The organism is Kitasatospora sp. CM 4170 (assembly GCF_032110285.1).
In the GTDB taxonomy this organism is placed as follows: Bacteria; Actinomycetota; Actinomycetes; order Streptomycetales; family Streptomycetaceae; genus Kitasatospora; species Kitasatospora aburaviensis.
The window spans coordinates 7,905,001-8,020,343 of sequence record NZ_CP134877.1 but is presented as its reverse complement, the minus strand read 5'-3'; the positions used below and the strand labels follow the sequence as shown (position 1 = coordinate 8,020,343).

The following is a 115,343-nucleotide window of genomic DNA, read 5'->3' as shown; positions in this document are numbered from 1 at the left end:
ACCGGGAGTTCGACGCCGCCGTGCAGCTCGGTGGGTGCCGAGCGCGGCTTGGCGAACTGCCCGCCGATACGGCCGACCCGGACGACCCGCCCGCCCGTCCGGTCGGCGAGCCGGTCGCCGAGCGCGTCCAGGACGGCCAGCCGGGCGGCGAGGTGGCCGGGCGTCTGCTCGGCGAGGCTCTCCGCGCAGTCACCGACCTGCAGCAGCCAGGCCCCGCCGGCGGCGACCTCGGCCAGGCTCCGGTGCAGCTCGGCCGTCTCGGGGAAGAGCACCGGCGGCGCGGCCTGCAGCAGGGCGCGGCGGGTCGGCCGGTAGGCGGCGTGGTCCCGCCAGTCGGGCTGCTGCGCGGCGGGCAGCAGGTCCCAGAGCAGCGGTTCGTCGTCGGCGAGAACTCTCGGGCCCTCGGCCGGGAAGGAAGACATCAGCGGTTCTCTCTCCGATGGATCCGATGGACTGGTCGGTGCTGCTGCGGTCCGGGCGACGGTGCTGCGGCGCTGCGTGGACGGTCTGACGGTGCTTCGCCGGTGGTCCGACGGTGCTGTGCCGGTGGTCCGACGGTGCGGCGGCCGGTGACCCGGACGCCGGCGACTCACCCCACCGCTTCGGCCGCCAGGCGGTCCGTCAGCGCCCGCTTGTTCACCTTCCCGACCGTGGTCAGCGGCAGGGCGGCGACGACCACCAGGCGGTCGGGCAGCTTGTAGGTGGCGAGGCCGCGCTCGACCAGGAAGTCGACCGCCTCGGCGAGACCCAGGCCCACGCCGGGCGCGACGACGAACGCGCAGATCCGCTCACCGAAGTCGGGATCGGGCACCGGCACGACGGCCACCTCGCGGACGGCCGGGTGGGCCAGCAGCTCGTTCTCCAGCTCCTCGGCGGCCACCTTCTCGCCGCCCTTGTTGATCACCTCCTTGGTCCGGCCGAGCGCGACCACGTACCCGTTCGGCAGCAGCCGCACCAGGTCGCCGGTGCGGTAGAAGCCGTCCGGGGTGAAGGCCGTGGCGTTGTGCTCCCCCGCCCGGTAGTAGCCGCGCAGGGTGTAGGGGCCGCGGGTGAGCAGCTGTCCGGCCTCGCCGGGCGCCACCTCGCGGCCCTGCTCGTCGACCGCCCGGAGCTCGTCGGCCGGGGAGAGCGGCCGGCCCTGTGTGGTGGCGACCAGCTCGTCCGGGTCGTCGAGCCGGGTGTAGTTGAGCAGCCCCTCGCCCATCCCGAAGACCTGCTGCAGCGTGCAGCCCAGGGTGCCGCGCACCCGGCGGGCGGCCTCGGCCGGCAGCTTGGCCCCGCCGACCTGGAGCAGTTCCAGGGTGGCGAGGTCGTCGTCCAGCCACTCCACGGCCTGCATCCAGAGCAGTGCCAGCGGCGGGACGAGGGCCGTGACCGTGACGCCCTCCCGCTCGATCAGGGCGAAGGCGGTGTCCGGGCTCGCGTCGGTGGTGAGCACGATCCGGCCGCCGGCGTGCAGCGTGCCGAGCACCCCGGGGCAGCCGAGCGCGAAGTTGTGCGCGACCGGCAGGGCGGCCAGGTAGACGGTGTCCCGGCCCAGTTCGCAGACCTCGGCGCTGGCCCGGACGTTGTAGGCGTAGTCGGCGTGGGTGCGCGGGATGAGCTTGGGCTGCCCGGTGGTGCCGCCGGAGAGCAGGAAGAACGCCACGTCCTCGGCGTCCGGGCGCGCCGGGGCCGGCCCGGAGCCGTCCGCCCCGGCGGCCACCCCGGCGTCTCCGCCCGCCCCTTCCGGTGCGTCCAGGCTCGCCAGCGGGACGAACTCGGCGGCGTCCCCGGCCACCACCACGTGCTGGAGGCCGGGGGCCCGGCGCCGGACCTGGCGGGCCAGCTCGCGGTAGTCGAACCCGAGGTCCTGGTCGGCGATCACGTACGCGCTCGCCCCGGTCAGTTCGGCCAGTGCGCCGATCTCGTGCTCCCGGTGGGCGGGCAGCGCCAGCACGGGCAGGGCGCCGATCCGGCAGAGCGCGAAGAACACGGGCAGGAACTCGACCACGTTGGGCAGCTGGAGGAGGACGGTGTCGCCCGGCGCGATGCCGAGCCGCCGCAGGCCGCCGGCCAGCCGGTGGGCCCAGCCGTCCAGCTCCCGGTAGCTCACCCGGCGGTCGCCGGCCGTGACGGCCACGGCGTCGCCGTGGGCGTCCGCCCAGGTGGTGAGCAGGCCGCCGATCGTGACGTCCTGCCAGTAGCCCTCCTCCCGGTACCGCTGCGCCTGCTCCTCCGGCCACGGCGTGAAACCCGCAAGCATCTGATTCGGCTCCCTCTGTAGTCCGGTCGGTCGTCGGGTCGGTCGTCGGGTCGGTGGTCGGTGGCGGGTCAGGCGGCGGGGGCGGGGGCCTCGGCGGCCGGGCCGGCGCCGATCACGTGCGGGGCCACGCTGGACAGCTTCTCGCGGGTCTCCTCCAGTTCGCGGGCGGGGACGGAGTCGCCGACGATGCCCGCGCCGGCCCGTAGCCAGGCGTGGCCGTCCTGCTCGTAGAGGGCGCGCAGGACCAGGGCCGCGTCCATCGAGCCGTTGCTGGAGGCGGTCAGGACGGCGCCGGAGTACAGCCCGCGGGCGCTCGGCTCCAGGCGGACGATGCGCTCGTAGGCGGCTTCCTTGGGCACCCCGGAGGCGGTGATCGCCGGGAAGAGCGCGGCCAGGGCGTCCCAGGCGGTCCGGCCGGGGGCGAGCTGCCCGAGTACCCGGGAGCCGAGGTGCTGGACGCTGCCGCGGGGCTTGACGGTCATGAAGTCCCCGACCACCACCGAGTCGGGGTCGCAGACGGTGAGCAGCTCCTCGTAGCCCAGCTTCACCGAGATGGCGTGCTCGAAGATCTCCTTGGCGTCGCCGAGCAGCTCCTCGCGGAGGCGGGCGTCCTGCTCGGCGCCGAGCCCGAACGCCCGGGTGCCGGCCAGGGGCTGGGTGGAGACGGCGCCGTCGTCGTCCACCTCGACCACGGTCTCCGGGCTGAAGCCGGCCGCGCGCCAGCCGCCGAGGTCGAGCAGGAAGGACCGCGCGGGGGTGTTGTGGCGGCGGCCGTGCACGTAGGTCGCGGGCAGGTCGACCGGCCCGGCGATCGGGACCGGCCGGGAGAGGATCACCTTCTGCAGCTCGCCGCGGCGGATGTCGTCCACGGCGACGGCGACCGACTTCTGGTACATCTCCGCACCGTAGCCGTCCACCGCGACGGGGGCCGGCGTCCGGGCCGGCTCGGCCGGGACGTTCGCCAGGAAGCGACGGACGTCGTCCGCCGGCAGCTGTCCGGTCGTCCGGACCACGGCCCGGTCGGCGCGCAGCCGGACCTCGGTCTGCGGCACGACCACGTGGAGCAGCGGCGCGCCGGCCGGGATGTCGGCCCGGCGGTGGGCCAGGTAGCTGAGCTCGAAGGCCAGCCAGCCGTAGGCGTTCCAGCCGGCGATCGGGAGGCGCTGCAGGGCCGCGCCGACCTGGGCGAGCGGGCGGTCGCCGAGCGGCTCGACGGTCTCCTCGCCGTCGAAGCGCACCCGGAGCCGGTCGGCGTCGAGGACGAGCTCGGCGAGGGCTCCGCCCGCGTAACACCACTCCTGTTCGCGTTCGTAGACGACGTGGCTGTCGAAGAGACCCGCGCGGGCGAGCGCGGTGGCGGTGACCAGCGGGTCGAACGGCCCGTCGACGGTCAGGTCCTGGTACCGGTTCATGGTTGCTCCCTCGTTTCGGGTGCCAATGCGGGCGGGTGGGGCCGCCGGCGCGGTGCCGGCGTGGGGCGGGCGGGGGTGGTGGGGGTGGTGGGGGTGGGTGCGGTCCCCGGCCCGGCGGGGCGGGCCGGGGCCGTCGGTGGCCCCCGGTGGGGGCCTACCGCCGGAGCGGCGGCAGCCGGGTGGTGACCAGGGCGGCCACCTCCGCCAGGTGGTCCCCGAGGAAGAAGTGGCCGCCGGGGAAGACCTCGACGGTGCAGTCGCCGGAGGTGTGCCGCCGCCAGTCGCGCGCCTCGTCGACCGTGGTCCGGGGGTCGTCGGCGCCGGTCAGCACGGTGATCGGGCAGCTCAGCTCCGGGCCGGGGCGGTGCCGGTAGGTCTCGATCGCCTGGTAGTCGCGGCGGACGGAGGGCAGCAGGAGCGCCATGACGTCGCGGTCGTCGAGCAGTTCGGGGGCGGTGCCGCCCAGCTCGCGCAGCTCGGCCAGCAGCGCCTGGTCCGGCTGCCGGTGGACGTTCTCCTCGCGGCGCCGGCAGGGGGCGCGGCGGCCGGAGGTGAAGAGCACGTCGGGCCGGGAACCGGCCTCGTGCTCCAGGCGCCGGGCCGCCTCGTAGGCCAGGACGGCGCCCATGCTGTGGCCGAGCAGGGCCAGCGGCCGCCCGTCCAGCAGCGGCAGCAGCGCCTCGACGACGCCGTCGGCGAGCTCGGCGATGTCGCCCAGCCCCGGCTCCGCCCGGCGGTCCTGACGCCCCGGGTACTGCACGGCGAGCGTCTCGACCCCGGGGGCGAGCCGCTCGGAGAGCGGGAACCAGTACCCGGCCGCCCCGCCGGCGTGCGGGAGGCAGACCAGCCGGGCCTGCGCGCCGTCCGCCGGGTGGAAGCGCCGGAGCCAGCGGGACTCCGCCACGACCGCCGCGGTCATCGCACGGCCCCGGCGGCCGTCGACGCGGCAGCGCCGCGGTCCTGAGCCGCCCCGGCCGCCACCTCGGCGGGCAGGTGCCAGCGGTCCTCCGGTCCGCCCAGCCGCTCCAGCAGCGCCCGGTAGGCGCCCAGCATGGCGTCCAGCAGCCCCGCCGGGAACAGCTCGTCCACGGCGTCCCAGGCGAGCTGCACCGAGTCGTCGGTGCGGTACACCTGGTGGTCCAGCCAGACCTGGGGCGTCTGGGAGAGCATCCAGGTGAGCTCGCCGAGCTCGGCCCGGAACGCGGGGGCGACGAACTCCGAGCCGAGGTTGCAGGCGAACACCACCGGGGCCCCGACCCGCCGGCCGCCGTGGGCGCGCCGCAGGTCCCGCAGGACGTTCAGCGTCGAGTACTGGGCGTGCGAGGCGTTCCGCTGGACGGAGCGCTGGAGTCCGCGCACCCGCTCGGCGAAGGGCGCGGGCCGGCTCAGGTCCACCGGCAGCAGCACCAGGTTGGTGAAGTCCGCGATCATGCCGGCCACCGCCGGGTCGAGCGGCTGCCGGTCGAAGAGCGGCACGTTGAGCAGGAAGGCGGGCTCCTCGCTCCAGGCGCCGAGGACCTCCGCGTAGGCGGCGGCGAGCACCATCGCGGTGGTGAGGCCGTGCTCGCGGGCCCGGGCGGTGATGCGCTGCCACTCCTGCGCCCCGAGCACGAAGCTGCGGCGGGAGAAGCGCGTCCGGCCGAGCTCCTCGGGCCGCTTGGCCAGCGGCAACCGCGGTCCGCCGGTGGGCAGTTCCGGCAGCAGCTCCTTCCAGTACCGCTGGGCCGCGGCGAGCGGGCCGGCGGGATCGGCGGGGCTGCCCGCCGAGGCCCGGTAGTCCGCCAGGTACTGCGCGAAGCCGTAGTCGCCCACCGGGGCGAGCCGCTCCGGGGCGGCGTAGGCCGTGGCGAGGTCGGCGAGCAGCACCTCGATGCTGGCGACGTCCGCGACCAGGAGGTCGATGTTGAGGTGGATCCTGGTCCGGCCGCCGGGCAGCAGCGAGAGCTGGACGTCGAACACCTCGCCGGCGGCGACGTCGAGCCGGCGGTGCGACAGCCCGGCCCGCACCGCCGCGAGACCCTGCTCCACCGCATCGCCCGCCGGGTCGGCCGCCGGATCGGCCGCCGCGGCGCCGCCCGGCTCACCGGCCGCCGTGAGGTCGTGGACGGTGAGGCCCGGCCACGGGCTGCGGTCGAGGATCTGCTGGCGCCCGTCGTCGAGGAACGTCGCCCGCAGCATGCCGTGCCGCTCGGAGACCTGACGGACCGCCGCCTCCAGCCGGCCCGGCTCGACGGCGTGGCCGTCGAACTCCAGGTAGGCGTGGCACCCGACGCCGCCGAGGGCCATGTCGTCGCCGCGGCCGATCCAGTACGCCCGCTGGACCGGGGTGAGCTCGAAGGGCGCGCCGGTCTCGACCGGCGGCCGGACCGCCGCGGTGGCCCCGGGGGTCGCGGCCACCGCGGCGGGGACGGTGAGGAGCCGGTGCCACTGCTCCACGGTCGGCGTCTCGGCCAGCTTCTGGAAGCTGACGTCCGCGCCGCTGCGGCGCCAGCCGCCCGCCAGGCGCATCATCCGGATGGAGTCCATGCCGTGGCGGATCAGGTTGTCGGCGTCGCCGATCGTGCCGGGGTCGGCCTGGAGCAGCCCGGCCACGGCCTGCCGGACGTCCTCCAGCGACAGCTCCGCGGCGGGGGTGCGGGGGGTTCCTGCGCCCATCGCGCTCACGCCCGGCCGGGGTAGCTGGTGGACGGCCCGTTCAGGCCGGTGAGGATGCGCTGCAGGTTCTCGACCAGTGCGCGCTCGGCGATCGGGTCGATGATCGCGGCGAGGCTGGCCATGCCCAGGTCGAACTCGGCGTCGAAGCGGACGACCGCACCGCCGTCCCGCTCCTCCACCCGCCAGGTGCCGTCGAAGGACTCGAAGTCCCCGGTGGTCTGGGCGAAGGTGATGGTCCGGGCGGCCGGGTCGATCACCTCGTTCTCGCTCCAGCGCAGGATGCCGTTGCGGAAGTTGACGGCCCACTCGGAGTCGATCACGCCGTCCGCGCGCTCGGTGACGCGGACCTCGCGGACGGCGTCGGTGAACTCGGGGTAGCGCTCGAAGTCGGCGAGCCGGGCGAAGACGGTGTCGGCGTCGGCGTCGGAGACCAGGGCCTCCAGGGTGACCTGTCGCGTCACAGCGTTCCTTCCAGGGTGGTGGCCGCGTCGTCGAAGGCGGCGAACAGCCAGTCGACGTCGCTCTGGGTGAGTACGGCGGGCGGGGTGAAGCGGATCACCCGGTGGGCGTTGAGGCTGTGGTTGACCAGGACGCCACGGTCCTGGAGTTCGAGGACGAAGGAGCCCGCGGTGTGCTCGTCCCGGAACTCGGCGCCGATCAGCAGCCCGGCGCCGCGGACCTCGGTGACCAGCCCGGGGCAGCGCTCGGCGGCGATCCGGGCCAGGCCGTCCAGCAGGGTGCGGCCGAGCGCGTCGGCGCGCTCGACCATGCCCTCGGTGCGGATCGTCCCGACGGCCGCGCGGGCGGCGGCCATCGCGATCGGCGAGGCCGCGAAGGTGGAGGTGTGCAGGAACGGGTCGCGGTTGAACGGCTCGTAGGCGGCGTCGGTGGCCACCATGGCCGCGACCGGCACCACCCCGCCGCTCAGGCCCTTGCCGACCAGCAGCACGTCGGGGGCGACCTGCTCGCGGTCGGCTCCCCACCAGGTGCCCAGCCGGCCCAGGCCGGTCTGGATCTCGTCCAGGACCAGCAGCGCCCCGCGCTCGGTGCAGAGCCGCCGGACCTCGGTGAGGTAGCCGGCCGGCGGGACGACCACGCCGCCCTCGCCCTGGACGGGTTCGAGGACGACGCAGGTGTCCGCGTCGACGGCGTCGGCGAGCGCGGACGCGTCGCCGTAGGGCACGTGCGCGACGTCCGGCAGCAGCGGCCGGAAGGGCTCCTGGTAGAGCTCCTTGGCGGTGAGCGAGAGCGCCCCCATGGTCTTGCCGTGGAAGCCGCCCCGGGCCGAGACCAGCCGCCGTTTGCCGAGCGCCCGGGCCAGCTTGACGGCCGCCTCGACCGCCTCGGCACCGGAGTTGACGAAGTGGACCCGGTCGAGCCCGGCGGGCGTGACGCCGGCGAGGGCCGCCGCCGCGAGCGCCGCGGTCGGCTCCAGCAGCAGCCTCGTCGACATCGGGTGGGTGCGGACCTGCGTCACCACGGCTTCGACGACGGCCGGGTGGGTGTGCCCCACGAGGAACACCCCGTACCCGCCGCAGTCGAGGAAGCGGCGGCCGTCGGCGCCGTACACGTAGGCGCCGTGCGAGGAGAGTTCGAGGTCCCCGCCGGTCAGCTCGGCCAGACTGGCCCGGCCCCTGCTCAGGTGGCGGCGGTAGAGCTCGGGGATGGCCGGCTCCGACCACCCGGTCTGCACGGTCATGCCGCCACCTCGCTCGGCCGGACCAGGCCCTTCTCCTGCGCGTAGTGGCGCATCGAGGCGGTGAAGGCGTCCTCCAGGCGCTCGGCGGAGAGCCGCTCGACGCCGGGGGCGTGGTGGTAGGTGCTGGCGAAGGGCTCGGCGGTGTCGAACAGCGCCGTCATCGCGAGCATGTCGTCGACCCGGCGCCGACCGCTGCGCGGCAGGGCGTCGAGGAAGACCGGCCGGATCAGCCGGTCCACCATGTCCGGCTCGACGAAGCGCGGCCGCTCCGGCTCCAGGCCGAGGCTGCGGCCGAGCTCCAGGCCCAGCTCGACGACCCGCCGTGCGGTCGGGGCGTCCGCGCCCCCGGTGACCCAGTACTCGCCGCCGGTCGTCCCGGCCCGCACCAGGGCGGCGATCACGCCGGCGACCAGGTCCTGCGGGACGAAGTCGATCCGGTTGCCGGGGTCGAGCGGCAGCATCGGGAGGACGCCCTTCAGCAGCGCGCCGGCGATCGCGTGCAGGCCCTGGAACTGGGAGATCCGGCCGGTGACCGAGTCACCGATCACCACCGAGGGGCGGATCACGTTCACGGCCGCGCCGGAGTCCAGGAGCGCCTGCTCCGCGCGGCGCTTGCTGTCCAGGTAGACCTCGGGCCGGGCCGTGCTGCTGCCGTCCCGGGCGAGGTCGCGACGGGTGACGAAGGCCGTGCTGACGTGGTGCAGCACCGCACCCGCCCGCCGGGCGAAGGCCAGGACGCCCTCGGTGCCGCGGACGTTGAGGTCCTCGGTCAGGCGCGCGTCGACGCCGAAGCCGGTGACGGCGGCGCAGTGCACGACCGCGTCGACCCGGTCGGCGAGCTCCTCGTAGGCCGCCCGCTCCAGGCCGAAGTACGGGCGGGTCAGGTCGCCGGCGACGCCGACCGCCTGCGGGGCGGCCACCGGATTGCGGTGGGTGAGGCAGACGACGGTGTGGTCGGCGAGCCGCTCCAGCACCGCCCGGCCGACGACGCCGCTCGCTCCGGTGAGCAGGACGGTCGCGCGGGGCTTCACAGTGACACTCATGACCGCTCTCTCAGCCGACGCGCAGCGGGCGGCCGGCGAAGTGCTCGCACAGCTGCTCGGACATGTGGGTGCGGGACGGCGGGTGGAACATCAGGCCCGCGCAGGCGGCCGAGAGGTAGGCCGCGTCACTCGATCCGATGTAGGCCATCCCGCCGAGCAGCTCGACGGCGCGGCGGTTGATGCGGCCGATGGCGTCCTGCACGGCGTAGCGGACGCAGAGCACCTCGGCGAGCATCTCCTCGCCCTGCTCGCCGGCGTCCTTGGCGCGGGCGACCCCCTCCAGCATCGCCATCGCGGACTCGGCCTCGATGACGAGGGCGGCGCGCTCGACGGCGTCGGCCCGGCCGGCCGCCAGCACCTGCTCGACCAGGGCGCAGGCCGCGCCCAGGTAGGAGGCGGTGACGAGCAGTTCGAACCAGATGAACCCGCTGGTCTGCAGCTGGTCGGGCCGCTGGTGGTCGGTGCTGTCGGTCATGACGACGAGGCGCTTGGGCACCTCGACGTCCTTGAGGACGACCTCGTCGCTCTCCGCGCCGGCCAGCACGAAGTTGCTCCAGAACGGCCTGATCTCCAGGCCGGGGCTGTCCGAGGGGATGACGACGACGGCCATCCGCTCGCGGCCGCCCTCGTCGGTGACCGCGACCGAGGCGGTGAGCAGGTCCATCGAACGGGACAGCGAGCAGGGCTTCTTGGCGCCCGTCACGACGAGGTTGCCGTCGCGCCACTCGCCGCGCAGGTTGGGGGCGAGGATGGACGCCCCGGTGCGGCCCTCGGCGAAGCCGGAGGCGAGCAGCAGGTTCCCGGCGGCGATGCCCTCCAGCAGCATCCACTCGAAGCCGTCGCCGAGGCTGGCCTCGGCGAGGCTGGCCACCGAGAAGTGGTGCATGGTCGAGGCGACGCCGAGCGAGGGCGAGCGCGTTCCGATCGCCCGCATGACCCGGGTCGCCTCCAGGGCGGTGGCGCCGGCGCCGCCCTGGTCGGCGGGGATCAGCAGGTTGGGTCCGCCCGACGCCTTGAAGAGGGCGAGGGCGGGGTTGCCGGGCCGTTCCAGCTCGGCGAGCGGGACGGCGGCCAGTTGGCCGTCCAGGCCCGGCATGAACTTTTCGAGCGTCTGGCGCTCGGTCTCCAGGAACCGCATGGTCGAACTCCCCCGTTGCCTGTGCGTGTGAAGGTGGATCTCGAAGGTGGATCTCGAAGGGTGGATCCGAAGGTGCTGAACGTGCTGAGGGCGGGTCCGGCCCTGCCGGTGGACGTGGCGGTGTCGCGCCCTCGGGGCGCGCGGGCCGGTGCGCACCGCCGGGCCCGCGCGCGTCGGCCCCGCGCCGACCCACCACCCCGGCGGCCGGCTACCGCCCGGTGGGCCGCGGGTCGGCCGCCCAGGCCGCGACCCGCTCGGCGATCGCCGCGGGCCGGTCGCCGGCGACGATCGAGTAGTGGTCCTCCGGCCAGACCTCGGCGTCGAGGCCGGGGCAGAGGTCGCGCCAGGCCGGCACCGGGTCGGCCCGGTCCACGGCGCCGGCCACCAGCAGGAGCGTGGGCACGTCGGACTTCTCCGGCCGGTAGGCGGAGAGGGCCGCCAGGTTCTGCGCGTGGACCCGCATCAGCAGGTCGTACTGCCGCTCGTCGGTGCCCTCCGGCAGCCAGCCGTGGTCGGCCGCCAGCCGCGCCGCGGCCCGGGTACGGGTGCCCGCCGGGGCGTCCAGGACGCCCGCCCGCACCGCGGCCGGCAGGTGTCCGCCCGCCAGGTCGGTGAGGAACTCCAGGTGGGCGTCGGCCTCGGTGCCGGTCGGCCGGACCTCGGTGAGGTCGCTGTCGATCATGAAGACCCTGGCCCGGTGCCCGCGCTCGGCCAGCTGCCGGCCGACCTCGTGGGCGAGCACGCCGCCCATCGACCAGCCGCCCAGCAGGTACGGCCCCTCGGGCGCCACCTGCTGCAGCTCCTCGCGGTAGGCCGTGGCCATCGCCACCAGATCGGTGTCCGGGGCGGTGGAGTCGCCCCCGGCCAGCGCCCGGCTCTGGAAGGCGTGGACCGGACCGGCCCAGGCGCGGGCCAGCGCCGGGTAGCTGCTCACCGAACCGCCCACCGGGTGGAACAGGAACAGCTCCGGGGCCCCGCCGTCCGGTACGGCCGACCCGCCGGCCAGCGTGACGCGGCAGCCGGCCGTGCGCTCCCGCGCCGCGATCCGCCCGGCCAGCGCCCGCACCGTCGGCGCCTCGAAGACCTGGCCGAACCGGAGCTCGACGCCCAGGTCGGTCCGGATCCGGTTGATCAGCCGCAGCGCGAGCAGCGAGTTGCCGCCGAGCGCGAAGAAGTCGCCGTCCGGCTCGACCGCCGGCAGTTCGAGCAGCTCGGCCCAGATCGCCTGCAGACGCCCGGTCAGCCCGGAACCGCCCTCACGCTCGGCGCCCTCCCGCTCGGCGCCCTCCCGCTCGGCGTCCCCCCGCTCGGCGCCGGCCGCCTCGGCCGGGCCGGCCTCGGGCACGGCGAGGCCGGCCAGCGCGCCGGCCACGTCCACCTTGCCGTTGGACGTCAGCGGCAGCCGCTCCAGCAGCTCGATCCGCGCGGGCACCAGGTAGTGCGGCAGGCGCGGGCGCAGGTGGTCGAGCAGGGTCCGCCGCGACAGCGGCGCGCCCTCGCGCGGGACCACCAGCGCCACCAGGCGCCGCTGCCCGCCCGCGGCGGCCTCGCCGCCGACCGCGCAGTCCCGCACCGCCGGGAGCTCCCGGATCGCCGCCTCGACCTCGCCGGGCTCCACCCGGAAGCCCTGGATCTTGAGCTGGCGGTCCTCCCGGCCGAGGAACTCGATGGTGCCGTCCGGCCAGTAGCAGCCGAGGTCACCGGTGGTGTACAGCCGCTCGTCCGTCCGCGGGTGCCGGACGAACCGCTCCTCGGTGCGCGCGGCGTCCTGCCAGTAGCCGCGGGCGAGGCCCGCGCCGCCGATGTGGATCCGGCCGACCGCCCACGGCGGGCGGGGCTCCATCCGGTGGTCGAGCACCGTCATGGTCTGGTTGGTCAGCGGGACGCCGTAGGGGACGCTGCGCCAGGCGGGGTCGGTCCGGTCGATCTCGTGGATGTTCGACCAGATGGCGGCCTCGGTCGCACCGCCCATCGCGATCACCCGGGCCGCGGGCCAGGTCGAGCGCAGCCGGTCCGGCAGGTCGACCGGGATCCAGTCCCCGCTCATCAGGAACGCCCGGACCGGCGGGACGCCGGCCTCCGGCCGCTGCCCGACGACCTCGGCCAGCATCTGGGCCAGGGCGGGCACCGAGTTCCACACCGTCGCGCCGTGCCGGACGGCGGCCCCGGCCCAGCCCAGCGGGTCGGGGCGGCGGCTCGCCGCCGGGAGCACCAGCGCGGCGCCCGCGGCGAGCGTGCCGAAGACGTCCCAGACGGAGAGGTCGAAGCTGAGCGAGGAGATCCCGAACACCCGGTCGTCGGCCGTGAGTCCGACCCGCCGGTTGATGTCCGCGACCGTGTTGACGGCCGCCGCGTGGTCGACCATCACGCCCTTGGGCTGCCCGGTCGAGCCGGAGGTGTGGATGACGTAGGCGAGGTCGGCCGGGTCGCCCACCCGGGCGCAGGTCCGCCCGGCGTCGGGCTCCGCCCGGTCGACGGCCAGCAGCGGACGGGTGCCGAGCGCGCCGATCCGCTCCTCGGCCGCGGACTGCACCAGGGCGACCCGCGCGGAGCAGCCGTCGAGCAGCCGGGCGATCCGCTCGTCCGGCAGGTCGGCGTCGACCGGGCAGTAGGCCGCACCGGCCCGCAGCACCCCGAGGACGGCGACGACCTGCTCCCAGCCCTTGGTCATGACGACGGGGACGACCTCGCCCCGGCCGACGCCCTGGGCGCCGAGCCGGCAGGCGACGGCGCGCGAGCGGGCCTCCAGCTCGCCGTAGCTCAGCACCCGGTCGGCGGACAGCACCGCGATGACGCCCGGGCGGCGGGCGGCCTGCCGCAGGAAGCCGTCCTCCAGCCGCTCGGCGGGCGCGGGCCCGGCGGGCGCGTTCAGCTCGGCGATCCTGGCCCGGTGGGCGGCCGGGACCGGGTCCGGCCGGGCCGCGGCCCCGGCGGGCCCGGCCAGCTCGTCCAGCATCCGCCCGTACGCCTGGAACATCAGCTCGGGCAGGCCCGGCGGGAAGGATTCGTCGACCACGTCCCACACGCAGTCGACGCCGCCGTCCGGCCCGTCGTGGAGCTGATTGTCCACCAGCACCTGGGGGGTGCGCAGATCGCTGGCCACCTCGCGGCAGGCCAGCCGGTCCCGGCCGTCCACCGGAGTCGGAGCGGTCGCGCCGCCGGCCTTCAGCATGCTGGTGAAGACGTACGGCAGGGCGGCGCGGGAGGTCCAGCCGCGGCGGGCGGCCAGTTCGCGGGTGATCCGCACCCCGGCCACGTCGGCGTTCTGGAGGTCCTGCCAGATGCGGCGCTGCAGCAGCCGGGCGCGCTCCCAGAAGTCGTCGGACCGGCGCAGGTCCACCTCCAGCGGGAGGGTCGCGCCGAACTGGCCGAGCACGCCCGCCATGTGCGGCCGGGTGGTGGCCCAGTTCTGGTGCAGCAGGTTCAGGCTGAAGTGCGGCGCCTCGGCCCAGGCGCCGAGCACCTCGGCGAACACGTGGCAGAGCGCGGTGGTCGGCAGCACCCGGTGGTGGCGGAAGGCGGCGGAGAGCCGCTGCCACTGCTCACGGGTGAGCCGGTGGGTGCGGCGGGTGAACCGCACCTCGGCGATCGCGGCCGGCTGGACGGCCAGCGGCAGCCGGGGGGCGTCCGGCAGGTCGTCGAGCCGCTGCTCCCAGTACCGCCACTGGTCCCGGTAGCCGGGCGTGTCCTCGTTCGCGAGCAGCTCCAGCCGGCAGTCGCGGTAGCTGGCTCCGGGCTCGGGCAGCTCGGCGGCGGGGTCGTGGTACAGGGCCCGCCACTCGTCCATGACCTGGCGGATGCCCCGGCCGTCGAGCAGCAGCAGGCTCATCGCCAGGTGCACCCGGACGCGGCGCGGACGCAGCCGGTTCACCGTGATCTCGAAGAGCGGCCACCCGGTGGGGGCCACGCCCTCGCGGCACATGGTCTCCCTGGTCCGGGCGAGCGCTTCCCGGCGGGCGTCCTCGTCGAGGCCGCCGAGGTCGGTCACCGCGAGGCTGACCGGCGGGGTCTCCTCCTCCGGGAGCACCCGCTGGGTGCCGCCCTCGTCGACCACGGTGCGCAGGTGGGCGTGCCGGCGCACCAGCTGCCGGAGTGCCCGCTCGGCCCGGGCCAGGTCGGCGTTGACCAGGTCGAGCTCGACGTAGTAGGCGGGTCTGAAGCCCCCGAGCTCGACCAGCCGGGAGCTGCCGACGAGGTAGGCCTCCTGCAGCGGCGTCAGGGGGAAGGGGTCGTGGGCGGTCACCGGGCGGCCTCCGGCCGGTCGGCCAGCACCGCGGCGAGTTCGGCGATCGTCGGCGCCTGGAACAGCATGTCGACGGCCTCGTCGCCCGACTGGGTGAGGCCGAGCTCGGCGCGCAGCCGGCCGATGATGCGCACGGCGTGCAGCGAGTCGCCGCCGAGGTCGAAGAAGTTGTCCGCCACGCCGAAGTCGTTCCGGCCCAGCGCCTCGCTCCAGATCTCGAACAGCCGCTGCTCCAGCGCCGACTGCGGGGATTCCCGCTCCTCGGGCGCGGTCTCGCGCCACGGCGAGGGCAGGGCGGAGCGGTCGACCTTGCCGTTGGCGCTCAGCGGCAGCTCGTCGAGGACGAGGTAGTGGTGCGGGAGCATGTAGTCCGGCAGCAGCTCGCCGAGCTCCCGGTGCAGGGCGGCGGTGTCGAGCGCCGCGCGGCCCGCGGGGGCGGCGGCGATCAGCACGTGCTGGACCAGGGCGTCCACGGCCGGGGCGCCCTCCGGGGCGGAGGCGGCCCGGGTGAAACCGGCGGCCGTCAGCTGCTCCTGCCACTCGGGCACGGACAGCAGGGTGGCCTCCCGCTGGTCCTGGTAGTTCCCGAAGCCTTCGAGGAAGGCGAAGCTGACCATGTTCAGCGGGGAGTTGACGGTTCCTTCGATCAGCACCAGCAGTCCGCCGGGGGCGAGCAGGCCGCGGACGCTGCGCAGGGTCCGGCCGAGGTCCTTGGCGTCGTGCAGGACGTTGGCGCCGATGACGAGGTCGGCGCAGCCGGGGGCGAGCCCGTGCGCGGCCGGGTCCCCGTCGATGTCGAACAGCCCGTAGTCGACGAAGGGGTAGGCGTCGGCGTAGCGCTGCCGGGCGGACGCGGTGAAGGCGGTCGAGACGTCGGTGAAGCGGTAGTGGACCCGGTCGGCGGGCAGGGCGGGCAGCACCTGGTCGCAGGTCGCGCCGGTGCCGGCGCCGACTTCGAGGATCCGGACCGTGCGCTCGGCCGGGGCCTGGTCGACGAAGGAGCGGACCGCCGCCGCGGCGACCAGGTTCTGCAGCCGGGCGGCCGGGTTGCCCGCGTACAGCGCCCGGGTGACCTTCCAGTCCCCGTCGGGCAGGAGCAGCTGGAGCGGTCGGACCTGCCCCTGGAGCATCGCGACCTGCTGGTCGATGCAGGCGGTGAAGTAGTCCAGCAGGACGCGGTCGGTGCCGGTGGCGGTGAGGGCGCCGAGAGCGGCCTTGATCTCGGTGTCCAGGGCGTCCGCGTCGAGGGGCTGCTCGGTGCGGTACTCGCCGGGCGTCCCGGTGGCGGTGAGCACCCGTTCGGCGGCGAGGACGGCCAGCCACTGGTGGATCAGCCCGCGGTAGAGCGGGCGTACGCCGCCGGCGGCGACGATCGTGTCGGCCGTGGCGCTCCCGCCCGCGGTGGTGAGGGCGCCGAGCCGGGCCAGGTTGCGCGCCATCACGGTGGGGGCCAGTGCCTCCAGCCGGTGCCAGAGGTCGCGGAAGTCGGCGATGGCGGGGGCGAGTTCGGCGGCGGCGCGCTGTACCTCGGCCCGGCCGGCCGCCAGCACCCGGGCGTGGACGGCGTCGGTGTCCTGGGCCGGCACCGCCTCGGCGGCGTCCTCGGGCAGCAGGTGGGCGACGAGCTGGCGGCGGTCGGTGGCGGGGTTGGTGTCGACGGTGATGATGGCCTCGCCGACCCCGGGCCGGCGGCGCAGCACCGCGGCGATCTCGTCGAGCTCGATCCGGTAGCCGTTGAGCTTGACCTGGGTGTCGTCGCGGCCGAGGAACTCGATGTCGCCGCCGGGCAGGTAGCGGCCGAGGTCGCCGGTGCGGTAGAGGCGTTCGCCGGTCACGGGGTGGTCGACGAAGCGCGCGGCCGTCCGGGCCTCGTCGGCCCAGTAGCCCTTGGCGACGCCGATGCCGCCGATGTGGATCTCGCCGGTCGTCCAGACCGGGCAGGGGTCGAGCCGGTGGTCGAGCACGTGCATCGTCTGGTTGGCGAGCGGCTTGCCGTAGGGGATGCGGCTCCAGTGCGGGGGCACCTCGCCGATCGGGAAGGAGATGGACCAAATGGACGCCTCGGTGGCGCCGCCGAGGCTGATCACCCGGGCGCCGGGGTGGGCGGCGCGGATCGCGTCCGGCAGCGGGACGGGTATCCAGTCGCCGCTGAGCATGACCACCCGGACGGTGGAGGCGGCGCCGGAGGGGGCGCCGGCCGGGTTGTCCAGCCAGAGGCGCATCAGCGCGGGGACGGAGTTCCAGACGGTGACGCCGTGTTCGGCGACGAGCGCGCTCCAGTGCTCCGGGTCGTGGGCACGGCCGGGGGCGGGCATCACCACGGCGGCGCCGGCGGCGAGGGTGCCGAAGACGTCGTACACCGAGAGGTCGAAGCTGAGCGAGGAGAGCGCGAGGACGCGGTCCGCCGGGCCGATGCCGAAGCGCAGGTTGATGTCCTGGACGGTGTTGGCCGCCCCGCGGTGGTCGATCACCACGCCCTTGGGCTGCCCGGTGGAACCGGAGGTGAAGATGACGTACGCCAGGTCCTCCGGGGCGGGCGCGGTGGCGAGGGGTTCGGCGCTCGCCCCGCGCACCTCGGCGTCGTCAGGCGTGACCACGGTGAGGCCGGCGGGCCACTCCGCCGCGTCGCGCAGGCGCGGGGTGGTGACGACGATCCGCACGCCGCCCTGCTCCAGGACCTGGGCCCGGCGGGCGGCCGGCCAGGCCGGGTCGACCGGCAGGTAGGCGGCGCCGGAGAGGGTGACGCCGAGGACGGCGGGCACCTGGGCGCGGCCCTTGTCGACGACGACGCCGACGAGGGTGCCGGGGGTGGCGCCGAGGTCGGTGAGGCGGCGGGCGAGGCGCCGGGCGTCGGCCACCACCTCGCGGTAGCTGAGGCGGCCGTCCTCGGCGATGACGGCGACGGCGTCCGGGCGTTCGGCGGCCCGGGTCTCGACGAGCCGGCAGAGGGTGGTGGCGGGCAGGTCGGCCGCGGTGTTGTTGGCGCTCTCACGCTCCGCGCGCTGCCAGGCGGGAAGTGCGGTGAGCCGGGCCCGGGTGTCCCAGGCCGCCGCCCCGGCCGCCAGCCGCTCCAGGGCGTCGGCGGTGACGGCGGCGAGGTCCGCGATCAGGCCCTCGGGCAGCAGCCCGTCCGGGGCGGTCCAGGTGAGGGCGAGTCCGCCCTCCTCCTCGACGGCGCAGTAGCCGGGACAACATCGGGCGGGGTCCTGCTCGGTGGGCGCGTCGCCGGCCGGCTCCTGGGCGAGCTGCTGCTGCAGCCGCTCGGCGCGGGCGGCGAAGGAGTCCTCGGGGAGCGCGTCGAAGGCGAGCGTCCGGGCCGCGCCCCGGCCGGGCAGGGCGAGGTCGAGGCTGAAGTCGGGCCGCTTGGACCACTGGCGCAGCACGTCCGCGCCGACCGTGAGCAGGACGGCCGCCGGGGTGAGGCCGCGGAGCTCTGCCTCGGTGCGGACGGCCGTCCAGGCCGCCGCACCGAGACGCTGCCGCTGGACGGTGGAGCCGTCGGCCGGCTGCTGCCCCGCGGGGGTCGCGGTGGGCAGCTCCGGCGCCGACGGGCCGGCCGGGAAACGCAGTTCGATTCCCTCGGCGGGCATTTCTCTGAGCACGTCCAGCAGCATTTCGATATCTCCCCGTCGCGACATCTTCGAAGTATTCACATTCGATTCCCGGGCGGTGACTCCAGGCCCGGGGCATTCGCCTCCGGGACCTTACAAGAGTGCCCGGTCGACGTCAAACTACTTGGCGCTTCGCACAGTTGCCGGACCGTCGCCGACGGATTCCTCCGGAGGATTCGCGGATTCCCGGCGCAGGAGGGGTGCAGCGGTCTGCGGAAATGCGCCGGCGGGCTCGTCGGCGTACTCCCGCAGGCCGATCCGGTCGTGCAGTCGGCGCAGTGGCGGCGGCGCCCACCAGTTCGCCCGCCCGGCCAGCCGCATGAAGGCGGGCACCAGCAGGCCGCGGACCAGCGTCGCGTCCACCACGACCGCCAAGGCCAGGCCCACACCGAGGAGTTTGAGCAGGGTGAGCCCGGAGGAGGCGAAGGTGACGAAGACCGTTCCGATCAGCACCGCGCCCGCGGTCATCACCCGCCCGGTCTTCTCCAGGCCGAGCGCGACGGCCTGCGTGTTGTCCCCGCCGCGGAGGAATTCCTCGCGGATCCGGGAAAGCAGGAACACCTCGTAGTCCATGGACAGGCCGAACGCGATGCAGAACATCAGGACCGGCATTGTCGCATCGATCATCCCGGTCGTGATGAATTCCCCGACCAGCCATTTCAGATGGCCGTCCTGGAAGACGTAGACCATGGATCCGAAGGTGGCGGTGAGGCTCAGCAGGTTCAGGACGATCGCCTTCACCGGGATGAGCAGGCTGCCGGTGAAGAGGAAGAGCAGGGCGAAGGTCATCACCGCGATCAGACCCAGCGCCAACGGCAGTTTCCCGCCGGTGGCGTGCGTGGTGTCGACGAGTTGCGCGGCCTGACCGCCGACCTGCACCGGGCCGGGCGCCCCGCCGGCGGACCGGACCGCCGCCACCAGGGCACGCCCCTCGGGCGAGTACGGCTCCACCGTGGAGACGACGGACAGCCGGCTGCCCGCCGCGGCGGTGAAGCGCTCGGCGGCCGGTGCCGGCGGCGCGACCGCACCACCCGCCGCATAGGACCCGGTGAGGGTGTCCACCCGCTGCACGCCCGGCACCGCCGAAAGCCGTTCCGCGTACCCGGGGAGCAGCCGCTGCGCGTCGGCCCCGGTCAGCCCCTTCACGACGACCGGGATCGGGTTGGTCTCCCCCGGCTCGTAGTTGTCCCGCAGGTACTGCGCCGCCTGGCGGGCCGGCGAGGAGGCCGGCAGGACCCGGTCGTCCGCGAGGCTGAACGACGCGGACAGGAACGGGCTGCCCAGCAGCAGGAGCAGACCGACGATCACGGTCACGATCGGGACGGGGCGCCGCATCACGCCCAGCGCCAGCCGCTGCCAGAATCCGCTCGGCGCGCGGCGCCGGAACCTGCCGAACACGTCCAGGCCGTTCACCCGGTGGCCGAGCACCGCCAGCAGCGCGGGCAGCGCGACCACCGAGGTCAGCGCCGCGACCAGCACGACGGCGATGCCGCCGTAGGCGATCGAGCGGAAGAAGTACATCGGGAAGACCAGCAGCGCCGCGAGCGAGAGAGCCACCGTGACGCCGGAGAAGAGCACGGTGAGCCCCGCCGTCCGGACGGTGGTGCGCACCGCCGCGGCCACCTCGGCGCCGGCCGCGAGCTCGTCGCGGAACCTGCTGATCACGAAGAGGCTGTAGTCGATGGCGAGTCCGAGCCCGAGCGCCGTGGTGACGTTGAGCGCGAAGACCGACACCGGGGTGACCTCGGTGAGCAGTTGCAGCACGGCGGTGGTGGAGAGCACGGAGATCCCGCCGACCGCGAGCGGCACGAGTGCGGCGGCGAGGCTGCCGAAGATCACCACCAGCAGGACGAGCGTGATCGGTGCGACGATCAGTTCGGCCCGCAGCAGGTCATCGGCGGACACCCGCTCGACCTCGACGTACGTCTGCGCGATCCCGGTGACCCTCAGGTCGATCCGGTCGTCGCCGAGTTGAGGGACGATCCGTTTGGCCGTGGCCTGGTAGACGCCCTCGTTCCCGCCGAGCCGGACCAGCACCAGCCCGCTGTTGCCGTCCTTGGCCCGCAGCGAGGCGGGCCGGCCGGCACTCCAGTAGGAGTCGGCGGAGACCACGCCCTCGAACCCGCGGATGTGCTCGACCAGGCCGTTCGCGGCGGAGACGACCTCCGGGTCCTCCAGCGCCCTGCCGCCGCGCCCGGAGACGATCAGCACCAGGTTGGGCGCGCCGGTGCCGAAGTCCCCGGCCAGCGCCTCGTCGACCTGCATCGACTCGGACGCCGGGTCCTGGAACCCGCCGTTGGCCAGGTGCTGCTGGACGCCCGCGCCGTAGAAGCCCGCCAGGGCGGCGACGAACACGGTCAGGGCGAGGATCAGACCTCTTCTGGCAACCGCCAGTCGGGCGATGACGTTCACGAAGCTCCTTCACGAGGACGCCGCACCGCGAGGGCGGTGCGGCTCTGCTCAGGCCCGGACCGGGACATGCGCCCAGGCGACCGAAGAGTCCTCAAGGGCCCTGCTGCACGGCGGACATGCCGTCGCATCAGGTGGAGCGGGCGCAGCGGGGCACCCGAAGTCGAACACGTTGTCCAACTTAACTACTAGGCGGCATAGGGTCAAGGGTCGAATCCATGGCATGCACCTGTACGGGCTGCGCCGCGACCGCCGGGCCGGACTCTCCGGGGAGAGACCTTAACTCAAACAGAGTTGTTCAACTTATCCCTCGTGCGGTATCCCTATCTCGTACACGCTGTACGAGATATCGAGACGAGGAGGGCCTCATGGCGCACGCCACCCACCCGGCCGCCGACGCCGGTCGCCACGGACACGGGCACGGGCACGGGCACGGCCACAAGGACGGCCACGGTCACGGGCAGGAACACAAGGACGGCCGTGGCCACGGTCACGGGCACGGCCACGACCAGGAGCACGGCCACGACCACCCGCCCGCGCACCCGAAGCGCTGGCTGCTGCTCACCCTGCTCTGCCTCTCGCAGTTCATGCTGATCGTGGACGTGACCGTGATCAACGTGGCACTGCCCAGCATCGGCGCCGACCTCGAACTCAGCCGCGCCACCCTCACCTGGGCGGTCACCGCCTACACCCTCTGCTTCGGCGGCCTGATGCTGCTCGGCGGCCGCCTGGCCGACGCCTTCGGCGCCCGGCGCCTCCTGCTCACCGGCCTGGTCGTGTTCACCCTCGCCTCGCTGGCGACCGGTCTGGCCGAGAGCGCCGGCGTCCTGATCGGCGGCCGGCTCGCGCAGGGCGTCGGCGCGGCACTGCTCTCCCCCGCCGCGCTCGCCACCATCACCCGCACCTTCCACGGACCCGAGCGGAACAAGGCCCTGGGCATCTGGGCGATGCTCGGCGGCATCGGCTTCGCGGTCGGCGCCATGCTCGGCGGCGTGCTCACCGCCGGACCGGGCTGGAGCTGGGTCTTCTTCATCAACGTCCCGGTCGGCGCCGCCCTGCTCGCCGCGCTCCCCCGGCTGCTCCCCGCGACCCCCGCCCCCGGCGACCGCCGGATCGACCTGCCCGGCGCGGTGCTGGTCACCACGGCCACCGGTTCACTCATCTACGGCCTGATCAAGGCGGGCGACGCGGGCTGGGCCTCGGCCGCCACCCTGCTGCCGCTGGCCGCCGCCGTCCTGCTCTACACCGCGTTCGCACTGGTCGAGCGCCGGACCGCCTCGCCCCTGATGGACCTGCGCATCCTCGCCAAGCGCCCGGTCGCCGCCGGCTCCTTCCTGATGCTCGTCGCCACCGGCCTGCTGCTCGGCTTCGTCTTCCTCGGCTCGCTCTACCTCCAGGACGTGCGCGGGCTGTCCGCCCTGTCCACCGGCGCGCTGCTGCTGCCCGTCGCCGTCGCCACGGCGGTCGGCGCGCACCTCGCCGCGCACCTGATCGCCCACGCCGGCACCCGCCTGGTCGCCGCGGCCGGGCTGCTCGTCTCGGGGACCGGCAGCGTCGTGCTCGCCGTCTCCGACAGCACCGCGGGAACCGTCGCCGGCCTGGCCGTCGGGGCCGTCGGCATCATCCCGGTCTTCGTCTCCGCCACCACCACGGCGCTCGGTTTCATCTCCCACGACGAGGCCGGGATCGCCTCCGGCGTCGTCAACACCTTCCACGAGGTCGGCGGGACCGTCGGCGTGGCCACGGTGTCCACCGTCGCCGCCGCCGGGATCGCCGCGCACACCTCGGCCGGATTCCCGGGCGCCTACACCGCGCTGGCCGTCGCGGCGGCGGTGGCCGCGGTGGTCGCGCTGGTCGTCATCCCCAAGGGCAAGCCCGAGATGCCCGCCGGCGTTCACGTCCACTGAGGGGAACCGCGATCGGTCTTTAGACTCCGTCCCATGGAATCCGAACACCGCAGCGGCGCCGCGAACGCCCGACGGGGAACGCCCACCCACCCCCGTCGGGCCGACGCCGAGCGCAACATCGCCGCCATCCTCGCCGCCGCCACCAGCTGCTTCGCCAAGAACCCCAACGCCAGCATGACCGAGATCGCCGCTGCGGCGGGCGTCGGCCGGGTCACCCTGTACGGCCACTTCTCCTCGCGCGAGGCGCTGCTGAGCGAGCTGATGGAGCGTGCCCTGTCCGAGGTCGCCACCGTCCTGGAGGCCACCGGCCTCGACGAGGGCCCGGCCGACGAGACGCTCCGCACCTTCATCCGGTCCTCCTGGCAGCTGCTGGACCGCAACCTGCGCATGCTGCACGCCGCCCGTCGGGCCCTGCCCGCCGAAGCGGTCCACGATCACCACGTCGGCATCCTCTCCGCGATGGACCGCCTCATCACCCGGGGCCGACAGGAAGGAGCGTTCCGCGATGACCTCCCGGCCCACTGGCTGGTCAGCACCGTCTACGCCCTGGTCCAGGCCGCCGGCGACCAGGTCGAGGCCGGCCGGTTCACCTCCGAGGAGGCCCTCGACGCCCTGGACGCCACCCTCGCCTCCGCCCTGCGGCGCCCCTGAGCACCGGGCCGCCGGCCCGTCCACGGGGGTGCCCGGCGCGTGACGAGCACCTACCGCTTCCTGTTCACCCCCCGCTGGCTGGGCGGCACCGCCCTGGCCCTGGCCGCCGCCACCGTCTGCCTCTGGCTCGGCAGCTGGCAACTCGGCCGCTTCCACGAGAAGGCGGCCGCCACCCGGCACGAGAGCACCCGTCCGGCCACCGAAGCCGTCCCGCTCGAAAGCCTCCTGACGGATGGTCGGGTCACGGTGCGCACCGACACGGCCGGGCGCACGGTGAGCGCCACCGGCCGCTGGGACGGCGCGCACCAGCTGCTGGTGCCAAACCGCACCGTGGACGGCAACCAGGGCTACTACGTCCTCACCCCGCTCCGCACCGACACCGGCCGCGCCGTGGCCGTGGTCCGCGGCTGGACGGCCGGCTCGCCCACCTCCGCCGCCCCGCCACCCGCCGCGCCGGCCGGCCCGGTGACGGTGACCGGGCGCCTGCACCCTCCCGAGAACAGCGGCAAGCACGGCGCGGTGGCCGGGGGCCTGCCCGAGGGCCAGCTGGGCACCATCAGCCCGGCGGCGCTGGTCAACCTGCTCCCGTACGCCCTCTACGACGGCTGGGTCGCCGCCGACGCCGCACCCGCCGGCCTCACCCCGGTGGCCGGACTGCCCGCGGAGACCGGCACCGGGCTGACCCTCAAGTCGTTCCAGAACCTCGGCTACACCGGCGAGTGGTTCGTCTTCGCGGGGTTCGTCCTCTTCATGTGGTTCCGCCTCGCCCGCCGCGAGTCCGAGGCCACCGCCGACCGCGACCTCGGCCTCGCCCCGCCGGACGAGGGCTCGCCGGCCCCGGCCGGTACGCACTGCTGGAGGACGTGACCGGGGTACGCGTCGACACACCGTACGGAGCGCCCGGCGACGCCCTGTTCATCGGCGAGGCGGCCGGCCGGCGGGTGGCGTCCCTGCCCCGGCACGGCCGGGGCCACGGCCTGCCACCGCACCGGATCAACTGCCGGGCCGACCTGTGGGCACTGCACTCCCCGGGCGTCCGCGGGGCCGGTGACCTGCGGGCCGGGACGCGGCGTGCGGGGATCCGGCCTGCTTGTGCGCCTCCTGTGGCGCTCCTGTGGCGCTCTTCCGGCCTTCCCCCCAGCCCCTTGTTGCCGCCCGGCGCATCTGGCAGGCTCTGGCGCGACGCCACGAAGGGTGCCGCCGGGGCGCCCGTGACCGAGGAGTCGAGAGGCGGTTGGGCGACAGCCGCACGCGTGGTGCACGACCGGCACCCTGCAAGGCTCCCCCGGACCCCGGCCCAAACTCTCACGCCCCCGCCACGGCGGCGGGGCCGCGGCCCGATCCCGGGGCCCCCACCCCCGGGGCCCGGCGGGCCCGGCGGATCTTACGGAATCCGAACGGGACAGGGGTGCACCACCACCGGGCCCCGCGGCCTCCTATCCTCAGCGGGTGACCGACACCTCCCGCATCCTGGTGGTCGACGACGACCCGACCGTGGCCGAAGTCGTCGCCGGCTACCTCACCCGCTCCGGACACCTCGTCGACCGGGCCGCCGACGGGCCGCAGGGCCTCGCCCTCGCCCGGAGCACCCGCCCCGACCTGCTGGTACTCGACCTCATGCTGCCCGGTATGGACGGGCTGGAGGTGCTGCGCCGGCTGCGCGCCACCGAGGACGGCGCCGGGCTGCCGGTGGTGATGCTCACCGCCAAGGGCGACGAGGCGGACCGGATCCTCGGCCTGGAGCTGGGCGCCGACGACTACGTCACCAAGCCGTTCAGCCCGCGCGAACTGGTGCTGCGGGTCCAGTCGGTGCTGCGCCGCTCCCGCGCCGGGGCCGCCGCCGCGCCGGTCGTCGGCCCGGCGGGCGGCCCGGACGCCGGTCCGCTCGTCTCCGGGGACATCGCGCTCGACGCCCGGGCACGCCGCGCCCACCGCGGCGAGCGCGAGCTCTCGCTCACCATGCGGGAGTTCGACCTGCTGGCGTTCCTGCTGCAGCACCCCGGCGCGGTGTTCTCCCGGCAGGACCTGATGCAGCAGGTCTGGGGCTGGGACTTCGGCGACCTCTCCACCGTCACGGTCCACGTCCGCCGGCTGCGGGAGAAGATCGAGGACGACCCGGCCGCCCCCAGGCTGATCAGCACCGTCTGGGGCGTCGGCTACCGCTACGACCCGGCCGACCCGCAGGACGGCCGGGCATGAACGACCTGCTGCTGATCGCGACGTTCGCCGCCCTCGGCGCGGGCGGGGCGGGCCTGCTCGGCTGGCCCGCCGTCCGGCTGCTGCGCCGCCGGTCGGTCGCGCTCTCGCTGTTCTGCGTCGCGGCGGTGACCGTGCTCGCGGTGACCTCAGGGACGTTCGCGGTGGCGGAGGCGATGTTCCTCTCCACCCACGACCTCGGTGTGGTGATCACCGTCCTGGGCATGGCCGCCGTGGTGTCGCTGGCCACCGCCGCTCTGCTCGGCCGCCAGGTGGTGGCCGGCAGCCGGGCGCTGGCAGCCGCCGCCCGCACCGTGGGCACCGACGCCGGATTCACCGCCCCCGCCCACCCCCTCGGCGCCGAACTGGCCGCCCTCAGTGCGGAGTTGGCCGCCACCAGCGCCAGGCTCGCCGAGTCCCGGGCCCGCGAGCAGGCACTCGACCGCTCCCGGCGCGAGCTGATCGCCTGGATCTCGCACGACCTGCGCACCCCACTGGCCGGGCTGCGCGCCATGGCGGAGGCGCTGGAGGACGGCGTCGCCGACGAGCCGGAGCGGTACCTGACGCGGATCCGCACCGAGGTCGAGCGGCTCACCGGGATGGTGGACGACCTGTTCGAGCTGTCCCGGATCCAGGCCGGCGCCCTCTCCCTCTCGCTCAGCCGCGTGTCCGTCTACGACCTGGTCGACGACGCCCTCGCCGGGGCCCACCCGCTGGCCCGCCGGCGCGGTGTCCGGCTGGAGGGCCACCAGGTGGCGTCCGAGCCGGTCGAGGTGGACAGCCGCGAGATCACGAGGGTGCTCGGCAACCTGCTGGTCAACGCGATCCGCGCGACCCCCGAGGACGGTGTGGTCGCGGTGGCCGCCCGGCGGGAGGCGGACGAGGTGGTGCTGTCCGTCACCGACGGCTGCGGCGGCATCCCCGAGCCGGACCTGGCCCGGGTCTTCGAGACCGGCTGGCGCGGCGCCACCGCCCGCACACCGCGGCACGACCCGGGCACGGCCGGGGAGGGCGGGGACAGCGGCGCCGGGCTCGGGCTGGCCATCGTGCGCGGCATCGTCGAGGCGCACGCCGGCCGGGCACGCGTGCACAACGTCGCCGGGGGCTGCTGCTTCGAGATCGCCCTCCCGGCACCCCGGAGCTGAACCGGGCCCGGGGCTGAACCGGCCCCGGAGCTGAACGGGCTCGGGCTCCGGGCCGGGGGCGGGGCCGCCCCGGAGCCGAGCCGACCCCGCCCCCGGCGCCACCCGGCACCCCCGGCGGCCGGCGCTCAGTCGCGCAGCGGCGCGGCGGCGAACTCGGCCGTCCCGGCCAGGAACGGCATCTGCGGCCGCCAGCCGAGCTCGGCCCGCAACCGGGACGAGTCGGCCGTGAGGTGCCGGACGTCCCCCAGCCGGTACTCCCCCGTCACCAGCGGCTCCGGGCCACCGGCCGCGGCCGCGAGGGCCGCCGCCATCGTGCCCACCGTGTGCGCCTCGCCGCTGCCGGCGTTGTACGCCCGCACGCTGCCCGGCGGCCGGTCGCCGACCGCCGCCAGGGCGGCCAGGTTGGCCGCGGCGACGTCCCCGACATGGACGAAGTCCCGTCGCTGGCCGCCGTCCTCCAGGACGCGCGGGGCCTCGCCGCGGGCCAGCGCGGACCGGAACACCGAGGCCACCCCCGCGTGGGGGGTGTCGCGCGGCATGCCCGGGCCGTAGACGGTGGCGTACCGGAGCACCAGCACCGCGCCCCCACAGGCACGCGCCCAGGCGGCGGCCAGGTGCTCCTGGGCCAGCTTGGTGGCCGCGGACACGTTGCGCGGGTCGCCGGGGGCCTCCTCGGTCACGAGTCCCGGGACCAGCTCGGCACCGCAGCGGGGGCAGGTCGGGTCGAACCGGCCCGCGTCCAGGTCCTCCGGACGGCGCGGGCCCGGTGCGACCTCCCCGTGCTCCGGACAGCGGTAGCGGCCCTCGCCGTACACCGCCACCGACCCGGCGAGCACCATGCGCCGGACGCCGGCGCGGGCCATCGCGGCGAGCAGCACCGCGGTGCCCAGGTCGTTGCAGCCGGCGTAGGCGGGCGCGTCGGCCGGGTCCACCCCCGGCCCGACCATCGCCGCCTGGTGGCAGACCGCGTCCACCCCGTCCAGCGACCGCTCCACGGCCGCGGCGTCCCGGACGTCCCCGTGCAGGAAGGGCACCCCGTCCGGCAGGTCCGGCGCCCGCCCCGACGGGTGGACGGCGGGGAGCAGCGCGTCGAGCACCCGCACGCCGTGCCCCGCGGCAGCCAGCTGCCGTACCACGGCCGATCCGATGAACCCGGCACCGCCGGTGACCAGAATCTCCATGGGCCCTGACGCTAGGTCCTGTCCGGTCGATCTCGTCGGATCGGCGCGCGGCGTTGGGCGCCCGGCTGGGCGTGCGCCCGGATCGACCTCGTACTGGACGTACTTGGGCGATTCGGGCGTGCGTCCAGCCGGGATGCCCGGCGTCGCGCGCCCGGCGAGATCGGCCGGACAGGGCCTGGCGTCAGGGGGCGCTGCGGGCCGGGGTCCACACGGGCCGTCGGCCCTCCGTACGCCGGACGGACCGCAACGGGACCGCAATAGCCGGGCGTGTCCGTACGGCGAGCGGGGGCGAGGCGGCCTGCGGTGGCCTGCCCCGCCCCTGCGGCGCACCGGGATCAGGCGCCGATGAACTCGATCAGGTCGCGGGTGAACGCGGCCTCGTAGGCGCCGACCAGGCCGTGCGGCGCGCCGGGGTAGACCTTCAGGACGCCCTGGGAGAGCAGCTTGACGCTCTTCTCCGCCGAGGCGGCGATCGGCACGATCTGGTCGTCGTCGCCGTGCGCGACCAGGACCGGGATGTCGATCTTCTGGAGGTCCTCGGTGAAGTCGGTCGCCGAGAAGGCCTCGATGCAGTCCAGCGCCCCCTTGAGCCCGGCCTGCATGCCCTGGAGCCAGAACTCGCGGCGCTTGCCCTCGGAGATCTCCGCGCCCTCGCGGTTGAAGCCGAAGAAGGACTCGCTGAGGTCCCAGTAGAACTGCGACCGGTCGGCGGCGACCCCGGCCCGGATGCCGTCGAAGACCTCGATCGGGGTGCCCTCGGGGTTGGCGTCGGTCTTCAGCATCAGCGGCGGGACGGCGCCGAGCAGGACGGCCCTGGCCACCCGGGCGCTGCCGTGGCGGCCGAGGTAGCGGGCCACCTCGCCGCCGCCGGTGGAGTGGCCGACCAGGACCGCGTCGGTGAGGTCGAGCCGGTCCATCAGCTCGGCCAGGTCGTCCGCGTACTGGTCCATGTGGTTGCCGTCCCAGGTCTGGGTGGAACGGCCGTGTCCGCGGCGGTCGTGGGCGATGACCCGGTAACCGGCCGAGGCGACGGCGACGGCGAGGCTCTCCCAGGCGTCGGCGTTCAGCGGCCAGCCGTGGGAGAGGACCACCGGACGGCCGGTGCCCCAGTCCTTGTAGTACTTCTGCGAGCCGTCGGCGAGGGTGATGTACGGCATGGTGGGCCTTTCGAGAAGTGTCGAGCTGTGTCGAGCGGTGTCGACCCGGTGTCGACGGGTGGGGTGGGTGCACGGCCCCGGGCGGGACCGGCGTGGACGGGAGGTCGGGGAGGGGTCGCGGCGGTGGCGGACGGCCGCCGCGGGGCGGTCAGAGCGTGCGCCGCACGCCCGCCTGGCGTTCCAGATCGCGCAGCTGGACCGCGAGATCGCCCACCACCGCGTGGTGGGCCGGACCGCTGCGGCCGATCGGCAGCACCTGCTCGCCCCGCATGTCCTCCAGCATCAGCGCGAACGCCGTGTAGAGAGCGACGGCGGCGAGCAGCAGCCCGAGGCCGCCGGAGACCCGGCCGAGCCAGGCGGCGCCGGTCAGGTTGGCCAGGGCGGCCACCCCGAAGCGGGGCACCGCGGTGCAGAGCACCAGCCAGAGCGCCCGCTTCCGGCCCGCGACCGCCGCCATCATCAGGGCGAACGCGGCGAACGTGCCGTTGAGGACACCGAGCACCTCGGTGCCGCCGGGCGGCTCCAGCACCAGGACGAGCGAACTCGCCAGCCAGAGACCGGAGAAGCAGGCCATCAGGGTGGCCGCCAGGACGTCGCGGGCGCCGAGGGCGAAGACCGCGACGACCAGCTGCAGGACGAAGGCCGGCAGGATCGCCAGCCCGACCGCCCGGCGGCCGTCCTCGAAGACGCCCAGCTGGAAGCAGCCCACCATCACCGAGGCGATGCCGACCGTGTAGAAGCCGAGCGGCATCGGCGAGGCGATCGGGCGCAGGTTGATCCGGGTCATCCCGCGCAGATCCGCCTCGAAGTGCCGTCCGCCCGAACTTCCCTTCCCAGGGCTGTCGTTGGTGGTCATGGTGTCTGCTCCGTCGAGGTGGCCGGGTGGGTGGGGGCGGACGGAGACGGAAGGTCCCGGCCGCACCGCAGACGCTAGGCCTCCCGGCCGGGTGCCGGTGCTCCCGTGCTGCACACCGCCTTGCCCCGGAAGGAACTGCACGCCGTCTTCGGGCCCGCCTCCACCGGCTCCGTCCGGCCCCCGCCGGAGCTGCTGCCGACGAGGCCGCCGGACACCGGCCTGCCGGCCCGAAGGATCTAGGACAGGATCTGACCCAGTTGCCTCCTACTGTGGTTCTCGTCGACGGAACGACACCTGACGAAGGAGAAGTCCATGAGCAGCGCCGCGATCGAGACCAGCCCGGCCACCACCGCCCCGGCCACCACCACCCCGACCGCCCCGGCCCCGGCCCCCACCGGCGAGCGCGCCGACCTGCTGGCCGTGCTGGCCAAGCACCGGCACTTCCTCCGCTTCACCACCCGCGACCTGACCGATGAGCAGGCCGGGCGGCGGACCACCGCGAGCGAGCTCTGCGTGGGCGGGCTGGTCAAGCACGTCGCCGCGATGGAGCGGGTGTGGGCGGACTTCATCCTGGAGGGCCCGTCGGCGATGCCCGACTTCACGGCCATGAGCGAGGCCGACCAGGCCGAGCGGGCCGGCCAGTTCCGGATGCTGCCCGGCGAGACGCTGGAGGGCGTCCTGGCCGACTACGCCGCGGTCGCCGCCCGGACCGACGAGCTGGTCGCCGCCCTGCCCGACCTCGACGCCACGCACCCGCTGCCGGCGGCCCCGTGGTTCACGGACACGCACTGGTCCGCGCGCCGGGTGCTGCTGCACATCATCGCCGAGACCTCCCAGCACGCCGGCCACGCCGACATCATCCGGGAGGCCCTGGACGGCGCGAAGTCCATGGGCTGAGCCGAGGGCACGGGCGGTGGACCGCCCGTGCCCTCCCAGGAGCCGACGGCGCCGGTCCGGGGCGCGGCCTGCTCAGGCCGGCCCGGTCCGGAACCGGCGCCGGTACTCCGTCGGGGTCGTGTCGAGCTGTCGGCGGAACGCCCGGACGAGGGTGTCGGTCGTGCCGAACCCGCAGGTGGCGGCGATGCGTTCGAGCGTCTCGTCGGTAGACTCCAGCCGGTTGCGGGCCCGTTCGACGCGGGCCGACTCGACGTAGGCGCTCGGCGTCGTACCGAGCTCGGCCTTGAAGATCCGGGTCAACTGCCGTTCCCCGACGTGGGCGTGGGCGGCAAGGTCGGCGACGGTCAGCGGACCGGACAGGTTGCGCGCGATGTGGAGCCGGAGGTCCTCGATCCGGCGTGTCGTGGAGGCGGGTTCGAGGGGGACGCTGAACTGGCTCTGTCCGCCCGGCCGCTTGAGGTACATCACGAGCTGCCGGGCGACGCGCAGCGCGACGCCTTCCCCGAAGTCGTCGGCGACGAGGGCGAGCGACAGGTCGAGGCAGGCGCTGATGCCCGCCCCCGTCCACACGTCGCCCTCGCGGATGAAGATCGGGTCGGCGTCGACCACCACCGCCGGGAATTCGGCGGCGAGTTGCTGCGCGGTGGACCAGTGGGTGGTGGCGCGCCGGCCGTCGAGCAGTCCGGCCGCGGCGAGGAGGTGCGCCCCGACGCAGACCGAGGCCACCCGCCGGCTCCGCTCAGCGAGCGCCTTCACCCAGCCCACCACCACCGGGTCGGTGAGGGCGTGCACCCGGCGCCGGCTGTCGACCTCGACCGAGCCGGGCACCAGCAGGGTGTCGATGGTCCGGGCGGACGCCTCCCGGAAGCTCAGGTCGGGCAGGATCCGCACGCCGGCGGAGGTGGTGACGGGGTCCGTGGTCTCTGCTGCGAGGACCACGCGGTAGCCGGTCGCGTCGTCCATCTCGCGCTGCACCAGCGAGAACACCTCGGGCGGACCGGTCACGTCGAGCAGGTCGACACCCTCGAAGAGGACGATGACGACGAGCCGTTCGACGGCGCTCACGGGGGCCTCCTACCGGTGGTTCGCTGCAGTGCCGGTTCCGTCGTACCGACGCCCGACCGGGTCGGCGTCCGGTGGTGGGGGCGTCCGCGGTACCGACATCACCGATGTCGGTTTCTGCATGTTAGACGACATTGCCGACATGCCGGAGCCGCCCATAGCGTTTCGGAGGCGGCGCACCGCGGGTGGGCCGCCCATCCCGACCACCACACCCGAGGCGGTACTCCCATGCCCACGGCCACCCTGCGCGCACTCAACGGCTTCGACGAGACGCCCCCGTCCCTGGCCGACGCGACGCTGGTCCTGATCGACTACCAGAACACCTACACCACCGGCGTGATGGAGCTGTCGGGCTGGCAGGAGGCGATCGACTCCGCCGCCGCGCTGCTGGCCCGGGCCCGGGAGGCGGGCGCGCCGGTCATCCACGTCGTCAACGACGGCGGCCCGGACACCCCGTACGACGTCCGCGCCGAGATCGGCCGGATCCACCCGGGCGTGGCGCCGGTCGAGGGCGAGCCCGTGGTCGTCAAGCAGGTCCCGGACGCCTTCGTCGGCACCGACCTGGGCGAGCGGATCGATGCGGCCGGCCGCAAGGACGTCGTCCTCGCCGGCTTCATGACGCACATGTGCGTCGCGTTCACCGCGGCCGGCGCGTTCCTGCGCGGCAACCGGCCCACCGTGGTCGCCGACGCCTGCGCGACCCGGCCGCTGGCCTCGGGCGGCGCGGAGGTCCCCGCCCGGGAGCTCCACCGCAGCGCGCTCGCGACCGTCGCCGACCTGTACGGGGTCGTCGTGGAGTCGGGGGCCTCGCTCGGCTGAGCACGAGGTTCCCCCGGCGGCCCCGGCCGCGCTCCGCCGGGTCGGGGCCGGGGCTGACCGGGCGACAGGTCCCCGGGGGAACCGACCGGGTGATGACGTGAACCTGCTCCAAGTGGCGCCCACGAGTGGTGGACGTCTCCCCACCGCCGCACGCTGGCCACAGCCCGCCCGTGACCGCACGGCGGGCCGGCGCAGCCGCGCGGCGCCGTCCCGCCGGGGGCGGCCGGGAACAGAGAGACGGAATCACATGTCGGAACATGGCATCGGTCCGGGCTGCCCGCCGCCCGTTCGCGGGACGGGCAGGTCCGTACGGAGGTGGGCGCAGCACCGGTACGCACGGGGACGCTCCCGGGGCGCGCCCGGCGGCGCGGCGCTCGTCGCGGGCCTGCTGGCCCTCCTCGTCGCCGCCGGCGTGACGCCGAGCAGTGCCGCACCGTCCGACCGCGGGCCCGGCTCCGGAGGTCCGGCGCGGTTCGTGCCCGGCCCCTGTCCGGAGCGGCCCGAGCCGGTGCCCGGGCGATGCGGGTTCCTGGAGGTGCCCGAGAACCGCGAGGCGGACGGGGACCACGGAGCGCCCGGGGACCACGACCGGCGCGGGCGGACCATCCGGCTGGCCGTCGCGATCATCCCGGCCGCGTCGGCGAAGCCGGCCCCCGACCCGGTGGTGTTCATGGAGGGAGGTCCCGGCGGAGACGCGTTCGGGGCCATCCCCTTCCTCGTCGACTCCGGCGTCAACCGGGATCGCGAGCTGATCGTCATGGCCCAGCGCGGAACGCTGCATTCGCAGCCGAGCCTCGCCTGCCCCGAGATCGACCGGTTCGACGCGGAGGCGGTGGGACTGCCCCACGACGCGCCGTCGACCGGGCGCCTCCTGGTGCGCGCGGCCACGGAGTGCCGGGACCGCCTGACGGCCGACGGCATCGAGCTGAGCGCCTACAACACCACCGAGAACGCCGCGGACTTCGCCGACCTGCGCACGGCGCTCGGCGTCAAGCACTGGAACGTCTACGGCTACTCCTACGGCACCGAACTGGCCCTCACCTACCTGCGGCTCCACCCCCAGGGGATCCGCTCGGTGGCGATCGACTCGGTCGTACCCCCGCAGGTGGTGAGCCTGCCCTGGACCTGGGACAGCGCCCGCGAGGGGATCGGCGCGATCTTCGCGGCGTGCGAGGCCCAGCCCCGCTGCAAGGAGCGCTACCCGGACCTCCCGCGCACGCTGACCGAGCAGGTCCGCCGGCTGGAGGCGCACCCCCTCACGCTGACCGTGCCGCCGCCGGGGGGCGGAGACCCGGTGAAGGTCGTCCTCGACGGCGGCGCGCTGGTCAACCTGCTGGTCGCCGACGGCTCCGCCGTCCCGTCCGTCGACGTCCCCGCGGCGCTCGACGAGCTCGCCCACGGAAACCCGGAGCGCCTGGCGCGGGCCCGGGCCGCCGGCGCGACGCCCTCCAACGGCGAGATCGCCCACGGCCTGACGCAGTCGGTGGCCTGCGCCGAGTGGGTACCGGGCTTCTCGGAGGCCGACCTGCTGAAGGCGGGGCGCCGGGCGTTCCCCGGGTGGCCGGACACGGTCCTGGCCCAGGCACCGCAGCTCCCCTTCGAGCACGACGTGTGCCGCGCCTGGAACGTCCCGGACCGCACCGCCGTCCAGCGGGTGGCCACCTACAGCATGGTGCCGGCACTCGTCGTCTCCGGGACCTTCGACGCCAAGACCGGGGCGAGCTGGGGCCCGTACACCGCCCGGACGCTCACCCGCTCGACCACCGTGCTGATCCCCGGGATCGGCCACTTCGTGGTCCCCCAGTCGCCCTGCGCGGCGAGCGTGCTGACCTCCTTCCTCGACCACCCGACCGCGCCCGACACCGCCTGCGTGGCGGGGCTCGCGCCGAAGCCGTTCACCATCACCCCCGAGCCGGAGACCGCATGATGTCCAACCGCCCGCCCCAGCACCGGCGTACCCGGCATCGGCTCCGGACCACCCTGGCCGGGGCCACGACCGGTGTCCTCCTCGTCGGCCTGGCCGCGCTGCCCGCCCGGGCCGGGGACGGCGCCGGCGAACCGCTCGGCACGGTCGCCCGTTCGACCGGTCACGCCCGTTTCGAACCGGGCCCCTGCCCGCGGACGGCGGACCCGACCCCCGAACTGGAGGGGGCCCGCTGCGGAACGCTCACCGTGCCCGAGAACCGGTCCCACCCGAGGGGGAAGAAGATCACCCTCGCGGTCGCGATCGTGCCGGCCAGCCACAAGCGGGCACCCGACCCGATCGTGTGGTTCGCCGGCGGCCCCGGAGACGACGCGAACTCCGAGATCCGGCTCGCGGTCGACGGCGGCCTGAACCGCGACCGGGACGTGATCTTCATGTCCCAGCGGGGGACCTACTCGGCCGACCCGGAGCTCACCTGCCCGAACGTCGACCAGTTCAACGCGGACGCACTCGACCTCGTCTTCGGTGCGCCGTCCACCGGGCGCCTGCACGTCGAGCAGACCCGGATCTGCCACGACACGCTGGCGGGCCGCGGGGCCGACCTCAGCGCGTACAACAGCACCGAGAGCGCCGCCGACTACGCGGACCTGCGCGTCGCGCTCGGCATCGAGCAGTGGAACGTGTTCGGCATCTCCTACGGAACCGACCTGGCGCTCCTCTACATGCGCCTGCACCCGGAAGGTCTGCGGTCCGTCGGCATCGACGGCGTCCTGCCGCCGTCCCTGGCCGGGGGCGCCGTCACCTGGAAGGCCGCACGGGAGGGCTTCGACGGCATGTTCCGGGCCTGCGCGCAGCAGCCCGCCTGCAACGACCGCTACCCGGACCTGGAGGCCACCTTCGAGCGCCTCGTCGTCGAGCTCGAAGCCCACCCCGTCTCCACCACCGTCACCGTCCCGGGCCACCCGGACCCGGTGGAGGTCGTGCTGGACGGCGGCGTCCTGGTGAACTGGCTGACCTTCGCCAGCCACCTGGCGGCCGGCGTGCCCCGCTCCATCGACGAGCTGGCCCACGGCAACCCGCAGCGGATCGCCGAGCAGTGGGCGGGCGGCAAGCTCAGCCCGCAGGCCATCGGGCGGACGTCCCACGGGCTCGCCTTCGGCATCTTCTGCAGCGAGTGGACGCCCTTCGAGAGCGAGGAGGACGTGATCGAGGCGGGGCGGCGCGCGTTCCCGTCGTTCCCCGACTCGGTGCTGGCCAACGCTCCGCTGCTCACCTGGCTGCACGCGGACTGCCGCGCCTGGGACGTCCCGGCGGCACCGCGCTCGGTCCGGGACGTGACGCGCAGCGACATCCCGACCCTCGTCCTGTCCGGCGGGTTCGACTCCCAGACCGCCCCCAGCAGCGGACCGTACGCGGCCCGCACGCTGCGCCGGTCCACCGAGGTCACCGTCCCCTACGTCGCCCACGTGGTCTTCGCCGACTCACCGTGCGCGCAGACGATCACCCGCTCGTTCTTCGACACCCCGACGGCGCCGGACACGGAATGCCTCGCGTGCCTCCAGCCACCCGAGTTCGAGATCGGGGCATGAGGTCGCCCGACCGACCGATCCACGGGGCACGCACCGGCGGCTGTCGTCCGACCGGTGCGTGCCCCGTTCCGTCGGGCGTGGTAGGCAGCACGCCGGGCGGCGCCGGGCCGACTGCGGGAAAAGAAATCTCGCCGGGGTTGAACCACCCCGCGCCCGCATCCGTGTTGGTGGTGCACGCGGCACCGAGCCGCACTCGACACCAAGACACCCACCAACAGAGGGAGTTCGCCATGCCCAAGTTCACCGGAAGCCGTCGTCTGCTCGCCGCCACCGGCCTCGCCGCCGTCCTCCTGGCCGCGACCGCCTGCGGGCCCGGGGAGGAGAACTCCACCGACACCGCCGCCACGGCCGCTGCCCCGGCCGCCGCCGCGGGGACGTCCGCTCCCGGGGCGGCCGGGGCGGCCGACGCGGCCGGCGGCGGCCGCCTGGCGGCGGCGGAGTCGCCCACGCTCGGCGCCATCGTCACGGACGGCTCGGGCCGCACGCTCTACCGCTTCGACAAGGACACCGCCAAGCCCTCCGCCACCACCTGCGTCGACGCCTGCGCCGCGAAGTGGCCGCCGGTCCCCGCCCAGGACAAGGTCGACGTCACCGGCGTCGAGTCGGCCCTGGTCGGCTCCGTGACCCGGCCCGACGGGAGCAAGCAGCTCACGCTGAACGGCTGGCCGCTGTACCGCTTCGCCGGGGACACCGCGCCGGGCCAGACCAACGGGCAGGGCGTGGGCGGCACCTGGTTCGCCAGCACGCCGGAGGGCAAGAAGGCCGCGGCCGGCGGTGCGGCCGGCGGTGCGGCCACCGGGCAGACGGGAGCTCCGGCGCCGTCCGCGAGCAAGCCGCAGACCGGCGGCTACCCGAGCGGCTACTGACGGGCCGGCGGGCCGCCGGACCGGCGGGCCCGCCGAGCAGCGGTGGTCGCGGACGGCGGGCTGCTCCTCCGGAGCACGCTTGCCTCCGGGGCAGCCCCCGGCGAGACTGTCGCGGTGCTGCACCTGGTTCGTGATCACCGCTGGTCGGCGGGCACCGTACTCCCGTTCGGCGTCCTGCTCTGCCTCGTCCTCGCGCTCCCCCTCCTGGCGGTGCGCCTCTGGCCGGCGGACGCGGAGTCCGGCGACTACGTCGAGATCGGTGCCGTCCGCACCGGCGGCGGCGCCGGCGGTGAGCCCGCGCCGGAGGAATCCGGCCCGGACGCCTCCACCGGCTCGTACACCGAGGACTGCGGCCACAACCTGGAGGGCCACCGCAACAGCGACAACGTGGTGATCTCGCCGGGAGTGGTGGGCGGTGCCCACCACGTCCACGACTACGTCGGCAACCTGTCGACCGACGCCCTGGCCACCGACGCGTCCCTCGCCGCCGCCGGGACGACCTGCACCGGCGGCGACCGCTCCAGCTACTACTGGCCGGTGCTGCGCCGGACCGACCGCGACGGCGACCGGGCCGCCGGGCAGGACGGGGCCCCCGGACACGGCGGGCAGGACGGGCAGGACGGGCACGGCAACGTGGGCGAGATCCTCACCCCCGACACGGTGACCGTCGAGTTCCGCGGCAACCCGTGGAGCAAGGTCGTGCCGATGCCGCGCTTCCTGCGGCTGCTGGAGGGAAACCCCACCGCGGCCACCGACGGCGGCGCGGAGGCCAGGGCCCGGTGGGGCTGCACCGGCTACCCCGGCCGGACCACCGACCGGTACCCGCTCTGCCCCGCCGGCAGCCTGCTCACCCGCACCCTCGACTTCCCCAGCTGCTGGGACGGGCGCGGAACGGACAGTCCCGACCACCGCACCCACGCGGTGTTCCCCTCCGCCACCGGGGTCTGCCCGCACCGGACCTTCCCGATCCCCCACCTCCGGGTCACCCTCGGCTACCGGCCACCGCCCGGCCGGGCGTTCGCCCTGGACGCCTTCCCCGAACAGCACCACAGCCCGCGCACCGACCACGGGGTCTTCATCGGCGTCATGACCGACGACCGGATGGCGGCGCTGGTGGCCTGTCTGAACCAGAATCACAGCTGCCGGGAATCCGGTTGAACCGGACGGCCGCCGCGTACGTGCTCTGCGTGGCACCCCACGACGGAGGAATGGCGGATGGCGAGGACACGACCCGCGACACAGCGCGGCGCGGCCGACGAGGCACTGATCCGAACGCTCTACGAGCAACACGGCGGCGCGCTGCTCGCGTACGCCATCCGGCTCACCGGTGACCGGGCGGCGGCCGAGGACGCGGTGCAGGAGACCCTGATCCGCGCCTGGCGGAATCCCGAGGCCCTCACCGAGGCCCGGGGCTCCGTGCGCAGCTGGCTGCTGACGGTGGAGCGCAACCTGATCACCGACCGGTTCCGGGCGAAGGCCGCGCGCCCCGCCGAGGTCGCCGAGGTGTCCGAGCAGTCGGCCACCGTGCCGGTGCAGCGCGACCACGCGGAGGGCGTGGTGGAGGCGCTGGTGATGACGGAGGCCCTCGAACAGCTCTCGCCCGAGCACCGGGACGTCCTGCGGTCGATCTACTTCCAGCAGTTGTCGGTCGCCGAGGCGGCGGAGCAGCTGGGCGTGCCGGCCGGGACGGTCAAGTCCCGTGCGCACTACGCGCTGCGGGCGCTCAAGCGGTCGTACGCCGGCAAGGCGGGGACGTTGAAGGAGGTGGCGGTGTGAGCACGGAACAGCACGAGACGAACACGGAGCAGCACGAGCGGAACGCGGAGCTCATCGGCGCCTATGTCCTGGGTGCGCTGGAGCCGGCGGACGCGGCGTCGGTCGAGCGGCACCTGGCCGGCTGCGCTCCCTGCGCCCAGGAGGTGGCCGAGTTGCAGGAGCTGGAGCGCGTCCTGGGCGAGGTGCCCCCCGAGCTCCTGGTGGACGGGCCGCCCGAGGGCGGCGACCTGCTGCTGCAGCGCACCCTGCGGCAGGCGCGGGCGGAGCGGGGCTCGGCCCTTCTCCGGCGCCGGGCCTGGATCGGCGTGGCCGCGGTGGCCGCGGCCGCGGCGGTGCTGGCCGCGGGCGTGTCGCTGGGCCGGAGCACGGTGTCCGACCGGCCGCCGGTGGCGGTCGGTCCGGTGCCGTCCGCCGCGACCGAGGCACCGCCGCCGGCGGGCACCCGGACGGCCTCGCTGACGGAGCCGTCCACGGGCGCCCGGATGACGCTGACGGTCACTCCGGCGATGGGCTGGGTGCGGGTGAGCGCCGCGGTCACCGGCATCCCGGCCGGTCAGCGCTGCCGTCTGGTGGTCAACGGCAAGGGCGGGGCGAAGGTGGACGCCGGCAGCTGGCTGGTCTCCCCGACCGGCGCCGAGAAGGGCACGACCCTGGACGGCTCGGCCCTGGTGGCACCGGACGACGTCGCGTCGGTCTCGGTCGTGAACGATGCGGGCCGGACGTTCGTGACGGTGCCGGTGTGAGCGGGCCGGGGGCCGGGCGGTCGTCCGACCGCCCGGCCCCCGGCCGAGCGCCACGCGGCGGGCCCGTCCGAGCGCCACGCGGCGGGCCCGGCCGAGGGCTACGCGGCGGGCCCGGCCAGGATCACCCGGTCCTCGGCGAGCTCCGCCAGCAGGGCGTCCAGCTTCTCCCGGTCGACCGAGGGCATCACGAAGACGTGCACGTAGCTGCGGCGGGTGGACTCGTCGCCCGGCACCATCAGCACGTCCTGGGAGGACAGCGACCACTTGGCCACCAGCTCCGGGCTGGGCTGGCGGAACCGCACGGTGACGGCGCCCGGGGTGCGGGCCGGCCAGAGCTCGACGCCCAGCTCCCGCTCCATCGCCTGCAGGCGGTCCTCCAGGTAGCCGGCCAGCTCCTGGGCGCCGCGTATCCGGTCCACCTGGTCCTGGTAGGAGTGCCGGGACAGGTGGTCCCAGAGGACCAGCGGGGAGAAGCCGTTGCGGGAGCCGGCGAAGGTGGTGTCGGGCGCGCCGATGTAGTCCGGCTGGGAGGGCGGCGAGATCTGGTACTTCACCTTCGTCATGTAGATGCCGCACGGCCACGGTGCGCCGGGCCACTTGTGGCCGCTCATCGCGATCGAGGAGACCATGTCGACGGCGCCGAGCTCCGCGGTGGGCAGGCGGAGGCCGAAGTCGAACTCCGGCAGCCCGACCTCGGGGGTCCAGCCGTACGCCGCCGGGTCCTCCGCGGCCATCCGCAGGAAGGGCGCGTAGCCGGCGCCGAGCGCGCCGTCGACGTGGATCCAGAAGCCGCGTCGCACGTCGACCAGCGGCTCGCCGGTGCGCGGGTCCTTGCCGTGGACCACCTCGCGGCGGACCAGCCCGTGCCGCTCGAAGATCGGCAGCAGCCGCTCGCAGACCCGCCGGACGTCGTCGTGGGCGCCCTTGAAGGTGCTGCCGAGGTTGAGGTTGACGAAGACCGGGTGGCCCTTCGCGGCGAAGAACTCGACCAGCACGGCGAGGGCGTCGACGTCGATCTCGCCCGGGCCGTCCCACGAGCGGCCGGACGGCCCCGCGGCGGAGGGCACCTCGGTGGGCCACTCGCGGCGGCCGGTGGCGGGGTCGACCAGCGGGCACTCGTCGGCGTACTTCTCCAGGCCGACGGCGTGGAAGGTCTCGACGCCCAGGACGCGGACGGCCTTGGCGAAGGAGTAGTGGGTGTCCTCCGAGTAGAAGGCGACCGGGCGGTGGGCGTTCGGGTTGTCCCGGTCGGGCGTCGCCTGGACGTACCGCAGGGCGTCGAAGGGCGCGGCCGGCGGCTGGATCAGCGCCTTGCCGCTCAGGTAGTCCCGGGCGTTCCAGAGCGCGTACATGTTGCCCTCGGTCGAGCCCATGGAGAGCATGTAGCCCCAGTACGACTCGGGGTCGGCGGGGTCGTGCGGGCGCTCGGCGTTCCAGAGCTTCGCGTAGTAGTCGAGCACCGAGCACTCGATCACCTTGGTGTTGGGCTTGTAGCCGCCGCTCTGGAACGGGTCGCCGAGGTTGTTGATGTTGTTCGGCATGAAGCGGGCCAGGTCCAGTGCGGTGCCCTGGATGTCCTGGGTGGCCTGGTAGCCCATCAGGTGCCGGCGCTTGCGCGTCAGGTACTCGTCCACCGTGTCCAGGGCGCGCAGCCTCTGGTCGGCGTCGAGGCCGCCGGCGGGGAGCACGAAGTCCCGGCCGTCCAGCTCCGCCCCCGGGTCGACGGCGGGCGCGGCTGCGGGCACGGCGGCGAAGGTGGCGGTCGGGCTCATGGCTGCGGCACTCCGGGGTCACAGGTCGGCCGGCCCGTGAGCGGGAACGGCGGAGGGCGTTCGCCGCTCGCGCCCCAGGATGGAACTTCCCGCCACCCGGGGGAAGGGTCTCCGAACATCATTCGGCCACGGTCCGCACAATCTTGCGAATCAACGGAATCAGCTGGAATCCTGGGACCCGTGCCGAACAATCCGCAGCCCCGCCGGACGCCCGTCGACGACGTCGACCGGGCGATCATCCGCGCCCTGGCCGACAACGCCCGGATGCCGAACAACGCGCTCGCCGAGGCGGTGGGCATCGCCCCCTCGACCTGCCTGGCCCGGGTGCGCGCGCTCCAGGAGCGCGGGATCATCCGGGGCTTCCGGGCCGAGCTCGACCCGGCGGCCATCGGCCTGCCGCTGCAGGCGATGATCTCCGTCCGGCTCCGGGCGCACACCCGCGAGCAGAACGAGAGCTTCCGCAGCACCGCCCCGGACCTGCCCGGCGTCCTGGCGGTCTTCCACATGGCGGGCTCCGACGACTACCTCCTGCACGTCGGCGTCGCCGGCCCCGAGGGGCTGCGCGACTTCGTCGTGGACCACCTCACCACCCACCCGGCGGTGGCGCAGACCCGGACCAACCTGATCTTCGAGCAGATACCGGGCCGCCGCTACCTCGCCCCGGAGCGGTGAGGCCCTCCGGCAGTGGCCGCCCGGCCCGGGCGGGGCGGCCACTGCCGGCCGGCTACCGGAGGACGCCGCGGACGGCCTCGGGGTCGGTCGGCGCGAGCGGGGCCGCGTCGGCGGCGACCCCGGCCGCCTTCGCGGTGGCGGCCGGCGGCGGGGTCACGAAGACCGGGTCGGGCTCCGGGTTGGGGGCGCAGGTCTTGGCGATCCGGCCGTTGCCCTTGGGCAGGCTGCCGTCCCGGAGGTAGGCGGTGAAGGTGTCGTCCAGGCAGGCGTTGCCGTGGAAGAGGATCTCGTGGAAGCTGCCACCGGTCTGGACGACCAGCTTGGAGCCGGGCAGTGCGTCGCGCATGGCGAGACCGCCCTCGTACGGGGTGGCGGCGTCCTCGGTGGCCTGGAAGAGCAGCACGGGCGGCAGGCCCTTGCCGGTGATCTTCAGCCGGCCCGCCGGGTTGCCCTGGTACGGCCAGAACATGCAGGCGGCGTTGTACCACATGTTGTTATAGGTGTAGAAGGGCGCCACGGCGTTCACCTTGGCCTGGTCCTTCTTCCAGAACTCCCAGTCCCGCGGCCAGGCGTTCTCGGTGCACTGCGTCGCGTTGTAGGCCGGGAAGGCGCCGTCGTCGGCGCCCGGTGCGGCGTAGCGGTTGTAGGCGATGGACAGCGGCCGGGTGTCGTGCTGGTTGACGAAGGCCGAGAGCACGGTGGCCATCCGCGGCCAGCGCAGGAAGTTGTAGCCGCCGCCGTAGAAGGTGTCGTCCAGCTCCGCCGGGCCGATCCGGCCGGGGGCCGGGTCGGCCGCCACCGGCTCGGCCCGCAGCGCGTCCTGGACCTGGTAGTACGCCTTCACGACGCCGGCCGGGTCGGTGCCCAGGTGGTAGACCGGGTCGGCCTTGGCCGCCCAGGCCGCGAACGCCTCGAAGCGGCGCTGGTGCTCCTTGTCCTGCAGGATGTTGTGGTCGTACCAGCTGATCGTCGGGCCGACGATGCTGTCGAGGACCATCCGCTTGACGCGCGAGGGGAAGAGCTGGCCGTAGGTGGAGCCCAGCGAGGTGCCCCAGGAGCCGCCGTAGAAGCTGATCTGCCGCGCACCGAGCGCCCGGCGGATGCTGTCCATGTCGCGCGCGCTGTCGACGGTGGTCATGTGCGGCAGCAGCCAGGACCAGTCGGCCGCGCAGTCGGCGGCGTACCCGGCCGCCTTCGACAGCCAGGCCTTCGACGTGCCCCGGTCCACCTGGTAGTCGGGCCGCTCGGCCTCAAAGTAGTGGGCGTCGCAGACGACGTGGGGCTCGCTGCCGTTGGTGCCGCGCGGGTCGAAACCGATCCAGTCGTAGGTCGAGGCGACGTCCGCCGGGATCTGGCCGGAGATGGAGGCGGGCATCCAGAGGCCGGAGATCCCGGGCCCGCCGGGGTTCAGCAGGATCGGGCCCTGCTGCTTCTCCTTGGGCGCGGTGGCCGGGAGCCGGTTGACCTTGATCTTGATCTTGCGGCCGTGCGGGTCCGCGTAGTCGACCGGCACCTCCAGCAGCGCGCACTGCAGCGCGGGCGTGGCGGGGTCGTTGCAGGAGCTCCAGACGAGCTTCCCCTGCCCGGTGTCCTCGGGGGCGGCGACCACCGCATCGGGGCCGACGGGCTCGGCGTCGGCGGCCGTACCGCCGAGTGCGGCGACGGCCACGGCGGCCGAGAACAGGGCGATGACTTTTCTCATGGGGAGCATGATGTGATATGTGCAATGTCACATCCAGAATGCTGACCGGACGTTACGAAGCTGTAATGGAGGGCGAGTTGGGCCGCCGGCCCGGGACAGGCCCTGACCAGGGCCGTCCCGCCGACCGGTACCCACCGGGCCGCGGCGGCACCCGGCCCGTCAGGCCGGTGCGGGCCGGCGGCGGGCGAGGAACTTGCCCAGCTCCCACAGCAGCAGCAGCGCGAGCGCGGCCAGTAGCGCCCAGCCGAACTGCCGGGCGTTGAGCTCGGTGGTGCCGAGGATACGGCGGAACGCGTCCATCTGCGTCACCAGCACCGCCAGGACGAACTCCGCCAGCGCCGCCAGGTTCATCTGCTTGCTGTCGAAGGTGTGCGTCGTCAGCGCCGACGCGCGCTCGCTGCGGCACTCGAACGCGGCCACGATCAGGCAGAGCGCGAAGGCCGTGAACGCGATCGAGTTGCCGATGTGAATGCTGCCGTAGTGGCGCTCCCCCAGCTTGATCAGGCCGAGCAGCGCGGCCGTGACGGCCAGCCCGGCCAGCCCCACGGTGACCACCACGGGCCTGGTCAGCACCGACTCGCCGCGCGGGCGCGGGATGCGCGCCATCAGCCCCGGGCTCTCCCGGTCGAAGCCCAGCGCGAAGCCGAAGGGAGCGTTCACCACGAAGTGGATCCAGAGCACCTGCGGCGGGGTGAACGGCTCGCCGGCCGCGATGTTGAGGACGGTGGCACCGAGGAAGGTCAGCACGAAGGCGACCAGCAGCAGCAGGACGAAGCGGATGTACTTGGTGAGGTTGTCGTAGAGCTTCCGGCCCTCCGCCACCGCGTGCACGATGGTGGCGAAGTTGTCGTCGGCGAGCACCATCCGGCTGGCGTTCTTGGCCACGTCGGTGCCGCTGCCCATCGCGATGCCGATGTCGGCGGCCTTGATCGCCGGCGCGTCGTTGACGCCGTCGCCGGTCATCGCGACCACGTCGCCCTTCTTCTTCAGCGTGTCGGCGAGCAGCACCTTGTGCTCCGGCGCCACGCGGCCGACCACGCCGATGCCGTCGATCCGGGCCAGCCGCTCGTGCTCGGGCAGGGCCGCGAAGTCGGCGCCGAGCACGGCCTCGCCGGGGATGCCGAGCTGCCGGGCGATGGCCGCGCCGGTGGTCACGTCGTCGCCGGTCACCATGCGGACGCGGATGTGGGCGGCCTGCGCGCTGGCGACGGCGTCCTTGGACTCCGCGCGCGGCGGGTCGACCATGCCGACCAGGCTGGTCATCCGCAGCCCGGTGACGTGGCCCAGCAGGTCGCCCGCCGGGTCGAAGTCCGCCGGGTCGAGGTCCCGGAACGCGGCGGCCATCACCCGGCGGCCCTCGGCGCCCATCCGGGCGACCTGCGCCTCGGCGCGCCCGCTCAGGTCCGCGTCCCAGGCGATGCCCGCCCCGTCGGCGAGCGCGGTGGTGGCCCGCGACGTCACCGCGGGCGCGGCGCCCTTGACGAAGCACCGCACCACCCGGCGGCCGCCCGCGTCCACCGCGTCGGTGAAGACCGCCATCAGCTTGTAGGTGGGGTCGAACGGCAGCGTCGCCAGCCGTGGGTACCGCTCCCGGCTGGCCTCGATGTCCAGCCCGGCCTTGTGGCCGAGCACGAGCAGGGCGCCCTCGGTCGGATCGCCCACCACCTCGCCGTCCACCAGCTTGGCGTCGTTGGCGATCAGGAACGGCAGGACGGCGTCCTCGACGTCCGCCGAGGCCCCCGCGACGTGGTTGATCCGGCCGTCGAGGCGGTAGCCGGTTCCGGAGACGGTGTAGCGGTCGGTGGGACTGAGCACCTCGACGACGGTGACCTGGTTCATCGTCAGGGTGCCGGTCTTGTCCGAGTTGATCGCCGAGGTGAAGCCGAGCGTCTCGACGGACGGCAGCTCCTTCACGATCGCGTTCCGCTTGGCCAGGTTGAGGCTGCCGACGGAGAGGATGACCTGGCTGACGGTCGGCAGCGCCTCCGGGATGGCGGCGATCGCCAGCGACACGGCGCTCACGAACAGGGCGTCCCACGCCTGCCCGCGGCTGCGGCCCAGCGCGAACATCACGACCATGGTCAGCCCGGCCGCGCCGGCGATCCACAGGGTCAGGGTGTTGAGCTCGCGGGTGAGCGGCGACTGCTCCTTCTCGGTCGCCGAGAGCATCCCGGAGATCTTGCCCAGCTCGGTCTCGGAGCCGGTCGCGGTGATCACGAGCAGTCCGCTGCCGTGCGTGACCGGGGTGTTCATGAACGCCATGTTCGACTGCTCGCCCGGGGCCAACCGCTCCCCCGGCACGATGCCGGTGTCCTTCACCGCCGGCACGCTCTCACCGGTCAGCGCCGACTCGTCGATCTGCAGGGCGCTGGCCCGGACGATCCGCCCGTCCGCCGGCACCTGGTCACCCGCCGAGACGAGCACGACGTCGCCCACGACCAGCCCCTCGGCCGGGATCTCCGACTCCGCGCCGTCCCGCCGGACCCGGGCGGTCGCCTTCATCATCGACTTCAGCGCGTTCATCGCGCTCTCGGCCTTGCCCTCCTGCCGCAGGCCCACCACCGCGTTGAAGAGGGTCAGCACGACGAGCAGGATGCCGGTGGACCACTCCTCGATCGCCAGCGAGACCACCGCGGCCGCCACCAGGATGAGCTGCATGTAGCTGCGGTACTGGTCGAGGAAGCGCAGCCAGCCGGGCCTCGGCCGCTCCTCCGGCAGCGCGTTGGGCCCGTTCGCGGCGAGCAGTTCGGCCACCCGGGCGGTGCTCAGCCCGGTGGACGGATCCACCCCGAACCGGGTGGCGGCCTCCTCGGCGGACCGCGCGTACCAGGGTGTCCCGGCGTCCGCCCCCGGCGGCTCGGTCGGCTCGGTCGGCTCGGCCATCTCTCGCTCCTCCTGTCCGGGCCCTGGGGCCGCTCGGCCGGCCCGCTCAACCGGGCCGCTCAACCGGCCCGGTGGCGCGCCGCGTACGGGTCCCGGGCGGCGCCCTGCGGGGCCTCGGCCTCCAGCTGCCGCTTGGCGGCCCGGAGCTCCTTCAGGGCCGCCCGGCCGACCGTCGGGTACTGCGGGTCGATCTCCATCAGGGTGTGCGCGAGCACCGCCGCCGCGCAGATGCGGGCGAACCACTTGCGGTCGGCCGGCACCACGTACCAGGGGGCCCAGGGCGTGCTGGTGGCCGACAGCATCTCGGAGAACGCCTCCTGGTACTCGTCCCAGTGCGCGCGCTCGCGGATGTCCGCCGCGGAGAACTTCCAGTTCTTCTCCGGGAGGTCGATCCGCTTCAGGAACCGGGTGCGCTGCTCCTCCTTGGAGAGGTTCAGGAAGACCTTCACCACCGTGAACCCGTTCTCGGTGAGGTAGCGCTCCCAGTCGTTGATCTCGCGGAAGCGGCGGCGCCAGATCTTCCGGCCGCGCGCCTCCGCCGGCAGCCGCTGCCGGTCGAGGTTCTCCGGGTGGACGCGCACCACCAGGACCTCCTCGTAGTGCGACCGGTTGAAGATGGCGATGTCCCCGCGGGCGGGCAGCCGCTGCGCGTACCGCCACAGGAAGTCGTGGTCGAGCTCCTCGGCGGAGGGCACCTTGAAGCTGCTCACGTGGACGCCCTGCGGGTTCACCCCGCTCATGACGTGGCGGATCGTCCCGTCCTTGCCGCCCGCGTCGAGCGCCTGGAGGCAGAGCAGCACCCCGTGGGTGTCCTGGGCGGCCAGCCGCGCCTGGTACTCCGCCAGCAGCGCGACGCCGGTGCGGAGCAGCTCCGCGCCGTCCCGCTTCTTCATCCCCGCCTTGTAGCGCGGGTCGAAGTCCCGCGCGAGGTCCACCGTCGATCCCGGCTCCACCCGCAGCGGCTCGATGAACTCCGCTATCCGCTCGGCCGCCCGCCCGTCCGCCATCGCCCGCACCACCTTCTCGTCGGGTCCGGCGGGAACCGCCCGGACGACCCGGACCGTCAGGCGCCCCGGCCCGCCCGCACCGCCTCGCGGCGGGCGTCCCGCCGGGGACCACCTCCTTGCCACCCTCCGGCCGCCGGCGGTGACCGGCAACCGCGCTGGGCCATCCGGGTTTCCGGCGCCGGCCGGCGGACCCGGCGCGGCACGCGGACCCGGCGCGGCACGCAGAACTAACGCGGTACGGAGCGCACCAGCAGCAGGGCGATGTCGTCGGTGCGGTGGTCGGCCCGGGCGAGGAGGGCATCGGCCAGGCGGTCGAGCGGTTCGCGGCCGTGGCGGGCGAGGGTGGCGATGAGGCCGGCCACCGCCTGGTCGGGGTCGGTGCCGGGTGCGTCGATGAGGCCGTCGGTGTACAGGACCAGGGTGGTGCCGATCGGCAGGTCGATGCGGATCTGCGGGTACTCGGCGGCCGGGTCGACGTTCAGGACCACGCCGGTGAGCGGTTCCAGGGCACGCGCCCGGCCGTCCGGGCCGTAGAGCAGCGGTACCGGGTGGCCCGCGTTGGCCAGCCAGGCCTCGCGGCGGGTGAGGTCCACGCAGAAGTAGGTGCAGCTGGCCAGCAGGGCGGTGTCGAGGTCGGCCAGCAGGCGGTTGGTGCGGGTGAGCACCGTGCTCGGGTCGGCGTCGGCCGCGGCGAAGGCGCGGATCGCGGTGCGGACCTGGCCCATCAGGGCGGCGGCGTTCACGTTGTGGCCCTGGACGTCGCCGATGACGACGGCCACGGAGTCCGGCCCGACGCGGATGAGGTCGTAGAAGTCGCCGCCGACGTCCATGTCCTCGGTGCCGGGCAGGTAGCGGGCGCTGATCTCCAGGCTCGGGACGGCGGGCAGTGCCCGGGGCAGCAGGCTCTCCTGCAGGCCGTGTGCGAGGACCAGCTTGGTGTCGTACAGCCGGGCGCGGTCCAGGGCCTGGGCGATCAGGCCGCCGAGCGAGGTGAGGACGGCGCGCTCCTCCGTGTCGAAGCGGTGCGGCTCGGCGAAGGCCAGCACGCAGGTGCCGATCAGGCGGCGCGAGGTCACCAGCGGCAGGTAGGCCCAGGCGGCCATGCCGTCCTGGGTCTCGTGGCGGTCCGGGTAGAGCCGTTCCAGCTCGGCCCGGGTCTCGAAGAACGCCGGCACCGGGTTGGTCGACGCCTGGACGCCGGGCGTCGACTCGCTCAGCGACGTGCCGTCGAACTGGTCGACCAGGCCCGGCGGGTAGCCGCGGTGGCCGGCGATGCGCAGACGGCCCCCCTCGGCCATCAGGACGGCGACGGCCTGGCCGCCGAAGGCCGGCAGGATCTGCTCGGAGACCATGGTGACCACGTCCTGCACGCTGATCGCCTCGGTCAGCGCGCTGGCGAGGTGGAGCAGGTGGTAGAGCGCGCCGGGCCGGGTGTGCACCGTCCGCTCGGCGGGCCGTTCGCCCTGTCCGTCGGGCCGGGCGATGTCGGCGGCGACGATCTGCACGGTGACCCCGGAGGCGTCCGGGAAGAGCCGGAACGACAGCCACCGGTCCGGCGGCCGCAGTGCGACGAACGACGTGGGCTGCCCGCCGATCACCGCCGCCCGGTAGTGGTACTCGTACACCGGGTCGCGCAGCCAGCGCAGCACCGACCACGGGCGCGCGCCGAGCAGCTTCTCCACCGGCTCGCCCAGCAGCTCCGCGGCGGTGCGGGTGACCGCGGCGAGCCGGCCGTCCAGGTCGATGTCGCAGAGGCCCCCGGGCAGCCGGGCCGGCATGGTGGCGAGGGGGTCTGCGGACCGGTTCTCCGCCACCACGGGGACCGGGCCGGGCCGGATCGGAGCTCCCGCCCGGGCCGCCTCCGCCAGGATCCCGGCCAGGCCCCGGGCGAGCCCGTCGAGCTCCTCGCGTTCGTGGGGCGGCAGCTCCGGGGGGTGCGCGGCGGGCCAGAGCAGGAAGAGGACCCCGTACGTCGTACTGCCCAGGACGAGCGGCACGGCGGCGAGGCAGAAGGCGTACGGCATGGCGACCGCGACCCGCGGGTACCGGCGCGCCATCTCCTCCGCGCCGCCCACCCAGACGATCCGGCCGCTGCGCGTCGCGTCGGCGACCGGGATCGGCACGGTCATGCCGACGTGCTGCCACGGCCTGGTGAACTGCCGGGCGGCCCCGAAGGTCATGACGAGTTCGAGCAGCTGCCGGTCGTCCGAGAGCAGGTAGAGGCCGCCCATGTGCGCGCCGACGCGCTGCGGCACCGATCGCAGGACCTGCGCCGCCCGCTCAAGGCCGCGCCCCGCCGTCGCCCCGGCAGCCTCGTGTGCGGGCTCCGAGGACGGACCCCGTGACATGCCCACCACTAGAACCCCATTCAGCGAACCCCGTCCGAGCCGACGAGTGAGCCCGTAGCCTCCCCTCCATACTGGCCCGCCCGGGTGCCATCCGTCCCGTCGCCGGCCGGACGCCCACGGAGGGCACGGGCGCGGTCACGGGTTCCGCGCGGCCCTTCCGTTGCCGACCACGGGCACCCCCGGCACCGGCGGCGCCGCCGCGTGCCGCTGCCGGCGCAGCCAGACGGTCAGCAGTACGCAGGGCAGCACCAGGCCGCAGACGCTGAGCACGAGGAACTGCGCGAAGCCGCTGATGTGGCCGACCAGCCACGCGAAGTTCTGCCCGAAGAAGCCGACCACGAAGGACAGCGGCAGGAACACGGTCGCGACGATCGTGAGCCGCTCCATCGTGGCGCTCTGCCGGAGGTTGATCCGGTTCTGCTCGACCGAGATGACCGCGATGTTCGCCTCCAGGACGGTCGCCAGCAGGTCGCGCTGGGCGGCGACCTCCTCGTTGACCAGCAGGAGGTGGTCGTGCACGTCTCGCAGGTACGGCAGGAGCTCGGTCGGCGCCCGGCCGGTCTGCAGCCGGCGGCCCAGCACGCCGAGCAGCGGGTGCACGGCGCGGTAGAAGTCGGTGGCCTCGCGGCGCAGGAAGTAGATCCGCTCGGTCGGGGCGACCGTGCCGGAGAACACCGTGGCCTCGATCTGCTCGATGTCGCGTTCGAGCTCGGTGACGACGGGCGCGTAGCCGTCCACGACCTGGTCGAGGATCGCCCAGAGCGTCGACGCGCTGCCGGTCCGCAGCAGCTCGGGCCGGCGCTCCAGCCGGCTGCGCGCACCGGCCAGCTCGCTGGCGACCCCCTGGCGGACGGTGATCACGAAGTGTTCGGCGAGGAAGACGCTGATCTCGCCGGTGTCGACCTCCTCGCGCTCGTCGTCGTAGCGCGCGGTGCGCAGGATGATCAGCTCCGTGCCGTCCTCGTACTGCTCGGCCTTCGGCCGCAGGTGGAAGGCCTGGGCGTCCTCCACGGCGAGTTCGTGCAGCCCGAAGCTCTCGCGGACCTTGGCCAGCTCCTCCTCGCCCGGCTCGAACATGCCCAGCCAGACGAAGCCGCCCTGGGTGCAGCGCGCCGCCGCCTCCTCCAGCGGCATCGGGCCCACGTGCTGCCGGCGTCCGTCGCGGTAGTGCGCGCAGTCGACGATCATGGCCTTCCTCCTCGCGTCCGGCCGCTGCCGCCCCCTTCCGATGATCCCGCCGATCCGGCTCGCAGCTCCCCCGGTCCACGGGCGGGGCTCCCCCCGGTCCGCGTCCGGGGCTCCCCCCGGTCCGTGGGCGGCTGCGGGCGGTGCGGCCGACCGGCGCCTGCACGCCTGGTTCCCCGCGCCCGCCCGGTGCCGTAGCGTGGCCGGGTGAACGCGAACTCGTCCGCGCGGCACGACGCCGTGATCGTCGGTGGTGGGCACAACGGGCTGGTGGCGGCGGCGTACCTCGCCCGGGCCGGCCTCCGCGTGCTGGTGCTGGAACGGTTGCCGCAGGTGGGCGGGGCGGCGGTGTCGGCCCAGGCCTTCGCGGGGGTGGACGCCCGGCTCTCCCGCTACTCGTACCTGGTGAGCCTGCTGCCGCGGAAGGTGGTGCGCGACCTCGGGCTCCGGCTCGACCTGCGGCGGCGTCGGATCTCCTCCTACACGCCCACCGTCCGGGACGGGAAGCCCACCGGACTGCTCGTCGACGCCTCCGACCCCGGCCGGACGCGGGAGTCGTTCCGGGCGCTGACCGGCGCGGACCGGGAGTGGGAGGCCTGGCAGCGCTTCTACGGCACGACCGGGCAGGTCGCCGGGCGGGTCTTCCCGACGCTCACCGAGCCGCTGCCCTCCCGCGCCGAGCTGCGCCGGCGGGTCGCGGACGACGCCGCCTGGGAGGCGCTGTTCGAACGGCCGCTGGGCGAGACGATCGAGCGGACCTTCGCCGACGACCTGGTGCGCGGCGTGGTGCTGACGGACGCGCTGATCGGCACCTTCACCCACGCCCACGACGCCGCGCTGCGGCAGAACCGCTGCTTCCTCTACCACGTGATCGGCAACGGCACGGGCGACTGGGACGTCCCGGTCGGTGGGATGGGCGCGGTGACGGACGCGCTGGCCGAGGCGGCACGCGCGGCCGGCGCGGAGATCCGGACCGGCTGCGAGGTCACCGCGATCGCCACCGACGGCCACGGCGACGTCGAAGTGACGTACCGTCACCACGACGGCGGGGCAACGGTGGTGGGCCGCAGGGTGCTCGTGAACGCGGCCCCGGCGGTGCTGGCCCGGCTGCTCGGCGAGGCGCCCGGTCCGGGGCCCGCACCCGAGGGCGCCCAACTGAAGGTCAACATGGTGCTGCGCCGGCTGCCGCAACTCCGGGACACCGCCGTGGATCCGCGGGACGCCTTCGCCGGCACCTTCCACATCGCCGAGGGCTACCGGCAGTTGGAGAGCGCCTACGCGGAGGCGGACGCCGGGCGGATCCCCTCGGCGCCGCCGTCGGAGATCTACTGTCACACGTTGACCGACACCTCGATCCTCGGGCCGGCGGCCGTCCGGCAGGGGTTCCAGACCCTGACGCTGTTCGGCCTGCACATGCCCGCGCGGCTGTTCACCGATCCGGCGGCCAAGGAGCGTGCCCTGGCGGCGAGCCTGGCGCAGCTCGACGCGGTCCTGGCCGAGCCGATCGCCGACTGTCTCGCGACGGACGCCGCCGGGCGTCCCTGCGTGGAGGCCAGGACGCCGCCGGACCTGGAGCGGGAGATCGGCCTGCCGGGCGGGCACATCTTCCACCGGGACCTCGACTTCCCCTTCTCGGAGGGGAGTCCGGACGGTACCGCGGAGCGCTGGGGCGTGGCGACGGCGCACCCGAACGTGCTGCTGTGCGGCGCGGGCGCGGTCCGCGGCGGCGGCGTCAGCGGCATCCCCGGGCACAATGCAGCGCAGGCGGTCCTGGAGGAGTCGGCCCGGTAGCGCGCCGGGATCCCGGCCCGGCCCCGCCCGGCCCCGCCCGGCCCGGCCACCGGACCTCTCGGCAGGCCGGCCGACGGGGTGGCCGGCGGGACGGACACGCCGGGTGACCGTCCGGGTGACCGAGCGTCCACCGGAGCGGCCCAACTCCCCTGCCGGCAGGCCCGAACAGCCGCCCAGCGTGGTGCGCCGGTCACCCTCCGCCCCTCGCCGCCGGCCGCAGGCCCGGAACTCTGGCGCGTCACTCCCCGTAGCGGTTTACTGGGAGTGAGCAGGGCAGGAAACGGAGGCCCGGCGATGGCTTGCCCACACCCGTACGGATTCCACACCGAAGTCCGCGAGCAGTACGCGACGGCCGGGGCGGAGGTGACCCGTCTGGTGCACTCCGTCACCGAGGAGCAGTGGACGGCGCCCACCCCGTGCCGGGACTGGGACGTCCGCACCCTGGTCAACCACCTTGCGGCACAGCATCTCTGGGTCTGCCAGGCGGTGGCCGGCTACGCCCCGGAGCAGATCGGCCGCCGCTTCGAGGGCGACGTCCTGGGCCGCAACCCGCTCGGCGTGTGGACGTTGGCCGTCGACACCGCCGTCCGCGCCATCAACCAGCCCGGCGCTCTGGACCTGCTGGTCCACGTGCCGTACGGGATGCGTGATGTGGGCGGCTACACCCGCGAGTTGACCGCCGAGACCGTGGTGCACAGCTGGGACCTCGCCCGGGCCCTGGGCGAGAGCGGCTACCTGCCACCGGGCGCCGCCCGGTACGCGCTCGCGGAGTTCCGGAACTACCGGAACCTCGCCGGCACCGGCCGGTTCGACCCGCCGCTCACCACACCGCCCGGCGCCGACGCCCAGGAGCTGCTGCTCGCCTTCACCGGCCGCGACCCGCAGTGGTCCGCCGAACGGCTCCGCTGATTCTCCGGCGCTCCCTTACCGGCGCTCCCCTACCGGCGACGCCCTCGCCCCGGCCTCCGCACGAGGAGGCCGGGGCGAGGGGACTCACCGCGTCAGGCCGGCTTCTGGCAGAGCATCGCGTACGGGCGCGAGGCCCAGAGCTCGTACCAGGGCTGGGTGGAGGCCACACCGGCGACGAACTCGTCGTCGGCGCACTGGCCCTTGTAGTAGCTGTACGCGAAGTCGGCGCCGCCGGCCGCCGACGGGCGGCTGTCACCGTTGTCGAACCAGACGGTGCGGACCGAAGTACCCAGCGGAACGGTCGACTTGGCGCAGAGCACACCCAGGGAGCGGCCGTTGCGGCTGTACCCCGTTGCGATCTGGCCGGCGGGGCACTGCGCCTTGGTGTAGCCGTACGCCCAGTCGGTGGTCACGTTCGCCTCGCCGTGGACGACGGTGAAGGTGTGGTTCGCGTCCCACGGGGTGGCCTCGGTGGCGCTGGTGCAGAGACCGCGGTCACCGCCGTGGCTGAGGCCGACCAGCCGGCTGCCGTCCGGGCAGGAGGACTTGCGGGCCGACGGGTCCCAGTCGGGCCGGGCCTTCAGGAAGGCCGAGCGGTTGTCGTCGCCCGTGCTGGAGTTGAGCGCCGTCCAGGCCACCGAGGGCGTCGGGACCTGCCCGACGCTCTGCGAGGTGATCGGCCATTCGCGGTGGAAGGCGAGGAACGGCAGGTCCTTCTCCAGGATCGGGGTGCCGAGGATGGCGAGGCGGGCCATCAGCGCCCCGTTGATGTCGAGTCCGCCGTAGAGGTCGACCGTGCCGCCGCCGGTGGGCGCCGTGCCTCCGTCGAGGACGACCGAACCGCTGACCGCGGTCCGCAGGTAGGGCTCGATCGAGGCCTTCACGCCGACGGCGTCGTACAGGGCGACCGATCCCTCGGCCAGCAGGCCGGTCTTCAGCGAGGCGTTGCCGCTGAGGTGGAGGCGCAGCGGGGAGACGGTGGACGTCCCCGGCTCGGTGGTGGTGGTCCAGCCCTGGCCGCTGGTGTAGTCGGAGTGGACGCCCCAGTGGCCGTCGTACGACTGCTCGGCGTCGACCGTGATCGTGCCGTCGGCACTGATGTCCAGGGAGAGCTTGAAGTCCAGGTTGATCACGACCGGCAGGACGCCGACCATCACCACCGGGCTGGCACTGAGCTTGGCCAGTGGGATCTTGACGGAGGCACCGCCGGCGAGGTCCGCACCGCTGACGTGCCAGTCGGCGTGCGCGCCGAGGTCGAAGCCGATCCGGGCCTGCTGCGGGGCGAGGGCGCCGAGGCCGCCCTGGTAGGAGAAGCTCACGGTCGGGTCGATCGATACCGACCCGGACAGCCGCACCGAGGAGCCGTTGGGCAGCGGGACGGTGGTGTCGGCGCTCAGCCCGAGGCCACCGCTGACGGAGCCCTGGCCGCCGGTCGGGCCGGTGTCGACGGCCACCTTGAGGTCCTTGACCTGCGGCTCGACCCGGAGCGAGGCGGGGCTGACCGGGGCCTTGAGGCTGGCGTTGGCGCCGCCGAGCAGTTCGGGCAGTGCGGCCGGGCGGGTGCTGACGGCCACCGTCCCGTCGGAGGCCTGCTTGACGTCGGTGACGGCGACCAGCGCGCCCTGCGGCGCGGCCGGCGTGGGCGGGCTGTCGATCAGCTGACCGGGCTTGATCGCGGCCGGCGCGGTGCCGGACTCCGGTGCGGCGCCACCCGCGGCCGTGAGCACGGCCTCGCCGGTGGCCCGGTCGTAGGACGAGAGCGCCAGGGCGGGTGCGGCGGCGGGTACGGCGGTGGCGGCAGGGGCACCCGCCGGGGCCGGGGTCGCCACGGTGACGGCCGGCGTGCCGTCGGCCGGGGGCGCCAGGGTCGTCGGCGCGGTGGGCTCGGCGGATGGGGCGCCCGGTGCCGACGACGGTGCACCGGTCGCCGTCGCGGTGACGGCGCTGTCCGCCGCGAGGGCGGGTGCCGCCACCGCGACGTTCAGGGTGTAACCGGAGAAGACGAGCAACGCGGTGGTCGCGGCGGCAGGCAGCAGGCGCTTGCGTGGGGCCACGTGGGGTCCTTCCGGGGCAGGGATGCTGACAATCGGTCAGCAAAGCCTTGGGGAGGACGCTTACCTTCATGCCCACAACAAGCGAAGTGACTCCGGACTGATCGTGAACTTCCCGTGCCCGCATCGGAGTCGGACGACCGCCCCCCACCGAAGCCTCCGCGCCGCCGCGCCTCCAGGCTCGGCGGCGCGGATCGGGCCCGGCCGCGGATCAGGCCTTCTTGACCACGCTGGACTTGAGCTGCATGGCACCGAAGCCCTCGATGCGGCAGTCGATGTCGTGGCCGTCGACGCCGTCCACCAGCCGGATGTTGCGCACCTTGGTGCCCGCCTTGATGCCCGAGGCGCTGCCCTTGACCTTGAGGGCCTTGATGACCGTCACGGTGTCGCCGTCGGCCAGCACGTTGCCGACCGCATCCTTGATCACCCGCTCGCCGGCCCCGGCGACGGAGGCCTCGCCGCCGCCTCCGGGCATCCACTCGTGGCCGCACTCGGGGCAGACCATGAGGCCGTTCATCTCGTACGTGTACTGGCCTGCGCACTGCGGGCACTGGGGGAGGTTGTCGCTCATGCGTTCAGGATATCCACGCCACCGAGGGTGTTTCCCGTGGTCAGGGGGTACGCGAGCCCACACGGACACCCTCTCCGGGCGGCTTGACCATCGATCCGGGTGGCTCCGCGAAAACCGGTGGCCCGGACGAGCTTGCCGATGTTAGCAATGTGACATGCTACAAGGCGCTCACATCACCCTCCGGGCCCGGCACGAGACCGACGTCCCCGTGCTCCAGGCCGAGCTCTACGACGACGTCGCGACCCGCTCGCGGGCCGATTCCCGACCCTGGCGGCCCATCCCACCCGGGTCGGCACAGTCGCCGTACGTGGTCGCCGGGGTCTCGGACGAGGCCGCCTGCTTCTCCGTGGTCGAGACGGCCTCGGGGGAGCTGGCCGGCGAGGCCCTGCTCTGGGGCATCGACCCCCACAACCGGACCGCCCACCTGGGCATCGCGCTGCGGCCGGGCCACCGGGGGCGCGGCTTCGCCACGGACGTCCTGCGGGTGCTCTTCCACTACGGCTTCACGGTCCTCGGCCTGAACCGGCTGCAGCTGGAGACGCTCGCGGACAACGCGCCGATGGTCCGGGCCGCCACCGCGGCCGGGTTCACCACCGAGGGCACGCTGCGCCGTTCGGCCTGGGCCTGCGGGGAGTTCGCGGACCAGGTTGTACTCGGACTGCTGGCGGAGGAGTGGCGGGGCTGAGCCACCCACCGCGGAGCGGCGGCATCCCGGGCCGGCCTTATGTCAACGCCATTGACCTTGAGGTCGGCCCGGCGGTCTGATGGCGGCATCCGGAGGCCCGACCCCCCACGCACCGAAGGAGCCACCGCCATGGCCGACCCCGTCCACGCCCTCCAGGACGCCCAGCCCGTACCGTTCTGGCTGGACGACCCCCGGCGGCCCGCCTCCGCCCCTGCCCTGGTCGGGGACGTCCGGTGCGACCTGCTGGTGGTCGGCGGCGGCTACAGCGGCCTGTGGACCGCCCTGATCGCCAAGGAGCGCGACCCCTCCCTGGACGTGGTGCTGATCGAGGCCCGGGAGGTCGGCTGGGCCGCCTCCGGCCGCAACGGCGGCTTCTGCGAGGCCAGCCTCACCCACGGCCTCGCCAACGGGCACCAGCGCTGGCCCGGCGAACTCGCCACCCTGGAGCGGCTCGGCGCCGCCAACCTCCGGGCCATGGAGGACACCGTCGAGCGCCACGGCATCGACTGCGACTGGGAGCGCACCGGCTCCCTCGTCGTCGCCACCGAGCCGTACCAGGTCGAGGGCCTGCACGAGTTCGCCGAACTCGCCGCCCGGTACGGAAGCCGGCCCGACGTCCTCGACCGCGAGGCCGTCCGCGCCGAGATCGACTCCCCCACCTTCCTCGGCGCACTCTGGGACCGCGAGGGCGTCGCCATGCTCAACCCCGCCCGCCTCGCCTGGGGCCTCAAGCAGGCCTGTCTCGACCTGGGCGTGCGCATCCACGAGCACACCCCGGCCACCGGGCTCACCGACTCCCCGCGCGGGGTCACCGTCCGCACCCCGTACGGCCGCGTCGGCGCCCGCCGCGTCGCGCTCGCCACCAACGCGTTCCCCTCGCTGCTGCGCCGCCACCGCCCGTACACGGTGCCGGTCTACGACTACGCGCTGATGACCGAACCGCTGACCGGGCAGCAGCTCGCCTCGGTCGGCTGGAAGCACCGCCAGGGCTTCGCCGACAGCGCCAACCACTTCCACTACGTCCGGCTCTCCGCCGACAACCGCATCCTGTTCGGCGGGTACGACGTCGTCCACCAGTTCCGCAGCCGGGTGCGGGCCGAGCGCGACCAGCGGCCGGAGACCTTCGCCACCCTCGCCCGGCACTTCTTCCGGACCTTCCCCCAACTGGAGGGCGTCCGCTTCAGCCACGCCTGGGGCGGCGCGATCGACACCTGCACCCGGTTCAGCGCCTTCTTCGACCTCTCGCACGGCGGCCGTGTCGCCTACGCCGCCGGCTTCACCGGCCTGGGCGTCGGCGCCACGCGCTTCGGCGCCGAGGTCATGCTCGACCTGCTGGCCGGTGCCCGCACCGAGCGCACCGCGCTGGAGCTGGTCCGCCGCAAGCCGCTGCCGTTCCCGCCCGAGCCGGCCCGCTCGATCGGCATCGGCATCACCCAGTGGGCCCTCACCCGCGCCGACGCCGACGCCGGCCGGCGCAACCTCTGGCTGCGCACCCTGGACCGCTTCGGCCTCGGCTTCGACAGCTAGGGGTGCAACCGGCAAGGCCCGCCGGGTCGCCGACCGTGGGCCCGCCGCCGGGACTTCGCCCTGCACAGAGGGTGAGGGCCAGGAAGGCCGAGGGTGCGGAAAACCGCCCTACCGACCCGGGTGGCAGCACGGTGGGCGACCGCGCGACCGCCCGGCACGCTGGACGTGAACGGGACGGACATCACGAACAGGGGCGATCGATGAGGGCACGCGCGAGGGCCGCAGCACTGCGGGTGGGAACGTGTGCGGTGGCGGTGTTGGGGTTCCTCCCGGCGGCGGCCGTTGCGGAGCCGGTGCCGGCATCGCAGTCCGCCGGCCTCAGGGAGGGCATCGAGCAGGCGGTCGCGGACGGCTTCCCCGGAGTCGTGGCGTACGCCAGGCGCGGAGGGCTGGAGTCGCGGGTAGCGGCCGGGCTCGCGGACACGGCGACCGGCGAGCGGGCCCGGCCGGACCAGCGGTTCCGGATCGCCAGCAACACCAAGTCGTTCGTGTCGACGGTGCTCCTGCAGCTGGAGGGCGAAGGACGGCTCTCCCTGGACGACAGCGTGGAGAAGTGGCTGCCCGGCGTGGTCCGGGGGAACGGCAACGACGGCCGAGCGGTCACCGTCCGGCAGCTGCTCAACCACACCTCCGGCATCTACGACCCCACCACCGAGCCGGCGTTCTTCGCCCCCTACCTGGAGCGCGACGACCGGGACCACGTCCACACCCCCCGGGAGGTGATCGCCCGCGCCGTCCGGCACGAGCCGGAGTTCACGCCCCCCGGCGACCACTGGGCTTACTCCAACACCAACTACCTGCTCGCCGGTCTGGTGATCGAGGCGGTCACGCACCACAGCGCACCCGCCGAGATCCGTCGGCGGATCCTCGCCCCGCTCGGCCTGAAGGACACCTCCTTCCCGCTGACCGACCCGACCATTCACGGCCCTCACCTGCACGGTTACGACCTCAAAGGACAGGACGTCACCTGGTTCAGCCCGTCGTACGACTGGACCGCCGGCGCCATGATCTCCACGGTGGACGACATGGCCCGGTTCCACCGCGCCCTGTTCACCGGCAAGCTGCTGCGCCCCGCCCAGCAGCGCGAACTCCTGACCACGGTGCCCACCCCCGGCCCGGCGGCGTACGGACTCGGCGTTCAGCGCCTCGACCTGCCCTGCGGCTCGGGGCCGGACGCCAAGCGGATCGGTGTCTGGGAGACCGACGGCGGCGGCCCCGGCTTCACCAGCGTTTCGCTCACCACCGTGGACGCTGAGCGGCAGCTGGTCCTCGTCGGTAACGTCTTCGATCTCGGGGCCGATCTGAGGCGCGAGCAGAGCGCCCCGCGGAGCATGGGACTGGTGAAGGCGCACGTGGCAGCCCTGTGCGACTGACGCGGTGCCATGACACCACCGGCGACATCGCCGTCGAGCCGCCGAACTGCGCGGCGTCGGCCGCCTCGGGGACATCGCCTTCGACGGCGCGTACCGCCAGATCAAGATCGACGAGGCCGCGAGCGTCCGCCTCACCGCGACCGACGGCGACGTCGAGATCGGCCGGCTGGGCGGCCCCGCCGAGATCAGCACCCAGCGGGGCGACATCCGGATCGCCGAGGCCGTCCGCGGCGCGGTCGTCCTCAGCATCCAGTCCGGCGACATCACCGTCGGCGCCGCCACCGGCGCCTCCGCCGCCCTGGACGCCGGCACCGCCCACGGCCGCATCAGCAACGGCCTGCGGAACGACGGCAGCGCCGGACTCGACGTCCGCGCCACCACCTCGCACGGCGACATCACCGCCCGCAGCCCCTGAGGACACCTCGACGGGTGTGCCGCCCGGGTGGGCCGCTCCGTGTGGCGGCGCCCGGGGGCCGGGCCGAGGATGGAGGCCGTTGTGCGTGTCCGTCGAGACCGGAGGTCAGGATGGCAACCCTGACGGTGTGGCGTTTCCCCACCGCGACCGGGGCCGATGAGGCCCTCGACACCCTGAAGCGGCTGCAACGCCAGGAGCTGATCAAGGTCCAGGACGGGGCCGTGGTCAGCTGGCCCGAGGGCGCCCGCAAGCCCAGGACCCGGCACCTGAGCGACATGACCGGCATGGGCGCCCTGGGCGGCGCGTTCTGGGGCTTCCTCCTCGGCATGATCTTCTTCGTCCCCGTGCTCGGCATGGCGGTCGGCGCGGCCTCGGGCGCCCTGGGCGGCCACCTCGCCAACTTCGGCATCGACGAGGCGTTCATCAAGCAGATCCGGGAGAAGGTGACGCCCGGCACCTCCGCGCTGTTCGCGCTGACCACGGACGCCGTCCTGGACCGGATCCGGCCGGAGTTCGAGGGCCGGCACGCCGAGCTCGTCGAGACCAACCTCTCGGCGGACGAGGAGGCCCGTCTGCGCGAGGCCTTCACCGAGGGCGGGTAGCCGGGGCCCCACCCCGCTCACCCCGCACGGTGCCTCCCCCGTCCCGGCGACGGGCTCGTCAGCACTGCCAGAGGAACGCGGCACCGGCGCAGGGTTCGCACACGAAGGCGTAGGCCCTGCCACCGCCCCCGAAGTTCATCGCGGTGATCGGGTCCGGGCCCTCCTGGAGCTGGGCGACGAAGGACATCGGGCGGGCGCAGGAGGAACAGGACGGGGTCTCGTCGAACTGGAGCCAGTCGGGGCGACCGCCGAGCTGACCGAGCACGGCCGACGTCGCGTTCCCGGTCCTCGCCGCCCACGCCGCGCGGGCCCGGCCGTAGTCGGGGTCGCCCTCCTGGTCCAGGCCGACGGCCCGGGTCGCGCCGAGCAGCAGTACGCCCTCGTCGTCGTCCTCGTCGTCGTCCTCGTGGTCGTACTCGTCCTGGTCGAACGCGTTGCCGTGGCCGTAGCCGTCCTCCTCCGCGTCGTCGGCGTCCTCCGCGTCCTTCCCGTCCGGCCGGGGCAGCGGTATCGGCTGCAGGCCGTCGAGCGGGAAGACCAGTGCCCGGTTCCCACCGGAGGAGGCATCCCAGTCCTCGCACGCACCGGGGTCGTTCTGGCAGGCGAACAGGGCGAGCACTCCTCGCTGCGCGCTCGGGCCGCTGCCGCTGCCACCGTCGTCGCTGTCGAGGTCGGCCAGGACGATCTGCGCGAGGAACTGCATCGGGCCGTCGCAGGAGGAGCAGCAGGGCCAGGCGGTGCCCTCCGGCGCCAGCGGCACGCCGCCCACGCGGGTCACCGGCGCATCCGCGTCGATCGGGCCGGAATCGATCATCAAGGTCGTCATGGGCGGGACTCTAGGTGGCCCCCCTGACACGCCGTCGACCCCCTGCGTGGCGTCGCCACCGCAAGCGTGCCCGGAGCACGGTCCGCCGGAGCCGGTGGGGTGCGAGGTCGGGGCGGTGCAGGCCGTCGTTCCGGGGCCGGAACCGTCCGACAATCGGCTTGTTCCGGACGGCGGACAGGGCGTCGGAGCGGGCCAGGCCCGGCGGAGGACGGCCTGGTCGGAGCCCAGGTTCGCGGCGCCCGGACAGCCCCGGGCCGCCTCGGCGCCGGGGCGGCCCACACCCCGAGGGGAACACCAACTGTCACGCCACGGTCACCCGTTGACAGAATCGGGGCCCTCCGCGGGCCGGCCCGTCGGCCCTGGTCGGCTCCCGTCCGGTCGGCTGCCGGGCCGTTCCCGTCGGCCCCGGCGGCGGCGACCGGAGTCGTCGAAATCACCACCTCGACGGGTTTGGGAGCGACCTCGGCCCATCCCTTCCAGGTCACGGTGGCGACGAGATCCGGACAGCGCCGAACACGCGGCCGGGGTGCCCGCCGGCAGGTGGCCCGCACCAGAGGAATTCGGCCACATATGGCGCCGGGAGGCGCAATCCGAGCGCCGCGCGACACGCCCGGAATCACGTTGCCGCCGCGCGGCCGGCGTCCCGCCGGGCCGCGACGGAGGAGGACGTCCGGGCGGGACCGGAGTGCCGGATGTGCAAGCTTCAAATGTCCGCCGGTTTTCGGCGGATGCGGCCGAGTCGTACCGGATGCCGCCGCCCGGGGGATTGTCTTCCCAGCTCAGAAGCGGTAGTTCGGGCGGCCGCGGCGCCGGGGAAGTCGATCGACGGGCGGCGGCGAGCCCGTATGTGGGCGTGCCATACCAAACCCGAGCGCACTGAATCCAGACCTGAGTTCGGACGGATTTACAAGTACTCTGTCACCGACAGTCCGAGAACGTGTGCGACCCCGTGGGATCTGCCCTGGCATCAGGATCTTTCCGGCAGGCGGTCGACGACGTTTCTGCGGTACTCGGGGTGACTTGCGGCGGAGGGGCACGCAGTGATTTTCAGTGTTCTTGGCCCGTTAGGGGTTCAGGCCAACGGAAGGCCAGTGAATCCGGGGTCGGCGCGCCAACGGGCGGTATTGACCGCCCTCCTCCTGACGCCCGGCCAGCCGATGACGGCGGAACAGCTCACCGAGGCCGTCTGGCCGCGGAACCCGCCGAACGACGTGATGGCGAACCTGCACAGCTACGTCTCCAATCTCCGGCGGCTGCTGGAGCCGAACCGGCCGCCGCGCAGCCGGGACACGGTCCTGCGGCGGGAGGCCACCGGCTACGTGCTGACGGTGGACGACGACTGCATCGACGCGTTCCGCTTCGAGCGGCTGCTGCACGAGGGCCGGCGGCAGCTCCAGGCCGGGCTGCACCAGAACGCGCGCCGGACCCTGGAGCGGGCGCTGGCGCTGTGGCGCGGGTCCGCGTATCCGGAGGTGAGCGACTACGCGGTGGGCGCCCAGGCGGCCTCGCGGTTCGAGGAGTTGAGACTCCTGGCGCTGGAGAGCCTCTGGGAGGCCGCGCTGGCCGAGGAGCGCGACTTCTCGATGATCGCCGCCGAACTCCCCGCGCTCGCCACGCGGTTCCCGGCCCGGGAGCGGTTCAGCTGGCTGTTGATGAAGGCGCTCTACCGGTCCGGCCGGCGGGCCGAGGCGATCGACGCGTACCACCGGACCCGCCGGACGCTGGCGGAGGAGTACGGCGTGGACCCCGGGAACGAGTTGCAGGAGCTGTTCGGCACCATCCTGCGCGGCGAGCGCCTCGCCGGGTCCGCCTGAACCACCGTCCGGCACCCCTTCGCGGGGCCGCCGGACGACGCGCCACCCGGCAGCTGCCCTCGCGGACGGCCCGGCCGGCGGGCGGGCCCCGCGCCCGCCCCGCCGGCCGGGCCGTTCTACGTCCATTTGATTGACATGCATATGCCAGTCAAGACCTTTGGCAACTCTTTGTCGTGTCCGCGTCCTCCCAGGTCGGGGCCGTCGTCCGGAGCCGCTCCAAGTCGGATCCAAGTCGGATCCAAGTTGCCTCCAAGTCACCGCCAAGACGCCACCAAGAAGTCCCTGGCAGGGTGCTCGTTGAGTACGTAGATCAACACGAGGCGGCCGCAACCACGCCGGACCCGGCGGGACGCAGCCGCCGCGGAGGCGCGGACGGCTCGCCGAAGGAGGGAACCCACCGCTACCCCGACGCACCCGGGACGCACCCCCCATCCGGGTTGCCCACCGCGCCGGCCCTCGCCGCCCGGCCGACCGCGTACCGGTCGGTCCGCGAGTGGGCCCGATCACCGGACGCCCGGCCGCGGTTCGCGGCGACCACACCGCATGCGCCATCACCTGCACCGGCGGACCGGGCAGGAGCCGAGACGAAGAGGAAAGCCGAGTACGCCGTGGACCAGACGAGTTGTGAGGACGGCCCGGTCGCCGTCGTCGGACTGTCCTGCCCGCCGTCCGGACCCGACACCGACGCCCGTGGCCACGACGGCCCGGACGGCGGCGCCGCCTTCTTCGGCGTCCCGGCCGAGCGGGCCGCCGGGTTCGGCCCCGCCGACTGGGCCGCGCTGGAGCTCGGCTGGGCCGCCCTGGAGGACGCCGGGATCGTCCCCGCCGCGCTGCGCGGGGGCCGGACCGGCGTCTTCCTCGCCGCGTCGGCCGGGGACCGCGTCGCGGAGCGCCTCGCCGCCGTCCTGGACCTGCGCGGCCCGCTCGCGGCGGTCGAGCCTTCGGCGTCCGCTGCACGGGCGGCCGTCGAGCTGGCGGTGGCGAGCCTGCGGCGCGGTGAGTGCGACCTCGCCCTCGCCGGCGACGGCGGCGCCGTCCTCGCGGTGCTCCGGCGGCTGCCGGAGGCACGCGGCGACGGGGACCGGATCCTGGGCGTGCTCACCGACGCTGCCCCGGCGTCGGGCGGCGACCCGCTCGCCCTGATCGGTGCCGTGGCCGCGGAGGCGGTCGAGGACCGCTCCGGGGAAACGGCGGAGGCCGGGACCCAGGAGGCACGGCCCGCGGAGGAGCGGCATGCGGAGGAACGGCCTGCTCCCCCGCGGCCGTTGGTCGCCCCGCACACCCCGCTGGTCCTCTCCGCCCGCAGCGACGCCGCCCTGCGCGCCCGGGCGCGGGCGCTCCAGGACCGCCTCGCGGCCGACCCCGAGCTCCGGATCACCGACGTCGGCCTCTCCCTGACCGCGACCAGGACGGTGTTCGAGCAGCGCGCCGTTCTGGTCGCAGGCGACCGCGAGGACGCGTTGTGCGGCCTGCGCGCCCTCGCCGACGGCGAGTTCGGCCCGGCGCTGGTCCGCGGCACGGCCGTCGCCGAGGCCGGTACGGCGGGCACCGCCGCCGGCACGGTCTTCGTCTTCCCCGGTCAGGGCACCCAGTGGCCGGGCATGGCACTCGACCTGCTGGAGACCTCGGAGGTGTTCCGGGAGCACCTGGAGGCCTGCGCGGACGCGCTCGAACCGTACCTCCCCTGGTCGCTGACCGACGTGCTGCGCGGAGCCCCGGGCGCCCCGGCGCTGGTGGCGGTGGACGTCGTCCAGCCCGTCCTGTTCGCCGTGATGGTCTCGCTCGCCGCGCTCTGGCGCGCCTGCGGCGTGGAGCCCGCCGCCGTGGTCGGCGCCAGCCTCGGCGAGATCGCCGCCGCGCACGTCGCCGGCGCACTCACCCTGGACGAGGCCGCCCTGGTGGTGGCGCGCTGGAGCCAGGCCCAGGCCGGCGCGACCGGCCAGGGCGACCTGGCCTCCGCCCTGCTGCCGCGCGAGCAGCTGGCGGCGCGGCTCGCCGGCCGGACCGCCGACCCGCAGCTCGGCACCGTGGACATCGCCGGGACCAACGGAGCGCAGTCCGTCCTGTTCTCCGGCGACCGCGCGGCCGTGGACGCGCTGCTCGCCGAGCTGACGGCCGAGGGCGTCACGGCGAAGAAGCTCGGCAACGGGCTCGCCGCGCACTCCCCCGGGCTGCGGCTGGACCGCGAGCGCCTGCTCGACCAACTCGCCGGCGTCCGCCCGCGCACCTCCACCGTCCCGTTCTACTCCTCGCGCACCGGCGGCCTGCTCGACACGGCCGGGCTGGACGGCGCGTACTGGGTGGAGAACATCACCAACGAGATCCGGTTCGAGGACGCCACCCGTGCGCTGCTGGCCGACGGTCACCGCACCTTCCTGGAGGTCGCCCCGCACCCCGGACTGCTCGGTGGCCTCCAGGAGACCCTGGAGGACACCGGCCTGGCCGACGCCGCGGCCGTGGTCGGCACGCTCCGCCGCGACCAGGGCGGGGCGGACCGGCTGCTGGCCTCGATGGCCGAACTGCACGTCCGCGGTGCGGCGGTGGACTGGGCCGCCGTCTTCGCCGGCTCCGGCGCACGGCGGGTGCCGCTGCCGACCTACCCGTTCCGCGCCGCGTCGCCGGCCGCCCGCCGGTCGGACGCCGAACAGCGCCGGTGGATCGGCGACTTGGTGCGCGCCGAGATCGCCGCTCTGCGTGGTCCCGGGACGGCGGCGCAAGCGCACGCCGACCGCACCTTCCGCGACCTCGGGTTCGACTCCGCCACGGCGGTCGAGCTGCGCAACAGGCTGGCGGCGGCGACCGGGCTGCGGCTGCCGCTGACCCTGCTCTTCGACCACCCGACGCCGCAGGCCCTCGGCCGGTACCTGCTCACCGCGCTGTCCGGCGGGCAGGACCAGACGTCCACGGCGCCCACGGCGTTCACGGCGGCGGCCGGCGCGGACGAGCCGATCGCGATCGTCGCGATGGCCTGCCGGTTCCCCGGCGAGGTCCGCAGCCCCGAGGACCTCTGGCAGCTCGTCGCCGACGGCCGCGACGCGATCACGCCGTTCCCCGGCAACCGCGGCTGGGACGTCGAGGCGCTGTACGACCCCGACCCGGACCAGAGCGGCCGCACGTACGCCCGGGAGGGCGGCTTCCTGCACGACGCGGACCGGTTCGACGCCGCGTTCTTCGGGATCAGCCCGCGTGAGGCCCTGGCGATGGACCCGCAGCAGCGGCTGCTCCTGGAGACCTCCTGGGAGGCCTTCGAGCGCGCCGGCATCGATCCCGCATCGGTGCGCGGCAGCCGGACCGGCGTCTACGTCGGCGCGATGACGCAGGACTACGGCGCCCGCATGCACGAGGCGAGCGGCGGCGTCGAGGGCCACGTGCTCACCGGAACGACGGTGAGCGTCCTCTCGGGCCGACTGGCCTACGTGTACGGGCTGGAGGGCCCGGCGATCACCGTCGACACGGCGTGCTCGTCCTCGCTGGTCGCCCTGCACCTGGCGGCGCAGGCGCTGCGGAACGGCGAGTGCACGATGGCGCTCGCGGGTGGCGCGGCGGTGATGGCAGCGCCGGGCATGTTCGTCGAGTTCAGCCGCCAGCGCGGCCTCGCGCCCGACGGCCGCTGCAAGGCCTTCGCAGCCGCCGCGGACGGGACCGCCTGGGCGGAGGGCGTGGGAGTCCTGCTGCTGGAGCGACTCTCGGACGCCGAGCGCAACGGGCACCGGGTGCTGGCGGTCGTACGCGGTTCGGCGATCAACCAGGACGGTGCCAGCAACGGACTGTCCGCGCCCAACGGCCCCTCGCAGCAGCGGGTGGTCCGGGCGGCGCTGGCCGACGCCCGACTGACGGCGGCGGACGTGGACGCCGTCGAGGCGCACGGCACGGGCACCAAGCTCGGGGACCCGATCGAGGCCCAGGCCCTGCTGGCCACCTACGGGCAGGAGCGGCCGGCCGAACGGCCGCTCTGGCTGGGGTCGTTGAAGTCCAACATCGGGCACGCCCAGGCGGCGGCCGGCGTCGGCGGCGTGATCAAGATGGTCATGGCGATGCGCAACGGCGTGCTGCCGCGGACCCTGCACGTCGACGAGCCGACCACACACGTGGACTGGACCGCGGGGGCGGTCGCGCTGCTCACCGAGGCGCAGGAGTGGCCGGCGGGCGAGCGCGCCCGGCGGGCCGCCGTCTCCTCGTTCGGGATCAGCGGGACCAACGCGCACGTGATCCTGGAGGAAGCACCGGCAGGCGGCGGGGTCGAAGTCAACTCGCCCTCCCCGGTAGTTCCCTGGGTGCTGTCGGCGCGGGACGAGCGGGCGTTGCGTGAGCAGGCCGGGCAGCTGCGGGCGGCTGTCGAGGCCCACCCGGAGTGGGAACCGGCCGCGGTGGCCGGGGCGTTGGTGTCGGGCCGGTCCGTGTTCGAGCAGCGGGCCGTGGTGATCGGAGAGAACCGCGCCGAGCTGCTGAACGGCCTGACCGCCCTCGCCGACGGCACCGCCGCCCCCGGCGTCGTCCAGGGCAGCGGCACCTTCGACCGGCCGGTGTTCGTCTTCCCCGGCCAGGGCTCCCAGTGGATCGGCATGGGCGCCGAACTCCTCGACACCTCCCCGGTGTTCGCCCAGTGGATCGCCAACTGCGAAGCCGCACTCGCCCCGCACGTCGACTGGTCGCTCACGGAGGTGCTGCGCGGCAAGGACGAGCTGACCAGGGTGGATGTCGTGCAGCCCGCGCTGTTCGCCGTCATGGTCTCCCTCGCCGAACTCTGGCGTTCCCTCGGGATCGAGCCCGCCGCGGTCATCGGCCACTCCCAGGGCGAGATCGCCGCCGCCACCGTCGCGGGCGCGCTCTCGTTGGAGGACGGCGCGCGCGTCGCCGCCCTGCGCAGCCAGGCCATCCTCGCCATCAGCGGACACGGCGGCATGGCCTCCCTCCCCCTCAGCGCTGAGGACGCCGCCGAACTGCTCAAGCAGTGGGACGGCCGACTCACCGTCGCCGCCCACAACGGCCCCACCGCCACCGTGGTCGCCGGCGATGGCGACGCCCTCGACGAACTCCTCAACCACTGCGAGCAGCACGAGATCCGGGCCCGCCGCATCGACGTCGACTACGCCTCCCACTCCCCCCACGTCGAAGCCATCCAGGCCGACCTGGCCACCCAGCTGGCCGGAGTGACGCCTCAGGCAGCGTCCGTGCCGTTCTACTCCACGGTCACCGGCGGCCTGATCGACACCACGACCCTCGACGCCGACTACTGGTACACCAACCTCCGCCAGACAGTCCGCTTCACCGACGCCACCCACGCCGCCCACACCGACGGCCACCACGCCTTCATCGAGGCCAGCCCCCACCCCGTCCTCACCAGCGCGCTCCAGGACACCACCGACGACGCCGGCCGGCCCACCGCCATCGTCGGTTCGCTGCGCCGCGACGAGGGCGGCCTCCGCCGCCTGCTCACCTCCCTCGCCGAGGCCCACGTCCACGGCGCCACCGTCACCTGGCCGACCGTCCCGCCCCACCCGGTCGCCCCGCCCGACCTGCCCACCTACCCCTTCCAGCGCGAACGCTTCTGGCTGGACGCCCCGACCGCGACCGGCGACGTCACCGCCGCCGGCCTCACCCCCGCCGAACACCCCCTGCTCAGCGCACTGCTCCCGCTCGCCGACGGCGACGAGATCATCCTCACCGGCCAGATCTCCCTCACCACCCACCCCTGGCTCACCGACCACGCCGTCTTCGGCACCCCCCTCCTGCCCGGCACCGCATTCGTCGAGCTCGCCCTCCAGGCCGGGCGCGGAATCGACTGCCAGCACCTCGAAGAGCTCACCCTCGAAGCCCCGCTGACGCTCACCGAGTACGCCACCCGTCTCCAGGTCCGCGTCGGCGCCCCCGACGAGACCGGCCGACGCCCCCTCACCATCCACTCGGCGCGCGACGCCGGCGACTGGACCCGGCACGCCACCGGCCTCCTGGCCGCGGACGGCCCGGCGGTGTCGCCGGCCGCGTGGCAGGCCCCGACGGCGGCGTTCGAGCCGGCCGGCACGCTCTACGACCGGCTGGCCGACGCGGGCTTCGACTACGGCCCGACGTTCCAGGGGCTGCGCGCCCTCGGCCGGCACGGCGACGTGCTGCTCGCCGAGATCGCCCTCCCGCCGGAGCGGCACGGAGACGGCTTCGGCCTGCACCCCGCCCTACTGGACGCGGCGCTGCACGTCTGCCTGCTGGAGGGCGCGAGCGGCGTCCGGCTGCCGTTCTCCTGGTCCGACGTCACCGTCCACTTCTCCGCTGCCACATCGCTGCGGGTCCGGCTGACGCCGACCGGCCCGGACACCGTCTCGCTGCTGGCGACCGACGAGCTCGACCGCCCGGTCGTTTCGGTCGGTGGGCTGACGCTGCGGCCGGTCACGCCCGAGCAGTTCAGCGCCGCCGCCCACGGCCACCGCGACTCGCTCCACCAGGTCGAGTGGGTGCCGGTGCAGACCGCTCCCGCGACCACCGGCGCCGCCGCACCGCTCCTCCTGGGCGCCGAGCAAGCCGAGTTCGCCGAGCTCGCGGACCTGCTCACCGCGGTCGCCGCCGGCGCCCCGGTGCCGGAGACCGTCGTCGTGCCGTACCGGCCCGGCCCCGAACCGACGGCAGCAGCCGTCCACGCGGCGGCCGCCGACGCACTCGGCCTCGTCCAGGCCTGGCTGGCCTCGGACCGGTTGGCCGCATCCCGCCTGGTGCTGCTCACCCGCGGCGCCGTGGCGGTGGACCCGGCGGACGACGTCGCCGACCTGGTCCACGCCCCGCTCTGGGGTCTGCTCCGGTCCGCCCAGTCGGAGAACCCCGGCCGCTTCGTCCTGGCCGACACCGACGAGCACCCCGACTCCTACCCGGCGCTGGTCCGGGCGCTCGCCTCCCCGGAACCGCAACTGGCCGTGCGCGCCGGGCGGGTGTCCGCCGCCCGGCTGGCAACCGTCCCGCCGAGCGCGGAGGCCGCGGACCCGTTCGGCCCGACCGGAACGGTGCTGATCACCGGCGGGACCGGTCTGCTCGGCGGCCTGTTCGCCCGCCACCTGGTCACCCGGCACGGCGTGCGGCACCTGCTGCTGCTCAGCCGGCACGGGCTCGCCGCCGACGGAGCGGCCGAACTCCGCGACGAACTCGCCGCGTTGGGCGCCGAGGTGACGGTAGCGGCCTGCGACGCCGCCGACCGGGAGGCGCTCGCCGCCGTGCTGGCCGCGGTGCCCGCCGAGCAACCGCTGGTCGGCGTGGTGCACACGGCCGGCGTGCTGGACGACGGCGTGATCACCGCCCTGACCCCGGACCGCGTCGCGGCCGTGCTGCGGCCGAAGGTCGACGCGGCATGGCACCTCCACGAGCTGACGTGCGGGAGCGACCTGCGGGCCTTCGTGATGTTCTCCTCGGCCGCCGGCGTGCTCGGCCAGTCCGGCCAGTCGAGCTACGCGGCCGCCAACGCCTTCCTCGACGCCCTCGCGCAGCGGCGCCGAGCAGCCGGTCTGCCCGCGCAGTCCCTGGCCTGGGGCCTGTGGGCGGAGGCCGGCGGCATGACCCGGCACCTCGCCGAGGCCGATCTCGTGCGGCTGAGCCGCACCGGACTCGCGGGCATGCCGTCCGACCAGGGTCTGGCCCTGTTCGACGCCGCCCTGCGGGCGGACCGCCCGGTGCTGGTGCCCGCCCGACTGGACACCGCCGCCCTGCGGACGCAGGCCGAGGTGCCGCCGCTGCTCCGCGGCCTGATCCGCACCACCAGGCGCCGCGAGACCGCCGCCACCGGGACGACGACGTTCCGGGAGCGGTTCGGCGAGCTGCCGCCGGAGCAGCGGGCCCGCGCCGTCCTCGACCTGGTCCGCGCCCATGTCGCGGCCGTCCTGGGCTACGCCTCGCCGGACCGGGTCGAACCGGACCGCGGCTTCCTCGACCTCGGCCTCGACTCGCTCACCGCGCTCGAACTGCGCAACCGGCTCGGCGCGGAGGCCGGTCGCCGGCTGACCGCCACGCTGATCTTCGACCACCCGACCCCGGCGGCCGTCGCCCGCCACCTGGAGGCCGAGGCCTTCCCGGCGGAGGACGCGGCCGCGCAGCCGGACGCCGCGGAGGTCGGCGAGGACGAGTTCCGCCGGGCCCTGGCGGCGATCCCGCTGGACCGCTTCCGGGAGGCCGGACTGGTCCGCACGCTGCTCCAACTCGCCGACTCCGTGGACGGATCCGCCACCGCGGACGACGAGGAGGAGGAGCACGGAAGCGCGCTCGACACGATGGACCTGGAGAGCCTCGTCCGGGTCGCCCTCGGTGACAAGTGACCACGACGCACCACGTCTCAACGGCTCGGAGTTTCGGAGTTCTCGATGACCACCAGTGAAGAAGTCGTCAAGGCGCTGCGGGCCTCCCTCAAGGAGGCCGAGGTGCTGCGGCAGCAGAACCGCAAGCTGACCGCCGCGGCCTCCGAGCCGATCGCCATCGTCGGCATGGCCTGCCGCTACCCCGGAGGCGTCAAGTCCCCCGAGGACCTCTGGCAGTTGGTCGCCGACGGCCGGGACGCGATCTCCGCCTTCCCGGAGGACCGCGGCTGGGACGTGGAGTCGCTGTTCGACCCCGATCCGGAGGCGGTCGGCAAGACCTACACCCGGGCCGGCGGGTTCCTGCACGAGGCCCCGCTGTTCGACCCCGACTTCTTCGGGATCAGCCCGCGCGAGGCCATGGCCATGCACCCGCAGCAGCGGCTGCTGCTGGAGACCTCCTGGGAGGCCTTCGAGCAGGCCGGCATCGACCCGGCGTCGGTGCGCGGCACGCGAACCGGGGTCTTCGCCGGAGTGATGCACCAGGACTACGCCGCGCGGCTGCGCCAGGCGCCCGAGGACCTTGAGGGCTACCTCATGACGGGCAGCCTCGGCAGCGTGGTGTCGGGCCGGGTGGCCTACACGCTGGGCCTGGAGGGGCCGGCCGTCACGGTCGACACGGCGTGCTCGTCGTCGCTGGTCGCCCTGCACCTGGCAGCACAGGCGCTGCGGAACGGCGAGTGCACGATGGCGCTCGTCGGCGGCGTCACCGTGATGACCGGGCCGGGCGGGTTCGTCGAGTTCAGCCGCCAGCGCGCGCTCTCTCCGGACGGCCGCTGCCGGGCGTTCGCCGCCGCGGCGGACGGGACCGGCTGGGCGGAGGGCGTGGGCATCCTGCTGGTGGAGCGCCTCTCGGACGCCCAGCGCAACGGGCACCGGGTGCTGGCGGTGGTCCGCGGCTCGGCGATCAACCAGGACGGGAGCAGCAGCGGCTTCTCCGCGCCGAACGGTCCGGCCCAACAGCGGGCGATCCGCGACGCGTTGAAGAACGCCCGGCTGACGGCCGCGGAGGTGGACGCGGTCGAGGCGCACGGCACGGGCACCAAGCTCGGGGACCCGATCGAGGCCCAGGCCCTGCTCGCCACCTACGGCCAGGACCGCTCGGCCGAACAGCCGCTCTGGCTGGGGTCGTTGAAGTCCAACATCGGGCACGCCCAGGCGGCGGCCGGCGTCGGCGGCGTGATCAAGATGGTCATGGCGATGCGCAACGGCGTGCTGCCGCGGACCCTGCACGTCGACGAGCCGACCACACACGTGGACTGGTCGGCCGGGGCCGTCTCGCTGCTCACCGAGGCGCAGGAGTGGCCGGCCGGCGAGCGCGCCCGGCGGGCCGCCGTCTCCTCGTTCGGGATCAGTGGGACGAACGCGCATGTGATCCTGGAGGAGGCGCCGGAGGAGCCGCACCGGGAGACGGCCGAGAGCAACTCGCCGTCGTCGGTCGTGCCGTGGGTGCTCTCCGCCCGGGACGAACGCGCCCTGCGCGCCCAGGCCGGACAGCTCGCCACCTTCCTGCAGGACCACCCCGACACCGACCTGCGGGCCGTCGGCCACACCCTGCTCACCGGACGCGCCGCCCTCGACCACCGCGCCGTCGCCCTCGGCCAGAACCACGACGAACTCCTCACCACCCTGACCGCGCTCGCCGACGGCACCGCCCCCATCGGCCACGGCACCCACGACCGGCCCGTCTTCGTCTTCCCCGGCCAGGGCTCCCAATGGATCGGCATGGGCGCCGAACTCCTCGACACCTCCCCGGTGTTCGCCCAGTGGATCGCCAACTGCGAAGCAGCACTCGCCCCACACGTCGACTGGTCACTGACCGACGTCCTGCGCGGCAACGACGACCTCACCCGCGTCGACGTCATCCAGCCCGCCCTGTTCGCCGTCATGGTCTCCCTCGCCGAACTCTGGCGCTCCCTCGGGATCGAGCCCGCCGCCGTCATCGGCCACTCCCAAGGCGAGATCGCCGCCGCCACCGTCGCCGGAGCCCTCTCGTTGGAGGACGGCGCACGCGTCGCCGCCCTACGCAGCCAGGCCATCCTCGCCATCAGCGGACACGGCGGCATGGCCTCCCTCCCCCTCAGCGCTGAGGACGCCACCGCCCTCCTCGCCCGCTGGGACGGCCGACTCACCGTCGCCGCCCACAACGGCCCCACCACCACCGTCATCGCCGGCGACCGCGACGCCCTCGACGAACTCCTCAACCACTGCGAACAGCAGCAGATCCGCGCCCGCCGCATCGACGTCGACTACGCCTCCCACTCCCCCCACGTCGAAGCCATCCAAGCCGACCTGGCCACCCAGCTCGCCGGTCTGACGCCTCAGGCAGCGTCCGTCCCGTTCTACTCCACGGTCACGGGCGGTCTGATCGACACCCGCCAGCTGGACGCGGCTTACTGGTACACCAACCTCCGCCAGACCGTCCGCTTCACCGACGCCACCCACGCCGCCCACACCAACGGCCACACCACCTACATCGAGGCCAGCCCCCACCCCGTCCTCACCCCCGCCATCGAAGAAACCCTCGACACGGAAACCGTCATCGTCACCGGCACCCTCCGCCGCAACGAAGACACCTGGACCCGCCTCCTCACCTCCGCCACCCACCTCCACAACCACGGCCACCCCCTCAACTGGACCCCCTTCCTCCACCCCGCCACCCACCCCGACCTCCCCACCTACCCCTTCCAGCACCAGCACCTGTGGATCGAGGACGCCGCCCCGGCCGGCTCGGGCCAGGCCGAGGCCACCGCGGTGGACGCGGGCTTCTGGGAGGCCGTCGCGGAGCAGGACGCCGCCGCCCTGGCCGCGACGCTGGAGGTCGAGGACGAGGAGCAGCGCCGGTCGCTGACCACCCTGCTGCCCGCGCTCTCCGCCTGGCACCGACAGAGCCTCGACCGTTCCGTGGTGGACGACTGGCGGTACCGGATCGCCTGGAAGCCGGTCGCCGGGCACACCGCGTCGGCCCTCACCGGTACCTGGCTGGTCGTCGTGCCGGCCGGCCACGCCGAGGCCGCGTGGGTCGCCGACGCCACCCGCATGCTCGGCGTTCGCGGCGCGCGGACCGTTCTGCTGGAGGTCGCCGACGCGGACGCGGACCGCGAGGTCCTGGCCACGCGGCTGCGCGAGCTGCTCGCCGACGACGAGTCCGACCGCGCCGGCGTACTGTCCTTCCTCGGGCTGGACGACCGCCGGTGCCCCGGGAAGCGGACGGTGACGGTCGGCCTCTCGCTGACGCTGACGCTCGTCCAGGCGCTGGCCGACCTCGGCGTCCGGGCGCCGCTGTGGTGTGCGACCCACGGCGCCGTGTCCGCCGGGCCGTCCGACGCGCCGGCCGACCCCGTGCAGGCCCAGCTGTGGGGCCTCGGCCGGGTCGTCGCGCTGGAGCAGTCGCAGCTCTGGGGCGGTCTGGTCGACCTGCCGGAGCAGCCCGACGAGCGCTCGCTCGGCCAGTTGGTCCGGGTGCTGGCAGGGGCGTCCGACGAGGACCAGATCGCGGTGCGGCCGGCCGGGCTGTTCGCCCGGCGGATGGTGCACGCGCCGCTCGGGGAGACCAGGCCGGTCCGACGGTGGCGCCCGCGCGGCACGGTGCTGGTCACCGGCGGTACCGGGAGCCTCGGCCCCCGGCTCGCGCGCTGGCTGGCCGACAACGGCGCCGAGCACCTCGTCCTGGCCAGCCGCTCCGGCCCGAACGCGCCGGGTGCGACGGACCTGGCCGCCGAGCTGACCGCGCAGGGCGTGGCCGTCACCCTGGCCGCGTGCGACATCGCGGACCGCGAGGCGGTGTCCGCGCTGCTCGACGGGCTGCGGGCGGACGGCCACACGGTGCGGGCGGTCCTGCACACGGCCGCGTTCATCGAGCTGACGTCCGTGGCCGACACCGGGCTGGAGAGCCTCGACCAGGTGCTGGCCGCCAAGGTGGACGGTGCCCGGCACCTCGCCGACCTGCTCGACCCGGAGGCGCTGGACGCCTTCGTGCTCTTCTCCTCGATCGCCGGTTTCTGGGGCAGTGGGGACCACGCCGCGTACGCGGCCGCCAACGCGGCGCTGGACGCGCTGGCCGAACAGGGCCGCGCGGACGGTCTGCCGATGGTGTCGGTGGCCTGGGGCGTCTGGGAGGACGCCGTCAACACCTGGAAGAACCTCGGCGACCTGGACGTCGAGCGGACCCGTCAGCGCGTGCGCGGGCAGGGTCTCCCGCTGATGCGTCCCGAGGCGGCGATCGCCGCCCTCCAGCAGGCTCTGGACCAGGACGACACCTTCGTCGCGGTCGCCGAGATCGACTGGGACCGCTTCGTCCCCCTGTTCACCGCCCTGCGCCCGAGCCCGCTGCTGGCCGAACTCCCCGAGGCCCGCGCGGTGCTGGCATCCTCGGCCGAGGCGGAGGCCAACACGTCGGGCGCCGGCTCCGAACTCCGGCGCTCCCTGGCCGACCTCTCCGAGCCGGAGCAGCTCCGGGTGCTCGTGGACCTGGTCACCACCCACGCCGTCGCGGTGCTGGGGCGGCGCGACCAGGACGCCGTCCGTCCCGAACGCGCCTTCAAGGAGCTCGGCTTCGAGTCCCTGACCGCGGTCGAGCTGCGGAACCGGTTGGCATCCGCGACCGGCCTGCGCCTGCCGGCGACCCTGGTCTTCGACTATCCGACACCTGCCGCCATCGCCGCCCAACTGCGGCGCGAAGTGCTGGAGTTGGGCGCAGTCGAGGAGGCAGTCACCGCCGCTCCGACCGGATCGGCCGGCGCGGCGGACGACGAGGCGATCGCGATCGTCGGCATGGCCTGCCGGTTCCCGGGCGGCGTCACGACCCCCGAGGCGCTCTGGCAGCTGCTCGTCACGGACGGCGACGTGGTTTCCGGCCTGCCCACCGACCGTGGCTGGGACCTGGACGCGGTCTCCGGCCAGCAGGGCGGTTTCCTCCAGGACGTCGACCGGTTCGACCCCGCGTTCTTCGGGATCAGCCCGCGCGAGGCCCTGGCGATGGACCCGCAGCAGCGGCTGCTCCTGGAGACCTCCTGGGAGGCCTTCGAGCGCGCCGGCATCGACATCACCACGCTGCGCGGCAGCCGCACCGGTGCCTTCGTCGGTGCGATGCAGCACGGCTACGGCGTCAGCTCGGCCGAGGCGCCGGCCGCCATCGAGGACTACGTCATCACCGGCAGCGTCACCAGCGTCATCTCGGGCCGACTGGCCTACGCCTTCGGGCTGGAGGGCCCGGCGATCACCGTCGACACGGCGTGCTCGTCCTCGCTCGTCGCCCTGCACCTGGCCGGCCGGGCCCTGCGCAACGGCGAGTGCTCGATGGCGATCGCGGGCGGCGCGGTCGTGATGCCGACGCCCGACTCATTCATCGGCTTCAGCCGGATGGGCGCACTGTCCCAGAGCGGCCGTTGCCAGGCGTTCTCCGACTCCGCGGACGGCTTCGGCCTCGCCGAGGGCGCCGGGGTCGTGCTGCTGGAGCGGCTGTCGGACGCCCGGCGCAACGGACACCCGGTCCTCGCGGTGGTGCGCGGCTCGGCGATCAACCAGGACGGCGCCAGCAACGGTCTCGCCGCGCCGAACGGGCCCTCGCAGCAGCGGGTGATCCGGGCGGCGCTGGCGGACGCCCGGCTGACGGCCGCGGAGGTGGACGCCGTCGAGGCGCACGGAACGGGCACCCGGCTCGGGGACCCGATCGAGGCCCAGGCCCTGCTGGCCACCTACGGGCAGGGCCGATCGGAAGAACGGCCGCTCTGGCTCGGCTCGGTGAAGTCCAACATCGGCCACACCCAGGCCGCGGCGGGCGTCGCCGGCGTCATCAAGATGGTGCTCGCGCTCCGGAACGGCGTCCTGCCGCGCACCCTGCACGTCGACGAGCCGACCACGCACGTGGACTGGGCCTCCGGCGCCGTCTCGGTGCTCACCGACGCGCAGGAGTGGCCGCAGGCGGACGGGCGTCCGCGCCGAGCGGGCGTGTCGGCCTTCGGGATCAGCGGGACCAACGCGCACCTCATCCTGGAGGAGGCGCCGGAGGAGCCGCACCGGGAGACGGCCGAGAGCAACTCGCCGTCGTCGGTGGTGCCGTGGGTGCTCTCCGCGCGGGACGAACGCGCCCTGCGCGCCCAGGCCGGACAGCTCGCCACCTTCCTGCAGGACCACCCCGACACCGACCTGCGGGCCGTCGGCCACACCCTGCTCACCGGACGTGCCGCCCTCGACCACCGCGCCGTCGCCCTCGGCCAGAACCACGACGAACTCCTCACCACCCTGACCGCGCTCGCCGACGGCACCGCCCCCATCGGCCACGGCACCCACGACCGGCCCGTCTTCGTCTTCCCCGGCCAGGGCTCCCAATGGATCGGCATGGGCGCCGAACTCCTCGACACCTCCCCGGTGTTCGCCCAGTGGATCGCCAACTGCGAAGCAGCGCTCGCCCCACACGTCGACTGGTCGCTCACGGAGGTGCTGCGCGGCAAGGACGAGCTGACCAGGGTGGATGTCGTGCAGCCCGCCCTGTTCGCCGTCATGGTCTCCCTCGCCGAACTCTGGCGCTCCCTCGGGATCGAGCCCGCCGCCGTCATCGGCCACTCCCAGGGCGAGATCGCCGCCGCCACCGTCGCCGGAGCCCTCTCGTTGGAGGACGGCGCACGCATCGCCGCCCTACGCAGCCAGGCCATCCTCGCCATCAGCGGACACGGCGGCATGGCCTCCCTCCCCCTCAGCGCTGAGGACGCCACCGCCCTCCTCAAGCAGTGGGACGGCCGACTCACCGTCGCCGCCCACAACGGCCCCACCACCACCGTCATCGCCGGCGACCGCGACGCCCTCGACGAACTCCTCAACCACTGCGAACAGCAGCAGATCCGCGCCCGCCGCATCGACGTCGACTACGCCTCCCACTCCCCCCACGTCGAAGCCATCCAGACCCAACTCGCCCAGAAGCTGACCGGCATCGCACCGCGCGAAGCCACCGTCCCGTTCTACTCCACGGTCACGGGCGGTCTGATCAACACCCGCCAGCTGGACGCGGCTTACTGGTACACCAACCTCCGCCAGACCGTCCGCTTCACCGACGCCACCCACGCCGCCCACACCAACGGCCACACCACCTACATCGAGGCCAGCCCCCACCCCGTCCTCACCCCCGCCATCGAAGAAACCCTCGACACGGAAACCGTCATCGTCACCGGCACCCTCCGCCGCAACGAAGACACCTGGACCCGCCTCCTCACCTCCGCCACCCACCTCCACAACCACGGCCACCCCCTCAACTGGACCCCCTTCCTCCACCCCGCCACCCACCCCGACCTCCCCACCTACCCCTTCCAGCGCGAGCGCTTCTGGCTCACTCCGCCCGCAGCCGCCAACCCGCGCACCGCCGGGCTCGACGCCGGAGAGCACCCGATGCTCGCCGCGGCCGTCCCGCTGCCCGAGGACGAGGGCGTGATCCTCACCGGCCGGCTCTCGGTCGCCACCCACCCCTGGCTGGCCGACCACGCCGTCTGGGACACCGTCCTCGCCTCCGGCACCTCGCTCGTCGAACTCGCCCTGCATGCCGGCCGCCGGCTCGGCTGCGACCGTCTGGAGGAGCTGACCCTCCAGGTGCCCCTCGTCCTGCCCGAGCAGCAGGCGGTCCGGGTCCAGGTGCGCGTCGGTGCGTCGGACGGCGCGGGCCGCCGGCCCCTCACCATCCACTCCGCTCCCGACACCGCCGAGGCCACCACCGCCTGGACCTGCCACGCGATCGGCACCGCCGCCCCGGCCGGGCCCGCCTCCGGGTGGGCCACCGGCGCCGTGTGGCCGCCGGCCGGCGCCGTGCCGGTCACCCTCGACGGCCTCTACGAGCGGCTGGCCGATGACGGTCTCGGGTACGGGCCGGCGTTCCGCGGGCTGCGCGCCGCCTGGCGCCTCGGCGAGGAGGTCTACGGCGAGGTCCGGCTGCCGCAGGAGCAGTTCGCCGACGCCGGCCGGTTCGGCCTTCACCCCGCGCTGCTGGACGCGGCCCTGCACACCACGCTGGTCGACGGCGCGGAGCGGGTGCGGCTGCCGTTCGCGTGGACCGATGTCGCCCTGCACGCCACCGGCGCCACCGCGCTGCGGGTCCGGCTGACGCCGACCGGGCCGGACGAGATGTCGCTGGCGGTCGCCGACCAGACCGGCCTGCCGGTGGCCACGGTCGAGTCGCTCGCCGTCCGGCCGCTCTCCCCGGCGCAGCTCGGCTCGGCCGTCCAGCGCGCCGCCGCCGACTCGCTCTTCGAGGTGGCGTGGGCCGAGCTGCCCGGCCGCCCCGCCGCCCGCGCCGTCCACCACGCCGTACTCGGCGGCCCCGACGCGCTCACCGGAATCGCGGGAACCGCCCACCCCGACCTCGCCGCCCTCGCCGACGCGGTCGGCGCCGGGGCGCCGGTGCCCGAGGCCGTCGTGGTCCCGTGGATGCCGGAGCCCGACGCGGACACCGTGTCGGCGGACGCCGCCCGGCAGGCGGTGGAGCGGGCGCTGTCGCTGCTGCAGGCCTGGACGGCCGACGACCGGTTCGCCGCCTCCCGCCTGGTGCTGGTGACCCGCGGGGCCGTCGACGCCGACGACCGGGGCGGCTCGCCGGATCTCGCCGCGGCCGCCGTGTGGGGCGCGGTGCGCTCCGCGCAGGCCGAGCACCCGGACCGGCTGGTCCTGGTGGACCTCGACTGCGCCGTGTCCGACGCCTCCGGCACGCTGCCGCTCCTGCTGGACGGCGCCGAGCCGCAGTACGCGGTCCGTGCCGGCCGGGTGTTCGTGCCCCGGCTGGCACGGCTGCGCCCCGCCGACGGCCCGTCCGTCGCCCCCGCGCCGGACCCGGAGGGCACGGTCCTGATCACCGGCGGGACGGGCACGCTGGGCGCGCTGGTCGCCCGGCACCTGGTCGAGGCGCGCGGCGTCCGGCACCTGGTGCTGCTCAGCCGGCAGGGCCGGCAGGCCCGTGGAGCCGCCGAACTCGTCCGCTCGCTGGCCGAGTCGGGTGCCGAGGTGACGGTCGCCGCGTGTGACGCGGCCGACCGGGAGGCCCTGGCCGCGGTGCTCGCCGCCGTCCCCGTCGAGCACCCGTTGACCGGGGTGGTGCACGCGGCCGGGGTGCTGGACGACGGCACGCTCGCCACGATCACGCCCGAGCGGCTGGCCGCCGTCCTGCGGCCGAAGGCGGACGCCGCGTGGAACCTGCACGAGCTGACCCGGGACGCCAAGCCGGCGCTGTTCGTACTGTTCTCGGCGGCGGGCGGGCTGCTGGGCAACGCCGGCCAGGCCAACTACGCCGCCGCCAACGCCTACCTGGACGCCCTGGCCGCGCACCGCCGCGCACTGGGTCTGCCCGGGGTGTCGATGGCGTGGGGCCTGTGGTCCGCGGTCAGCGCGATGACCGGCGGCCTGAGCGAGGCGGACCGGGCGCGGATGAAGCGCTCCGGTGTGCTGCCGATGTCCACCTCGGAGGGCCTGGCGCTGTTCGACGCGGCACTCGCCCAGGAGCGGCCGCTGGTGCTGCCGGTCCGGCTGGACCTGCCCGCGCTGCGCGGCGGTGAGCCGGCGGGACGGTCTCCGCTGCTGCGCGCCCTGCTCGGCGCGGCGCCCCGGCGCGCGGCGCAGGCCGACGCGCCGGCCGAGGCCGGTGCCAGGCTGTCGCTCGCCGGGCTCTCGGCCGCCGAACAGTCGCATGCGCTGGTCGAGTTGGTGCGGGCCCAGGTGGCCGCGGTGCTCGGCCACGCCTCGCCGCAGGAGGTCGGCAGCGGGCGCGGCTTCCTGGAGTCCGGGTTCGACTCGCTGCGCGCGGTCGAGCTGCGGAACCGGCTGAACGCGGCCACCGGCCTGCGGCTGCCGGCGACGCTGGTCTTCGACCACCCGACGCCGGTCGCCGTCGCCGAGCACCTCGGTGAGCTGCTGCGGCAGCTGTCGCGGCCGGCCGAGGAGCCGGAGCTGCTCGACCTCGACAGCCTGGAGGCCGGTCTGCGCGACCTCGCCACCGGGGATCCGCGGCGCGAGCGGCTCGCCGCCCGGCTGCGCGGGCTGGTGGCCCAGCTGGACGCCGGCGGCGCCGCCGACCCCGTCGAACCCGCCGACGACGAGGACGAGTTCGGCGACGCGACGCTCGACGAGCTGCTCGACATCGTCGACGGCGAACTGCGGAACTCGTGAACCTGCCCACCCGGCCCCGTCGTCGGAGCCCGCGTTGAACAGAGAGGCGCACAGCGCAATGACGAGCGACGAGAAGGTCCTCGACACCCTCAAGCGGCTGACCATCGACCTGCGCCGGACGCGCCGGCGGCTGCAGGAGGTCGAGGAGGCGGCCCGCGAGCCGATCGCGATCGTCGGCATGGCGTGCCGCTTCCCCGGCGGGGTCGCCTCCCCCGAGGACCTCTGGCGGCTGGTGGCCGAGGAGCGGGACGTGATCTCCCCGTTCCCGGCCGACCGCGGCTGGGGCGAGGGCCTCTACGACCCGGACCCGGCCCGGCACGGCTCGGTGTACGTCCGCGAGGGCGGGTTCCTGTACGACGCCGCCGAGTTCGACCCGGCGTTCTTCGGCATGAGCGCCCGGGAGGCGCTGGCCACCGACCCGCAGCAGCGGCTGCTGCTCGAAACGGCCTGGGAGGCCTTCGAGCGGGCCGGGATCGACCCGGCGTCGGTGCGCGGCACCCGGACCGGCGTCTTCGCCGGGGTGATCTACCAGGACTACGCCTCGCGACTGCGCCGGGTGCCGGGCGAGTTCGAGGGCTACGTCGGCAACGGCAGCACCGGCAGCGTCGCCTCCGGCCGGGTCGCGTACACCTTCGGCCTGGAGGGCCCGGCCGTCACGCTGGACACCGCGTGCTCCTCGTCGCTGGTGGCGCTGCACCAGGCCGCGCAGGCGCTGCGGAACGGCGACTGCTCGCTGGCGCTGGCCGGCGGGGTGACCGTGATGGCCTCGCCGATGGCGCTGGTCGAGTTCAGCCGGCAGCGCGGCCTGGCCACCGACGCGCGGTGCAAGGCCTTCGCGGCCGGGGCCGACGGCACGGGCCTCGGCGAGGGCGTCGGGATGCTGCTGCTGGAGCGGCTGTCGGACGCCCGGCGCAACGGGCGCCGGGTGCTCGCGGTGATCCGGGGCAGCGCGGTCAACCAGGACGGCGCCAGCAGCGGGCTGACGGCGCCGAGCGGGCCCGCCCAGCAGCGGGTGATCCGGCAGGCGCTGGAGCACGCAGGCCTGACCGCCCGCGAGGTGGACGCGGTGGAGGCGCACGGCACCGGGACGACGCTCGGCGATCCGATCGAGGCACAGGCGCTGCTCGCCACCTACGGCCAGGACCGGTCCGGCGAGGAGCCGCTGTACCTCGGCTCGGTGAAGTCCAACATCGGCCACGCGCAGGCGGCGGCCGGTGTGGCGGGCGTGATCAAGACCGTGATGGCGATCCGGCACGGCGTGCTGCCGCGCACCCTCCACTTCGACGAGCCCAATCCGCACGTGGACTGGTCGGCGGGCGCGGTGTCGCCGTTGACCGGGGCCCGGGAGTGGCCGGCCACCGGGCGGCCGCGCCGGGCCGGCGTGTCGTCCTTCGGGGTCAGCGGGACCAACGCGCACCTCATCCTGGAGCAGGCCACCGAGGAGACCGCCGCCGAGGAAGCCGCCGCCGACCTCCCGGTGCAGGAGGCCGGGCCGCGGCCCGCCGCCGGGGCGTCCGTGCCGTGGGTGCTCTCCGGCCGGACCGGAGCCGCGCTGCGCGCGCAGGCCGCGCGGCTGCTGGACCACTTGGCCGCGCATCCCGAGCAGACGGCGGCCGAGGTCGGTGCGGCACTGGCGCGCCACCGGGCGGCCTTCGAGCACCGGGCCGTGCTGCTGGGCGCAAACCTCGGCGAGCTGCGGGCGGGCCTGGCGGCGCTGGCCGCGGGCGAGGCCCGGTCCGGCCTGGTCACGGGCGTCGCCCGGGACGACGGCCCGGTGGTGTTCGTCCTGCCGGATTCGCCGCTGGAGCGTCCGGACCGGGTGGTGCAGCTACTGGACACCACACCGCTGTTCGCCGCGCGGCTCGCCGAGTGCGACGCCGCGCTGCGCGAGGTCGCCGGCTGGTCCGCGACGGACGTGCTGCGCGGCGCCGCGGGCGCGCCCGATCCGGCGCGTCCCGAGGTCGGCCGGGCGGTGGCGTGGGCGGTGCTGGTGGCCCTCGCCGGGCTCTGGGCGGAGCACGGGGTGGACCCGGCCGCCGTGGTGGCACCGGGTGCCGGCACGGTGGCCGGTGCCTGCGTCGCGGGGGCGCTGTCCCTGGTGGACGGTGCGCGCGCGGCGGTCTCCGGCGAGGCGGCCACCCTGACGGAGAGCCGGATTCCGCTGCTCACCGACGCCGTGGACGCCTCCCTGCGCACGCTGCTGGAGCGCGGGCACAGCCGTTTCGTCGTCCTCGGCACCGACCGGGCCGAACGGATCACCGCCGTCGTCGGGCCCGACGTCCGGGTGATCGCCGCCGCGGACGGGTTCCTCCCCGCGCTGGCCGACCTGCACGTCCACGGCGCGGCGGTCCGCTTCTCGGCGGGGTTCCCGGTCGCCGGGCTCCGCCCGGTGGACCTGCCGACCTACGCCTTCCAGCGCCGGCGGTACTGGCTGGAGGACGGACCGGCCGACCCCGACGTGACCGCCGCCGGCCTCACGGCCGCAGGCCACCCGCTGCTCCGGGCCCTGGTCGAACTGCCGGACGACGGCGGGCTGTTGTTCACCGGCCGGCTCTCCCCGCGCGAGCTGCCCTGGCTCGCCGACCACACCGTGCAGGGCCGGGTGCTGCTGCCCGGCACCGCCGTGGTCGAGCTGGTCCGCGAGGCCGGCGCGCAGACGGGCTGCCCGCAGCTGGGCGAGCTGACCCTGCACGCCCCGCTGGAGCTGCCCGGACCCGAGGCCGCCGCGGAGGCCGGCGTCCGGATCCGGCTGACCGTCGACGCCGCGGACGGCTCAGGTCACCGCGCGGTGGAGCTGTCCTCGCGCCCGGCCGTTCCCGAGGACGCCGCCTGGACCCGGCACGCCACCGGCACGCTGACGCCCGACGCGCCGGCCGTCTCGTCCGACCTGGTCGCGTGGCCGCCGGCCGGCGCCGAGCCGGTCGGCCTGGACGGCTGCTACCGCCGCTTCGCCGACCTCGGCATCGACTACGGCCCGGCCTTCCGCGGGCTGCGCGCGCTCTGGCGGCGCGGCGAGGAGGTGTTCGCCGAGGTGGCGCTGGCGGAGGAGGACCGGGCCGATGCCGGCCGCTACGGCCTCCACCCGGCGCTGCTGGACGCCGCCCTGCAGGCCTACGCGGCCGGGGCGGAGCAGGCGGACGGGCCGACGCCGGTGCCGTTCGCCTGGCACGGCGTCTCGGTCCGGGCCGCCGGCGCGACGGCCCTGCGGGTGCGGCTCGCCCCGGCCGGCCCGGACGCGGTGACCGTCGAGGCCGCCGACCCGGCGGGCGTGCCGGTGGCCACGGTGGCGAGCCTGCGCTCCCGCCGGCTGCCCGGGGCCGCCGCCGGCTCCGGCGCCCTGTGGCGCGTCCGCTGGGCGCCGGTGTCGCCGGCCCCGCACCCGGCCGCCGTGCGGACGGCGGTGGTGGGCACCGGACTGCCGGACGCCTCGCCGGAGCGCCACCCCGACCTCGCCGCGCTGGCCGCCGCCGGCACCCCCGTGCCGGACGTGGTCCTCGTGCCGCTCGCTCCGACGGGCGGCGACGTGCCGACCGCCGTCCACGCCGCCACGGCGGACGCGCTCCGGCTGGTCCGCACCTGGCTGGCCGAGCCGCGGTTCGCGGCCGCGCGACTGGTCGTGGTGACGAACGGCGCCCAGTCCACCGGCGCCGGCGACCCCGCCCCCGACCTCGCGGCGGCGGCCGTCTGGGGCCTGCTCCGGTCCGCCCAGTCCGAACACCCCCGGCGCTTCGGCCTGCTGGACCTCGACGGGGCGACGCCCACCGCGGCCGAGCTGGCGGCGGCACTCGCCTCCGACGAGCCCCAGCTGGCGCTCCGCCGGACCGGTCTGCTGGCACCGCGGCTGGCGGAGGCCGAGCCGGTCGCCGGCGGCGGCACCGCCGCCTTCGACCCGGACGGCACCGTCCTGGTCACCGGCGGCACCGGCACCCTGGGCGGCCTGCTCGCCCGGCACCTGGTCGAGCGCGGCGCCCGGCACCTCCTGCTGGCGGGCCGCCGGGGCGAGAAGACGCCGGGCGTGGCCGGGCTGGTGGCGGAACTAGCCGAGCGGGGGGCCGAGATCACCGTCGCCGCCTGCGACACCGCCGACCGGGAGGCCCTGGCCGCCCTGCTGCGGTCGGTCCCCGCGGCCCACCCGCTGCGGGCGGTCGTGCACGCGGCCGGCGTGGCCGACGACGGCCTGCTCACCACGCTCACGCCCGAGCGGCTTGCCGCCGTCCTGCAGCCGAAGGTCGACGCGGCCTGGCACCTGCACGAGCTGACCCGCGACGCCGGGCTCGACGCCTTCGTGCTGTTCTCCTCCGCCTCGGGCACCTTCGGCACCGCCGGACAGGCCAACTACGCGGCCGCCAACGCCTTCCTCGACGCGCTCGCGCAGCGGCGCCACGCCGAGGGCCTGCCCGGTCTTTCCCTGGCCTGGGGGCTGTGGGCGGAGCGCAGCAAGCTGACGGAGGGTCTGGACCCCCTCAGCATGGGCCGGTTGGCCAGGGACGGCGTCGGCGCGCTTTCGACGCCGGAGGCACTTGATCTCTTCGACACCGCCCGTATCATGATCAATGAGTCGGTGCTCGTCCCCGTTCGACTGGACCTCGCGGTACTGCGGGGCCGGTCCGACCAGGGACAAGTTCCCTCGCTGCTGCGGGAGTCGGCCACGGCGCCGGTGCCCACGGCGGCGGTGTCGGCGCCCGCGCCGGGGCCGGACCACGAGCAGGAGCAGGACCGGACGACCGGCTTCGCGCAGCGCCTGCGGGCGATGCCGGAGGCCGACCGCCGGCGCGCCCTGCTCGACCTGGTGCGCACCCACGCGGCGGTCGTGCTGGCCGAGTCCACGCCCGAGTCCATCGACCCGGGCCAGGGCTTCGTCGACCTGGGCTTCGACTCGCTCGCCAACCTCGAACTCCAGGAACGGCTGCAGGACGCCACCGGCCTCCAGCTGCCCAGCACCTTGGTGTTCGACTACCCCACCGCAGAGGTGCTGGCCGACCACCTCTGCGCCGAGTTCGACACCGGGGAGACCGCGGCGGTGGGCCCCGCGCTCGCCGAACTCGACCGACTGGAGCAGTTCCTGACGCCCTACACCGACGACGACCAGGCCCGGACGGCGATCACCCACCGGCTGAAGGACCTCCTCGCCCGCTGGGGGGACGACGGCCGGGACGGCACCGACCGGCCCAACCTCGCCTCGGCCACCGACGACGAACTCTTCGACGTACTCGACCAGTTGCGCGCCCGCTGAGGCGAAGGACCAGGTCGACACCCGCACCGGCTTTAGGAGCAGGCTCAAGTGGCACAAGAAGACAAGCTTCGCGAGCACCTCCGGTGGGCTGCCGCCGAGCTCGGCGAGGCTCGCCGCAGGGTGGCCGAACTGGAGGCGGCCGACCGCGACCCGATCGCGATCGTCGGAATGAGCTGCCGGTACCCGGGCGGGGTGCGGACGCCGGAGGACCTGTGGGACCTGGTGGCCGCCGGGCGGGACGCCGTCGGCGAACCGCCCGCCGGGCGCGGCTGGCGGGTGGAGGACTTCTACGACCCCGACGCCCTGCGCCCCGGCACGTCCTACGTGTGCGAGGGCGGCTTCCTCGACGACGCGGACCGGTTCGACCCCGCGTTCTTCGGCATCAGCCCGCGCGAGGCCGTGGCGATGGACCCGCAGCAGCGGCTGCTGCTGGAGACCGCGTGGGAGGCCTTCGAGCAGGCGGGCATCCGGCCGGCGACCGTGCGCGGGGCCCGGGTCGGCGTGTTCACCGGGCTGATGTACCACGACTACGGCACCCGCCTCGGCCCGGTGGACGAGTCGGTCGCGGGCTTCCTGGGGAGCGGGACGGCGGGCAGCGTCGCCTCCGGCCGGATCGCCTACGTCCTCGGCCTGGAGGGGCCGGCGGTGACGGTGGACACGGCGTGCTCCTCGTCGCTGGTCGCCCTGCACCTGGCGGCACAGGCGATCCGTCGCGGCGACTGCACGATGGCGCTGGCCGGCGGCGTCACGGTGATGGCCACCCCGAGCACCTTCGTCGAGTTCAGCCGCCAGGGCGGCCTCGCCCGGGACGGGCGCTGCAAGTCCTTCGCCGCCGCCGCCGACGGGACGGCGTGGGGCGAGGGCGCCGGAATGCTGCTGGTCGAGCGCCTGTCGGACGCCGAGCGCAACGGGCACCGGGTGCTGGCGGTCCTGCGCGGGTCGTCGGTCAACCAGGACGGCGCGAGCAGCAACCTCTCCGCGCCCAACGGGCCCTCGCAGCAGCGGGTGATCCGCCAGGCCCTCGCCGAGGCCGAACTCTCGCCCGACCTGATCGACGCCGTCGAGGCGCACGGCACGGGCACCAAGCTCGGCGACCCGATCGAGGCCCAGGCCCTGCTGGCCACCTACGGGCAGGAGCGGCCGGCCGAACGGCCGCTCTGGCTGGGGTCGTTGAAGTCCAACCTCGGCCACACCCAGGCCGCGGCCGGGGTCGGCGGCGTGATCAAGATGGTCATGGCGATGCGCAACGGCGTGCTGCCGCGGACCCTGCACGTCGACGAGCCGACGCCGCACGTGGACTGGACCGCCGGGGCGGTCGCGCTGCTCACCGAGGCGCAGGAGTGGCCGCAGACCGGGCGCCCGCGGCGGGCGGCCGTGTCCTCGTTCGGCGTGAGCGGGACCAATGCGCACGTGGTCCTGGAGCAGGCACCGGAGGTGCCGGCGGCCGACCCGGGCACAGCGGACGGCGGCGTGCTGCCGTGGGTGCTGTCGGCGCGGGACGAGCGGGCGTTGCGTGAGCAGGCCGGGCAGCTGCGGGCGGCCGTCGAGGCCCACCCGGAGTGGGAACCGGCCGCAGTGGCCGGGGCGTTGGTGTCGGGCCGGTCGGTGTTCGAGCAGCGGGCCGTGGTGATCGGAGAGAACCGCGCCGAGCTGCTGAACGGCCTGACCGCCCTCGCCGACGGCACCGCCGCCCCCGGCGTCGTCCATGGCAGCGGCACCTTCGACCGGCCCGTCTTCGTCTTCCCCGGCCAGGGCTCCCAGTGGATCGGCATGGGCGCCGAACTCCTCGACACCTCCCCGGTGTTCGCCCAGTGGATCGCCAACTGCGAAGCAGCACTCGCCCCACACGTCGACTGGTCGCTCACGGAGGTGCTGCGCGGCAAGGACGAGCTGACCAGGGTGGATGTCGTGCAGCCCGCCCTGTTCGCCGTCATGGTCTCCCTCGCCGAACTCTGGCGCTCCCTCGGGATCGAGCCCGCCGCCGTCATCGGCCACTCCCAGGGCGAGATCGCCGCCGCCACCGTCGCCGGAGCACTCTCGTTGGAGGACGGCGCACGCGTCGCCGCCCTACGCAGCCAGGCCATCCTCGCCATCAGCGGCCGCGGCGGCATGGCCTCCCTCCCGCTGTCCCAGGACGACGCGGCCGAGCTGCTCAAGCAGTGGGACGGACGTCTCACCGTCGCCGCCCACAACGGCCCCACCGCCACGGTCGTCGCCGGCGACCGCGACGCCCTCGACGAACTCCTCAACCACTGCGAACAGCAGCAGATCCGCGCCCGCCGCATCGACGTCGACTACGCCTCCCACTCCCCCCACGTCGAAGCCATCCAGACCCAACTCGCCCAGAAGCTGACCGGCATCGCACCGCGCGAAGCCACCGTCCCCTTCTACTCCACGGTCACCGGCGGTCTGATCGACACCACGACCCTCGACGCCGACTACTGGTACACCAACCTCCGCCAGACCGTCCGCTTCACCGACGCCACCCACGCCGCCCACACCGACGGCCACCACGCCTTCATCGAGGCCAGCCCCCACCCCGTCCTCACCACGTCCGTGCAGGACGTCACCGAGGACGCCGGCCGGCAGGCGCTGGTCACCGGTTCGCTGCGCCGTGACGAGGGCGGCCTCCGCCGGCTGCTCACCTCCCTCGCCGAGGCCCACGTCCACGGCGCCACCGTCACGTGGCCGACCACGGAGCCCCTCCCCACCGCCCAGCTCGACCTGCCCACCTACCCCTTCCAGCGCGAACGCTTCTGGCTGGACGCCCCGGCCGTGGCCGGAGACGTCACCGCCGCCGGCCTCACCCCCGCCGAACACCCCCTGCTCAGCGCACTGCTCCCCCTCGCCGACGGCGACGAGATCATCCTCACCGGCCAGATCTCCCTCACCACCCACCCCTGGCTCGCCGACCACGCCGTCTTCGGTACCGTCCTCCTGCCCGGCACCGCGCTCGTCGAGCTCGCCCTCCGGGCCGGTGACCACGCCGGCTGCGACGTCCTCGACGAGCTGACGCTCCAGGCACCGCTCCTGCTCCCCGACGAGGGCACCCTCCAGCTCCAGCTCCGGATCGGCCCGCCGGAGGAGGACGGCCGCCGCGCCTTCTCGCTGCACTCCCGCCCCGACCGCCCCGATGCCCCCTGGTCCCGGCACGCCACCGGCGTGCTGGCCGTCGGCGCCGAGCGCCCGGCCTGGGACCTCGCCGTCTGGCCGCCGGCTGGCGCGGTGCCGGTGGACGTCGCCGGGCTCTACCCCCGGCTGGCCGAGGACGGCCTCGGCTACGGTCCGGCGTTCCAGGGGCTGTGCGCGCTCTGGCGTCGGGGCGACGACCTGTTCGCCGAGGTGCGGTTGCCGGCCGAGCAGCACGAGGACGCCGCGCGCTTCGGCCTGCACCCCGCGCTGCTGGACGCGGCCCTGCACGCGACCGCCGCCGCCTCGCCCGGCGAGGTGCGGCTGCCGTTCTCGTGGAGCGGTGTCGCCCTGCACGCCACGGGTGCGACTGCGCTGCGCGTGCGGGTCTCCCCGGCCGGTGCGGACGGGATCGCCCTCCAGGTGGCCGACGCGTCCGGCGCCCCGGTGGCCGGGGTGGCGACGCTGGCGAGCCGCCCGGTGGACCGGGAGCGGCTGCAGGCGGCGCGCGAGGACGGCGCGGACCCGCTGCTGCGGGTGGAGTGGACGGAGCTCCCGGCCCCCGCCGAGGCGGCCGCCGGGCGCTGGGTCCTGCTCGGCACCGACCGGCTGGGCCTGACCGAGGGCCTGCGGATCGGCGGCCACCCCGACCTGGCCGCTCTGGCCGAGGCCGTCGCTGCGGGTGCGACCGTTCCCGACGCCGTGCTGGTCACGTGCACCGGCGCCGAGTCGCCGGACGTCCCCTCCGCCGTCCGCGACCTCACCGCCGACACTCTGACGCTGCTTCAGCAGTGGTTGTCTGCCGAGCATTTCAGCACCTCCCGGCTGGTCGTCCTGACCTCGGGCGCCGTCCCGGCCGGCAGCGGCGAGGGCGTGCGCGACCTGGTCGCCGCTCCGCTCTGGGGCCTGCTGCGCTCCGCCCAGACCGAGCACCCGGGCCGTTTCGTCCTGATCGACCTCGACGACCGGCACTCCCCCGCCCCGCAGGACGCGCTCGCCGCCGCCCTCGCCACCGACGAGCCGCAACTCGCGCTCCGTGACGGCAGGTTGTATGCCCCTCGGCTGGTCCGCGGCGCCACCGGCCGGCTGCTGGAGCCGCCGGCGGACGGCGCCGGCTGGCGGCTGGACACCACCGCCAAGGGCACCCTGGAGAACCTCGCCCTGATCCCGTACCCCGCGGCCGGCGCGCCGCTCGGCCCGGGTCAGGTCCGGGTGGCCGTACGCGCCGCCGGGATGAACTTCCGCGACGTGCTGCTCGGCCTGGGCATGGTCGACCAGGACGTGATGGGCGGCGAGGCGGCCGGCGTCGTCCTGGAGACCGCCCCCGACGTGACCGGGTTCGCCCCGGGCGACCGCGTGATGGGCATGGTGCCCGGCTCGTTCGGGCCGGTCGCCGTGGTCGACCACCGGCTGCTCGTCCCGCTGCCCGCGCACTGGACGTTCACCGAGGGCGCCTCGGTGCCGATCGCCTTCCTCACCGCCTACTACGGCCTGGTGGACCTCGCCCGGCTCGCCCCCGGCGAGTCGGTGCTGATCCACTCGGCGACCGGCGGCGTGGGCATGGCCGCGATCCAACTCGCCCGCCACCTGGGCGCCGAGGTGTTCACCACGGCGAGCCCGGCCAAGTGGGACACCCTGCGCTCACTGGGTGTCCCGGAGGACCGGATCGCCTCCTCCCGCGACCTCGACTTCGAGCAGCGGATCCGCGCCGCCACCGGCGGCCGGGGCGTGGACGTGGTCCTGAACTCGCTCGCCAACGAGTTCGTCGACGCATCGCTGCGGCTGCTCGCGGACGGCGGCCGGTTCGCCGAGATGGGCAAGACCGACATCCGCGACGCGGCCGAGGTCACCGCCGCCCACCCCGGCACCTCCTACCTCTGGTTCGACCTGATCGAGGCCGGCTACGACCGGATCGGCCGGATGACGGCCGAGCTGATGCCGCTGTTCGAGCGCGGCACGCTCCACCCGATCCCCGCCCGCACCTGGGACGTGCGGCGCGCACCGGACGCGTTCCGCTTCATGAGCCAGGCCCGCCACACCGGCAAGGTGGTGCTCACGATGCCTTCCGGGCCGGACCCGGACGGCACCGTGCTGGTCACCGGCGGCACGGGCGTGCTGGGCGGCCTGGTCGCCCGCCGCCTGGTCGCCGAGCACGGCGTGCGGCACCTGCTGCTGCTCGGCCGGCGCGGCCCGGAGGCTGCGGGCGCGGCCGAGCTGACCGCCGAACTCACCGCCCTGGGCGCCCGGGTGACGGTCACCGCCTGCGACACGGCCGACCGCGACGCCCTGGCACGGGTGCTCGCCGCCGTCCCGGCCGAGCACCCGCTCACCGGCGTCGTCCACGCCGCCGGCGTGCTGGACGACGCGGTGATCGCCTCGCTGACCCCCGCCCAGGTGGCGGCGGTGCTCCGCCCGAAGGTGGACGCCGCCTGGCACCTGCACGAGCTGACCCGGGACGCCGACCTCGGCTCCTTCGTCCTCTTCTCCTCCTCGGCCGCCGTCCTGGGCGGCCCCGGCCAGGGCAACTACGCGGCGGCCAACGCCTTCCTCGACGGCCTCGCCCAGCACCGCCGCGCCGCGGGGCTGCCCGGCCTGTCGATCGCCTGGGGCCTGTGGGAGCAGGCCAGCGGGATGACCGGCCACCTCGACGACGCCGACCTGACCCGGCTGCGCCGCTCCGGCGTCCGCCCGCTCTCCGACGCCGACGGCCTGGCGATGTTCGACTCGGCCCTGGACGCCGACGAGGCCCTGCTGGTGGCCATGAGGCTCGACGTCGCGACCGCCCGCACCGCCCTCCAGTCCTCGTCGGTGCCGCCGCTGCTGCGCCGGCTGATCGGCTCGCCGGCCCGCCGCGCGGTGGCGGTCGCCGAGCCCGGCGGAGCGGACGCGCCGGCCCGCCGGCTGGCCGCCCTGCCCGAGGCCGAACGGGCGCGCGCCCTGCTGGAGTTGGTGCGCACCAACGCGGCCGTCGTACTCGGTCACGCCACCGACGACGCGATCCGGCCGGACCTCGCGTTCAAGCAGCTCGGCTTCGACTCGCTGACCGCCGTCGAGCTGCGCAACCGGCTGGGCGCCGCCACCGGGCTCCGGCTCCCGGCGACGCTGGTCTTCGACCACCCGCGGCCGGACGCACTGGCCGCGTACCTGCTCGCCGAACTGGCCCCGGCCGCACCGGCCGAGCCGGACGGCCCGGCGGGTGCGGCCGGTGCGGCCGCCTCCGACGGCGAGGTCAGCCGGCTCCTGGCCACCATCGCGCCGGCCCGGCTGCGCGCCGCCGGCCTGCTCGACGCGCTGCTCGCCCTGGCCGGCGCGGCGCCCGAGGAGCCGCCGGCCGAGGCGGACGACCAACTGGACGAGATCGACGCCATGGACGCCGACGACCTGATCGGCCTGGCCCTCGGCACCACTGACCTCTGATCGCGCTCGGACTGCGGAGAACCAAACGATGGCTGCATCACAGGAGAAGGTGCTGGAAGCGCTCCGGGTCTCGCTCAAGGAGACCCGGCGGCTGCAGCAGCAGAACCACCAGCTGACGGAGGCCCGGCACGAGCCGATCGCGATCGTCGGCATGGCCTGCCGCTACCCCGGCGACGTCCACAGCCCCGAGGACCTGTGGCGGCTGGTCGCCGACGGCCGCGACGCCCTCTCCGACTTCCCGGCCGAACGCGGCTGGGACACCGAGGAGTTGTACGACCCGGACCCGGACCGCCCCGGCCGGAGCTACGTCCGGCAGGGCTGCTTCGTCCGGGACGCGGACCGGTTCGACGCGGCGTTCTTCGGGATCAGCCCGCGCGAGGCCCTGGCGATGGACCCGCAGCAGCGGCTGCTGCTGGAGACCTCCTGGGAGGCCTTCGAGCGCGCCGGTATCGACCCCTCCTCCGTCCAGGGCAGCCGGACCGGGGTGTTCGTCGGCGCGGCCCCGCTCGGCTACGCCGCCGATCCGCGCAGCGCCGAGGGCTCCGAGGGCTACCTGCTCACCGGTACCACCGTCAGCGTCGCCTCCGGCCGGCTGGCGTACGCCCTCGGCCTGGAGGGCCCGGCGCTCACGGTGGACACCGCCTGCTCCTCGTCCCTGGTCGCGCTGCACCTGGCGAGCCGGGCGCTGCGCGACGGCGAGTGCACGATGGCGCTGGTCGGCGGCGCGGCCGTGATGGCGGCGCCGCACATGTTCATCGAGTTCAGCCGCCAGCGCGGCCTCGCCCCCGACGGCCGCTGCAAGGCCTTCGCCGGCGCGGCCGACGGCACCGCCTGGGGCGAGGGCGTCGGCGTCCTGCTGGTCGAGCGGCTCTCCGACGCCCGCCGCCTCGGCCACCCGGTGCTCGCCCTGGTCCGCGGCTCGGCGATCAACCAGGACGGCGCCTCCAACGGCCTGACCGCCCCGAGCGGGCCCGCCCAGCAGCGGGTGATCCGGGCGGCGCTGGCCGACGCCCGGCTGACCGCCGGGGACGTGGACGCCGTCGAGGCGCACGGAACGGGCACCAGGCTCGGCGACCCGATCGAGGCCCAGGCGCTGCTCGCCACCTACGGCCAGGACCGGCCGGCCGAACGGCCGCTCTACCTCGGCTCGGTGAAGTCCAACATCGGCCACACCCAGCTCGCCGCGGGCGTCGCCGGAGTCATCAAGACGGTGCTGGCGATGCGACACGGCGTGCTGCCCGCCACCCTGCACGTGGACGAGCCGACGCCGCAGGTCGACTGGTCACGCGGCGCGGTCGAGCTGCTCACCGAGCAGCGCGCCTGGCCGGCCACCGACCGGCCGCGGCGCGCGGGCGTCTCCTCGTTCGGGATCAGCGGCACCAACGCCCACGTCATCCTGGAGCAGCCGGCCGACGAGCCCGTCGAGGAGCCGGCCGAGGAGCCGGCCGGCGAGCCCGTCGGGCAGCGCCCGACCGTCGTGCCCGGTGAGGCGCCCGCCGGCACCCCGTGGCTGCTCTCCGCCCGCAGCCCGGAGGCGCTGCGCGCCCAGGCCGGCCGGCTGGCCGCCGCCGTCTCGGGCGAGCCCGGGTGGGACCGGGCGGACGTCGCCTGGTCGTTGGTCACCGCCCGGGCCGATCTCGACCACCGCGCGGTGGTGCTCGGCGCCGACCGCACCGAGCTGCTCGCCGGTCTCGACGCGCTGCACCGGGCCGGAAGCGCTCCGCAGCTGGTCCGGGGTCCGGGTCCGCGCGGCGGGAAGCTGGCGTTCCTGTTCACCGGTCAGGGCGCGCAGCGGGCCGGCGCCGGCCGCGAACTGCACCGCCGCTTCCCGGTGTTCGCCGCCGAGCTGGACAAGGTCTGCGCCCTGCTGACGGAGCGGACCGGGCTGCCGGTGCGCGAGGTGCTGCTCGCCGAGGAGGGTTCGCCCGAGGCGGCGCGGCTGGACGAGACCGCCTTCACCCAGGCCGCCCTGTTCGCGCTGGAGGTGGCGCTGTTCCGGCTGGCCGAATCCTGGGGCCTGCGGCCGGACTTCGTGCTCGGGCACTCGATCGGCGAGCTGGCGGCGGCGCACGTCGCCGGGGTGTTCTCGCTGGAGGACGCGGTGACGGCGGTCGCCGCGCGCGGCCGGCTGATGCAGCAACTCCCCGCCGGCGGCGCGATGGTGGCCGTCGAGGCGACGGAGGCGGAGGTGGCCGGGCTGCTCGCCGGCCACGAGGCGCAGGCGAGCATCGCGGCCGTCAACGGCCCCCGCTCGGTGGTGGTCTCCGGCGAGGAGGAGGCGGTCACCGCGGTCGCCGAACGGCTCCGCGCCGAGGGCCGCCGCACCAAGCGGCTGACCGTCAGCCACGCCTTCCACTCCCCGCGGATGGCGGGCATGCTCGACCCGTTCCGCGAGGTGCTCGCCGGGCTGACCCTGCACGAGCCGACGATCCCCGTCGTCTCCAACCTCACCGGCCGGCCGGTCACCGAGGAGATCCGCACCGCGGAGTACTGGGTCCGGCACGTGCGCGAGGCCGTGCGCTTCCACGACGGCGTGCGGCACCTGCTCGACCGCGGGGTCACCGCCCTGCTGGAGCTCGGCCCGGACGGCGTGCTCTCCGCCATGACCCAGCAGGCCGCCGGGGACCGGGACGACGTCGCGGCCGTGCCGCTGCTGCGCCGGGGCCGCCCGGAGACCGACACCGTGCTGGCCGCCGTCGCGCAGGCGCACGTGCGGGGCGTCCGGGTGGACTGGCCGGCCTGTCTCACCGACCTGGCCGGCCCGGCCGGGCGCCGGGTGGACCTGCCGACGTACCCGTTCCAGGGCGAGCGGTACTGGCCGGCCGCCGCCGGTCCGGCCGCCGAGGCGTCCGAGCTCGGCGTGACGGCGGCCGGGCATCCGCTGCTCGGCGCCTCCGTCACCCCGGCGGAGGGCGGCGGGCTGATCCTCACCGGCCGGCTGTCGGTCCGCTCGCACCGCTGGCTCGCCGACCACGTCATCCTCGGCAGCGTGGTGGTGCCCGGCACCGCCTACCTGGAGCTGGCCCTGCACGCGGCGCACCTGGCCGGCTGCACGGCGGTGGAGGAGCTGGACCAGGAGGCGCCGCTGATCCTCACCGAGGCCGGCGCGGTGCAGGTGCAGCTGGTGGTCGGTGCGGCCGACGAGTCGGGCCGGCGGTCGATCGGCGTGTACTCGCGCCCGGACGACGGCGAGGCGTGGACCCGGCACGCCGGCGGCACGCTCGCCGCGGAGGACGGGGCGATCGGCTGGGACCACGCGGGCTTCCCGGGCCACGCGGGTGTCTGGCCGCCCGAGGGCGCGGTGCCGGTGGACGTGGCCGACTTCTACCCGTCGGTCGCCCGGGACGGCTTCGTCTACGGCCCGTCGTTCCGCGGCCTGCGGGCGGTCTGGCGCGCGGGCGAGGAGGTGTACGGCGAGGTCGCCTTGCCGGAGCCTGAGCGGGCGCAGGCCGGCGGGTACGGCGTCCACCCGGCGCTGCTCGACGCCGCCCTGCACGCGGGCCTGGTCGGGAACACCGGTGAGCAGGTGCTGCTGCCGTTCGCGTGGAACGGGGTGCGGCTGCACCGCCCGGGGGCGGCCGTGCTGCGGCTGCGGATGGCCCCGGCCGGGCCGGACGCGATGTCCCTGCAGGTGGCCGACGAGTCCGGCGCGCCGGTGGCCTCCGTCGGCGCGCTGCGGGCCCGGCCGGTCTCGGTCGAGCAGCTGCGCGCGGCGGCCCGGGCCGGGCTCGGCGACGCCCTGTTCCGCGTCGAGTGGACGCCGGCCCCCGCGGCGGAGACCGTCCGCGGGCGGTGGGCCGTCCTCGGCTCCCCCGACGACGGAACCCTGGGCGCGGGCCTTGACCACCACCCGGACGTCGCGGCACTCGGCGCAGCCGTCGACACCGGGCTGCCGCTGCCGGACGCGGTCTTCCTGCCCGTACCGGACCTGCCCGGAGCCGACCTGCCCGGGGCCGACCTGCCCGGGGCCGACCTGCCGGAGGCAGGCGCAGACGTCCCCGCGGCGGTCCGTGCGGCCGTGCACCGGGTGGGCTCCGCGCTGGCGGCGTGGGCGGCGGACGACCGCCTCGCCACCTCCCGGCTGGTCCTGGTGACCCGCCGTGCAGTGGCCGCCGAGCACGGCGAGGACGTCCCGCAGCTCACGCACGCACCGCTGTGGGGGCTGGTCCGCGCCGCCCAGGCCGAGCACCCGGACCGCTTCGGCCTGCTCGACCTCGACGACGCCTCGGACCCCGCCGCGGCCTTCGCCCGGGCCGCCGCCGGCGCCGAGCCGCAGCTCGCCCTGCGGGCGGGCACCGTCCTGACGCCGCGTCTGGTCCGGGCCCGCCCGGCGGCGCCCGCGCCGGCCCCCGCACTCGACCCTGACGGCACGGTGCTGATCACCGGCGGCACCGGAGCGCTCGGCGCGCTGTTCGCCCGCCACCTGGTCACCGCCCACGGCGTGCGGCACCTGCTGCTGCTCGGTCGCCGCGGCCCGGAGGCCGCGGGCGCCGCCGAGCTGACCGCCGAACTCGCTTCCCTCGGAGCACAGGTGACGGTCACGGCCTGCGACGTGGCGGACCGGGCGGCGCTCGCCGCCGTGCTCGCCGCCGTCCCCGCCGAGCACCCGCTCACCGCCGTCGTCCACACGGCCGGCGTCGTCGCGGACGGCGCCCTGGCCTCGCTCACCGAGGAGCTGTTCGACGCCGCGCTCCGTCCGAAGGCGGACGCCGCCTGGCACCTGCACGAGCTCACCCGCGAGGCCGGGCTCGCCGCCTTCGTGCTGTTCTCGTCTGCGACGGCCACCCTCGGCGGCGCCGGCCAGGGCGGCTACACGGCGGCCAACGCCTTCCTCGACGCCCTGGCCCAGCACCGCACCGCGCAGGGCCTGCCCGCCCGGTCGCTCGCCTGGGGTCTCTGGGAGCAGCGCGACGGCATGGCGGGCGCCCTGGACGACGCCACGCTCGGCCGGATGCGGCGCTCGGGCGTCCTGCCGCTCACCCCGGAGGACGGCCTCGCCCTCTTCGACGCGGCGCTCACCGGGACCGACCCGACGGCGCTGCCGGTCCGGCTGGACCTCGCCGCGCTGCGCCAGACCGGGCCCGAGCTCCCGCCGCTGCTGCGCAGCCTGGCCGGGACGGCCGCCGGGCCCGCCCGCCGGGCCGACGCGGAGGCGGCGGACGGGCTGAAGCGACGGCTCGCCGGCCTGTCCGAGGCCGACCGCGAACGCGCGCTGCTGGACCTGGTCCGCACCCAGGTGGCGGTCGTGCTCGGCCACTCGGACGCCGCCTCGATCGACGCCGACCGCGCCTTCGGCGACCTGGGCTTCGACTCGCTCACCGCGGTCGAGCTGCGCAACCGCCTGACCTCCGCCACCGGCCTGCGGCTGCCGGCGACGCTGGTCTTCGACCACCCCACGGCGGCGGCGCTGGCCGGCTACCTGGACGCCGAACTCCCGCGCGAGGGAGGGCATTCGACCGCCCCGGTGCTCGCCGAACTGGACCGCCTGGAAGCCGTCCTCGCCGCGGTCGCCGCCGACCACCCCGACCGGGCGCGGATCGCAGGCCGGCTGCGGGGCGTCCTCTCCCGGTGGGACGACCGGCGCGACCCGGTGGCCTCCGGTGAATCCCCGGCGGCCGGACTGGAGTTGGACTCGGCCGAGGACGACGAGGTCTTCGACTTCATCACCAACGAACTCGGCATCTCCTGACCGCCCCACCCTGACCCGCCCGCCGGCGACCGTGCCGGCATCCCGTACCTGTCCATCCCGAAGGGGTTGCGCCACTGTGGCCAGCGAGACCGAGGACAAGCTCCGCTACTTCCTCAAGCGGGTGACCGCCGACCTCCAGGAGACGCGCCGGCGGCTCCAGGAGATGGAGAACGTCGCGGGCGAGCCGATCGCGATCGTCGGCATGGCCTGCCGCTTCCCCGGCGGTGCCGACTCGGCGGAGCAGCTCTGGCAGTTGGTCGCGGACGGCCGGGACGCGATCTCCGCATTCCCGGAGGACCGCGGCTGGGACGTCGAGGCGCTGTACGACCCCGACCCGGACCGCGCCGGCCACACCTACGCCCGCGAGGGCGGATTCGTCGAGGGAGCGGACCGGTTCGACGCCGGTTTCTTCGGCATCGGCCCGCGTGAGGCCCTGGCGATGGACCCGCAGCAGCGGCTGCTGCTGGAGACCTCCTGGGAGGCCTTCGAACGGGCCGGCGTCGACCCGGCCACACTGCGGGGCAGCAGGACCGGCGTCTTCATGGGCGCCGGGCAGGTCGACTACGCGGCACTCGCCCAGAACGCGACCGAGAGCCTGGAGGGGTACCTGCTCTCCGGCGGGGCGGCGAGCGTGATCTCGGGCCGGCTCTCCTACGTGTTCGGGCTGGAGGGCCCGGCGATCACGGTCGACACGGCGTGCTCGTCGTCCTTGGTGGCCCTGCACCTGGCCTGCCAGTCGCTGCGCCGGGGCGAGTGCACGACCGCCCTCGCCGGCGGGGCGGCGGTGATGGCCGCGCCGGGCATGTTCGTCGAGTTCAGCCGCCAGCGCGGGCTCGCCCCCGACGGCCGCTGCAAGGCCTTCGCCGCCTCGGCGGACGGCACCGGCTGGGGCGAGGGCGTCGGCGTCCTGCTGTTGGAGCGGCTGTCCGACGCGCAGCGCAACGGGCACCGGGTGCTGGCGGTCGTGCGCGGCTCGGCCGTCAACCAGGACGGCGCCAGCAACGGGCTCACCGCGCCCAACGGGCCGGCGCAGCAGAGGGTGATCTGGGACGCGCTCGACAACGCCCGCCTCTCGGCGGCCGAGGTGGACGCGGTCGAGGCCCACGGCACCGGCACGACGCTGGGCGACCCGATCGAGGCCCAGGCCCTGCTGGCCACCTACGGCCAGGACCGATCGGCCGAACAGCCGCTCTGGCTGGGGTCGGTGAAGTCCAACATCGGCCACACCCAGGCCGCGGCGGGCGTCGCCGGGGTCATCAAAATGGTCATGGCGATGCGCAACGGCGTGCTGCCGCGCACCCTGCACGTCGACGAGCCGACTCCGCATGTCGACTGGTCGGCCGGGGCCGTCTCGCTGCTCACCGAGGCGCAGGAGTGGCCGGCCGGCGAGCAGGCCCGGCGGGCCGGGATCTCGGGCTTCGGGGCGAGCGGGACGAACGCGCATGTGATCCTGGAGGAGGCGCCGGAGGAGCCGCAGCGGGAGACGGCCGAGAGCAACTCGCCGTCGTCGGTGGTGCCGTGGGTGCTCTCCGCCCGTGATGAACGCGCCCTGCGCGCCCAGGCCGGACAGCTCGCCACCTTCCTGCAGGACCACCCCGACACCGACCTGCGGGCCGTCGGCCACACCCTGCTCACCGGACGTGCCGCCCTCGACCACCGCGCCGTCGCCCTCGGCCAGAACCACGACGAACTCCTCACCACCCTGACCGCGCTCGCCGACGGCACCGCCCCCATCGGCCACGGCACCCACGACCGGCCCGTCTTCGTCTTCCCCGGCCAGGGCTCCCAATGGATCGGCATGGGCGCCGAACTCCTCGACACCTCCCCGGTGTTCGCCCAGTGGATCGCCAACTGCGAAGCAGCACTCGCCCCGCACGTCGACTGGTCGCTCACGGAGGTGCTGCGCGGCAAGGACGAGCTGACCAGGGTGGATGTCGTGCAGCCCGCGCTGTTCGCCGTCATGGTCTCCCTCGCCGAACTCTGGCGCTCCCTCGGAATCGAGCCCGCCGCCGTCATCGGCCACTCCCAGGGCGAGATCGCCGCCGCCACCGTCGCCGGAGCACTCTCGTTGGAGGACGGCGCACGCGTCGCCGCCCTACGCAGCCAGGCCATCCTCGCCATCAGCGGACACGGCGGCATGGCCTCCCTCCCCCTCAGCGCTGAGGACGCCACCGCCCTCCTCGCCCGCTGGGACGGCCGACTCACCGTCGCCGCCCACAACGGCCCCACCACCACCGTCATCGCCGGCGACCGCGACGCCCTCGACGAACTCCTCAACCACTGCGAGCAGCAGGAGATCCGCGCCCGCCGCATCGACGTCGACTACGCCTCCCACAGCCCCCACGTCGAAGCCATCCAAGCCGACCTGGCCACCCAGCTGGCCGGAGTGACGCCTCAGGCAGCGTCCGTGCCGTTCTACTCGACGGTCACCGGCGGTCTCATCGACACCCGCCAGCTGGACGCGGCTTACTGGTACACCAACCTCCGCCAGACCGTCCGCTTCACCGACGCCACCCACGCCGCCCACACCGACGGCCACACCACCTACATCGAGGCCAGCCCCCACCCCGTCCTCACCCCCGCCATCGAAGAAACCCTCGACACGGAAACCGTCATCGTCACCGGCACCCTCCGCCGCAACGAAGACACCTGGACCCGCCTCCTCACCTCCGCCACCCACCTCCACAACCACGGCCACCCCCTCAACTGGACCCCCTTCCTCCACCCCGCCACCCACCCCGACCTCCCCACCTACCCCTTCCAGCAACGCCGTTACTGGGTGGACACGACCGGCACCGGCAGGCCATTCACCGAGTCGGAGGACCGCGCCACGGGCTCTGCCGCAGCGGAGCTGCGCCGCCGCCTCGCCGAGCTGTCCGAGCCCGACCGCGAGCGGCTGGTGCGCGACCTGGTGGACTCCCACGCGATCGCCGTCCTCGACCTGGCCTCCCCGATCACGCCGGGTCGGACCTTCCAGGAGCTGGGCTTCGTCTCGCTCACCGCCGTCGAGCTGCGCAACCGGCTGATGGCCGCCACCGGCCTCCGGCTCCCGGCCGCCGTCGCCTTCGACCACCCGACGCCCGAGGCCCTGAGCCGCCACCTGCTCGCCCAACTCTCCGACACGGACGTCGAGATCGCCGACGCCGAGCCCGCCCCCGCGGCAGCGGTCGGCACCGACGAGCCGATCGCCGTCGTCGCGATGGCCTGCCGCTACCCGGGCGAGGTCCGCAGCCCCGAGGAGCTGTGGCAGCTGGTCGCGGAGAGCCGGGACGCCATCACACCGTTCCCCGACAATCGCGGCTGGGACCTCGACAACCTCTACGACCCCGACCCGGACCGCGCGGGCCGGAGCTACACCCGCGAGGGCGGGTTCCTCCACGACGCCGACCGGTTCGACGCCGCGTTCTTCGGCATCGGCCCGCGCGAGGCGCTGGCCATGGACCCGCAGCAGCGACTGCTGCTGGAGACCTCCTGGGAGGCCTTCGAGCGCGCCGGCATCGACCCGACCACCCTGCGCGGCAGCCGGACCGGGGTGTTCGCCGGGAGCAGCGGCCAGGACTACCACCTGCTGGCGCAGGGCTCGCCGGACGGTCTGGAGGGGTACCTGCTGACCGGCAACGCGGCCAGCGTCCTGTCCGGCCGACTCGCCTACACCTTCGGGCTGGAGGGGCCGGCCGCCACCGTGGACACGGCCTGCTCGTCCTCCCTGGTCGCCCTGCACCTGGCCTGCCAGTCGCTGCGCTCGGGCGAGAGCACGCTCGCGCTCGCGGGCGCCGTCAGCGTGCTCTCCACCCCGCAGGCCTTCGTCGCCTTCAGCCGGCAGCGGGGGCTGGCTCCGGACGGGCGGTGCAAGCCGTTCGCCGCTGCGGCCGACGGCACGGCCTGGGGCGAGGGGGTGGGCGTGCTGCTGCTGGAGCGGCTCTCCGACGCCCGGCGCAACGGGCACCCGGTGCTGGCCGTCGTCCGCGGCTCGGCGACCAACCAGGACGGCGCCAGCAACGGCCTGTCCGCGCCCAACGGTCCTTCTCAGCAGCGGGTCATCCGGCAGGCGCTGGCCAACGCCCGGCTGACCCCGGACGAGGTGGACGCGGTGGAGGCGCACGGGACGGGCACGCCGCTCGGCGACCCGATCGAGGCCGAGGCGCTGCTGGCCACCTACGGGCGGGGCCGCCCGGCCGAACAGCCCCTCTACCTCGGCTCGGTGAAGTCCAACATCGGCCACACCGCTGCGGCCGCCGGGATGGCGGGGGTGATCAAGATGGTGATGGCGATGCGGCACGGCGTCCTGCCGCCGATGCTGCACACCGACGCCCCCACCCCGCACGTCGACTGGGCCGCGGGATCGGTCGCCCTCCTCACGGAGCCGGTGGCCTGGCCGGAGCGGGACCGTCCCCGGCGCGCGGGCGTGTCCGCGTTCGGCATCAGCGGCACCAACGCCCACGTCGTCCTGGAACAGGCCCCGCCGCTGCCTGCCCGCCCGGCTCCGTCCCACGCTTCCGAAGACTCCAACGGTTCCAGCGGCACCGACGGCGCCGCAGCGCGCGACCGGGCGGCGGCCGCCGATCCGGCCGGGCCGACGCCGTCGGCCGGTCCGCTCCTCCCCTGGCTGGTCTCGGCCCGCGGCGAGGCCGCCCTGCGGGCCCAGGCGGAGCGGCTGCGCGAGCACCTCGCCGGCTCGCCCGCCGTCGACCCGGCCGCCGTCGGGCGTTCGTTGGCCCTCTCCCGGGCCGCCCTGCCGCACCGGGCGGTGCTGCTCGGGCGCGACGCCGCCGAGCTGGGCACCGCTCTCGACGCCCTGGCCGCGGGCACCCCCGCGCCCGGGCTGGTCCGCGGCACGGTGGCCGCGGGCCGGGTCGGCTTCCTCTTCCCCGGCCAGGGCAGCCAGCGCCCGGGCATGGGCCAGGGCCTGTACGCGGCCCACCCGGTCTTCGCCCGGACCCTGGACGAGGTGTGCGCGCTGCTGGACCAGCACCTCGCTCCGCTCGGCCACCCCGCCCTGCGCGACGTGCTGTTCGCCCCCGAGGGCAGCCCCGGGGCCGCCCTGCTCGACGAGACGGTGTTCACCCAGGCCGGGCTCTTCGCGGTCGGCCTGGCGGCGTTCCGGCTGCTGGAGTCCTGGGGGGTGAGGCCGGACTGGGTCGGCGGCCACTCGATCGGCGAGCTGACGGCGGCCTGTGCGGCCGGGGTGTTCTCCGTCGAGGACGCCTGCCGGCTGGTCGCCGCCCGCGGCCGGCTGATGCAGGACTCGCCGGCCGGCGCCATGGTCGCGGTGGAGGCGGCCGAGGAGGACGTGCTGCCGCTGCTGGCGGGCCGGGAGGACCGGCTCGGCATCGCCGCCGTCAACGGACCGCGCGCCACCGTGCTCTCCGGCCTGGCCGAGGCGGTCGACGAGGCCGCCGCCGAGCTGGCCGGGCGCGGCTGCCGGACCAGGCGGCTGCGGGTCGCCCGGGCGTTCCACTCGCCGCTGATGGACGGCGTGCTGGAGCGCTTCCACGAGGCGGCGAGCGGGCTCGACTACCGGCCGCCGCGGATCCGGCTGCTCTCGAACCTGACCGGCGAGCCGGCGACCGCCGAGCAGGTGGGCCGACCGGAGTACTGGGTGCGGCACATCCGCGAGGCGGTCCGCTTCCACGACGGCCTCCGCCGGATGGCCGAGGACGGCGTCACCGCTTTCCTCGAACTCGGCCCCGGCGGTGTGCTGTCCGGCCTCGTCCGGGACGGCCTGGCCGAGCGGACGCCGGCCCCGGCGGCGGTGCCGCTGCTCCGGCGCGCCCGCCCGGAGGCGGAGAGCGCGCTGACCGCGCTCGCCCACGTCCACGTCCGCGGCGTCCCGGTCGACTGGGCCGCCGTCCTCGCCGGCGGCGGGACACCGCACCTCGACCCGTACGTCGTCGACCTGCCCACCTACGCGTTCCAGCGCCGCCGGTTCTGGATCGAGGGCGCCGCCGCGCTCCCCCGGCCGGCCGGGGGCGGCGCCCTGGCGGCCGCCGAGCCGGTGGCCGATACCGAGTCCCCCGACCGGCTGCGCGATCGGCTGCTCGCCCTCGATGCGCCCGAACGCCTCGCCACCCTGCGGGATTTGGTGGCCGCCCAGGTGGCCGCCGCTCTGGGGCACGCCTCCGCCGACGAGCTGGAGACCGGGCTGGACCTGCCCGAGCTGGGACTCGACTCGCTCGCGGCGACCGAGCTCAGCGCCGCCCTGCAGGCCGCCACCGGCGTCCCGCTCCCCTCCACCGCCGTGTTCGAGCACCCCACGCTGGACGGCCTCGCCGCGCATCTCGAAGCCGGGCTGGGCGCCGCCGCGGCCCCGCCGGACGGGTCGGCCGCCGGCCTGCTGGCCTCGCTCGCCCCCCGGGCCGCAGAGCTGGGCCGGTTCGCCGAGTTCGGCGAACTCCTCGCGGCCGCCGCCCGGTTCCGGGACACCTTCGACGGCCCGCCGGACGGGGGCGGCCGTCCGGCGCCGGTCCGCCTCGCCCGGGGCACGGCGGGCCCCCGCTTCTTCTGCTTCCCCTCCTTCGCCTCCAGGTCCGGCGCCCACCAGTACGCCCGGCTGGCCGCCGCCTTCGACGGCCGGCACGAGCTCTGGGCGCTGCCCGCACCCGGCTTCGCCGCGGGCGAGCGGCTGCCCGCCGACCTCGACGCGCTGGTGCGCCTGCACGCCGAGGACGTCGAACGGCTCGCGGCCGACGAGCCGTTCGTCCTCCTCGGCCACTCGGCCGGCGGCTGGATCGCGCACGCGGTGGCGACGTACCTGGAGAAGCTCGGCACCGCACCGGTCTCCGTCGTCCTGCTGGACAGCTACCGGCCCGGGAGTGCGATACTTCCCCGCATCCAGGCGGAGATCGCCAAGCTTCTGACTGGAGGTCAACTCCCGGCCGACCAGCTGCTGGACGACACCTGCCTCACCGCGATGGGCGGCTACGCCCGGCTCTTCGAGAGCTGGCAGCCGCAGCCCCTCGCCACGCCGACGCTCCAGCTCCGCGCGGCCCGGCCGCTCCCCGGCTTCCCCGCCACGGGCTGGCAGGCCTCCTGGCCGGTGCCGCACACCGAGGACGAGGTGCCGGGCGACCACTTCTCCCTGACCGGCGAGCACAGCACCTCCACCGTGCGCGCCGTCCTCGACCGGCTCGCCGAGCCGTCCGCCTGACCCGTCCATCCGCACGTACCGACTCCGACCGAGGGTGAGCAGACCATGAGCATCGACAACGACCACCAGCCCGGCCCCGTCGACCAGGCGGTCCTGGACGGCGCGAACCCGTACCACCGGCGCGCGCTCGCCTTCTACGACCTGCTCGTCTTCCGCGGCAGCGCACCGCTGTTCTGGCGCTGCTCCCCGCGCAACTTCCTGGAGATGTACCGGACCTCCATCGGCGCCAAGCACCTGGAGATCGGCGTCGGCACCGGCTACCTGCTGCAGCGCACCCGGTTCCCGGTCTCGAACCCGGAGATCACGCTGGCCGACCTCAACCCCAGCACCCTCGACTTCACCGCCGAGCGGCTGGCGCACTTCAAGACCACCAAGGTGGTCGCCAACGCGCTGGAGCCGCTGCCGGTGCCCGCCGAGAGCCACGACTCGGCCGCCCTCAGCTTCCTGCTGCACTGCATCCCCGGCAGCCTGCGCGAGAAGGGCGTCGCCATCCGGCACGCCGCGGCGGCCGTGCGGCCCGGCGGCACGGTGTTCGGCAGCACGATCCTCTCCCAGGGCGTCCCGGTCACCGGGGCCGGCCGCTGGCTGATGAACGACCTCAACGGCAAGGGTGTCTTCCACAACGACCAGGACCACCTGGACGACCTGCGCGACCAGCTGAAGCAGAACTTCGACGACTTCGACCTGGCCGTGCGCGGCTGCGTCGCCCTGTGGCGGGCCCGCAAGTCGTAACTCCCCCCGGATCGCGGATCCCGTCTCCCCCGACGCGCCGCCCCACCCCTGAAGACCCCGGAAAGCCCCGTACGACCCCCTGGCAAGACCCCCGGAAAGGAACCCGACACCATGGCCGCCCGCTGGTATCCGATCGAGGAAGCCGACGACTCGCTGTTCGCCACCGCCCCGCTGTACCACGCCCGTTCGGTCGAGGTGCCGTTCACCGCGGAGGAGACCTGGGCGGCCCTGACCGGCGACGGCGTCTCCAGCTGGACCAAGGGCATGCGTCAGCTCACCTGGACCTCGCCGCGGCCGTTCGGTGTCGGCACCACCCGCGAGATCGAGATGGAGAGCGGCCTCGTCCTGCGCGAGCACTTCTTCCGCTGGGAGGAGGGCACCCGCAAGACCTTCACCGCCACCGAGGCGACCAAGCCGATCTTCCGCCACCTGGTGGAGGACTACGTGGTCGAGCCCACCGAGACCGGCGCCCGGTTCAGCTGGCGCTGGGCGGCGGAGCTGAACCGCCCGTGGTCCTTCCTGCAGGGCGCCCTGGACCGTTTCTTCTTCGCCCCGACCGGCCGCTCGCACATCGACGGCCTGCCCGCCTACATGGCCTCCCAGCGCGGCACCGCGCTCCGCTGACCACCCGGTCGGCCCTCCCCGCCCCCTGAACGAAGGAAGACCCGTATGTGCGGGATCGCTGGCTGGATCTCCTTCCAGCACGACCTCGACCGTGAACTCGCCGCCCTGAGCGCCATGACCGACACCATGGCCTGCCGCGGCCCGGACGCCTCCGGCACCTGGCTGTCGGCCCACGCCGCCCTCGGCCACCGCCGGCTCTCCATCATCGACCTGGCCGGCGGCGTGCAGCCCATGGTCGCCGAGACGCCGGACGGCCCGGTCGTGCTGACCTACAGCGGTGAGGCGTACAACTTCACCGAGCTGCGGGCCGAACTCCGGCGCCGGGGCCACGAGTTCCGTACCTCCAGCGACACCGAGGTGGTACTGCGCGGCTACCTGGAGTGGGGACAGGGGGTCGCCGACCGGCTCAACGGCATGTACGCCCTGGGCATCTGGGACGGCCGCGTGGAGAAGCTGGTGCTGCTGCGCGACCGCCTGGGCATCAAGCCGCTCTACTACGCCCCCACCGCCGGCGGCCTGGTGTTCGGCTCCGAGGCCAAGGCCCTGCTGGCCCACCCCGAGGTGGAGCCGGTCGTCGACGCCGACGGGTTCCGCGAGCTGTTCGGCTTCGTCAAGGAGCCCGGCCGCGCGGTCTGGGCCGGCATGCACGAGGTCAAGCCGGGCACCATGGTCACCTTCGACCGCTCCGGGCTGCGCGAGCACGTCTACTGGCGGCTGGAGGTCGCCGAGCACCGCGACGACACCGAGACCACCGTGCGGCGCGTCCGCGAGATGCTGGAGGACAGCGTCGCCCGGCAGCTGGTCGCCGACGTGCCGCAGTGCGTCCTGCTCTCCGGCGGCCTCGACTCCAGCGCCCTCACCGCCCTGGCCGGCCGCCGGCTGGCCGCCGACGGCGAGCGCGCCCGCACGTTCACCGTCGACTTCGAGCAGTCGGACGCGTTCCGCCCGGACGACCTGCGCGGCTCGCCGGACGCGCCGTTCGCCCGCGAGGTCGTTCAGCACGTCGGCACGCTGCACCACGACATCAAGCTCGACTACCAGGAGCTGGCCAACCCCGAGGTGCGCCGCGCCACGGTGACCGCCCGCGACCTGCCGTTCGGCTTCGGCGAGGCGGACAACTCGCTCTACCTGCTCTTCAAGGCGATCCGCGAGCACTCGACGGTCGCGCTCTCCGGCGAGTCGTCGGACGAGATCTTCGGCGGCTACCCATGGTTCCACCTGCCGGCCGTCCAGCAGGTCCCGATGTTCCCGTGGGTCACCGCCTCCGGCCTCGGCCCGCGCAACCACCCCACCAAGCTGATCGACCCCGACCTGCTGCTGCGCACCCTCGACGTCCCCGGCTACTGGGCCCAGCGCTGGAGCGACACGGTCGCCGCCCTCCCGGTGGTGGCCGGCGAGGACGCGCACGAGCGGCGGATGCGCGAGTTCTGCTACGTGCACCTGACCAGCCTGCTCGGCCTGCTGCTGGACCGGAAGGACCGGATGAGCATGGCGGTCGGCCTGGAGGTGCGGGTGCCGTTCTGCGACCACCGGCTCGTCGAGTACGTGTTCAACACCCCCTGGGCGATGAAGACGTTCGACGGCCGCGAGAAGAGCCTGCTGCGGGCCGCGGTCAAGGACGTGCTGCCCAGCTCGGTGGTGGAGCGCGTGAAGGCGCTCTACCCGCACACCCAACAGCTCGCCTACGTCGGCCGGTTGCAGCAGCAGGTCGGCGAACTCCTGTCGGCCGACCACGAGGCCGTGACGCTCTTCGACGGAGCCGCGCTCGCCAGGGCCGTCGCCGCGCAGCCCGAGGCCGTCGACCGGGACGAGCGCGAGGCGTTCGAGCGCGTCCTCGACCTGGCCGTCTGGCTCGACCTCTACCGCCCGACCATCAAGCTCTCCTGAGGAGTCGCACCATGGCTGTCGACAACGACGTCTACAACACACACTCCTGGTGGCACGACGACCAGCCGTTCGCCACCCTGGAGGCGTTCACCCCGGCCCGGTTCGACTACTTCCACGACGTGCTGACCAACCGGCTGCGGCTGGACCTCGCCGGCCTTCGCGTGCTCGACGTGGGCTGCGGCGGCGGCCTGCTCGCCGAGCTCTACGCCAAGGCCGGCTGCAAGGTCACCGGCATGGACCCGTCCGGCCCCTCGTTGGAGGCCGCCCGCGCCCACGCCGCCGAGTCCGGCCTGGAGATCGAGTACCAGCAGGGCTTCGCCGAGAAGCTGCCCTTCCCGGACGGCACCTTCGACGTCGTCTACTGCTGCGACACGCTGGAGCACGTCACCTCGGTGGACCAGGCGGTCGCCGAGGCGGTCCGGGTCCTCAAGCCGGGCGGCTACTACCTGTACGACACGATCAACCGCACCTTCCGGTCCAAGCTCGCGATGATCAAGATGGCGCAGGACTGGAAGTCGGTCAGCTTCGCGCCCAAGGACCTCCACGACTGGAAGAGCTTCATCAAGCCGGCCGAGCTGCACGAGGTCTTCCGCCGTCACGGCCTGGCCAACCAGGACCTGATCGGATTCGCCTCCAAGCGGCCGCAGTTGGAGCTGCTGAAGGCGATGCGGAGCCGGGCCCGCGGCGAGATCACGTACGGCGAGCTGGGGCGGCAGTTCCAGCTCGGCGTTCACAAGGACACGTCGGTGATCTACGCCGGCTATGCACGAAAGGCAGCAAACTGACCATGACGACCACCACCCCCGACGTCCGCGTCCCGGTCCTGATCGTCGGCGCCGGACCGGCCGGACTGACCGCCTCACTGGCGCTCTCCCGGTACGGCGTCCCGCACCTGGTCGTCGGCAAGTACCCGGGCACCGCGCACACCCCGCGGGCCCACCTGCTGAACCAGCGCACCGGCGAGATCCTGCGCGACCTCGGCGTCGAGCCCGAGGTCCTGGCCGAGGCGACGCCGAGCCCGCTGCTCGCCAACCACATCTTCATGTCGACCTTCGCCGGCCCCGAGGTCAGCCGGCTGGACGCGTACGGCAACGGCCCGGACCGGATCGGCGACTACCTCGCCGCCAGCCCGAGCAAGATGTGCAACCTCCCGCAGCACCTGATGGAGCCGCTGCTGGTCGAGCAGGTCCAGCAGGCCGGGGTCGGCGAACTCCGCTTCGGCCAGGAGTTCCTGAGCCTGGAGCAGGACGAGGACGGCGTCACCGCGGTGCTCGCCGACCGCCAGTCCGGCCTGCAGTACACCGTGCGCGCCGACTACGTGATCGGCGCCGACGGCGCCAACAGCCGGGTGATGCAGCAGGCGGGGCTCACCGTGGAGGGCGCCACCGGCCTGGCCAAGGCGGCCACGATCTGGTTCGAGGCGGACCTCTCCCGCTACTGCGCCGACCGTCCCGCGATCCTCTTCATGGGCGCCGTGCCCGGCAACCCGCCGGAGGACGGCCGGGTGTTCGTCAGCGTCCGCCCCTGGAACGAGTGGGTCTTCCTGCGCTTCCTCGACCACGACCCGGACTTCGACCCCGAGGACCACGAGGAGATCCGCGCCCACCTGCGGGAGAGCATCGGCGACCCGTCCGTCGAGATCCGGATCAAGAACGTCTCGCCGTGGGAGGTCAACGCCGTCGTCGCCCCCCGCTACGCGAACGGCCGGGTGTTCTGCGTCGGCGACGCCGTCCACCAGATGCCGCCCACCAACGGCCTCGGCCTCAACTCCGCGGTCGCGGACTCGTTCAACCTCTGCTGGAAGCTGAAGCTGGTGCTGGACGGCACGGCCTCGCCCGAACTGCTCGGCACCTACGAGGCCGAGCGGGTGCCGGTCGGCGCGCAGATCGTCGACCGCGCCGTCCGCAGCATGATCGACTTCCTCGGCATCCCGGCAGCGCTGGGCTACGCCGCCGGCCAGAGCGCGACCGAGCAGTGGGAGCTGCTGCGCGGCCTCGCCGACGACACCGAGGAGGCCGCCGCCCGGCGGGCCGCCCTGGCCGCCGCGACCGACCGGATCAACTACCAGACGAACGCGCACGGCGTCGAGATCGGCTATCGCTACCGCGCCGGTGCCCGCGTCGACGACGGCACGCCGGAGCCGACCCAGGACCGCGACCCGGAGCTCTACTACCAGGCCACCACCTGGCCGGGCGCCCGCCTGCCGCACGCCTGGCTGGAGGACGGCGGGCGCCGCCGCTCCACCCTGGACGTGGTCGGCCAGGGCCGCTTCGTCCTGCTCACCGGCCGCGGTGGCGAGCGCTGGCACGACGCGGCCCGCGAGGCCGCCCGGATCACCGGCGTGCCCGTGGCCGTGCGCACGATCGGCGCCGCCGAGGGCCTGCGGGACCCGTACGGGGCGTGGGAGCGGCTGCGCGAGGTCGAGGCCGACGGCGGTGTCCTGGTCCGCCCGGACGGGCACGTGGCCTGGCGCGCCCGGACCGCCGACTCCGCCGGCGAGCTGCCCAAGGTGCTGGCCGCCGTCCTGCACACGCCGGCCGGCCCGGCTGTCTGATCCGGCTGCCTGATCCGCAGGGCTGAACCTCCGGGCGGTCCCTCCTTCGGGAGGGGCCGCCCGGAGTTGTTTGGTCCGAGCCTTCCCGGAAATGCGAAGAACCCCCATCCGGCACCCGGATGGGGGTTCTTCGTGAATGATTGTTCGGCGGCGTCCTACTCTCCCACAGGGTCCCCCCTGCAGTACCATCGGCGCTGTGAGGCTTAGCTTCCGGGTTCGGAATGTAACCGGGCGTTTCCCTCACGCTATGACCACCGAAACACTATGAAACTATCTGCCGCCCACCCGCAGAGCGGTGGGGGTCGTTGTTTCAGAACAACACAGTGGACGCGAGCAACTGAGGACAAGCCCTCGGCCTATTAGTACCGGTCAACTCCACCCCTCACAGGGCTTCCATATCCGGCCTATCAACCCAGTCGTCTACTGGGAGCCTTACCCTCTCAAGGAGGTGGGAGTGCTCATCTCGAAGCAGGCTTCCCGCTTAGATGCTTTCAGCGGTTATCCCTCCCGAACGTAGCCAACCAGCCATGCCCTTGGCAGAACAACTGGCACACCAGAGGTTCGTCCGTCCCGGTCCTCTCGTACTAGGGACAGCCCTTCTCAACACTCCTACGCGCACAGCGGATAGGGACCGAACTGTCTCACGACGTTCTAAACCCAGCTCGCGTACCGCTTTAATGGGCGAACAGCCCAACCCTTGGGACCTACTCCAGCCCCAGGATGCGACGAGCCGACATCGAGGTGCCAAACCATCCCGTCGATATGGACTCTTGGGGAAGATCAGCCTGTTATCCCCGGGGTACCTTTTATCCGTTGAGCGACGGCGCTTCCACAAGCCACCGCCGGATCACTAGTCCCTACTTTCGTACCTGCTCGACCCGTCAGTCTCACAGTCAAGCTCCCTTGTGCACTTACACTCAACACCTGATTGCCAACCAGGCTGAGGGAACCTTTGGGCGCCTCCGTTACCCTTTAGGAGGCAACCGCCCCAGTTAAACTACCCACCAGACACTGTCCCTGATCCGGATCACGGACCCAGGTTAGACATCCAGCACGACCAGAGTGGTATTTCAACGACGACTCCACAACAACTGGCGTTGCTGCTTCAAAGTCTCCCACCTATCCTACACAAGCCGAACCGAACACCAATATCAAGCTATAGTAAAGGTCCCGGGGTCTTTCCGTCCTGCTGCGCGAAACGAGCATCTTTACTCGTAATGCAATTTCACCGGGCCTATGGTTGAGACAGTCGAGAAGTCGTTACGCCATTCGTGCAGGTCGGAACTTACCCGACAAGGAATTTCGCTACCTTAGGATGGTTATAGTTACCACCGCCGTTTACTGGCGCTTAAGTTCTCAGCTTCGCCCCACCGAAATGGAGCTAACCGGTCCCCTTAACGTTCCAGCACCGGGCAGGCGTCAGTCCGTATACATCGCCTTACGGCTTCGCACGGACCTGTGTTTTTAGTAAACAGTCGCTTCTCGCTGGTCTCTGCGGCCACCCCCAGCTCAGAGTGCAAGACTCGTCACCAGGAATGGCCCCCTTCTCCCGAAGTTACGGGGGCATTTTGCCGAGTTCCTTAACCATAGTTCACCCGAACGCCTCGGTATTCTCTACCTGACCACCTGAGTCGGTTTGGGGTACGGGCCGCCATGAAACTCGCTAGAGGCTTTTCTCGACAGCATAGGATCATCCACTTCACCACAATCGGCTCGGCATCAGGTCTCAGCCTTAATGTGAGGCGGATTTGCCTACCTCACGGCCTACACCCTTACCCCGGGACAACCACCGCCCGGGCTGGACTACCTTCCTGCGTCACCCCATCGCTCACCTACTACCCCGTTGGGTCACCGGCTCCACCACGTCCCATTGTCCGAAGACTCCGGGCCGGCTTCACGGGCTTAGCATCAAGAGGTTCAGCGTTGGCGCTTCAAAGCGGGTACGGGAATATCAACCCGTTGTCCATCGACTACGCCTGTCGGCCTCGCCTTAGGTCCCGACTTACCCTGGGCAGATCAGCTTGACCCAGGAACCCTTGGTCAATCGGCGCAAGAGTTTCCCACTCTTGTATCGCTACTCATGCCTGCATTCTCACTCGTATACCGTCCACGACTGGTTTCCACCGCCGCTTCACCCGGCACACGACGCTCCCCTACCCATCACAGCAGGCGTTGGCCCTTCATGCTGCAATGACACGACTTCGGTGGTGTGCTTGAGCCCCGCTACATTGTCGGCGCGGAATCACTTGACCAGTGAGCTATTACGCACTCTTTCAAGGGTGGCTGCTTCTAAGCCAACCTCCTGGTTGTCTCTGCGACTCCACATCCTTTCCCACTTAGCACACGCTTAGGGACCTTAGTCGGTGTTCTGGGCTGTTTCCCTCTCGACCATGGAGCTTATCCCCCACAGTCTCACTGCCACGCTCTCACTTACCGGCATTCGGAGTTTGGCTAAGGTCAGTAACCCGGTGAGGCCCATCGCCTATCCAGTGCTCTACCTCCGGCAAGAAACACGTGACGCTGCACCTAAATGCATTTCGGGGAGAACCAGCTATCACGGAGTTTGATTGGCCTTTCACCCCTAACCACAGGTCATCCCCCAGGTTTTCAACCCTGGTGGGTTCGGTCCTCCACACGGTCTTACCCGCGCTTCAACCTGCCCATGGCTAGATCACTCCGCTTCGGGTCTTGGGCATGCAACTCAAACGCCCTATTCGGACTCGCTTTCGCTACGGCTACCCCACACGGGTTAACCTCGCTACACACCGCAAACTCGCAGGCTCATTCTTCAAAAGGCACGCAGTCACGGCCAGCAGGCAAGCCCACTGACGACGCTCCCACGGCTTGTAGGCACACGGTTTCAGGTACTATTTCACTCCGCTCCCGCGGTACTTTTCACCATTCCCTCACGGTACTATCCGCTATCGGTCACCAGGGAATATTTAGGCTTAGCGGGTGGTCCCGCCAGATTCACACGGGATTTCTCGGGCCCCGTGCTACTTGGGAGATGAGCAAGCAAGCCGTACAGATTTCGCCTACGGGGTCTTACCCTCTACGCCGGACCTTTCGCATGTCCTTCGACTATCCATACGGTTTCTGACTCGCCCAGCCGCCGG

55 protein-coding genes, 2 rRNA genes and 3 pseudogenes (2 of these 60 only partly in view) are annotated in these 115,343 nt (G+C 74.3%); 33 read left to right on the top strand and 27 right to left on the bottom strand.

The window, feature by feature from the left end:
- The 12 genes from RMN57_RS33320 to RMN57_RS33265 all read right to left on the bottom strand — a co-directional run.
- On the bottom strand, positions 1–422 hold the 5' portion of the coding sequence (locus tag RMN57_RS33320; protein WP_313767014.1) for a 3-deoxy-7-phosphoheptulonate synthase. The gene continues 805 nt to the left of window position 1, outside the view; 422 of the gene's 1,227 nt are visible here — the first part of the coding sequence; the start codon lies at positions 420–422; its stop codon lies off the left edge, out of view.
- A 167-nt stretch (positions 423–589) separates the two neighbouring features.
- Positions 590–2,245 carry an AMP-binding protein gene (locus tag RMN57_RS33315; RefSeq protein ID WP_313767013.1) on the bottom strand — a complete coding sequence of 552 codons (1,656 nt, stop codon included), beginning with the start codon at positions 2,243–2,245 and terminating at the stop codon, positions 590–592.
- A gap of 68 nt (positions 2,246–2,313) precedes the next feature.
- The gene (locus RMN57_RS33310) at positions 2,314–3,657 is read right to left on the bottom strand and encodes a salicylate synthase (protein WP_313767012.1); all 1,344 of its coding nucleotides are present in this window, start codon (positions 3,655–3,657) and stop codon (positions 2,314–2,316) included.
- Positions 3,658–3,811: 154 nt separating this feature from the next.
- On the bottom strand, positions 3,812–4,576 hold the full coding sequence (locus tag RMN57_RS33305) for an alpha/beta fold hydrolase (protein ID WP_313767011.1): 765 nt from the start codon (positions 4,574–4,576) through the stop codon (positions 3,812–3,814).
- Positions 4,573–6,312: a condensation domain-containing protein gene (locus RMN57_RS33300; protein WP_313768049.1), complete on the bottom strand. Its 1,740-nt coding sequence runs from the start codon at positions 6,310–6,312 to the stop codon at positions 4,573–4,575. Before RMN57_RS33300 ends, RMN57_RS33305 begins: the two co-directional genes overlap by 4 nt.
- 5 nt (positions 6,313–6,317) lie before the next feature.
- Entirely contained in the window at positions 6,318–6,773 is a 456-nt protein-coding gene (locus RMN57_RS33295) for an SRPBCC family protein (protein WP_313767010.1), read from the bottom strand.
- The gene (locus RMN57_RS33290; RefSeq protein WP_313767009.1) at positions 6,770–8,011 is read right to left on the bottom strand and encodes an aminotransferase class III-fold pyridoxal phosphate-dependent enzyme; all 1,242 of its coding nucleotides are present in this window, start codon (positions 8,009–8,011) and stop codon (positions 6,770–6,772) included. The genes RMN57_RS33295 and RMN57_RS33290 overlap by 4 nt, the downstream gene beginning before the upstream one ends.
- Positions 8,008–9,054, bottom strand: a complete 1,047-nt coding sequence (locus RMN57_RS33285; protein ID WP_313767008.1) for an SDR family oxidoreductase — start codon at positions 9,052–9,054, stop codon at positions 8,008–8,010. The genes RMN57_RS33290 and RMN57_RS33285 overlap by 4 nt, the downstream gene beginning before the upstream one ends.
- A 10-nt stretch (positions 9,055–9,064) precedes the next feature.
- Entirely contained in the window at positions 9,065–10,192 is a 1,128-nt protein-coding gene (locus RMN57_RS33280) for an acyl-CoA dehydrogenase family protein (RefSeq protein ID WP_313767007.1), read from the bottom strand.
- A gap of 208 nt (positions 10,193–10,400) precedes the next feature.
- Complete coding sequence (locus tag RMN57_RS33275; RefSeq protein WP_313767006.1) at positions 10,401–14,435, bottom strand: amino acid adenylation domain-containing protein; 4,035 nt, start codon at positions 14,433–14,435, stop codon at positions 10,401–10,403.
- Positions 14,432–18,073 carry an amino acid adenylation domain-containing protein gene (locus tag RMN57_RS33270; RefSeq protein ID WP_313767005.1) on the bottom strand — a complete coding sequence of 1,214 codons (3,642 nt, stop codon included), beginning with the start codon at positions 18,071–18,073 and terminating at the stop codon, positions 14,432–14,434. The genes RMN57_RS33275 and RMN57_RS33270 overlap by 4 nt, the downstream gene beginning before the upstream one ends.
- Positions 18,074–18,166: 93 nt before the next feature.
- Positions 18,167–20,458 (bottom strand): MMPL family transporter, encoded by a 2,292-nt coding sequence (locus RMN57_RS33265; RefSeq protein ID WP_313767004.1) that lies wholly within the window; start codon positions 20,456–20,458, stop codon positions 18,167–18,169.
- Positions 20,459–20,823: 365 nt separating this feature from the next.
- Here RMN57_RS33265 and RMN57_RS33260 point away from each other — a divergent pair, with 365 nt between their 5' ends.
- From RMN57_RS33260 to RMN57_RS33240, 5 genes are all read left to right on the top strand, one after another.
- Entirely contained in the window at positions 20,824–22,362 is a 1,539-nt protein-coding gene (locus RMN57_RS33260; RefSeq protein WP_313767003.1) for an MFS transporter, read from the top strand.
- Positions 22,363–22,395: 33 nt separating this feature from the next.
- Positions 22,396–23,013, top strand: a complete 618-nt coding sequence (locus RMN57_RS33255) for a TetR/AcrR family transcriptional regulator (protein WP_313767002.1) — start codon at positions 22,396–22,398, stop codon at positions 23,011–23,013.
- A gap of 39 nt (positions 23,014–23,052) precedes the next feature.
- A complete protein-coding gene (locus RMN57_RS33250; protein ID WP_313767001.1) occupies positions 23,053–23,880 on the top strand; it encodes an SURF1 family protein in 828 nt (275 codons plus the stop codon).
- Positions 23,881–24,480: 600 nt separating this feature from the next.
- The gene (locus tag RMN57_RS33245; protein ID WP_380236643.1) at positions 24,481–25,212 is read left to right on the top strand and encodes a response regulator transcription factor; all 732 of its coding nucleotides are present in this window, start codon (positions 24,481–24,483) and stop codon (positions 25,210–25,212) included.
- The gene (locus RMN57_RS33240) at positions 25,209–26,354 is read left to right on the top strand and encodes a HAMP domain-containing sensor histidine kinase (RefSeq protein WP_313766999.1); all 1,146 of its coding nucleotides are present in this window, start codon (positions 25,209–25,211) and stop codon (positions 26,352–26,354) included. Before RMN57_RS33245 ends, RMN57_RS33240 begins: the two co-directional genes overlap by 4 nt.
- A gap of 125 nt (positions 26,355–26,479) precedes the next feature.
- Here the strand turns inward: RMN57_RS33240 and RMN57_RS33235 are convergent, their stop codons facing one another.
- From RMN57_RS33235 to RMN57_RS33225, 3 genes are all read right to left on the bottom strand, one after another.
- On the bottom strand, positions 26,480–27,535 hold the full coding sequence (locus tag RMN57_RS33235; RefSeq protein ID WP_313766998.1) for an NAD-dependent epimerase/dehydratase family protein: 1,056 nt from the start codon (positions 27,533–27,535) through the stop codon (positions 26,480–26,482).
- A 335-nt stretch (positions 27,536–27,870) separates the two neighbouring features.
- Positions 27,871–28,692: an alpha/beta hydrolase gene (locus tag RMN57_RS33230; protein WP_313766997.1), complete on the bottom strand. Its 822-nt coding sequence runs from the start codon at positions 28,690–28,692 to the stop codon at positions 27,871–27,873.
- Between the two features lie 148 nt (positions 28,693–28,840).
- Positions 28,841–29,548, bottom strand: coding sequence for a GPR1/FUN34/YaaH family transporter (locus RMN57_RS33225; protein ID WP_313766996.1), 708 nt, complete (start codon positions 29,546–29,548; stop codon positions 28,841–28,843).
- Between the two features lie 312 nt (positions 29,549–29,860).
- On the opposite strand from RMN57_RS33225, the gene RMN57_RS33220 reads away from it, so the two are divergent.
- A complete protein-coding gene (locus RMN57_RS33220) occupies positions 29,861–30,445 on the top strand; it encodes a DinB family protein (protein ID WP_313766995.1) in 585 nt (194 codons plus the stop codon).
- 72 nt (positions 30,446–30,517) lie between these two features.
- On the opposite strand, the gene RMN57_RS33215 is transcribed toward RMN57_RS33220, so the two are convergent.
- Positions 30,518–31,510, bottom strand: coding sequence for a DJ-1/PfpI family protein (locus tag RMN57_RS33215; protein ID WP_313766994.1), 993 nt, complete (start codon positions 31,508–31,510; stop codon positions 30,518–30,520).
- Between the two features lie 225 nt (positions 31,511–31,735).
- Between RMN57_RS33215 and RMN57_RS33210 the strand changes: the two genes are divergently transcribed.
- The 7 genes from RMN57_RS33210 to RMN57_RS33180 all read left to right on the top strand — a co-directional run bounded on the left by RMN57_RS33210 (position 31,736) and on the right by RMN57_RS33180 (position 39,224).
- Positions 31,736–32,326, top strand: coding sequence for a cysteine hydrolase family protein (locus RMN57_RS33210; RefSeq protein WP_313766993.1), 591 nt, complete (start codon positions 31,736–31,738; stop codon positions 32,324–32,326).
- A 670-nt stretch (positions 32,327–32,996) separates the two neighbouring features.
- Positions 32,997–34,253: an alpha/beta fold hydrolase gene (locus tag RMN57_RS33205; RefSeq protein ID WP_313768048.1), complete on the top strand. Its 1,257-nt coding sequence runs from the start codon at positions 32,997–32,999 to the stop codon at positions 34,251–34,253.
- The gene (locus RMN57_RS33200) at positions 34,250–35,839 is read left to right on the top strand and encodes an alpha/beta fold hydrolase (RefSeq protein ID WP_313766992.1); all 1,590 of its coding nucleotides are present in this window, start codon (positions 34,250–34,252) and stop codon (positions 35,837–35,839) included. Before RMN57_RS33205 ends, RMN57_RS33200 begins: the two co-directional genes overlap by 4 nt.
- A gap of 230 nt (positions 35,840–36,069) precedes the next feature.
- Entirely contained in the window at positions 36,070–36,705 is a 636-nt protein-coding gene (locus RMN57_RS33195) for a hypothetical protein (RefSeq protein WP_313766991.1), read from the top strand.
- Positions 36,706–36,819: 114 nt separating this feature from the next.
- On the top strand, positions 36,820–37,863 hold the full coding sequence (locus RMN57_RS33190) for a DUF1996 domain-containing protein (protein ID WP_313766990.1): 1,044 nt from the start codon (positions 36,820–36,822) through the stop codon (positions 37,861–37,863).
- 57 nt (positions 37,864–37,920) lie between these two features.
- Positions 37,921–38,481: a sigma-70 family RNA polymerase sigma factor gene (locus tag RMN57_RS33185; RefSeq protein WP_313766989.1), complete on the top strand. Its 561-nt coding sequence runs from the start codon at positions 37,921–37,923 to the stop codon at positions 38,479–38,481.
- Positions 38,478–39,224, top strand: coding sequence for a zf-HC2 domain-containing protein (locus tag RMN57_RS33180; RefSeq protein ID WP_313766988.1), 747 nt, complete (start codon positions 38,478–38,480; stop codon positions 39,222–39,224). The genes RMN57_RS33185 and RMN57_RS33180 overlap by 4 nt, the downstream gene beginning before the upstream one ends.
- Before the next feature lie 98 nt (positions 39,225–39,322).
- On the opposite strand, the gene RMN57_RS33175 is transcribed toward RMN57_RS33180, so the two are convergent.
- Complete coding sequence (locus tag RMN57_RS33175) at positions 39,323–40,996, bottom strand: histidine decarboxylase (protein WP_313766987.1); 1,674 nt, start codon at positions 40,994–40,996, stop codon at positions 39,323–39,325.
- 180 nt (positions 40,997–41,176) lie between these two features.
- Here RMN57_RS33175 and RMN57_RS33170 point away from each other — a divergent pair, with 180 nt between their 5' ends.
- Positions 41,177–41,668 (top strand): Lrp/AsnC family transcriptional regulator, encoded by a 492-nt coding sequence (locus RMN57_RS33170; RefSeq protein ID WP_313766986.1) that lies wholly within the window; start codon positions 41,177–41,179, stop codon positions 41,666–41,668.
- A 52-nt stretch (positions 41,669–41,720) separates the two neighbouring features.
- Here the strand turns inward: RMN57_RS33170 and RMN57_RS33165 are convergent, their stop codons facing one another.
- The 5 genes from RMN57_RS33165 to RMN57_RS33145 all read right to left on the bottom strand — a co-directional run bounded on the left by RMN57_RS33165 (position 41,721) and on the right by RMN57_RS33145 (position 50,796).
- Positions 41,721–43,370, bottom strand: a complete 1,650-nt coding sequence (locus RMN57_RS33165) for an alpha/beta hydrolase (protein ID WP_313766985.1) — start codon at positions 43,368–43,370, stop codon at positions 41,721–41,723.
- A 159-nt stretch (positions 43,371–43,529) separates the two neighbouring features.
- Entirely contained in the window at positions 43,530–46,253 is a 2,724-nt protein-coding gene (locus RMN57_RS33160) for an HAD-IC family P-type ATPase (protein ID WP_313766984.1), read from the bottom strand.
- Between the two features lie 59 nt (positions 46,254–46,312).
- Positions 46,313–47,260 (bottom strand): polyphosphate kinase 2 family protein, encoded by a 948-nt coding sequence (locus RMN57_RS33155; protein ID WP_313766983.1) that lies wholly within the window; start codon positions 47,258–47,260, stop codon positions 46,313–46,315.
- A gap of 227 nt (positions 47,261–47,487) precedes the next feature.
- On the bottom strand, positions 47,488–49,608 hold the full coding sequence (locus RMN57_RS33150) for a SpoIIE family protein phosphatase (RefSeq protein ID WP_313766982.1): 2,121 nt from the start codon (positions 49,606–49,608) through the stop codon (positions 47,488–47,490).
- Positions 49,609–49,743: 135 nt separating this feature from the next.
- Positions 49,744–50,796, bottom strand: a complete 1,053-nt coding sequence (locus RMN57_RS33145) for a magnesium and cobalt transport protein CorA (RefSeq protein ID WP_313766981.1) — start codon at positions 50,794–50,796, stop codon at positions 49,744–49,746.
- 204 nt (positions 50,797–51,000) lie between these two features.
- Here RMN57_RS33145 and RMN57_RS33140 point away from each other — a divergent pair, with 204 nt between their 5' ends.
- A complete protein-coding gene (locus tag RMN57_RS33140; protein ID WP_313766980.1) occupies positions 51,001–52,584 on the top strand; it encodes an NAD(P)/FAD-dependent oxidoreductase in 1,584 nt (527 codons plus the stop codon).
- Between the two features lie 294 nt (positions 52,585–52,878).
- Positions 52,879–53,493 (top strand): TIGR03086 family metal-binding protein, encoded by a 615-nt coding sequence (locus RMN57_RS33135; protein WP_313766979.1) that lies wholly within the window; start codon positions 52,879–52,881, stop codon positions 53,491–53,493.
- A 92-nt stretch (positions 53,494–53,585) separates the two neighbouring features.
- Here RMN57_RS33135 and RMN57_RS33130 read toward each other — a convergent pair whose 3' ends face one another.
- Together RMN57_RS33130 and RMN57_RS33125 are read right to left on the bottom strand one after the other, a co-directional pair.
- The gene (locus RMN57_RS33130) at positions 53,586–55,547 is read right to left on the bottom strand and encodes a hypothetical protein (RefSeq protein ID WP_313766978.1); all 1,962 of its coding nucleotides are present in this window, start codon (positions 55,545–55,547) and stop codon (positions 53,586–53,588) included.
- Positions 55,548–55,755: 208 nt separating this feature from the next.
- Complete coding sequence (locus RMN57_RS33125; RefSeq protein ID WP_313766977.1) at positions 55,756–56,115, bottom strand: zinc ribbon domain-containing protein YjdM; 360 nt, start codon at positions 56,113–56,115, stop codon at positions 55,756–55,758.
- 154 nt (positions 56,116–56,269) lie between these two features.
- On the opposite strand from RMN57_RS33125, the gene RMN57_RS33120 reads away from it, so the two are divergent.
- From RMN57_RS33120 to RMN57_RS33100, 5 genes and pseudogenes are all read left to right on the top strand, one after another.
- Positions 56,270–56,800 carry a GNAT family protein gene (locus tag RMN57_RS33120; protein ID WP_313766976.1) on the top strand — a complete coding sequence of 177 codons (531 nt, stop codon included), beginning with the start codon at positions 56,270–56,272 and terminating at the stop codon, positions 56,798–56,800.
- A gap of 129 nt (positions 56,801–56,929) precedes the next feature.
- Positions 56,930–58,327 (top strand): FAD-dependent oxidoreductase, encoded by a 1,398-nt coding sequence (locus RMN57_RS33115; RefSeq protein ID WP_313766975.1) that lies wholly within the window; start codon positions 56,930–56,932, stop codon positions 58,325–58,327.
- 293 nt (positions 58,328–58,620) lie between these two features.
- On the top strand, positions 58,621–59,700 hold the full coding sequence (locus tag RMN57_RS33110; RefSeq protein ID WP_313766974.1) for a serine hydrolase domain-containing protein: 1,080 nt from the start codon (positions 58,621–58,623) through the stop codon (positions 59,698–59,700).
- Between the two features lie 37 nt (positions 59,701–59,737).
- Positions 59,738–60,115 (top strand): annotated as a pseudogene (locus tag RMN57_RS33105) (DUF4097 family beta strand repeat-containing protein); the annotation flags it as partial.
- 110 nt (positions 60,116–60,225) lie between these two features.
- Positions 60,226–60,717: a DUF1269 domain-containing protein gene (locus RMN57_RS33100; protein ID WP_313766973.1), complete on the top strand. Its 492-nt coding sequence runs from the start codon at positions 60,226–60,228 to the stop codon at positions 60,715–60,717.
- Between the two features lie 58 nt (positions 60,718–60,775).
- Here the strand turns inward: RMN57_RS33100 and RMN57_RS33095 are convergent, their stop codons facing one another.
- Positions 60,776–61,543 (bottom strand): DUF1963 domain-containing protein, encoded by a 768-nt coding sequence (locus RMN57_RS33095; RefSeq protein ID WP_313766972.1) that lies wholly within the window; start codon positions 61,541–61,543, stop codon positions 60,776–60,778.
- A 1,040-nt stretch (positions 61,544–62,583) separates the two neighbouring features.
- On the opposite strand from RMN57_RS33095, the gene RMN57_RS33090 reads away from it, so the two are divergent.
- The 12 genes and pseudogenes from RMN57_RS33090 (at position 62,584) to RMN57_RS33030 (ending at position 112,227) form a co-directional block, all read left to right on the top strand.
- Positions 62,584–63,357, top strand: a complete 774-nt coding sequence (locus tag RMN57_RS33090; protein WP_313766971.1) for an AfsR/SARP family transcriptional regulator — start codon at positions 62,584–62,586, stop codon at positions 63,355–63,357.
- A 608-nt stretch (positions 63,358–63,965) separates the two neighbouring features.
- Entirely contained in the window at positions 63,966–71,642 is a 7,677-nt protein-coding gene (locus RMN57_RS33085; protein ID WP_313766970.1) for an SDR family NAD(P)-dependent oxidoreductase, read from the top strand.
- Between the two features lie 45 nt (positions 71,643–71,687).
- Positions 71,688–81,815: a type I polyketide synthase gene (locus tag RMN57_RS33080; protein WP_313766969.1), complete on the top strand. Its 10,128-nt coding sequence runs from the start codon at positions 71,688–71,690 to the stop codon at positions 81,813–81,815.
- Between the two features lie 97 nt (positions 81,816–81,912).
- A pseudogene (locus RMN57_RS33075) lies at positions 81,913–87,048 on the top strand (SDR family NAD(P)-dependent oxidoreductase); the annotation flags it as partial.
- 63 nt (positions 87,049–87,111) lie between these two features.
- Positions 87,112–93,594: pseudogene (locus tag RMN57_RS33070) on the top strand (SDR family NAD(P)-dependent oxidoreductase); the annotation flags it as partial.
- Positions 93,595–93,622: 28 nt separating this feature from the next.
- Positions 93,623–99,283, top strand: a complete 5,661-nt coding sequence (locus tag RMN57_RS33060; RefSeq protein ID WP_345328566.1) for a type I polyketide synthase — start codon at positions 93,623–93,625, stop codon at positions 99,281–99,283.
- A gap of 31 nt (positions 99,284–99,314) precedes the next feature.
- Positions 99,315–106,430 (top strand): type I polyketide synthase, encoded by a 7,116-nt coding sequence (locus RMN57_RS33055; protein WP_396327971.1) that lies wholly within the window; start codon positions 99,315–99,317, stop codon positions 106,428–106,430.
- Positions 106,431–106,475: 45 nt separating this feature from the next.
- Entirely contained in the window at positions 106,476–107,162 is a 687-nt protein-coding gene (locus tag RMN57_RS33050) for a class I SAM-dependent methyltransferase (RefSeq protein WP_313766965.1), read from the top strand.
- Between the two features lie 111 nt (positions 107,163–107,273).
- Positions 107,274–107,786 carry an SRPBCC family protein gene (locus RMN57_RS33045; protein ID WP_313766964.1) on the top strand — a complete coding sequence of 171 codons (513 nt, stop codon included), beginning with the start codon at positions 107,274–107,276 and terminating at the stop codon, positions 107,784–107,786.
- Between the two features lie 45 nt (positions 107,787–107,831).
- Entirely contained in the window at positions 107,832–109,673 is a 1,842-nt protein-coding gene (gene asnB / locus RMN57_RS33040; protein ID WP_313766963.1) for an asparagine synthase (glutamine-hydrolyzing), read from the top strand.
- Positions 109,674–109,684: 11 nt separating this feature from the next.
- A complete protein-coding gene (gene ubiG, locus RMN57_RS33035; RefSeq protein ID WP_313766962.1) occupies positions 109,685–110,458 on the top strand; it encodes a bifunctional 2-polyprenyl-6-hydroxyphenol methylase/3-demethylubiquinol 3-O-methyltransferase UbiG in 774 nt (257 codons plus the stop codon).
- Positions 110,459–110,460: 2 nt separating this feature from the next.
- Positions 110,461–112,227 (top strand): FAD-dependent monooxygenase, encoded by a 1,767-nt coding sequence (locus RMN57_RS33030; protein ID WP_313766961.1) that lies wholly within the window; start codon positions 110,461–110,463, stop codon positions 112,225–112,227.
- Between the two features lie 142 nt (positions 112,228–112,369).
- Here RMN57_RS33030 and rrf read toward each other — a convergent pair.
- Together rrf and RMN57_RS33020 are read right to left on the bottom strand one after the other, a co-directional pair.
- Positions 112,370–112,486, bottom strand: a 5S ribosomal RNA gene (gene rrf, locus RMN57_RS33025).
- Positions 112,487–112,566: 80 nt separating this feature from the next.
- Positions 112,567–115,343 (bottom strand): 23S ribosomal RNA (locus RMN57_RS33020) (it continues 342 nt past the right edge of the window).

Coding starts and splice junctions, on each gene's coding strand:
- RMN57_RS33315 (WP_313767013.1), bottom strand. CDS start 2,245: ATGCTTGCGGGTTTCACGCCGTGGCCGGAGGAGCAGGCGCAGCGGTAC.
- RMN57_RS33310 (WP_313767012.1), bottom strand. CDS start 3,657: ATGAACCGGTACCAGGACCTGACCGTCGACGGGCCGTTCGACCCGCTG.
- RMN57_RS33305 (WP_313767011.1), bottom strand. CDS start 4,576: ATGACCGCGGCGGTCGTGGCGGAGTCCCGCTGGCTCCGGCGCTTCCAC.
- RMN57_RS33300 (WP_313768049.1), bottom strand. CDS start 6,312: ATGGGCGCAGGAACCCCCCGCACCCCCGCCGCGGAGCTGTCGCTGGAG.
- RMN57_RS33290 (WP_313767009.1), bottom strand. CDS start 8,011: ATGACCGTGCAGACCGGGTGGTCGGAGCCGGCCATCCCCGAGCTCTAC.
- RMN57_RS33285 (WP_313767008.1), bottom strand. CDS start 9,054: ATGAGTGTCACTGTGAAGCCCCGCGCGACCGTCCTGCTCACCGGAGCG.
- RMN57_RS33280 (WP_313767007.1), bottom strand. CDS start 10,192: ATGCGGTTCCTGGAGACCGAGCGCCAGACGCTCGAAAAGTTCATGCCG.
- RMN57_RS33270 (WP_313767005.1), bottom strand. CDS start 18,073: ATGTCGCGACGGGGAGATATCGAAATGCTGCTGGACGTGCTCAGAGAA.
- RMN57_RS33260 (WP_313767003.1), top strand. CDS start 20,824: ATGGCGCACGCCACCCACCCGGCCGCCGACGCCGGTCGCCACGGACAC.
- RMN57_RS33255 (WP_313767002.1), top strand. CDS start 22,396: ATGGAATCCGAACACCGCAGCGGCGCCGCGAACGCCCGACGGGGAACG.
- RMN57_RS33240 (WP_313766999.1), top strand. CDS start 25,209: ATGAACGACCTGCTGCTGATCGCGACGTTCGCCGCCCTCGGCGCGGGC.
- RMN57_RS33235 (WP_313766998.1), bottom strand. CDS start 27,535: ATGGAGATTCTGGTCACCGGCGGTGCCGGGTTCATCGGATCGGCCGTG.
- RMN57_RS33230 (WP_313766997.1), bottom strand. CDS start 28,692: ATGCCGTACATCACCCTCGCCGACGGCTCGCAGAAGTACTACAAGGAC.
- RMN57_RS33225 (WP_313766996.1), bottom strand. CDS start 29,548: ATGACCACCAACGACAGCCCTGGGAAGGGAAGTTCGGGCGGACGGCAC.
- RMN57_RS33220 (WP_313766995.1), top strand. CDS start 29,861: ATGAGCAGCGCCGCGATCGAGACCAGCCCGGCCACCACCGCCCCGGCC.
- RMN57_RS33210 (WP_313766993.1), top strand. CDS start 31,736: ATGCCCACGGCCACCCTGCGCGCACTCAACGGCTTCGACGAGACGCCC.
- RMN57_RS33205 (WP_313768048.1), top strand. CDS start 32,997: ATGGAGGGAGGTCCCGGCGGAGACGCGTTCGGGGCCATCCCCTTCCTC.
- RMN57_RS33200 (WP_313766992.1), top strand. CDS start 34,250: ATGATGTCCAACCGCCCGCCCCAGCACCGGCGTACCCGGCATCGGCTC.
- RMN57_RS33195 (WP_313766991.1), top strand. CDS start 36,070: ATGCCCAAGTTCACCGGAAGCCGTCGTCTGCTCGCCGCCACCGGCCTC.
- RMN57_RS33185 (WP_313766989.1), top strand. CDS start 37,921: ATGGCGAGGACACGACCCGCGACACAGCGCGGCGCGGCCGACGAGGCA.
- RMN57_RS33175 (WP_313766987.1), bottom strand. CDS start 40,996: ATGAGCCCGACCGCCACCTTCGCCGCCGTGCCCGCAGCCGCGCCCGCC.
- RMN57_RS33165 (WP_313766985.1), bottom strand. CDS start 43,370: ATGAGAAAAGTCATCGCCCTGTTCTCGGCCGCCGTGGCCGTCGCCGCA.
- RMN57_RS33160 (WP_313766984.1), bottom strand. CDS start 46,253: ATGGCCGAGCCGACCGAGCCGACCGAGCCGCCGGGGGCGGACGCCGGG.
- RMN57_RS33155 (WP_313766983.1), bottom strand. CDS start 47,260: ATGGCGGACGGGCGGGCGGCCGAGCGGATAGCGGAGTTCATCGAGCCG.
- RMN57_RS33150 (WP_313766982.1), bottom strand. CDS start 49,608: ATGTCACGGGGTCCGTCCTCGGAGCCCGCACACGAGGCTGCCGGGGCG.
- RMN57_RS33145 (WP_313766981.1), bottom strand. CDS start 50,796: ATGATCGTCGACTGCGCGCACTACCGCGACGGACGCCGGCAGCACGTG.
- RMN57_RS33135 (WP_313766979.1), top strand. CDS start 52,879: ATGGCTTGCCCACACCCGTACGGATTCCACACCGAAGTCCGCGAGCAG.
- RMN57_RS33125 (WP_313766977.1), bottom strand. CDS start 56,115: ATGAGCGACAACCTCCCCCAGTGCCCGCAGTGCGCAGGCCAGTACACG.
- RMN57_RS33120 (WP_313766976.1), top strand. CDS start 56,270: ATGCTACAAGGCGCTCACATCACCCTCCGGGCCCGGCACGAGACCGAC.
- RMN57_RS33115 (WP_313766975.1), top strand. CDS start 56,930: ATGGCCGACCCCGTCCACGCCCTCCAGGACGCCCAGCCCGTACCGTTC.
- RMN57_RS33100 (WP_313766973.1), top strand. CDS start 60,226: ATGGCAACCCTGACGGTGTGGCGTTTCCCCACCGCGACCGGGGCCGAT.
- RMN57_RS33095 (WP_313766972.1), bottom strand. CDS start 61,543: ATGACGACCTTGATGATCGATTCCGGCCCGATCGACGCGGATGCGCCG.
- RMN57_RS33080 (WP_313766969.1), top strand. CDS start 71,688: ATGACCACCAGTGAAGAAGTCGTCAAGGCGCTGCGGGCCTCCCTCAAG.
- RMN57_RS33060 (WP_345328566.1), top strand. CDS start 93,623: ATGGCTGCATCACAGGAGAAGGTGCTGGAAGCGCTCCGGGTCTCGCTC.
- RMN57_RS33050 (WP_313766965.1), top strand. CDS start 106,476: ATGAGCATCGACAACGACCACCAGCCCGGCCCCGTCGACCAGGCGGTC.
- RMN57_RS33045 (WP_313766964.1), top strand. CDS start 107,274: ATGGCCGCCCGCTGGTATCCGATCGAGGAAGCCGACGACTCGCTGTTC.
- asnB (WP_313766963.1), top strand. CDS start 107,832: ATGTGCGGGATCGCTGGCTGGATCTCCTTCCAGCACGACCTCGACCGT.
- ubiG (WP_313766962.1), top strand. CDS start 109,685: ATGGCTGTCGACAACGACGTCTACAACACACACTCCTGGTGGCACGAC.
- RMN57_RS33030 (WP_313766961.1), top strand. CDS start 110,461: ATGACGACCACCACCCCCGACGTCCGCGTCCCGGTCCTGATCGTCGGC.